Annotated in this window: 111 protein-coding genes (2 of these 111 only partly in view); 57 read left to right on the forward strand and 54 right to left on the reverse strand. The window is 70.0% G+C overall.

Annotated elements, in window-relative coordinates; translation table 11 throughout:
• A protein-coding gene (locus LXM64_RS14545; protein WP_234073833.1) for an ATP-binding cassette domain-containing protein crosses the window boundary here: on the forward strand, positions 1 to 772 show its 3' portion. 224 nt of this gene lie to the left of the window's left edge; only the last 772 of its 996 coding nucleotides appear in the window; its start codon lies off the left edge, out of view; its stop codon occupies positions 770 to 772.
• Positions 769 to 1,593 (forward strand): ABC transporter permease, encoded by an 825-nt coding sequence (locus LXM64_RS14550; protein WP_234073834.1) that lies wholly within the window; start codon positions 769 to 771, stop codon positions 1,591 to 1,593. Before LXM64_RS14545 ends, LXM64_RS14550 begins: the two co-directional genes overlap by 4 nt.
• A gap of 1 nt (position 1,594) precedes the next feature.
• Here LXM64_RS14550 and LXM64_RS14555 read toward each other — a convergent pair whose 3' ends face one another.
• The 6 genes from LXM64_RS14555 to LXM64_RS14580 all read right to left on the reverse strand — a co-directional run bounded on the left by LXM64_RS14555 (position 1,595) and on the right by LXM64_RS14580 (position 8,288).
• Positions 1,595 to 4,420 (reverse strand): ATP-binding protein, encoded by a 2,826-nt coding sequence (locus LXM64_RS14555; protein ID WP_234073835.1) that lies wholly within the window; start codon positions 4,418 to 4,420, stop codon positions 1,595 to 1,597.
• A gap of 152 nt (positions 4,421 to 4,572) precedes the next feature.
• A complete protein-coding gene (locus tag LXM64_RS14560) occupies positions 4,573 to 5,004 on the reverse strand; it encodes a hypothetical protein (RefSeq protein WP_234073836.1) in 432 nt (143 codons plus the stop codon).
• On the reverse strand, positions 5,001 to 5,201 hold the full coding sequence (locus LXM64_RS14565; RefSeq protein ID WP_234073837.1) for a hypothetical protein: 201 nt from the start codon (positions 5,199 to 5,201) through the stop codon (positions 5,001 to 5,003). The genes LXM64_RS14560 and LXM64_RS14565 overlap by 4 nt, the downstream gene beginning before the upstream one ends.
• 870 nt (positions 5,202 to 6,071) lie before the next feature.
• Positions 6,072 to 6,578: a hypothetical protein gene (locus LXM64_RS14570; RefSeq protein ID WP_234073838.1), complete on the reverse strand. Its 507-nt coding sequence runs from the start codon at positions 6,576 to 6,578 to the stop codon at positions 6,072 to 6,074.
• Between the two features lie 61 nt (positions 6,579 to 6,639).
• Positions 6,640 to 7,083, reverse strand: a complete 444-nt coding sequence (locus LXM64_RS14575) for a hypothetical protein (RefSeq protein ID WP_234073839.1) — start codon at positions 7,081 to 7,083, stop codon at positions 6,640 to 6,642.
• Between the two features lie 425 nt (positions 7,084 to 7,508).
• Positions 7,509 to 8,288, reverse strand: a complete 780-nt coding sequence (locus LXM64_RS14580; protein ID WP_234073840.1) for an alpha/beta fold hydrolase — start codon at positions 8,286 to 8,288, stop codon at positions 7,509 to 7,511.
• A 60-nt stretch (positions 8,289 to 8,348) separates the two neighbouring features.
• Here LXM64_RS14580 and LXM64_RS14585 point away from each other — a divergent pair, with 60 nt between their 5' ends.
• The gene (locus tag LXM64_RS14585; protein WP_234073841.1) at positions 8,349 to 9,641 is read left to right on the forward strand and encodes a condensation domain-containing protein; all 1,293 of its coding nucleotides are present in this window, start codon (positions 8,349 to 8,351) and stop codon (positions 9,639 to 9,641) included.
• 7 nt (positions 9,642 to 9,648) lie between these two features.
• Here LXM64_RS14585 and LXM64_RS14590 read toward each other — a convergent pair whose 3' ends face one another.
• A complete protein-coding gene (locus LXM64_RS14590) occupies positions 9,649 to 9,951 on the reverse strand; it encodes a putative quinol monooxygenase (RefSeq protein ID WP_234073842.1) in 303 nt (100 codons plus the stop codon).
• 49 nt (positions 9,952 to 10,000) lie between these two features.
• Between LXM64_RS14590 and LXM64_RS14595 the strand changes: the two genes are divergently transcribed.
• On the forward strand, positions 10,001 to 11,458 hold the full coding sequence (locus LXM64_RS14595) for a peptide MFS transporter (RefSeq protein WP_234073843.1): 1,458 nt from the start codon (positions 10,001 to 10,003) through the stop codon (positions 11,456 to 11,458).
• Between the two features lie 2 nt (positions 11,459 to 11,460).
• Here LXM64_RS14595 and LXM64_RS14600 read toward each other — a convergent pair whose 3' ends face one another.
• From LXM64_RS14600 to LXM64_RS14615, 4 genes are read right to left on the reverse strand one after another with little or no spacing between them, the layout of a single operon-like run.
• The gene (locus LXM64_RS14600) at positions 11,461 to 12,231 is read right to left on the reverse strand and encodes an IclR family transcriptional regulator domain-containing protein (RefSeq protein WP_234073844.1); all 771 of its coding nucleotides are present in this window, start codon (positions 12,229 to 12,231) and stop codon (positions 11,461 to 11,463) included.
• Positions 12,232 to 12,253: 22 nt separating this feature from the next.
• Complete coding sequence (locus LXM64_RS14605) at positions 12,254 to 13,429, reverse strand: thiolase family protein (RefSeq protein WP_234073845.1); 1,176 nt, start codon at positions 13,427 to 13,429, stop codon at positions 12,254 to 12,256.
• On the reverse strand, positions 13,426 to 14,103 hold the full coding sequence (locus LXM64_RS14610; RefSeq protein WP_234073846.1) for a 3-oxoacid CoA-transferase subunit B: 678 nt from the start codon (positions 14,101 to 14,103) through the stop codon (positions 13,426 to 13,428). Before LXM64_RS14610 ends, LXM64_RS14605 begins: the two co-directional genes overlap by 4 nt.
• The gene (locus LXM64_RS14615; protein WP_234073847.1) at positions 14,100 to 14,843 is read right to left on the reverse strand and encodes a 3-oxoacid CoA-transferase subunit A; all 744 of its coding nucleotides are present in this window, start codon (positions 14,841 to 14,843) and stop codon (positions 14,100 to 14,102) included. Before LXM64_RS14615 ends, LXM64_RS14610 begins: the two co-directional genes overlap by 4 nt.
• Positions 14,844 to 15,003: 160 nt before the next feature.
• Here LXM64_RS14615 and LXM64_RS14620 point away from each other — a divergent pair, with 160 nt between their 5' ends.
• From LXM64_RS14620 to LXM64_RS14635, 4 genes are all read left to right on the forward strand, one after another.
• Entirely contained in the window at positions 15,004 to 15,837 is an 834-nt protein-coding gene (locus LXM64_RS14620; protein ID WP_234073848.1) for an alpha/beta fold hydrolase, read from the forward strand.
• A complete protein-coding gene (locus LXM64_RS14625; protein WP_234073849.1) occupies positions 15,830 to 16,399 on the forward strand; it encodes a TetR-like C-terminal domain-containing protein in 570 nt (189 codons plus the stop codon). The genes LXM64_RS14620 and LXM64_RS14625 overlap by 8 nt, the downstream gene beginning before the upstream one ends.
• Positions 16,396 to 16,800, forward strand: coding sequence for a DUF4260 family protein (locus tag LXM64_RS14630; protein ID WP_234073850.1), 405 nt, complete (start codon positions 16,396 to 16,398; stop codon positions 16,798 to 16,800). Before LXM64_RS14625 ends, LXM64_RS14630 begins: the two co-directional genes overlap by 4 nt.
• Positions 16,801 to 16,913: 113 nt before the next feature.
• Positions 16,914 to 17,846 (forward strand): alpha/beta fold hydrolase, encoded by a 933-nt coding sequence (locus tag LXM64_RS14635; protein ID WP_234073851.1) that lies wholly within the window; start codon positions 16,914 to 16,916, stop codon positions 17,844 to 17,846.
• Between the two features lie 60 nt (positions 17,847 to 17,906).
• Here LXM64_RS14635 and LXM64_RS14640 read toward each other — a convergent pair whose 3' ends face one another.
• On the reverse strand, positions 17,907 to 19,805 hold the full coding sequence (locus tag LXM64_RS14640; protein ID WP_234073852.1) for an alpha/beta hydrolase family protein: 1,899 nt from the start codon (positions 19,803 to 19,805) through the stop codon (positions 17,907 to 17,909).
• A gap of 251 nt (positions 19,806 to 20,056) precedes the next feature.
• Between LXM64_RS14640 and LXM64_RS14645 the strand changes: the two genes are divergently transcribed.
• Both LXM64_RS14645 and LXM64_RS14650 read left to right on the forward strand, forming a co-directional pair.
• Positions 20,057 to 20,713: a CatA-like O-acetyltransferase gene (locus tag LXM64_RS14645; protein WP_234073853.1), complete on the forward strand. Its 657-nt coding sequence runs from the start codon at positions 20,057 to 20,059 to the stop codon at positions 20,711 to 20,713.
• A gap of 32 nt (positions 20,714 to 20,745) precedes the next feature.
• On the forward strand, positions 20,746 to 21,714 hold the full coding sequence (locus tag LXM64_RS14650; RefSeq protein WP_234073854.1) for a helix-turn-helix domain-containing protein: 969 nt from the start codon (positions 20,746 to 20,748) through the stop codon (positions 21,712 to 21,714).
• Here the strand turns inward: LXM64_RS14650 and pcaC are convergent, their stop codons facing one another.
• From pcaC to LXM64_RS14680, 6 genes are all read right to left on the reverse strand, one after another.
• Positions 21,715 to 22,113 carry a 4-carboxymuconolactone decarboxylase gene (gene pcaC / locus LXM64_RS14655; protein WP_137418762.1) on the reverse strand — a complete coding sequence of 133 codons (399 nt, stop codon included), beginning with the start codon at positions 22,111 to 22,113 and terminating at the stop codon, positions 21,715 to 21,717.
• A complete protein-coding gene (locus tag LXM64_RS14660; protein ID WP_234073855.1) occupies positions 22,110 to 22,889 on the reverse strand; it encodes an alpha/beta fold hydrolase in 780 nt (259 codons plus the stop codon). Before LXM64_RS14660 ends, pcaC begins: the two co-directional genes overlap by 4 nt.
• Positions 22,886 to 24,325 carry a lyase family protein gene (locus LXM64_RS14665; protein WP_234073856.1) on the reverse strand — a complete coding sequence of 480 codons (1,440 nt, stop codon included), beginning with the start codon at positions 24,323 to 24,325 and terminating at the stop codon, positions 22,886 to 22,888. Before LXM64_RS14665 ends, LXM64_RS14660 begins: the two co-directional genes overlap by 4 nt.
• Positions 24,315 to 24,872, reverse strand: coding sequence for a protocatechuate 3,4-dioxygenase subunit alpha (pcaG, locus tag LXM64_RS14670; protein WP_137418760.1), 558 nt, complete (start codon positions 24,870 to 24,872; stop codon positions 24,315 to 24,317). The genes LXM64_RS14665 and pcaG overlap by 11 nt, the downstream gene beginning before the upstream one ends.
• Before the next feature lies 1 nt (position 24,873).
• Positions 24,874 to 25,692, reverse strand: coding sequence for a protocatechuate 3,4-dioxygenase subunit beta (gene pcaH, locus LXM64_RS14675; protein ID WP_137418759.1), 819 nt, complete (start codon positions 25,690 to 25,692; stop codon positions 24,874 to 24,876).
• An 81-nt stretch (positions 25,693 to 25,773) separates the two neighbouring features.
• Positions 25,774 to 26,535 (reverse strand): IclR family transcriptional regulator, encoded by a 762-nt coding sequence (locus LXM64_RS14680; protein ID WP_234073857.1) that lies wholly within the window; start codon positions 26,533 to 26,535, stop codon positions 25,774 to 25,776.
• Positions 26,536 to 26,593: 58 nt separating this feature from the next.
• Between LXM64_RS14680 and LXM64_RS14685 the strand changes: the two genes are divergently transcribed.
• From LXM64_RS14685 to LXM64_RS14695, 3 genes are all read left to right on the forward strand, one after another.
• A complete protein-coding gene (locus tag LXM64_RS14685) occupies positions 26,594 to 27,346 on the forward strand; it encodes an IclR family transcriptional regulator (RefSeq protein WP_234073858.1) in 753 nt (250 codons plus the stop codon).
• 147 nt (positions 27,347 to 27,493) lie between these two features.
• Positions 27,494 to 28,678 (forward strand): 4-hydroxybenzoate 3-monooxygenase, encoded by a 1,185-nt coding sequence (locus LXM64_RS14690; protein ID WP_234073859.1) that lies wholly within the window; start codon positions 27,494 to 27,496, stop codon positions 28,676 to 28,678.
• A gap of 192 nt (positions 28,679 to 28,870) precedes the next feature.
• Positions 28,871 to 30,094 (forward strand): MFS transporter, encoded by a 1,224-nt coding sequence (locus LXM64_RS14695; protein WP_234073860.1) that lies wholly within the window; start codon positions 28,871 to 28,873, stop codon positions 30,092 to 30,094.
• Positions 30,095 to 30,245: 151 nt separating this feature from the next.
• On the opposite strand, the gene LXM64_RS14700 is transcribed toward LXM64_RS14695, so the two are convergent.
• Positions 30,246 to 30,704, reverse strand: coding sequence for a MarR family winged helix-turn-helix transcriptional regulator (locus LXM64_RS14700; protein ID WP_234073861.1), 459 nt, complete (start codon positions 30,702 to 30,704; stop codon positions 30,246 to 30,248).
• Between the two features lie 89 nt (positions 30,705 to 30,793).
• Between LXM64_RS14700 and LXM64_RS14705 the strand changes: the two genes are divergently transcribed.
• The 7 genes from LXM64_RS14705 to LXM64_RS14735 all read left to right on the forward strand — a co-directional run bounded on the left by LXM64_RS14705 (position 30,794) and on the right by LXM64_RS14735 (position 38,048).
• Entirely contained in the window at positions 30,794 to 31,720 is a 927-nt protein-coding gene (locus LXM64_RS14705) for an SDR family NAD(P)-dependent oxidoreductase (RefSeq protein ID WP_234073862.1), read from the forward strand.
• Positions 31,721 to 31,784: 64 nt separating this feature from the next.
• On the forward strand, positions 31,785 to 32,672 hold the full coding sequence (locus LXM64_RS14710) for an amidohydrolase family protein (protein WP_234073863.1): 888 nt from the start codon (positions 31,785 to 31,787) through the stop codon (positions 32,670 to 32,672).
• 3 nt (positions 32,673 to 32,675) lie between these two features.
• Positions 32,676 to 33,869 carry an acyl-CoA dehydrogenase family protein gene (locus LXM64_RS14715; RefSeq protein ID WP_234073864.1) on the forward strand — a complete coding sequence of 398 codons (1,194 nt, stop codon included), beginning with the start codon at positions 32,676 to 32,678 and terminating at the stop codon, positions 33,867 to 33,869.
• A gap of 23 nt (positions 33,870 to 33,892) precedes the next feature.
• Positions 33,893 to 34,345, forward strand: a complete 453-nt coding sequence (locus tag LXM64_RS14720) for a MaoC family dehydratase (RefSeq protein ID WP_137418751.1) — start codon at positions 33,893 to 33,895, stop codon at positions 34,343 to 34,345.
• A gap of 50 nt (positions 34,346 to 34,395) precedes the next feature.
• Positions 34,396 to 35,928, forward strand: coding sequence for an o-succinylbenzoate--CoA ligase (gene menE / locus LXM64_RS14725; protein WP_234073865.1), 1,533 nt, complete (start codon positions 34,396 to 34,398; stop codon positions 35,926 to 35,928).
• A gap of 2 nt (positions 35,929 to 35,930) precedes the next feature.
• Positions 35,931 to 36,848, forward strand: a complete 918-nt coding sequence (locus LXM64_RS14730) for an alpha/beta hydrolase (protein WP_234073866.1) — start codon at positions 35,931 to 35,933, stop codon at positions 36,846 to 36,848.
• Positions 36,849 to 36,926: 78 nt separating this feature from the next.
• Entirely contained in the window at positions 36,927 to 38,048 is a 1,122-nt protein-coding gene (locus LXM64_RS14735) for a DUF4232 domain-containing protein (RefSeq protein ID WP_234073867.1), read from the forward strand.
• 10 nt (positions 38,049 to 38,058) lie between these two features.
• On the opposite strand, the gene LXM64_RS14740 is transcribed toward LXM64_RS14735, so the two are convergent.
• From LXM64_RS14740 to LXM64_RS14780, 9 genes are all read right to left on the reverse strand, one after another.
• Positions 38,059 to 38,412 (reverse strand): hypothetical protein, encoded by a 354-nt coding sequence (locus tag LXM64_RS14740; protein ID WP_234073868.1) that lies wholly within the window; start codon positions 38,410 to 38,412, stop codon positions 38,059 to 38,061.
• Between the two features lie 45 nt (positions 38,413 to 38,457).
• The gene (locus LXM64_RS14745; protein WP_234073869.1) at positions 38,458 to 38,841 is read right to left on the reverse strand and encodes a hypothetical protein; all 384 of its coding nucleotides are present in this window, start codon (positions 38,839 to 38,841) and stop codon (positions 38,458 to 38,460) included.
• Positions 38,842 to 39,012: 171 nt separating this feature from the next.
• On the reverse strand, positions 39,013 to 39,315 hold the full coding sequence (locus LXM64_RS14750) for a hypothetical protein (protein ID WP_234073870.1): 303 nt from the start codon (positions 39,313 to 39,315) through the stop codon (positions 39,013 to 39,015).
• Positions 39,316 to 39,754: 439 nt separating this feature from the next.
• Positions 39,755 to 40,591, reverse strand: coding sequence for a PaaX family transcriptional regulator C-terminal domain-containing protein (locus LXM64_RS14755; RefSeq protein WP_234073871.1), 837 nt, complete (start codon positions 40,589 to 40,591; stop codon positions 39,755 to 39,757).
• 7 nt (positions 40,592 to 40,598) lie between these two features.
• Positions 40,599 to 41,399, reverse strand: a complete 801-nt coding sequence (locus LXM64_RS14760) for an ABC transporter ATP-binding protein (protein ID WP_137418744.1) — start codon at positions 41,397 to 41,399, stop codon at positions 40,599 to 40,601.
• The gene (locus tag LXM64_RS14765; RefSeq protein ID WP_234073872.1) at positions 41,392 to 42,216 is read right to left on the reverse strand and encodes an ABC transporter permease; all 825 of its coding nucleotides are present in this window, start codon (positions 42,214 to 42,216) and stop codon (positions 41,392 to 41,394) included. Before LXM64_RS14765 ends, LXM64_RS14760 begins: the two co-directional genes overlap by 8 nt.
• Positions 42,213 to 43,052 (reverse strand): ABC transporter permease, encoded by an 840-nt coding sequence (locus LXM64_RS14770; protein WP_234073873.1) that lies wholly within the window; start codon positions 43,050 to 43,052, stop codon positions 42,213 to 42,215. Before LXM64_RS14770 ends, LXM64_RS14765 begins: the two co-directional genes overlap by 4 nt.
• Before the next feature lie 59 nt (positions 43,053 to 43,111).
• Entirely contained in the window at positions 43,112 to 44,098 is a 987-nt protein-coding gene (locus LXM64_RS14775; protein ID WP_234073874.1) for an ABC transporter substrate-binding protein, read from the reverse strand.
• A 207-nt stretch (positions 44,099 to 44,305) separates the two neighbouring features.
• Positions 44,306 to 45,214 carry an oxidoreductase gene (locus LXM64_RS14780; protein WP_234073875.1) on the reverse strand — a complete coding sequence of 303 codons (909 nt, stop codon included), beginning with the start codon at positions 45,212 to 45,214 and terminating at the stop codon, positions 44,306 to 44,308.
• Positions 45,215 to 45,238: 24 nt separating this feature from the next.
• Here LXM64_RS14780 and LXM64_RS14785 point away from each other — a divergent pair, with 24 nt between their 5' ends.
• The 14 genes from LXM64_RS14785 (at position 45,239) to LXM64_RS14850 (ending at position 62,050) form a co-directional block, all read left to right on the forward strand.
• A complete protein-coding gene (locus tag LXM64_RS14785; protein ID WP_234073876.1) occupies positions 45,239 to 46,123 on the forward strand; it encodes a MurR/RpiR family transcriptional regulator in 885 nt (294 codons plus the stop codon).
• A complete protein-coding gene (locus LXM64_RS14790) occupies positions 46,123 to 46,983 on the forward strand; it encodes an EamA family transporter (protein ID WP_234073877.1) in 861 nt (286 codons plus the stop codon). Before LXM64_RS14785 ends, LXM64_RS14790 begins: the two co-directional genes overlap by 1 nt.
• Before the next feature lie 61 nt (positions 46,984 to 47,044).
• On the forward strand, positions 47,045 to 49,291 hold the full coding sequence (locus LXM64_RS14795) for an ATP-binding protein (RefSeq protein ID WP_234073878.1): 2,247 nt from the start codon (positions 47,045 to 47,047) through the stop codon (positions 49,289 to 49,291).
• Positions 49,292 to 49,628: 337 nt separating this feature from the next.
• Positions 49,629 to 51,128 (forward strand): aldehyde dehydrogenase family protein, encoded by a 1,500-nt coding sequence (locus LXM64_RS14800; RefSeq protein WP_234073879.1) that lies wholly within the window; start codon positions 49,629 to 49,631, stop codon positions 51,126 to 51,128.
• Positions 51,125 to 52,222 carry an NAD(P)-dependent alcohol dehydrogenase gene (locus LXM64_RS14805; protein WP_234073880.1) on the forward strand — a complete coding sequence of 366 codons (1,098 nt, stop codon included), beginning with the start codon at positions 51,125 to 51,127 and terminating at the stop codon, positions 52,220 to 52,222. The genes LXM64_RS14800 and LXM64_RS14805 overlap by 4 nt, the downstream gene beginning before the upstream one ends.
• A 23-nt stretch (positions 52,223 to 52,245) precedes the next feature.
• Positions 52,246 to 53,019 (forward strand): IclR family transcriptional regulator, encoded by a 774-nt coding sequence (locus LXM64_RS14810; protein WP_137418728.1) that lies wholly within the window; start codon positions 52,246 to 52,248, stop codon positions 53,017 to 53,019.
• A 133-nt stretch (positions 53,020 to 53,152) separates the two neighbouring features.
• Positions 53,153 to 54,175, forward strand: a complete 1,023-nt coding sequence (locus LXM64_RS14815; protein WP_137418727.1) for an amidohydrolase family protein — start codon at positions 53,153 to 53,155, stop codon at positions 54,173 to 54,175.
• 49 nt (positions 54,176 to 54,224) lie between these two features.
• On the forward strand, positions 54,225 to 55,244 hold the full coding sequence (locus LXM64_RS14820) for an ABC transporter substrate-binding protein (protein WP_234073881.1): 1,020 nt from the start codon (positions 54,225 to 54,227) through the stop codon (positions 55,242 to 55,244).
• A 42-nt stretch (positions 55,245 to 55,286) separates the two neighbouring features.
• Positions 55,287 to 56,102: an ABC transporter permease gene (locus tag LXM64_RS14825; protein WP_234073882.1), complete on the forward strand. Its 816-nt coding sequence runs from the start codon at positions 55,287 to 55,289 to the stop codon at positions 56,100 to 56,102.
• Entirely contained in the window at positions 56,099 to 56,926 is an 828-nt protein-coding gene (locus LXM64_RS14830) for an ABC transporter permease (RefSeq protein ID WP_137418724.1), read from the forward strand. Before LXM64_RS14825 ends, LXM64_RS14830 begins: the two co-directional genes overlap by 4 nt.
• A 9-nt stretch (positions 56,927 to 56,935) precedes the next feature.
• On the forward strand, positions 56,936 to 57,742 hold the full coding sequence (locus tag LXM64_RS14835; RefSeq protein ID WP_234073883.1) for an ABC transporter ATP-binding protein: 807 nt from the start codon (positions 56,936 to 56,938) through the stop codon (positions 57,740 to 57,742).
• Complete coding sequence (locus tag LXM64_RS14840) at positions 57,739 to 59,250, forward strand: aldehyde dehydrogenase family protein (RefSeq protein ID WP_234073884.1); 1,512 nt, start codon at positions 57,739 to 57,741, stop codon at positions 59,248 to 59,250. Before LXM64_RS14835 ends, LXM64_RS14840 begins: the two co-directional genes overlap by 4 nt.
• On the forward strand, positions 59,247 to 61,001 hold the full coding sequence (locus tag LXM64_RS14845) for a thiamine pyrophosphate-requiring protein (RefSeq protein ID WP_234073885.1): 1,755 nt from the start codon (positions 59,247 to 59,249) through the stop codon (positions 60,999 to 61,001). Before LXM64_RS14840 ends, LXM64_RS14845 begins: the two co-directional genes overlap by 4 nt.
• Positions 60,998 to 62,050 carry an amidohydrolase family protein gene (locus tag LXM64_RS14850; protein WP_234073886.1) on the forward strand — a complete coding sequence of 351 codons (1,053 nt, stop codon included), beginning with the start codon at positions 60,998 to 61,000 and terminating at the stop codon, positions 62,048 to 62,050. Before LXM64_RS14845 ends, LXM64_RS14850 begins: the two co-directional genes overlap by 4 nt.
• A 48-nt stretch (positions 62,051 to 62,098) precedes the next feature.
• Here the strand turns inward: LXM64_RS14850 and LXM64_RS14855 are convergent, their stop codons facing one another.
• The 9 genes from LXM64_RS14855 to LXM64_RS14895 form a co-directional block, all read right to left on the reverse strand.
• Positions 62,099 to 63,586: a benzaldehyde dehydrogenase gene (locus LXM64_RS14855; protein ID WP_234073887.1), complete on the reverse strand. Its 1,488-nt coding sequence runs from the start codon at positions 63,584 to 63,586 to the stop codon at positions 62,099 to 62,101.
• 92 nt (positions 63,587 to 63,678) lie between these two features.
• Positions 63,679 to 64,575, reverse strand: a complete 897-nt coding sequence (locus LXM64_RS14860) for a sugar phosphate isomerase/epimerase family protein (protein ID WP_234073888.1) — start codon at positions 64,573 to 64,575, stop codon at positions 63,679 to 63,681.
• Between the two features lie 8 nt (positions 64,576 to 64,583).
• A complete protein-coding gene (locus tag LXM64_RS14865; RefSeq protein WP_234073889.1) occupies positions 64,584 to 65,366 on the reverse strand; it encodes an SDR family NAD(P)-dependent oxidoreductase in 783 nt (260 codons plus the stop codon).
• Positions 65,367 to 65,427: 61 nt separating this feature from the next.
• Positions 65,428 to 66,408 (reverse strand): sugar ABC transporter substrate-binding protein, encoded by a 981-nt coding sequence (locus LXM64_RS14870; RefSeq protein ID WP_234073890.1) that lies wholly within the window; start codon positions 66,406 to 66,408, stop codon positions 65,428 to 65,430.
• Between the two features lie 79 nt (positions 66,409 to 66,487).
• Positions 66,488 to 67,480, reverse strand: coding sequence for an ABC transporter permease (locus tag LXM64_RS14875; protein WP_234073891.1), 993 nt, complete (start codon positions 67,478 to 67,480; stop codon positions 66,488 to 66,490).
• A 1-nt stretch (position 67,481) separates the two neighbouring features.
• Positions 67,482 to 69,011, reverse strand: a complete 1,530-nt coding sequence (locus LXM64_RS14880) for a sugar ABC transporter ATP-binding protein (protein ID WP_234073892.1) — start codon at positions 69,009 to 69,011, stop codon at positions 67,482 to 67,484.
• The gene (locus tag LXM64_RS14885) at positions 69,008 to 70,078 is read right to left on the reverse strand and encodes a zinc-dependent alcohol dehydrogenase (protein WP_234073893.1); all 1,071 of its coding nucleotides are present in this window, start codon (positions 70,076 to 70,078) and stop codon (positions 69,008 to 69,010) included. The genes LXM64_RS14880 and LXM64_RS14885 overlap by 4 nt, the downstream gene beginning before the upstream one ends.
• 8 nt (positions 70,079 to 70,086) lie before the next feature.
• Complete coding sequence (locus LXM64_RS14890; protein ID WP_234073894.1) at positions 70,087 to 71,052, reverse strand: transketolase family protein; 966 nt, start codon at positions 71,050 to 71,052, stop codon at positions 70,087 to 70,089.
• Positions 71,052 to 71,927, reverse strand: coding sequence for a transketolase (locus LXM64_RS14895; protein WP_234073895.1), 876 nt, complete (start codon positions 71,925 to 71,927; stop codon positions 71,052 to 71,054). Before LXM64_RS14895 ends, LXM64_RS14890 begins: the two co-directional genes overlap by 1 nt.
• 215 nt (positions 71,928 to 72,142) lie before the next feature.
• On the opposite strand from LXM64_RS14895, the gene LXM64_RS14900 reads away from it, so the two are divergent.
• The gene (locus LXM64_RS14900) at positions 72,143 to 73,645 is read left to right on the forward strand and encodes an aldehyde dehydrogenase family protein (protein WP_234073896.1); all 1,503 of its coding nucleotides are present in this window, start codon (positions 72,143 to 72,145) and stop codon (positions 73,643 to 73,645) included.
• Positions 73,646 to 73,734: 89 nt separating this feature from the next.
• The gene (locus LXM64_RS14905) at positions 73,735 to 74,289 is read left to right on the forward strand and encodes a MarR family winged helix-turn-helix transcriptional regulator (RefSeq protein ID WP_234073897.1); all 555 of its coding nucleotides are present in this window, start codon (positions 73,735 to 73,737) and stop codon (positions 74,287 to 74,289) included.
• A gap of 15 nt (positions 74,290 to 74,304) precedes the next feature.
• On the opposite strand, the gene LXM64_RS14910 is transcribed toward LXM64_RS14905, so the two are convergent.
• Positions 74,305 to 75,273 (reverse strand): S41 family peptidase, encoded by a 969-nt coding sequence (locus LXM64_RS14910; protein ID WP_234073898.1) that lies wholly within the window; start codon positions 75,271 to 75,273, stop codon positions 74,305 to 74,307.
• A gap of 245 nt (positions 75,274 to 75,518) precedes the next feature.
• Between LXM64_RS14910 and LXM64_RS14915 the strand changes: the two genes are divergently transcribed.
• From LXM64_RS14915 to LXM64_RS14940, 6 genes are all read left to right on the forward strand, one after another.
• A complete protein-coding gene (locus LXM64_RS14915) occupies positions 75,519 to 76,394 on the forward strand; it encodes a methylenetetrahydrofolate reductase (protein ID WP_419144842.1) in 876 nt (291 codons plus the stop codon).
• Between the two features lie 12 nt (positions 76,395 to 76,406).
• On the forward strand, positions 76,407 to 77,282 hold the full coding sequence (gene purU / locus LXM64_RS14920) for a formyltetrahydrofolate deformylase (protein ID WP_137418715.1): 876 nt from the start codon (positions 76,407 to 76,409) through the stop codon (positions 77,280 to 77,282).
• A gap of 48 nt (positions 77,283 to 77,330) precedes the next feature.
• The gene (ligM, locus tag LXM64_RS14925; RefSeq protein WP_234073899.1) at positions 77,331 to 78,734 is read left to right on the forward strand and encodes a vanillate/3-O-methylgallate O-demethylase; all 1,404 of its coding nucleotides are present in this window, start codon (positions 77,331 to 77,333) and stop codon (positions 78,732 to 78,734) included.
• A gap of 92 nt (positions 78,735 to 78,826) precedes the next feature.
• Entirely contained in the window at positions 78,827 to 79,423 is a 597-nt protein-coding gene (locus tag LXM64_RS14930; RefSeq protein ID WP_137418713.1) for a PadR family transcriptional regulator, read from the forward strand.
• A complete protein-coding gene (gene folE / locus LXM64_RS14935) occupies positions 79,420 to 80,001 on the forward strand; it encodes a GTP cyclohydrolase I (RefSeq protein ID WP_137418712.1) in 582 nt (193 codons plus the stop codon). Before LXM64_RS14930 ends, folE begins: the two co-directional genes overlap by 4 nt.
• 68 nt (positions 80,002 to 80,069) lie before the next feature.
• A complete protein-coding gene (locus LXM64_RS14940) occupies positions 80,070 to 80,729 on the forward strand; it encodes a GntR family transcriptional regulator (protein ID WP_234073900.1) in 660 nt (219 codons plus the stop codon).
• Between the two features lie 131 nt (positions 80,730 to 80,860).
• Here LXM64_RS14940 and LXM64_RS14945 read toward each other — a convergent pair whose 3' ends face one another.
• The 5 genes from LXM64_RS14945 to LXM64_RS14965 are packed head-to-tail and all read right to left on the reverse strand — an operon-like array spanning position 80,861 to position 85,502.
• A complete protein-coding gene (locus LXM64_RS14945; RefSeq protein WP_234073901.1) occupies positions 80,861 to 82,117 on the reverse strand; it encodes an ABC transporter substrate-binding protein in 1,257 nt (418 codons plus the stop codon).
• Positions 82,114 to 83,166, reverse strand: coding sequence for a branched-chain amino acid ABC transporter permease (locus tag LXM64_RS14950; RefSeq protein ID WP_234073902.1), 1,053 nt, complete (start codon positions 83,164 to 83,166; stop codon positions 82,114 to 82,116). The genes LXM64_RS14945 and LXM64_RS14950 overlap by 4 nt, the downstream gene beginning before the upstream one ends.
• Positions 83,166 to 84,047, reverse strand: coding sequence for a branched-chain amino acid ABC transporter permease (locus LXM64_RS14955; protein ID WP_234073903.1), 882 nt, complete (start codon positions 84,045 to 84,047; stop codon positions 83,166 to 83,168). The genes LXM64_RS14950 and LXM64_RS14955 overlap by 1 nt, the downstream gene beginning before the upstream one ends.
• A 2-nt stretch (positions 84,048 to 84,049) precedes the next feature.
• The gene (locus LXM64_RS14960; RefSeq protein WP_234073904.1) at positions 84,050 to 84,760 is read right to left on the reverse strand and encodes an ABC transporter ATP-binding protein; all 711 of its coding nucleotides are present in this window, start codon (positions 84,758 to 84,760) and stop codon (positions 84,050 to 84,052) included.
• Positions 84,747 to 85,502, reverse strand: a complete 756-nt coding sequence (locus tag LXM64_RS14965; protein WP_234073905.1) for an ABC transporter ATP-binding protein — start codon at positions 85,500 to 85,502, stop codon at positions 84,747 to 84,749. Before LXM64_RS14965 ends, LXM64_RS14960 begins: the two co-directional genes overlap by 14 nt.
• A 261-nt stretch (positions 85,503 to 85,763) precedes the next feature.
• On the opposite strand from LXM64_RS14965, the gene LXM64_RS14970 reads away from it, so the two are divergent.
• From LXM64_RS14970 to LXM64_RS14995, 6 genes are all read left to right on the forward strand, one after another.
• A complete protein-coding gene (locus LXM64_RS14970) occupies positions 85,764 to 87,128 on the forward strand; it encodes an aminomethyl transferase family protein (RefSeq protein WP_234073906.1) in 1,365 nt (454 codons plus the stop codon).
• 128 nt (positions 87,129 to 87,256) lie between these two features.
• On the forward strand, positions 87,257 to 88,138 hold the full coding sequence (locus tag LXM64_RS14975) for an IclR family transcriptional regulator (protein ID WP_234073907.1): 882 nt from the start codon (positions 87,257 to 87,259) through the stop codon (positions 88,136 to 88,138).
• Positions 88,135 to 88,905, forward strand: coding sequence for an NAD(P)-dependent oxidoreductase (locus LXM64_RS14980; RefSeq protein WP_234073908.1), 771 nt, complete (start codon positions 88,135 to 88,137; stop codon positions 88,903 to 88,905). The genes LXM64_RS14975 and LXM64_RS14980 overlap by 4 nt, the downstream gene beginning before the upstream one ends.
• 58 nt (positions 88,906 to 88,963) lie before the next feature.
• Entirely contained in the window at positions 88,964 to 89,485 is a 522-nt protein-coding gene (locus LXM64_RS14985; protein ID WP_137418702.1) for a winged helix-turn-helix domain-containing protein, read from the forward strand.
• On the forward strand, positions 89,482 to 90,726 hold the full coding sequence (locus LXM64_RS14990) for an MFS transporter (protein WP_234073909.1): 1,245 nt from the start codon (positions 89,482 to 89,484) through the stop codon (positions 90,724 to 90,726). The genes LXM64_RS14985 and LXM64_RS14990 overlap by 4 nt, the downstream gene beginning before the upstream one ends.
• A gap of 21 nt (positions 90,727 to 90,747) precedes the next feature.
• Complete coding sequence (locus tag LXM64_RS14995; protein WP_234073910.1) at positions 90,748 to 91,344, forward strand: YdcF family protein; 597 nt, start codon at positions 90,748 to 90,750, stop codon at positions 91,342 to 91,344.
• Between the two features lie 195 nt (positions 91,345 to 91,539).
• On the opposite strand, the gene LXM64_RS15000 is transcribed toward LXM64_RS14995, so the two are convergent.
• The 5 genes from LXM64_RS15000 to LXM64_RS15020 form a co-directional block, all read right to left on the reverse strand.
• Positions 91,540 to 92,334, reverse strand: coding sequence for a MerR family transcriptional regulator (locus tag LXM64_RS15000; RefSeq protein ID WP_234073911.1), 795 nt, complete (start codon positions 92,332 to 92,334; stop codon positions 91,540 to 91,542).
• The gene (locus LXM64_RS15005; RefSeq protein WP_234073912.1) at positions 92,327 to 92,854 is read right to left on the reverse strand and encodes a VOC family protein; all 528 of its coding nucleotides are present in this window, start codon (positions 92,852 to 92,854) and stop codon (positions 92,327 to 92,329) included. Before LXM64_RS15005 ends, LXM64_RS15000 begins: the two co-directional genes overlap by 8 nt.
• A gap of 33 nt (positions 92,855 to 92,887) precedes the next feature.
• Positions 92,888 to 94,201 carry an MFS transporter gene (locus LXM64_RS15010; protein WP_234073913.1) on the reverse strand — a complete coding sequence of 438 codons (1,314 nt, stop codon included), beginning with the start codon at positions 94,199 to 94,201 and terminating at the stop codon, positions 92,888 to 92,890.
• A gap of 39 nt (positions 94,202 to 94,240) precedes the next feature.
• Positions 94,241 to 95,872 carry an AMP-binding protein gene (locus tag LXM64_RS15015; protein ID WP_234073914.1) on the reverse strand — a complete coding sequence of 544 codons (1,632 nt, stop codon included), beginning with the start codon at positions 95,870 to 95,872 and terminating at the stop codon, positions 94,241 to 94,243.
• Between the two features lie 74 nt (positions 95,873 to 95,946).
• Entirely contained in the window at positions 95,947 to 96,411 is a 465-nt protein-coding gene (locus LXM64_RS15020) for a MaoC family dehydratase (RefSeq protein WP_234073915.1), read from the reverse strand.
• A 127-nt stretch (positions 96,412 to 96,538) separates the two neighbouring features.
• On the opposite strand from LXM64_RS15020, the gene LXM64_RS15025 reads away from it, so the two are divergent.
• From LXM64_RS15025 to LXM64_RS15035, 3 genes are all read left to right on the forward strand, one after another.
• On the forward strand, positions 96,539 to 97,171 hold the full coding sequence (locus tag LXM64_RS15025) for a Type 1 glutamine amidotransferase-like domain-containing protein (protein WP_234073916.1): 633 nt from the start codon (positions 96,539 to 96,541) through the stop codon (positions 97,169 to 97,171).
• A gap of 66 nt (positions 97,172 to 97,237) precedes the next feature.
• On the forward strand, positions 97,238 to 97,681 hold the full coding sequence (locus tag LXM64_RS15030; protein ID WP_234073917.1) for a MarR family winged helix-turn-helix transcriptional regulator: 444 nt from the start codon (positions 97,238 to 97,240) through the stop codon (positions 97,679 to 97,681).
• 332 nt (positions 97,682 to 98,013) lie between these two features.
• Positions 98,014 to 98,595 (forward strand): hypothetical protein, encoded by a 582-nt coding sequence (locus LXM64_RS15035; protein WP_234073918.1) that lies wholly within the window; start codon positions 98,014 to 98,016, stop codon positions 98,593 to 98,595.
• A 276-nt stretch (positions 98,596 to 98,871) separates the two neighbouring features.
• On the opposite strand, the gene LXM64_RS15040 is transcribed toward LXM64_RS15035, so the two are convergent.
• Positions 98,872 to 100,230: an aminomethyl transferase family protein gene (locus LXM64_RS15040; RefSeq protein ID WP_234073919.1), complete on the reverse strand. Its 1,359-nt coding sequence runs from the start codon at positions 100,228 to 100,230 to the stop codon at positions 98,872 to 98,874.
• A gap of 129 nt (positions 100,231 to 100,359) precedes the next feature.
• Between LXM64_RS15040 and LXM64_RS15045 the strand changes: the two genes are divergently transcribed.
• A complete protein-coding gene (locus LXM64_RS15045) occupies positions 100,360 to 101,295 on the forward strand; it encodes a LysR family transcriptional regulator (protein WP_234073920.1) in 936 nt (311 codons plus the stop codon).
• Here LXM64_RS15045 and LXM64_RS15050 read toward each other — a convergent pair.
• Positions 101,286 to 102,290 carry a hypothetical protein gene (locus tag LXM64_RS15050; RefSeq protein WP_234073921.1) on the reverse strand — a complete coding sequence of 335 codons (1,005 nt, stop codon included), beginning with the start codon at positions 102,288 to 102,290 and terminating at the stop codon, positions 101,286 to 101,288. The two genes, LXM64_RS15045 and LXM64_RS15050, sit on opposite strands and share 10 nt — an antisense overlap.
• A 122-nt stretch (positions 102,291 to 102,412) precedes the next feature.
• Entirely contained in the window at positions 102,413 to 103,816 is a 1,404-nt protein-coding gene (gene ligM, locus LXM64_RS15055) for a vanillate/3-O-methylgallate O-demethylase (protein WP_202876821.1), read from the reverse strand.
• Positions 103,817 to 104,026: 210 nt separating this feature from the next.
• Here ligM (LXM64_RS15055) and LXM64_RS15060 point away from each other — a divergent pair, with 210 nt between their 5' ends.
• The 4 genes from LXM64_RS15060 to LXM64_RS15075 are packed head-to-tail and all read left to right on the forward strand — an operon-like array spanning position 104,027 to position 107,582.
• A complete protein-coding gene (locus tag LXM64_RS15060) occupies positions 104,027 to 104,782 on the forward strand; it encodes a PIG-L deacetylase family protein (protein ID WP_234073922.1) in 756 nt (251 codons plus the stop codon).
• Positions 104,779 to 105,486 (forward strand): 4-carboxy-4-hydroxy-2-oxoadipate aldolase/oxaloacetate decarboxylase, encoded by a 708-nt coding sequence (locus LXM64_RS15065; RefSeq protein WP_234073923.1) that lies wholly within the window; start codon positions 104,779 to 104,781, stop codon positions 105,484 to 105,486. The genes LXM64_RS15060 and LXM64_RS15065 overlap by 4 nt, the downstream gene beginning before the upstream one ends.
• Positions 105,473 to 106,546 (forward strand): PrpF domain-containing protein, encoded by a 1,074-nt coding sequence (locus LXM64_RS15070; RefSeq protein WP_234073924.1) that lies wholly within the window; start codon positions 105,473 to 105,475, stop codon positions 106,544 to 106,546. Before LXM64_RS15065 ends, LXM64_RS15070 begins: the two co-directional genes overlap by 14 nt.
• Positions 106,547 to 106,565: 19 nt before the next feature.
• Complete coding sequence (locus LXM64_RS15075; RefSeq protein WP_234073925.1) at positions 106,566 to 107,582, forward strand: VOC family protein; 1,017 nt, start codon at positions 106,566 to 106,568, stop codon at positions 107,580 to 107,582.
• Between the two features lie 6 nt (positions 107,583 to 107,588).
• On the opposite strand, the gene LXM64_RS15080 is transcribed toward LXM64_RS15075, so the two are convergent.
• From LXM64_RS15080 to LXM64_RS15090, 3 genes are all read right to left on the reverse strand, one after another.
• Complete coding sequence (locus LXM64_RS15080) at positions 107,589 to 108,701, reverse strand: 5-methyltetrahydropteroyltriglutamate--homocysteine S-methyltransferase (RefSeq protein WP_234073926.1); 1,113 nt, start codon at positions 108,699 to 108,701, stop codon at positions 107,589 to 107,591.
• 119 nt (positions 108,702 to 108,820) lie between these two features.
• Positions 108,821 to 111,613 (reverse strand): DUF6351 family protein, encoded by a 2,793-nt coding sequence (locus LXM64_RS15085; RefSeq protein ID WP_234073927.1) that lies wholly within the window; start codon positions 111,611 to 111,613, stop codon positions 108,821 to 108,823.
• Positions 111,614 to 111,726: 113 nt separating this feature from the next.
• Positions 111,727 to 112,599, reverse strand: coding sequence for a PaaX family transcriptional regulator C-terminal domain-containing protein (locus LXM64_RS15090; protein WP_234073928.1), 873 nt, complete (start codon positions 112,597 to 112,599; stop codon positions 111,727 to 111,729).
• A 130-nt stretch (positions 112,600 to 112,729) separates the two neighbouring features.
• Here LXM64_RS15090 and LXM64_RS15095 point away from each other — a divergent pair, with 130 nt between their 5' ends.
• A protein-coding gene (locus LXM64_RS15095) for a leucine-rich repeat protein (RefSeq protein WP_234073929.1) crosses the window boundary here: on the forward strand, positions 112,730 to 113,317 show its 5' portion. It continues 495 nt past the right edge of the window; the window shows 588 of its 1,083 coding nt (coding positions 1-588); it begins with the start codon at positions 112,730 to 112,732; its stop codon lies off the right edge, out of view.

Raw genomic sequence — 113,317 nt, forward strand, 5'->3', positions numbered from 1 at the left:
GCCGCAGGTCGTGCGCCAGCTCATCGGCGTCACGGGCCAGTTCGCCTCCGTCGACGAGACCCTCTCGGCCACCGAGAACCTCATGATCTTCGCGCGCCTGCTGGGACTCAGCCGCGCGGATGCACGCGCGAAGTCCACCGAGCTGCTCGAGCGCTTCGGCCTCACCGACGCCGCTCGCCGCCCGTTGAAGAAGTTCTCCGGCGGGATGCGGCGGCGCCTCGACCTCGCGGCCTCGCTCATCGCCCAGCCGCCGCTCATCTTCCTCGACGAGCCGACGACGGGACTCGACCCCCGCACCCGCGGGCAGATGTGGGACACGATCCGTGAACTCGTCGCCGGCGGATCCACCGTGCTGCTGACCACGCAGTACCTCGACGAGGCCGACCAGCTCGCCGACCGCATCGCGGTGATCGATCACGGCCGCGTCGTCGCCGAGGGCACCTCGGACGAACTCAAGGCATCGATCGGCACCGCCAGCCTGCAGCTGCGCGTCTCGGAGACGGCGGACACCGCATCCGCTCTCGAGATCGTCGAGAGCGTGCTCAGCGTGCGCGCCACGCTGTCGCCCGAGGCCTCCCGCATCACGGCTCCCATGGCGGATGCGGACCGCGTCACCGACCTGCTCATCGCTCTGCGCACCGGCGGCGTGCGTCTGGCCGAGATGAGCGTGCAGAAACCCACCCTCGACGAGGTGTTCCTCACCATCACCGGTCACGACACCGGATCGGACGCCGCCGATGAGACCGAGACGAAAGAGATGGTGACCGCATGACCACCCTCGCACCCCATCGCATCGTGCCCGCCACCGAGCGAGCGCTGAAGAACCGCACGAGCCTGTCGCAGACGGTGAGCAACACCCTCACGATGGCCTACCGCGGTCTCGTGAAGATCCGGCGCACACCGGAGCAGCTCGTCGATGTGACGCTGCAGCCGATCATCTTCACCCTGATGTTCGCGTACATCTTCGGCGGCGCGATCTCCGGCGACGTGCAGAACTACCTGCCGCTGCTGATCCCCGGCATCCTCGTGCAGACCGTCGTCACCACCTCCGTCGTCACCGGCACGCAGCTGCGCGAAGACATGGACAAGGGCGTCTTCGACCGCTTCCGCTCCCTGCCCATCGCGCGTATCGCGCCGCTGTCGGGCGCACTGCTGGCCGACACCCTGCGCTACACGATCGCGACCACCCTCACCTTCGGCATGGGCTTCGTCATGGGCTACCGACCCGGCGGCGGCGCGCTCGCCGTCATCGGCGCGGGTCTGCTCGTGATCGTCTCGTCCTGGGCGATGAGCTGGATCTTCGCGTTCTTCGGCGTCATCGCCCGCACCGCGGCCAGCGTGCAGGGCATCTCGATGCTGGCGCTGTTCCCGCTGACGTTCCTCTCGAACGCCTTCGTCCCGGTCGACACGCTGCCCGATGTGCTGCGGTGGTTCGCGGAGATCAACCCGATCTCCCACCTGATCACCGCGGTACGCGACCTCGCGAACTCCGGTGTCGTCGGCGGCGACCTGTTCGTCTCGCTCGCGGGTGCGGCCGTCATCGTGGCGATCTTCGCCCCGCTGACCGTGCGCGCCTACATGCGCAAGGCCTGATTCAGAGCATCGCCACCAGGGCGGCGAGATCAGCGGGGCCGGATGCGGAAGCGTCCGGCCCCGGATCCGTCCCGATCGCCGTCCGCACGCGCTGTACGACGGGATCCGTCTCGTCGGACCGGCCCCGCAGCACCGCCGCGAGCGTCAGAGCGTGCCGCGCGTCATCGGGGCGGTGGGTCGCGGCGAACAGCTCCGCGGCGGCGAGCGCCGCATCCGCCATGATCGGCTGGTCGCCCGATCCCATCGCGAGCTCGATGCCGACGCGCACCTCGTCGCGAGCCTCGTCGAAGCGGTCCGCAAGCACGAGCGCCTGCGCATGACGCGCGTGCATCCACGCGTGGATCTGCGGCGGGATCCCGGGCAAGGATCCGTTCCGCAGCGCGGGCGGCATCGTCTCGAGGATGGCCAGCGCCGCGCCGCCGTCTCCGACGATCACCTCGAAGGTCACCGCCGTGAGGGATGCCTGAAGCACCGCGCGGTCGGATCCGTCACGGCGCGCGGCCTCCTGCATCCCGGCCAGGCGCTCCCTCGCCTCGCGGATGCGGCCGAGCCGCACCAGCAGCACGATCGCGAAGGCCTGCTGCTGCAGCTGATCGGAGACGGAGGTCAGCCCCTCGAGCGCGCTGCTGGCCGCATCGGTGATCTCGAGCGCCTCTTCGAGCCGGCCGTGCAGCATGAGCCACTCGGAGCGCATCTGGCTCGCGAGCGCGATCCCCCAGGTGTCGCCCACGTCTCGCAGCAGGCGCAGTGCCTCCTCGCTCTGACGGTCGAGGCGCTCGATGTCGCCGCCGTTCTGCGCGATGGCGGCCTCGATGGCGGCGACGACGCCACGGGACCAGGTCGGTGCACCCACGAGGTCGGCGGGGTCCAGGCGGAAGTTCGGCAGCCAGGGCGTGCCGGGGCGCCCGTCGCCGATGGCTCGTGCCTGCGCCTTCAGCAGGACGGGCAGGATCAGCGACAGCTCGGACGGATGCGCCGCCGCGGCCTCGGCGATCCGGTCGGCGTCCTCCGCGGTGAAGCCTCCCGAGACCTGCGCGTCGGCGGAGGCGAAGATGAGTCGAACCCCCGTGATCACCACCCCCGCCTCGGAGTCGAGGGTGGCGTCGGCGCCGACGAGTTCGAGGGCGGCGCGCAAGGCCTCCAGACGCTCGCGCATGATCCACGCCCAGATCTGCGCGCGCACGAGCTCGACGGCCGTCTCGCTCATCTGCGCCCGCGCACCGCTCCAGCGGGTGGCGGCAGCCAGGTTCTCCTCGTTGGCATCGAACCAGGCGATCGCGGAACGCACCGCGGGCGTGCGCAGCTCCGCGTCGCGCTCGAGGGCCCGTCGCGCGAGCACCCGCGCCTGCGTGTCGCGCGCCCGATCTTCGGAGCCGCGACGACGGAGCTGTTCGAGCCCGTACTCGCGCACCGTCTCGAGCACGCGGAAACGGCCGCGCGCTCGCTGTACGAGCGAGCGGTCCACGAGCTCGTCGAACACGCTCGCGGGCAGGGCGAAGGCCGCGGCGACCGCACCCGCATCCGCCGCGTCGATGCCGTCCGGGAACACGGCCAGGGCGAGCAGCCCCTCGCGCTCCGGTTCGCCGAGCAGATCCCAGCTCCAATCGATGACCGCGCGCAGGGTCTGATGGCGGGCCGCCGCCGAGCGGGGACCGCGGTCGAACAGCGCGAACCGGTCGGAGAGGCCCGACTCCAGCTCGTCCACACCGAGCGTGCGCGCTTTGGCTCCCGCCAGCTCCAGGGCGAGGGGAAGCCCGTCGAGGTGCCGCGCGATGCGCGCGACGGCGGGAAGCTCCTCGGCAGTGGGTGCCGTGCCGCGAGCGGCGAGGATGCGGGCGGCGAGAAGAGCGGTGGCGTCCGCATCCGGCAGCGGACCGAGTTCGACGAACGCCTCACCGGGCAACCCGAGGGGCTCGCGGCTCGTCACCAGCACGGTGACGCCCGGCACCGCGAGCACGGTCGCCGCGACCTCGGCCGTCTCCTGCAGCACGTGCTCCGCGTTGTCGAGCACGAGCAGCACGGACCGACCCGCAAGGGCGGCGAGCACGCTGTCCGCCGCGGGGAGCTCCCCCGCGGGATTGTCCGTGAGCCGGATGCTGCGCCCGAGCGCGGTGACCACCGCACCCCAGACCTCGCCCGGCTGAGCCGGCGCGAGCTCCACGAACACGGCGGGCGGCCGATTCCTCGCGGTCTCGAGGGCGAGGGTGGTCTTACCGGCGCCGCCCGGGCCGAGGAGAGTCACGAGACGGAAGGTGCTCAGCTGAGCGGCGATCAGGGCGAGTTCCTTCGCACGACCCACGAGCGGGGTGAGAGCCGCCGGGATCGCGGGCACGGGTTCCGGCGCTTCCTCGGTTTTCCGTGGTGTACCTCGCGTAAGCCGCTCGGCGTGCGCGCGGTCTTCGAGGAGATCGCGCAGCACCCAGTCGAAGCCGTCGGCCAGCCACGGCTCACCCCGCCAGAGTGCCAGCGCCTCGCGGACGAGGGGTACGGGGTCCTCGCGGGCGCGTGCCGCCTGCACGAGGTCGGCGAAGCGCACGAGATCGACGTCGTCGCGGGCGATGCCGAGCGCGTAGCCGCCGGGCTCCGCGCGAAGGATCCCCTCCGGCAGCGTCCGCCGCATCCGCGACACCAGCGACTGCAGCGACGCGCGCGGGTCGTCCGGGGCGTCGTCGGGCCACACGTCCTCCGCGAGGGCGCGGTAGGTGACTGTCGTTCCCGCATCCAGTGCGAGCCTCAGCAGCAGGGCACGCTGGCGCGATCCGCGCACCTCGATGGGCGAGCCCGCCGCATCCTCGGCCGCGAAACCGCCGAAGAACCGCAGCCGCATGCTCTCACTGTAGAACGCGCCCGCATCCGGCCTCGAAATGGATAAGCGGCGGACGCGTCGATGCGATCACTCGAACATCCATCAGCGCCCGTTGCAGCCAGCGGCCGATGGGCATCGCCGGCTTGCGTGTCGCTTCGGCGCGGACGCCGGGCCTATTCAGCCTTCTGTCCGGTTGCAGGGCCGAGCAATGTCCGGACAGCGTCGACGAATCTCTCGACATAACGCTGCCTGATCGGCAGGAAGCCTCGTGGGCCAGCAGGATTCACCGAGATGTCGTAGGTGGAGCCATCTGTGAAGGCAAGTCGCGCCACGGGGTCCAGGAACCCTCTCATGACGCGCAGCGTGACCGCACGTTCGAGCTGCCCGGATGAGTACTCGGCGATGACGGTTGCGGTTCTTCCGCTGCGGATCTCGAGCAGCCCAGGCAGGATGCGTACGAACCCTTCGCCGATCTTCTCGCCCTCATGCGGTTCCACCCCTGCTGCCCAGCGACGCGCCCCGAGCATGACGAAAGAGACACCCGAAAGCTCCCGAGCAGCGCGCCGGACTGCTCGAAGGTGGTTCGACCAGGAGTAGACGCTCACAACAGCGAGAGGGACAGACAGGATGGCGAAACCAGGACGTTGTCGAAACGATCGATGTACGCGTTCACCACCGCGAATGCAGCGAACGCAAGGGACAGGAACGGGGCCATCGTGCCCGCCATCAGTCGCTGGCCGCGAACCTGCGTCGGCGCGAAGGTCATCATCACGTCCTGGACGTTATGCGGGCTCCTCACCACGCCTCCATCCTCCTTGACGATCCGGCAACGGACTGGAGTAGCCCATCGACAAGAAGTGACTGACGACGGTCAGAGTACCGCGGGGCACTTCAGCCTCCAGCACAACGCGGGCCGCGTCGAGGACCCGGGACTGGTGCGAGGCGTTGGAATCCCTGCCGCAGGCAGCCGGGATCTCACCCCGTATGCACTTCGGCCATCAAGCGTTCCAGTTGCTCCGAAGACGCCATTCGGGGTATCAGCCTGTCGTAGTCGAGCACCAACAAGTCTAAAGAACCGTGTGCGGGTCCGCCCACGAAAGTCGCACAAAGCGTTCGATATCGGCGTCCATAGAAGCCGTACTCCCCCACCCTGTACTGCACGCGCTGAGCCTCGAGATGCGCGAGCATTCGAGGCGTCGACCCCTTCCTCCAGATGGAGACTGTCTTCGAGTCGATGACGGCCACCGCCCCTGGGGTCCGAGCCAGTAGAGGATGTGACGCCCCCAGTGCGCGCACCTGTCTGGCCTGGTCAGTGCCCATGGTGACCGGGACGATGACCGCGCCTGGGAACTCGCCCCCCCCAGCCGTCGAACAGTCTTTGCGGTGATCGCACGAAGGCTCACAGCGACGGCGACCAGAACCAAACCGAGAAACCCGAGCGAAAACAGCATGACAATCGCCAACAGCGCTACGCCAGATCCTGGGAGCTGTTCTCCATTGACCCAAGCTGTAACAAGATGTGCGCAGATTACGCACCCCGCACGCTTCCACCTCATTGAGGGAACGGCCGCAGACCCGACAGAGAATGCGCCAGCCAGGGTCGCGGCTGCGGAGCTACGCCCAAAGCTCATCATCGACAGCCTCTCGTTGTGTATCTGCCCACTGGGAAGTGTCAGGTATCGAAGTACGGCGGAGCAAGCCCCGCGATCTTGCGCATCTCGTCGGCAACGGTGCGAATTGTGCGGTAACGCCCATAAACACTCGTGGCCATGTAGCGCCGTGTGCGTCCGTTCTTGTCGTAGACGATGACGATCATTCGCACACGGCCCGCAAAGGGAACCCAGGAAACCATAGATCCCGTCAGCATCGTCGTTACGTCCCAAAGCTCGATCGCCGAGACGTTCTCGATCTGAACTTCGAAGGTGCGAATCCAATTTCGACAGTGGAAGGTTTGGCCTGTCACATACATACCCAGACTCCAACACCGTGTTGCGACGTACATTGACAACGCAAAAGGAATGATGGGAAGGAACGTCAACCAGCCGGATCCTGGAGTATTAAGCAGAAGCAGAAATACGAAGATTGACAAAGTGCCCGTCAACGCCGACCAGGTGCTTGCCCAGACTCTCACGCCACGCGCCGATCCAGGCAGCATTCTTCCGCTGCTCAAAACAACCATCCGAGGCTACCGGGCATACGAATCTGCATCCGTCTATTGGGACCACCAGGTGACTGTGTCATTAGAAGAATGACTGTTTCACACCGGCTGCGTCGGCGACCTCTTTCGCGACCGAGCGCATCAGACGCTCCCTCCCGTAGACATTAGTGGCGGAGTAAGACTCTTTACGCTCGCCGCTCTTATAAAAGATGACGATCATTCCCACCCGACCGATGAAAGGGACCCACCCAATGAACGTTCCGGTGAGCATCGTACTCACCGAGTATATTCTTATGGATTCAATCTCTTCGAATCGCACTTCAAATGCGCGGATCCAATTACGGCAAACCAAACTATGGTCGGTCAAATACATGCCGAGAGACCACACGCGAGCGGCGAGAAAGAAAGCGAGAGAGATGATGAACAGCGGGGAAAACGTCCACCAGCCCTTCCACGGCATCGACGCGAGCAATACACCAGAGTATGCCGCGACAGCTAGATACAGCACGGCACTCGTGACCGCCATGATCCTCACGCCCCGCTGAGAGCCCACGAGTAATCTCTCACCACTCAAACGAACCACCCCCAGCGACGAGGACTCCTCATCTCACGTTCACAAGCTGAGTGACGGCTCCGATGAATGTGAGCAGGCCGAACGTACTCATGAGAACGCCCGCTAACCCGAGCGACCACGGGCGCTGCATCTTCCTTAAGAATGTCATGCCGCGCCCGCGAAGAAGTACATCCTCCCTCTGCAATATCGAGGCAAGAAGTGGCTTGCGAAACCAGACGACCAAGATACCCGCAATGGATGTCAAGGCGCCCATGATCATGCTGGGAACGAACGACTGAGGTTCCAACTCCGCGCTCACGGTACGATTCCCCCTCCACCGCTGCACCCCACACCGGCACCGACCCCAAAGTACCCCAAGGGTCCCGCGCCGCTGGGCCTCAAGCGCGGGTGGTGACGTGCTCGGCGAAGAGGCCGGGCCAGGCCATCACGCCGTAGGGGCTGCGAGCCACGATCAGGCGACTGTCGTCGATGAGCTCGCGCAGTGTGCGCGCGGTCTTGAGCGGATGCGTGCGGTCGCCGGTCCAGGCGAGGATGAGGGTGGGCACCTCGATGCGGGCGATGCGCTTCTTGGGTGGAAGGTCGGTGGCCGCCGCTCCGCGCAGCACGATGGGCAGCAACTCGGCCGGCACGGTGGGACGCGTCTCCGGCGCGTCCGCGAGGGCCGGCGGAACGGGAGCCGTGTCACCGATCTCGAGCAGGGCGGAGAGACCCCCGCGCTCGACGAGTTGGGCGTTAGCCCGGTACACATCACCCTGCGCACGACGTCGCTTGTACGCGGTCGGCGGCGTGACGAGGGTGAGCGTCGAGAAGCGGCGCCGGTCTGCGGATGCCGCGTGCAGCAGGGTGCCCGTCCCCATCGACGGACCGACACCGTGCACCTTCTCGCCGGGCGCGACCGCGTCCAGCAGCATGAGCAGGTCTTCTGCCAGCGCGTCCCAGCCGTAGTCCGACTCGCGGTCGGTGCCGCTCGATCGTCCGTGGCCGCGCGCGTCGTAGCGGAGGATGCGGTGACCGCGCAGTGCCCGACCGAGGTCCAGACCCAGCTGCGCGTCGCGGCTGCGGCTGGAGGTGAGGCCGTGCAACTGCACGACGAGCGGGCCCTCGTCGCCGGTGATGTCGTAGTCGAGACTCGCTCCCCGCACACGTAGCGCCGGCATCCGCGTCTCCGTTCCCACCCGTCCACTGCCCGCAATCTGCGCCCCCTAGACTACGGCGCCATGCGCCTCACGAATGTCGCCCACCTCCGGCTCCCGGCCGGACGGCTGCACAGCTATGACGTCGTGATCGAAGCGACGGACGAGGAGCTCCCCGTCTCGTTCGACCAGGGCCGCCATGTCGGCGAGGGCGACCGTCCGGGATCGTGGATGGCGATGTCGTTCCGGCTCCCGACTGCCGAGCGCGAAGCGCTGGGTCGGGCGTGGGATGCGGTCGTCGCCCGCCACGGAACACTGCGCACCGTCTTCCGCGACCACGACGGCGTGCGGCTCTTCGCAGGCTCGCAGGCCCCCGGCACCTGGCGCTCGCATCCGACGGATGCCGGAATGGCCGAGGCGGTGCGGGAGGCCTTCGACACCGGCTGCCGCCCGTACGGCGCGGGCTCGTTCCTGCTGTGTCTCGTGGAGCCGGATGCGGGCGAGCCGGTCGTCATCATCGGCAGCGATCACGCGCACGTCGACATGTGGTCGCTCCTGGTGCTGGGTCGCGACCTGGATCGCGCGCTGCGCCGCGTGCAGGCGGGGGCGGAGGTGGACCTGGAGCCCGCGCATCCGTTCGCCGAGCACACCGCCCTGCTGGAGGCGATGGGCGAGTCGCCCGCCGACGTGCGCGACGAGTGGGAGCGCCTGCTCGCCGCCGGCGGACAGGCCATGCCGCGCTTCCCGCTTCCGCTCGGCGACATGAGCCGCGCCCACGACGAGCTCGTGGAGGTGCGAGACGTGCTCGATCCCGCACAGGTCGTGGAGCTGACCCGCGTCGCGGACGAGCGCGGTGTACGGCCGACCGCCGTCGCGCTCGCGGCGGTCACACGTGCCACCCGTCGCGTCGCCGACGCACCCCTGCGCGCCGTATTCCCCGTGCACAGTCGGAACGATCCCCGGTGGACGGATGCGGTGGGCTGGTTCATCACGAACTCGGTCATCGAGTGCGAGGACGGCGACCCGGAGGCGTGCGCCGCGGATGTCCGCCGCGCGCTGCAGCTCGGCTCGCATCCGCTGGCTCCGGTGTTCGCGCCCCGCGGCGGGATGCCCCGAACGCCGGGCATGTTCGCGCTGTCGTGGTTGGACACACGACGCCTGCCCGTCTCGGTCGATGACCCGCAGGCATCGTGGATCTCCGCGGTGATCCGCACGAACGGCGTGATGATCTGGTTCGTCATCAACGACACCGGCCTGCATCTGCGCTGCCGCTACCCGGATACCCCCGAGGCGCGCGCCTCGCTCACGCTCTGGCTGGATGCGGTGGAGAGCGAGCTCAGGGCGGCGGCGACCGCATCCGTTCCGGTTGCGGGCTGAGCACCACTCACTCGGCTGCGTCCACCCGGAAGTGACGCAGACCCAACGGGGCCTCGAGGTACCGTTCCTCACCGGGGAAGGTCACCGGCTCGGTGCGCCAGCGCGCGCCGACATAGGAGATCAGATCCGCTTCATCGCGCCACGCGGAGACGTACTGGATGCGGCGCGGGTCCGCCTCGTCCACCAGCACCTCGTGACGCACGAGGCCGGGGTGTCGATCGGGGAAGTCGGCGACGAGCTCATGCAGCCGAGCGAGGAACTCCCGCTCGGCACCGGCGCGCACGATCGCCTCGGATACGCGGAGGATCATGGCGGCAGGTTAGCGCGACGGGGGCGCGCACGGCGCTACGGTGGCGGTTATGACTGCGCCCGAGAGCACCACGCGCGACACCCGCTTCTTCGGGCAGCCCCGGGCGCTGGCCCACGTATTCGGCGTGGAGATGTGGGAGCGGTTCAGCTTCTACGGCATGCAGGGGATCCTGCTCATCTACCTGTACTACTCCGCGACCGAGGGCGGGCTCGGCCTCGATAAGGCCGTCGCGACCGGCATCGTCGGGGCCTACGGCGGCGCCGTGTACCTGTCGACGATCCTCGGCGCCTGGATCGCCGACCGTCTGCTCGGCTCCGAACGCGTGCTGTTCTTCAGCGCGATCGTGATCATGGCGGGGCACATCGCGCTCGCCGTCCTGCCCGGCTTCGTCGGCGTGGGCATCGGCCTGGCGCTCGTGGCCCTCGGCTCCGGCGGGCTGAAAGCCAACGCCACGTCCGTCGTCGGCACGCTGTACACCGACGACGACCCCCGCCGCGACGGCGGGTTCTCGCTGTTCTACCTGGGCATCAACCTGGGGGCGTTCTTCGGGGCGCTGCTGACCGGGCTGCTGCAGTCGCTCGCCGGCTTCCACTGGGGCTTCGGCCTCGCGGCGGTCGGGATGGCCATCGGTCTCGTGCAGTACTCCTTCGGCCGTCGTGGGTTGCCCGCCGAGGCGCGCGCGGTGCCGAATCCGTTCCCGCGCGAGCGGCACGCGCTGTGGATCGGGATCGCCGTGGCCGGTGTCGTCGTCATCGTGGCGAGCGTGCTGTTCGGCATCGTGCGCGCCGACAATCTGGCTCTCGTCGTCATCGTCGTGACGATCGTGGCGGCGATCGCCTACTTCGCCGTCATCCTGAGCTCGCGGCGTATCGACGCGACCGAACGCTCGCGGGTCTACGCGTTCATCCCGCTGTTCATCGTGAGCGTCGGCTTCTGGTCGCTCTACCAGCAGCAGTTCACCGTGCTGACGATCTACTCCGACGAGCGCCTCAACCGGGATCTGTTCGGCTGGGAGATGCCCGTCTCGTGGGTGCAGTCGATCAACCCGGTGTTCATCATCCTGCTCTCCGGCGTCTTCGCGGCGCTCTGGACGAAGCTCGGCCGGCGGCAGCCGTCGACGCCCGTGAAGTTCGCGATCGGCGCGATCGTGATGGGCGTCGCGTTCTGGCTGTTCCTCGTCTGGGCGAACGGCGGACCGAACACCACGCCCCTGCTGGGCGTCATCGGCATCCTGTTCGTGTTCACCGTCGCCGAGCTGTTCATCTCTCCCATCGGTCTCTCGGTGTCGACCAAGCTCGGACCGACGATCTTCCACACCCAGATGGTCGCGCTGTTCTTCCTCTCGGTCGCACTGGGCACGGCGATCGCCGGTGCGCTCGGCGAGTTCTACGACCCCGAGAACGAGATCGGCTACTTCTCGATCCTCGGGTTCATCGCGGTCGCCCTCGGCGTCGTGCTGCTGCTGGCCGTGAAGCCGGTGCTGCGTCTCATGAAGGGTGTGCGCTGAGATCAGACGCGGCGCAGCTCGTCGCTCACACGTTCGGCGGTGGCCTGCAGCGCCGGCAGGTAGTGCTGCATCAGGTGCTCGACGCTGTCGCGGGTCGCCGATGACGAGACGTTGATCGCGGCCACGACCTCGCCGCTGCGATCGCGCACACCGACCGCGATCGAGCGGAGCCCCGCCTCGAGCTCGCCGTCCACGACCGCCCACCCCTGGGCTGCGACCCTGTCGAGTTCGGCGCCGAGGCGCGCCGCATCCGTCAGGGTCCGGTCGGTGAGCGGATGCAGATGCGCCAACGCCTCGGCGCGCGCGGATGCGGGCAGCGCCGCCAGCAGCACACGCCCCATGCTCGTGGCGTACGCCGGGAACCGCGTGCCGATCGTGATGCGCACGCTCATGATGCGCCGGGCCGGCACGCGGGCGATGTAGACGATGTCGGCGCCGTCGAGCACGGCCGCCGAGACGCTCTCCCCCACCTCGCGCGAGAGCAGTTCGAGGTGCGGTTGGAGGACGTCAGGCAGCGACAGGGAGGAGAGGTAGCTGAAGCCCAGCTCGAGCACCCGCGGCGTGAGGGCGAACAGGCGTCCGTCGCTGCGCACGTAGCCGAGGCTCACGAGGGTGTGCAGGAAGCGGCGGGCCGCCGCGCGCGTGACCTCCGCACGGCGCGCGACGTCGCTCAGGGTGAGCTCTGCGTGATCAACGTCGAACGCGCGGATGACGGCGAGGCCGCGGGCGAGGGACTGCACGAACTCGCCGGATGCGTCGCCCTGCTCACTCATCCGCTCACCATATCCGCGCCGGTCACCTCTCGAGGACGACCGCGAGCCCCTGCCCGACCCCGATGCAGATGGCGGCGACCGCGACGCCCCCGCCGCGACGGGCGAGCTCGTGCGCCGCGTGGCCGATGATGCGCCCGCCGGACGCGCCGAGGGGGTGACCGATCGCCAGCGCACCGCCGTGGATGTTCACCCGCTCAGGGTCCAGATCTGGCCAGCCGGCGATGCAGGCGAGGCTCTGCGAGGCGAACGCCTCGTTCAGCTCGACGACGTCGACGTCGTTCCACGTGAAGCCGGCGCGGGCGAGGGCCTTGTTGGCGGCCTCGATGGGCGCGATCGGGAACACATCGGGGTCGACGCCGTGGGCGGCGCGGGCGGCGATGCGCGCCAACGGTTCGCCCGGAAGCGCTCCCTCCGCGGCGACGAGCACCGCGGAGGCGCCGTCGTTGATGGGAGACGAGTTGCCCGCGGTGACCGAGCCGTCGCCGTCCGACGCGAACAACGCGCGCAGCCCCGCGAGCTTCTCGACCGAGGTGTCGGGGCGGATGCTCTCATCGCGGGCGAGCTCAGCCCCGGGGACCTGCACGATCTCACCGTCGTACACGCCCGCGGCCCACGCCTCGGCGGCCAGACGGTGCGAACGTGCGGCGAACGCGTCCTGCGCCTCGCGCGAGACGCCCCACTCGCGCGCGATCTTCTCCGCCGACTCGCCGTTGCTGATCGTCCACGGCTTCGGCAGCGCGGGGTTCGTCATACGCCAGCCGATCGCCGTGTTCCACAGCGTCTGGTTGCCCACCGCGGGCCACGGCTTGGCCGACTTCTCGACGACGAAGGGGGCGCGGCTCATCGACTCGACGCCGCCGGCCAGGATGATGTCGGCGTCGCCGGACTCGATCGCACGGGACGCTTGGATGACGGCCTCCACCGACGAGGCGCAGAGGCGGTTGACGGTCGCGCCCGTCACGGTCGTCGGGAATCCCGCCAGGAGCGCGCCGAAGCGGGCGACGTTGCGGTTGTCCTCGCCCGCCTGGTTCGCGTCGCCGAAGATCACGTCGTCGATCCGGGCCGGGTCCAGGCCCGTGCGCTCGACGGCCGCGCGCATGACGAGTGCGGCGAGGTCGTCCGGCCGGACGCCGGAGAGCGCGCCCCCGGCACGCCCGAACGGGGTGCGCACGGCGTCGTACACGAAGCTCGCGGTCATTTCTCCTCCTCCGACGCGGATGCGGCCGCATCCGTCGCATCGATGAGCGCGAGCCCGGTGAGCTCGCGCAGCTGCTCGACCGTGTTGTCGCCGAACGCCTCGGTGACGGCGAAACCCGCATCCGTGATCTCGAAGACCGCGTGGTCGGTGTAGACGCGCGAGACGCAGCCCACGCCGGTGAGCGGGTACGTGCAGGCGTCGACGAGCTTCGCCTCGCCGGAGCGGGTGAGCAGGTCGGTCATGACGTAGACCGATTTGGCGCCGATCGCGAGATCCATCGCCCCGCCGACGGCGGGGATCGCGCCGGGCTCGCCCGTCGACCAGTTCGCCAGGTCGCCGTTCTGCGCGACCTGGAACGCCCCGAGCACGCACACGTCGAGGTGCCCGCCGCGCATCATGGCGAACGAGTCGGCGTGGTGGAAGTACGCGGCACCCGCGACAGCCGTGACCGCCTGCTTGCCGGCATTGATGAGGTCGGGATCGATGCGATCGGGCGCCGGCGCCGGACCCATCCCCAGCAGACCGTTCTCTGTGTGCAGCACGATCTCGCGGTCGGCGGGCAGATGGTCGGCGACGAGCGTCGGCGCACCGATGCCGAGGTTCACGACCGCGCCGTCGGGGATGTCGGCGGCGATGCGGCGGGCGAGGTCCGCGCGGGGGATGCGGGTGGTCATCGCTGCTCCTGGTTCTCGAGGGGGCGGCCTTCCAAGTCGGTGCCGCCGACGAACACGCCGTCCTTCAGCCAGCGCCGCTCGCCGACGGCGACCACACGATCGACGTAGAGACCCGGGGTCACGACCTTCTCCGGGTCGATCGAGCCCAGCGGCACGATCTCATCGACCTGCACGATCGTCGTCGTCGCTGCGGCCGCCATGATGGGCCCGAAGTTGCGGGCGGTCTCGCGGTAGACGAGGTTGCCCCAGCGATCCGCCGCGCGCGCCGAGATCAGCGCGTAGTCCGCGCGGATGGGGTGCTCGAGCACGTAGGTGCGCCCGTCGATCTCGCGGTGTTCCTTGCCCTCGGCGAGCGCGGTGCCGACGCCGGTCGGCGAGAAGAACGCGCCGATTCCTGCGCCGGCGGCGCGGATGCGTTCGGCGAGATTGCCCTGCGGGACGAGCTCGAGCTCGATGCGGCCGGAGCGGTAGAGGTCGTCGAACACCCAGGAGTCGGACTGCCGGGGGAAGGAGCACACGATGCGGCGCACGCGTCCGGCCGCGAGCAGGGCGGCGAGGCCCGTGTCACCGTTGCCCGCGTTGTTGTTCACGATCGTCAGGTCGCTCGCGCCGTGTGCAATGAGGGCGTCGATGAGTTCCACGGGCTGGCCGGCACGGCCGAACCCTCCGATCATGACGGTGGAGCCGTCCTCGATCCCGGCGACCGCCGACGCGATGTCGGCGACAGTCTTGTCGATCACACGTCCTCCTTCGGAAGTGTTCGCTCTGCGAACGCGAGTGCGTATAGCGAACATCCTACCGCGCACCCTCACCCGCCGCCATCCCCTGTCACCCACAGGCACTCAGCGAAAGACGGCTTGGCTATTGTGGATAGCTTTATGGCTATGTATTGTTTCGGGCATGACCTCTTCATCCTCCTCCGCCCCGATGACGCAGCGCCTCCGCGTCGACGGCGGCGAGATCGGCTTCGACGTCGCGGGCGAGGGCCCGCTCCTGCTGCTCGTGCCCGGAATGGGTGAGCTTCGCTCCTCGTACCGGCATCTCGCCCCCCTGCTCATCGCGCGGGGCTACCGCGTCGCCACGGCCGACCTCCGCGGTCACGGCGACAGCTCGGCGGACTTCGGCGCCTACGGCGACGTGCCCACCGCATCCGACATCGCCGCCCTCGTCCGGCACCTCGGCGCCCCCGCGACCATCGTCGGCAACTCGATGGCGGCCGGCGCCGCGGTGATCGTCGCCGCCGAGCACCCCGAGCTCGTGTCGGGGCTCGTGCTCGTCGGGCCGTTCGTGCGCATCCCGCCGAACCAGAGCAAGGTCGCGGCCCTGATGTTCCGGATGCTGATGGCCCGCCCTTGGGCCGTCGCCGCCTGGAACGCGTATCTCGCCACTCTGTACTCGGGCGCGAAGCCCGCCGACTTCGAGACCTACCGAGCCGCGATGATCCAGGCGATGCGGCGTCCCGGGTACGCGCGGTCCTTCCGCCTCACCACGCGCACCGACCACGGCGACGCCGAGCGCAGCCTCGCACGCGTCACCGCGCCCGCGCTGGTCGTCATGGGCAGCGCCGACCCCGATTTCGCCGACCCCGCCGCCGAGGCCGCGTGGATCGCCGAGACCCTGCACGGCACGAGCGTCATGATCGAGGATGCGGGCCACTACCCGCAGTCCCAGCAGCCCGAGCACACGGCCGACGCCATCCTCGCCTTCCTGCACGAGGGGAGCGAGCGTGCCTAGGGCCGGGCTCACACCTGCGATCGTCATCGAACGCGCGGCCGCCTTGCTCGACGCTCCGGATGCGGGACCATTGAGCTTCGCCGCGCTCGCCGACGACCTCGGCGTTCGTGCACCGTCGCTGTACAAGCACGTCGACGGGCTCGCGGGACTGGAGCGGGGCGTCATGCTCCGCGCCAAGACCGAGCTCGGGCACACGCTCGCCCGCGCGACAGTGGGCCGCTCACGGGGCGACGCCATCCGCGCGATGGGGCACGCCTACCGCGACTGGGCACTCGCCCACCCGGGCCAGTACCCGCTGACGATCACCGCCCCGGTCCCGGGCGACACGGAGGACGAGCGGGCCTCCGCATCCGTTCTCGAGGTGGTCACGGGTGTGCTCGTCGGGTACGGCCTCGAGGGCGACGACGCGATCGACGCGGTCCGATTCCTCCGCGCGAGTCTCCACGGCTTCCTCTCGCTGGAGACCTCTCACGCGTTCGAGCTTCCCGTCGACATCGAGCGGACCTTCGCGCGGACGATCGACACCGTCGCCGCATCCTTCGAGATCTGGGGCCGGGCGTGAGCACCGCGGCCGCGCGCCAGTCGCCGATACCGGCAACGCCCGTGCCTGCGATCCAGCGCCTCGAAGGCGCGGCCATCGCCGTCGCCACGGTCGTCGTGTTCGTGACGGCGGGCTTCGCGTGGTGGTGGTTGGCCGCGCTCTTCCTGCTCTTCGATCTGTCGATGCTGGGCTACGCGTTCGGCATCAGCGTCGGCGCGTTGGTCTACAACCTCGCCCACAACTACGCGGCGCCCCTGACCCTGCTCGGCCTGTACACCGGGCTGACCGCCGCCGGCGTCGCGGCGCCCGCCCTCGCCATCATCGCCGCCTGCTGGCTGTTCCACGTCGGCGCAGACCGCGCCCTCGGGTACGGCCCCCGCCCGAAGACATGGCCGGATGCGGCCGCCACCGCCGCTCGGTGACATTTGTCACCGCGGGCGGTGACGCGGTGACACTGCCGCGTCGGCCACCCGACTGATGTCCTGAAGGGGCGATGTCACCCGCGTCGCGCCGGACACCCGCACCTCAGGACGTCATGAAGAAACGCACCAGGATCACCCTCACCGTCGCCGCAGCCCTCGTGCTCGTCCCAACGGTCGGCGTCGGCGCGATGGCGGCCGTGAACGCCGTCGCCACGAACTCCGAAGCCTCGCAGATCAGCCCTTACGGACAGCGCGTGAGCGTCGACGGTCGCGAGATGAACGTCGTCGTCAGCGGCGATCACGAGCAGACGATCGTGCTGCTGCCCGGACTCGGGACGGCAGCCCCCGGTCTCGATTTCGCCCCGCTCATCGACCAGCTCGACGACGACTACCGCGTGATCGCCGTCGAGCCGTTCGGCACGGGGCTCAGCGACGGCACCGACGTCCCCCGCACCTCGGAGAACATCTCCCGCGAGGTGCACGAGGCTCTGCAGCAGCTCGGGGTGCAGAAGTACACGCTCATGGGCCACTCGATCGCCGGGATCTACGCGCTCACCTACACCTCGCTCTTCCCGGATGAGGTGACCGCCTTCGTGGGCATCGACAACAGCGTGCCGGACCAGCCGGGATCGGACGAGCCGATCCCCACTGACGCACTCGTGCTGCTGAACGACCTCGGCATCACACGCGCGCTGCAGACCGTCTCGCCCGATCCCTACGAGGGACTCCCCTACGACGAGCGCACGAAGCAGCAGATGCGCATGCTCGCCGCGCGCAACACGACGGCCGCGACCATGATCGACGAGATGCAGCACGCGAGCCGGAACTTCGCGGATGCGAGCGGAGCACGATTCGCCGCATCCCTCCCGGTCCTGCTGTTCGTGAGAGAGAACGACACGGATGTGGCGGACTGGGTGTCGCTGCACGAGCGTCAGGCGGCATCGGTGGACCGCGGCGAGCTCGTCGTCATGACCGGGGACCACTACCTGCACCACACGCTCGCGTCGCAGATCGCCGCCCAGACGAAGCGGTTCCTCGACGGCTGACGCACCACGGGCGGTGAGGGGATCGCACTCCCCTCACCGCCCGTGTGGGCGCCGGTGTACTCAGGCGTCGATCTCGCTCTTGTCGACGGAGCGCCGGCGCAAACGCACGGCCACGACGACGAGAACAAGTGCCAGCAGCAGCGGGAGGACGACGCGCACGGTCATCGCCAGCCCGCCCCACTCCTGCACGTCGCCCTGGACGGCCGTGCCACCCACGACGTTCCACGTGACCAGCAGGGCCGAGACGAAGGCTCCGACGTAGATGGTGCCGGTCTTGTGGAAGAAGTACGTCGACAGGGCGCCGACGACCGCCAGCACGACGATGAACGGGTACCCGATGATCGTCAGGAGCGACTCGCCCGGAAGCGCGAGCTCACCGCTGACGAACAGCGGAACGTAGTTGATGATCTCCAGCACGACGAAGCCGGCGGGCAGCACGATCGCGGAGGCGATCATCTCCGAGCGCATCGACGTGGGGCGCCCGGTCCATCGCAGCGTCCGGTGGAGGGTGAAGGTGAGCATCAGGAAGAACGCCGTGAACGGCAGCAGGTACAGGGCGAACAGCGCGAAGCGCGTTGCCGTCAACGGCTGCAGCTGCAGGACGTAGAAGCGGAAGTCGCTCTTGAACAGCCAGTCGGAGATCACCACGAGCAGGTAGGCCGCACCCACACTGAGCAGTGAGAGCACCGCGGCCCGGCCGATCAGAGTGCCGCGACGAAGCGCCGGGGCACCCTCCACCTCGGCCGCGCGCACGGCTACGAGGGGGTTGCGACGGCGCTGCACCCACGCGGTGACCGCGTAGATCGCGAGGCCGATGATCCCGTTCAGCAGCGCCCACACGACGATGCCGGTCGAGTAGGACTGCCCGAACACGGGGCCCGCAGGGATCCAGGCGGCGCCCCACGTGTTGAACCAGAAGAAGGTGAACGCAGGGATGCCGGTCGTGAGGATCGCCGAGACGATCCACGGCCAGCCCCACCGGCTCCCCGCGGCCGCGGGCACGGGCCGACGGATCGCCGAGAAGAAGCCGGTCGCCAGCAGGAGTCCGCCCGTGGCGAAGATCACGAGCACGCCGCCGATCATCGCGACGAGGGTGCCGAGCTCCTTGATCCACCAGGTCTGGCCGGCCGCGTCGTGGCCGCCCTCCAGGGTCTTGTCGAACCACGCCACGATCTCCTGCGTCACGGCGGGATCGTGCGTCACACCCGGGTGGTTGTTGGCCGGGCGCAGGAGTTCGCGCGCGGTGCCGTCGTCGATGGAGCCGTACAGCTGGCCCGGAACGACCGGCTCGTCGGTGCCGAACATCGTCATGAGCTTCGGGCTCGAGGTCAGATCCCGCGTGTTGGGCGAGGCCCACATGGATCCGGAGAACTCCTCCCACTCGGCGAAGACGACGAGGGTGTTGCGCGGGAAGTCGGGCGTGCCCTCGGGGCCGAAGAAGCCGGTGGCCGAGTCCAGCAGGACCATGGATGCGTATCCGTCGGGGAAGGCGGCGGCCGCGTTCATGACCGTCGAACCACCCAGCGAGTGCCCCTCGAGGCCGATGTTGTCGGGGTCGACGATGTCGAGGCCGCGGAGGTACGCGAGGCCCGCGGGACCGTTGAAACCGTTGCCGAACGCAGGAGCGTCCGAGCGACCGTGTCCTGCCTGGTCGAGGGCGAGAACGACGTATCCGCGGCGGCTCAGCTCGACCGCGTTCGCCGTCTGCATCTCACGCGAGTTGACGTAGCCGTGCACCGCCAGAACCGCGGGCGCCGGAGTCTCGGGCGTGGCCGTGGCGGGCACGTAGAGCAGTCCGGACACGCTCGTACCGGCCGTGCCGGTGAAGGTGACGTCGCGCACCTGGACGGAACCGGCCGATGTCTGCACGAGGGCAGCCGTGGCGCCGCCGGCCAGCACGAGAGCCACCGCGATCGCGAACAGCGACCACAGCCTCACGAGGGATCGGGGAGAGGACATGGGAACCAACTTCCTTGTTGTGTGCGAGGGGAGGGCGGGCTCATGCGGGTCCGGCCTGCCTCGGAGTGTAGGGATGCGGCGGCAACGAGAACGGACGACGACGCCCTTCTGCACCGATGTGCATGCGTGCACATCATTCTTACTCAAATTCCGCTCATTTGCTGCACATCGGTTCTTCTCAGGCAACTTAAATGCCCTGTGGGCAACCATCGACATCGGAGCCCGGGCCCGTCACCTGAGACGATCGATGCATGGACGCCCCGCATCCCATCGACCTCGAGGCGTGGCCGCGCCGCCGGCACTTCGAGCACTACCTCAACGCCGTGCCCTGCACGTACGCGATCACCGTCGAGGTCGACGCGACGGAGTTCGCCGCCGCCGTCCGCCGGACGGGACGACGCACCTACATCTCGCAGATCTGGGCGCTCGCCCGGCTCGTCAACCGCCACGACGAATTCCGGATGACACGGGACGGCGCCGGCGCACCGGCCGTCTGGGCGCACGCGCATCCCTCGTTCACGATCTTCAACGCCGAGCGCGAGACCTTCGCGAGCGTCTGGACGCCCTTCGATCCGGACTACGCCGCCTTCCACGACGCTGCCGCGCAGGTCATCGCGGAGCACGCCGCGTCCACCGAGTTCTTCCCGCAGGGACCGCCGCCGCCGAACAGCTTCGACGTCTCGAGCCTGCCCTGGACGAGCTTCACCGGTTTCACCCTGAACATCGACGGCGGCTCGCAGCACCTGGCTCCGATCTTCACCCTCGGTCGCTACGTCGAGCGGGAAGGGCGCCTGCTGCTGCCGCTCGCGGTTCAGATCCACCATGCCGTCGCAGACGGGTTCCACACGGCGCGCCTGATCACCGAGTTCCGCGAGCTCCTCGCCGACCCCGCCTGGGTGACCGGCTGAAATCCCGGCACGACCGGCAGAATGGGCACATCATGGTGCCGCACGAGGAGTCGAAGGGTCCGCAGGGGCCCGACCTCGTCTACGGGTGGCTGAATCCCGCGTCTGCGGAGAAGGACGCACAGGACAACAACGACGTCATCGTCGTCTCGGGGATGACGGGCGAACCGCCGACCGTGAGGGCGAGCTTCGCGCTCGGCGCGTTGGAAGTAGCCCTCGTCGCGGGCGGCGCCGTCGAGGTCGAGCCCTGGGAGACCTCGCGTCAGTGGCAGGGCGTCGTCGTGGGCTACCTCGTCTCGGGATCGATGAGCGTCTCGCAGGAGGAGCGGACGGTCGAGCTGGGCCCCGGCGACATCGTGCTCTACACGGGCGCCCACGGCTACCGCATCAGCGCACCCGGCTCTCACGAGTACCTGCTCGTGCGCATTCCGACCTCCGTCCTGGCGCTGCGCCACGGCGAGCTCACGACACTGCTCGCCGCAGACCTCACGCCGCTCGGGGCAACACCCCTGCTCCGCGCGGTGATGTCGACCCTGGCGTCCCCGGACTCCCGCCCGTCCGACGCTGCCGCGGGTCACGTCGCCGATGCGCTCGTCGCCGCCGTACACGCGGTGCTCGCCGACGGCCGCGCGCCCGGCACCGCGACCGTGCTCTCGCTCTTCCACTCGCTCGTGCTGTGGGTCGAGGAGCACCTGCAGGACGCGGAACTCGACGCCGCGCGCATCGCCCGAGCACACGAGCTGTCGCCCCGCGCGGTGCGGCGGGTGTTCGCGGCCAACGGCGTGACGGTGTCGAGCCTCGTGCGCGAGCGCCGTCTGGAGCGCATCCGCGACGAGCTCGTCGACCCTGCGCACGCCCGCGAGAGCATCGGCACGATCGCCGCCCGCTGGGGCTTCCCCGACCCCGCCACCCTCTCGAGCGCCTTCACCCGCCGCTACGGCGCCTCGCCGCGGCGGTACCGGGCAGACCTGCAGCGACAGGGACAGCCCGGCGCCGCCGGCTGATCACTCCTCGGCGAAGACGTCTTTCACGATGCGGAACGCGGTGTTCGCCGCCGGCACGCCGCAGTAGATCGCCGACTGCAGTACGACCTCGACGATCTCCTCGCGGGTCAGTCCGTTGCGCTGCGCGGCGCGCACGTGCATCGCGAACTCCTCGTGGTGACCGAGGGCGATCAGCGCCGTCAGCACCGCGATCGAACGGTCGCGCCGGGCCAGACCCGTTCGCGACCAGATGTCGCCCCAGGCGTAGCGCGTGATGAGGTCCTGGAAGTCCGCGGTCTCCGGGGCCGTGCCGGCGACCGCGCGATCGACGTGGGCGTCGCCGAGCACTTCGCGGCGCACCCGCATCCCGTCGTCGTAGCGCTGCTCGTCGCTGCGCCCTTCTCCGCTCGGCCGGCTCATCGCGCGACCTCGCGGAAGAACTCGCGCAGCACGGCCGCGGTCTGCTCCGGCTCCTCGGCCGGCGGCAGGTGCGCGGCGGACTCGATCACCGCGACGCGCCCGTCGCGGACGCCCTCGGCGATCTCGACGCTCTTCGCCTCCGGTGCCACCTGGTCGTCGCGCCCGAAGACCGCGAGGACGGGAGCCGCTATCTCACCCAGCCGCGGGCGCACGTCGTACGCGGCGAGCGCTTCGCAGCACCGGGCGTAACCCTCGTCGTCCGCATCCTGCAGCGCGTGCAGCAACCGGCCGCTCAGCTCCGGGCGGCGCTCGATCGAGCCCGGGGCGAACCAGCGCTGCGCCGAGCCGATGATCACCGACGAGGTCGATTGCGCGCGCACCTGGGCGGCCCGTTCGTGCCAGCTCGCCGCGTCGCCGAGCTGAGCACCGGAGGCGACGATCGCCGCGCCGCGCACGAGACCGGGGTGACGCAGGAGCAGTTCGAGTCCGGTCGCTCCGCCGAGGGACACCCCGGCGTAGAGGATGTCGTCGCCACCGATCGAGCGGACGGCATCGGCGACGGCATCGGCGATCTCGGCGACCGTGAACGGCGCGGTCGGCGCGGGCGCAGCTCCGTGGCCGGGAAGGTCCCAGCTCACCACCCGGTAGTCGTCCACGAGGAGAGGGACGACGTCCTCCCACAGGATCGTGGATGTGCCGAGCGACGAACCGAGCACGACCAGGGGCGCATCGGCAGGGCCGGTCGGCTCGGTCAGGGCGATCGCGGGTTGCGTCATGCGGGCTCCTCCGTCGGCGCTTCGATGCTCTCGCGCGCCGCATCCGCCGGCGCGTCGGCGACAGCCCGGTCGACGAGTGCGCCCGCGAGTCCCGTGCAGGCGGCGGGATCCAGCAAGGCGTCGACGTCGTCGGCGGGATGCGGCGCGCCGGGCACCCGGTCCAGCGCCGCTTCGAGCGCCTCGCGCACGAGCGCGCGGAGGTCGCCGCCCGCGGTCGCGGCACCGACGATGCGGCGCACCTCGTCGGTGCCGATCACGGGCGCGAGCAGGATGGACAGCCGCTCCGACACCAGCAGGCCATCGGTCACGGCGAGCGCACGGGCCACGGCGTCTTCGTCGACCTGCAGTCCGGTCACGAGCGCGTGTGTCGTCTCGGCAGCGCCGAGCGCGAGACGCAGCAGCTCCCGCAGCGTCGGCCACTCCGCGTGCCATGCACCGTCGGGGCGTTCGTCCGCGGCGAGCGCGGCCGCGAGGTGCAGCGTGGCTCCCAGCTGCGGTGCCCGAAGCGCCGCCGAGCGCACGAGCACGGCGCCGGTGGGGTTGCGTTTCTGGGGCATCGCACTCGAACCGCCGCCGACGCCCTCCGCGAGTTCGCCGATCTCGGTGCGCGAGCCGGTCGCGACATCGGTCGCGAGTTTGCCGAGAGCGTCGATCGCCTGCACGAGCGCATCGCCGAACTCGGTGACGGGCCAGCGCGAGACGTGCCACGGCGCGTCGGGGGCGGCGAGCGCGAGCTCTGCGGCGTACGCGGACGGGAGAGCGGATGCCGCATCCGTCCCGCCGATCTCGACGAAGGAGGCGAGGGTGCCGCCCGCGCCTCCCAGCTGCGCGGGAAGCTGCCCGACGGCATCGCCGAGCCGGACGCGCGCACGGGTGACGCCGCGCAACCAGCCCGCGGCACGAGCACCCACGGTGGTCGGCACGGCATGCTGCGTCAGCGTGCGGGCGGCGGCGACCGTGTCGCGGTGGACGACGGCGAACCCGGAGAGCTGCGCCTCGACCTGCCGGAGAACCCCCAGCAGATGCAGCCCCGCGCGCCGGGAGAGCAGCATGAGTGCCGAGTCGAGGATGTCCTGGCTCGTGGCACCGCGGTGCAGCCAGGGACGCACCTGGATCGATGCGCGATCGTCGAGCCGGGCGATGAGAGGGATGACGGGATTGCCGCCCGCGACGGCCGCACTCGCCAGCCGCGCGGTGTCGAGCCACTCGGCGTCGACGAGCGCGCCACCCCCGGACCACCCGAACTCCTCGGATGCGGCAGCGGCGACCGCATCCGGGGCGACACCGACGACGGCCCAGGCCCGCACGAGGGCGACCTCGGCGGTCACGAGAGCGGCAGCCACGGCATCGTCGGCCACGAGGGCGTCGTGCGACACCGTCACCGGGGAGAGCAGCCCCACATCCGTGAAGGGCGCCCCGGGTTCGTCAGAAGGCAAGGAAAACGGTCTCCTTCTCGCCCTGCAGGTGGATGTCGTGGGTGAGATCACCCTCGGGCGTGCGCGTCGCGACGAGCGTAGCGCGCTCGTGGGGCTCGAGCGAGGAGAGCAGCGGATCCGCCGCGAGCAGCTCTTCGTCGTCCGGCAGGTAGATGCGCGTGTGCAGCTTGTTCGGGAGCCCGCGGGCGAAGACGACGGCCGCGTAGAACGGCGCCTTGCCGTCGATCGGACCGGGGTTGCGCGTCCAGAAGTCGTACGCGCCCTCATCCGTCGTGAAGCTGCGACCGAAGCCGGTGAAGGTGTGGTCGTCGCGGCGACGAGAGCCGCGCGCGCGGGAGATCGTGCCGTCGGTGTCGGCTCCCCAGATCTCGATCACGGCGTCGGGGATCGGAGCCCCCGCACCGTCGTAGATCGTCCCCGACAGCACGATCGCGCCGCTGGAGTGCGGGAAGACGACCTCGTGCATCTTGGGGTACTCGAGACCGAAGGCGAAGAAGGGTCCGACCGTCTGGCCGGAGGTGGCGGGAAGGCGCGTGGCTTCGGACATCTCAGTGCTCTCCCTCGGGCTCGAACCAGGTCGCATCCGGGCCGTCGACGACGATGTCCCAGCGGTAACCCATCGAGAACTCGGGCACCGTGAGGTCGTGGTCGTAGGCGGCGATCAGGCGGTCGCGATCGCGCTGATCGCGGATGGTGTTGTAGATCGGGTCGAGCGCGAACAGCGGGTCGCCGGGGAAGTACATCTGCGTGATCAGGCGCTGCGTGAAGCCGCCGCCGAAGAGCGAGAAGTGGATGTGGGCGGGGCGCCAGGCGTTGATGTGGTTCTTCCACGGGTACGGACCGGGCTTGATGGTCGTGAAGGTGAAGCCGCCGTCGTCGCCCGTGATGGTGCGGCCGGCGCCGGTGAAGTTCGGATCCAGCGGAGCCGGATGCTGGTCGCGCTGGTGGATGTAGCGGCCGGCCGCGTTGGCCTGCCAGATCTCGACGAGCTGGTTGGCCAGAGGACGTCCCCAGCTGTCGAGCAGGCGCCCCGTGACGGTGATGCGCTCACCCTGCGGCTCGCCGCGGTGCTGGAGCGTCAGGTCGGACTCGATCTGCGCGACGTCTCGCTGCCCGTACGCGGGCGAGAACAGCTCGATGGTCTCGGGGTCGACGAGCCGCGGGTTCTTGGTGGGGTGGCGCAGCAGGCTCGAGCGGTAGGGCGCGAAGTCGTAGAGCGTGGTGGGCACGTCCTCGCCGGCGGCCACGCGACGGGCGGCGTCGGCGTGCGCGTCCGCGATCTCCTGGTTGATCTTCGACTGCGTGGGCATGTCGGCCGAGGCCAACAGCGACTCGGGAGCCGCAGCCTGGGGCGGAGGGGTGGACATGGAACCGTCTCCTTCGACGTCACACGGGTGGGGTGTCCAGGGTTGCACCGGCGGGCCGCATCCGGTCGCCTCCGTTCTCACTCAGTGAGAATCGGTTCCTCGGAGAGCCTTGGTCAGATCCTTCGCCGCCTGCACGACCAGCGGGGCGAGACGCCTCTCATCGGCGCCGTCGAGGTGCGTGACGACGCCGAGCGCCGTGGCCGGCAGCCCCGAGATCGTGCCGAGGGCGGCGGCGACCGAGATGTTGCCGAGCGTCATCTCCTCGCGGGTCACGGCGTAGCCCCGGCGCCGGGTGAGCACGATGTCGGCGCGGAGCACGTCGGGGTCGGTGATCGAGTGCCGCGTCTCGGGCACGAGGGGGGCGGCGAGGTACGTGTCGAGCCATGCTTCGTCGCACGTCGCGAGCAGCGCACGACCCACCCCCGTCGTGTGCAGCGGGTGTCGCCCGCCGGCGCGCCCGAGGGTGGGAACCGAGGCGCGCCCGGTGATCCGCCCCGCGAACAGCACGACCGCATCCGGTGGGGTCGGGGCGTCGAGCACCGCGAGGTGGACGTTCTCCCCCGTCGCCTCGTACAGCCGCACGAGGTGGGGCAGCGACTGCTCCCGCAGCCGAAGCGCCAGAGGCGAGAGTTCGCCGAGCTCCCACATCCTGGCGCCGACGGCGTACGTGTGCGCGGAGGTGCGCTCGACGAGGCCCTCGCCGATGAGCTGGACGAGGAGGCGATGCACCGTCGAGAGGGGAAGGCCCGCGCGCTCGGCGAGCTCGGCGGCGGTGAGCTCGGGGGCGTCTTCGTCGAACGCCCGCATGAGCGCCATCGCCCGACGCAGCACGCCATCCGCCATGCCCTCACCCTAGCCGCGGGGTGCCTGCGGGATGCGGGATGCGTGAGATGGTGGCGGCATGGCCAACTCGCCGAGCGGGGACTCGATGACGGCACGCATCGTGCGCGTGCTCGAGACGTTCACCGCCGATCGCACGGTGCAGACGGCGGCGGAGATCGGCAGGCGTGCGCAGCTTCCCGCATCCACCGCGCACCGCATCGTCGACGACCTCGTCGCCGAGGGCCTGCTCGAGCGCGACGACGAACGCCGGATCCGCATCGGCATGCACCTCTGGGAGCTCGCCCTGCGCGGTTCGACGGCGCTGCGCCTGAGGCAAGCGGCGCTTCCGGCGATGTCCGCCGTGCAGGACGTCATCCGCGAGCACACGCAGTTGGCCGTGCTCGAGGCCGATGAGGCACTGTTCGTCGAGCGCCTCTCGCATCCGGATGCGGGAGCGAACATCACGCGCATCGCCGGCCGCCTCCCGCTGCACGCGTCGTCCGCGGGGCTCGTCCTCCTCGCGCACGCCCCCGCCGCCCTTCGCGAGCGGGTGCTCGACGCGCCCCTGCGACGCGTGGCCCGCGAGACCATGACGGATGCGGCCGAGCTGCGCCGCATCCTCACCCGCATCCGGCGCGACGGGTACGTGATCGCGCCGGGCTCGATCGAGTCGGTGTCGACGGGCGTCGCCGTGCCGCTGCGCGAGGCGGGCGAGGTGATCGCGGCGCTCTCGGTGGTGCTGCCCCGCGACGCCGACGCGGAGCGCGCCCTCGCGCCGCTGCGGACGGCGGCCGCCGAGATCGAGGCGGGGCTGCGCAGTACCCGCGCCTGAGCGCGCCCGCACGGCGGGTGCCGGATGCCGGGGACCGATCCGGAGCCCACAAGGAGGCCCATTCAACGGGAGAATGTGCGATGGATGCGGTGGCGCGGGGCACACTGGTCGGCAGCATTCAACAGGCCCGTCGTCGAAGGAGACGCCATGACCGTTATCCGCACCCGTGTCGCCATCGTCGGCGCCGGCCCCGCCGGGCTCCTGCTCTCCCACCTGCTCGCCGACGCCGGCATCGAGTCGGTCATCGTCGACTCCCGCACGCGCGAGCAGATCGAGACGACCATCCGCGCCGGCATCCTCGAACAAGGCACCGTGGACCTGCTCGTCGCCAGCGGCGCGTCGACGCGCGTGCTCACCGACGGCAACCGGCACGACGGCATCGAGCTGCGCTTCGACGGCGAGGGCCACCGCATCGACTTCCCCTCCCTGACCGGCCGCAGCGTCTGGCTCTACCCGCAGCACGAAGTGCTCAAGGATCTCGTGGCCACGCGACTCGCCGCCGGCCAGGACCTGCGTTTCGGTGTGCGCGTCGACGCGGTGGAGGACGCCGCATCCGATCGCCCTCGCGTCATCGGCGAGGATGCCGACGGGCAGCGTGTCGAGATCGAGGCCGAGTTCGTCGTGGGCGCGGACGGCTCGCGCTCCGTCGTCCGCCGGACGCTCGGCGGGTCGGCGGCGGGCTCGTTCCGCGAGTACCCGTTCGCGTGGTTCGGCATCCTGTGCGAGGCGCCGCCGAGCTCCGAGGAGCTCATCTACAGCAACTCGGATGCGGGCTTCGCCCTCATCAGCCAGCGCAGCAGCACGGTGCAGCGCATGTACTTCCAGTGCGACCCCGAGGCCGACCCCGACGCACTGAGCGAGGCGGAGATCTGGGACGCGCTGCAGGCGCGCGTCCCCGGCACGACCCTCAACGAGGGACCCATCTTCCAGCGGGACGTGCTGCGCTTCCGCAGCTTCGTCGCCGGCGAACTGCGCCGCGGCCGCGTCGCGCTCATCGGTGACGCCGCACACACGGTCCCACCGACGGGCGCGAAGGGCATGAACCTCGCCGTCGCCGACGTGGTGCTGCTCGACATCGCGCTGCGCGCGCTCCTGCTCTCCGGTGACGAACGACCGATCGACGCCTTCGCCGAGACGGCGTCGCGGCGGATCTGGAAGGCCCAGCACTTCTCGTGGTGGATGACCAGCATGCTCCACCGCACCCCCGACGCGTCCGACTTCGACCGCCAGCGGCAGCTCGGCGAGCTCCGTTCCATCATCGACTCGGATGCGGGCCGCACCTACCTCGCCGAGGCGTACACCGGCTGGCCCTTCGAGACCCGCCTCGGCTGACCCGCGCGGGGCGGGCCGCCGCGCCGCGGCCACCGCGACACCCGCACGGTCACCCGTCACCAGACCACCCCACACGCCCCACCAGCCACCATCCGCACCACGCACCGTGCACACGTCGCACCGCGGGGCACTCATCCGTCGCGCGAAAGCGGGCGCGGACGGAGGCGGCGGGCAGGGTAGAGTCCGGTGCTCGTGAGCATCCAGACCCCCGACGAAAGCGCAAGCCGACGCGGACGGGCGTTGCTGCTGCTGATCGCTGTGGCGCTGGTGGCCGCCAACATGCGCGCGACGATCACGGGCGTCGGACCGCTGCTCGAGGAGATCGCAGACGATCTCGGCACGACGACCGCAGCCCTCGGTGCGCTCGCCGCCGTTCCCCTCCTCGCCTGGGCGATCGTCTCGCCGTTGACCCACGGCCTGTCTCGCCGCTTCGGGATGTCGCGCGTGCTGCTGTGCGCCCTCATCGCGCTCGGGGCGGGAACGGCCTGGCGCTCGCTGCCGGGCACGGAGGTCAATCTGTGGCTCGGAACCGGACTGATCGGCGCATCCCTCGCCGTCGCCAACGTGATCATGCCGGCGGTGATCAAGCGCGACTTCCCGGGGCGCGTGCCGGTCATGATGGGCATGTACACGGCGCTGCTCGGCGGCGTGGGGGCCGTCGCCTCGGCCGTCGTCGTGCCCATCTCGCATGCCGTGGACGATCCGGATGCGGGGTGGCGCGTGGCGTTGGCCGCGACCGCCGCACTCCTGCCGCTCACGATCGCCCTCTGGGCCTGGGCGCAGCACGGCCGCACGCCGCGGACCGCCCCGGCACCTTCCCCACCGGGAACCCCGCGCAGCACGGGGATCTGGCGCGACCCCCTGGCATGGCAGATCGCGGCCTACATGGGAGCGCAGTCGGCGTCGTTCTACATGCTCGTGACGTGGATGGCCCCGCTCGCCGCGTCGACGGGCAAGTCCCCCGTGGCCGCCGGCGTCGATGTCGCGCTCTACCAGATCCTCGGTGTCGTCGGTTCGTTCGCCGTCGCGTTCGCCCTGCAGGGGCGCCTGCGCCGGGCCGTCCCGGCCGCACTCCCCCTGCTCGCGATCGCCGCCGCGATCGGCATGATCCTCGCGCCGCAACTGCTGACCGCGTGGGCCCTGCTCTCGGGCTTGTCGGCGGGGGCGTCGCTGAGCATGTCGCTGACCCTGATGGCGCAGCGCGCGAGGGATGCCGCCGCATCCTCCGCGCTCTCCGGCATGTCGCAGTCGGTCGGATACCTCCTCGCCGCCGCCGGCCCCATCTGCTTCGGAGCCCTCCACGCACTCGACGGCGGATGGACCGCGCCGCTGCTGCTCTACATCGCCGTCCTGGTCGGACAGTGCGTGGTCGGCGTCTCGGTCGGTCGCGAACGGTACGTGCTCGAGGGCCGCTGAGGCTCACTAACCGCATCCGCAACTCAGGAGAAATCCCCCCTGCAGGACGATCCGCGGCGAAACGTCCTGTCGAGCGGAGATCTCCTGCCGAACGGATGCGGACGCCCGTCGTATGCGGCACGCCCCACGCGGCACGCCGCACGCCCGGCGCTCAGGGGAAGGCGATGCGGCGGAGGAGATCGGCGAGCTGCACGCGCTCGGCGGCCGACAGGTTTCCGTGCAGGTCGCGTTCGGCGGCCTCGGCGGCGGCCAGCGCGCGCTCGTGGAGGGCCAGGCCGTCGGCGGTCGCGACCACGACGTTGGCCCGACGGTCGGCGGGGTCGGGGCGTCGTTCGATGAGACCACGGCGCTGCAGGTCGTCGACCAGGGCGACGACCTGGCTGGGGTCGAGGCGCAGGAACTCCGCAAGCTCCCGCTGCGAGGGACCGGCCGCCGTGTCGCAGGCGAGGGCCAGCACCGAGTACGACCGCACCTTCAACCCGAGGGCCGCCAGGGCCGAATTCCCCGCGGCGAGCGAGAGGGCGTTGGCGCGGGCCAGCAGAAAGCTGACGTCGTCGGTGAGCCGGGCGCGCGCGTCGGCCTGCGCTGCAGCATCCTCGCTCTTCGGCATAGGCAGATCCTAACAAAAGGTGCGGGAAACAATAATTGACAATTTCAACTAGTCCCGTTTCAATGAGAGCACGAACGAAGGAGTCCCCCATGTCCCTCGACGGCAAAGTCGCCATCGTCACCGGATCCGGCCGCGGCCTCGGCCTCGCCTACGCCCAGGAGCTCGCCCGCCAGGGAGCGCGCGTCGTCGTCAACGACGTGGATGCGGCCACCGCCGCCGAGGCGGTGTCCTCGATCGAGCGCGAGGGGGGCCAGGCCGTCGCGGTGGTCGCTCCCGTGGGCTCGTCCGAGACGGCGAAGGAGCTCGTCCGCACGGCCGTCGACACCTACGGCCGGCTCGACATCCTCGTCACCAACGCCGGCGTCCTTCGCGACACCGTGCTCTGGAAGATGAGCGACGAGGCCTTCGACACCGTCATCGACGTACACCTGCGCGGCACGTTCACGTGCGTCCGCGAGGCCGCCACCTACATGCGTGAGAACGAGATCGCCGGTCGCATCATCTGCATCGGCTCGCCGACCGGTCAGCGCGGCAACTTCGGCCAGACCAACTACGCCGCCGCCAAGGCCGGCATCGTCGGCATGGTGCGCACCTGGGCGCTCGAGCTCAAGAAGGCCGGCATCACCGCCAACGCCGTGATCCCCGTGGCCGCCACCGCCATGACCGCGACCCTGCCGTACTTCGCCGCGGCGGTCGAGGCGGAGGAGGCGGGTGAGCCGATGCCCGCGTTCTACCGTCACGACCTCGGCTTCGGAACCTCCGACGACGTGGCCGGCCTCATCGCCTTCCTCGCCTCGGATGCGGCGGCGAACGTCTCCGGCCAGGCGATCGGCGTCGGCGGCGACCGCATCCAGCTCTGGTCGCACCCCGAGCCCGTGGTCACCGCGTACCGCGAGGGCGGCTGGAGCGCGGCGGCGCTCGAGTCGGAGTTCGCCGACCTGGTCGGCGACAACCTGCAGTCGGTCGGTGAGCGCTTCCCCGCCCTGCCGGAAGAGCTGCAGCGCCCCCGCCCCTGAGACTCGAGGGGTCTGGTGAGACCGGGCCCCTCGCACCACGCATCCCCGACGACGAGGAACGCCGATGACCACGCGCTACGAACCCGCGATCGACCTGTCCGCCATCACGGCGATCGACGTGCATGTGCACATCGAGGTCGACGCGCACGGACACTCCTCGCTTCCCGACGATCTGGCCAAGGCTGCCTCCGCGTACTTCAGCGCCGACGTGGGGCGCCCCGATCTGGACGCGGTCGCCGCGTACTACCGTGAGCGCTCCATGGCAGCGGTGGTGTTCACCGTGGACGCGCAGACGGAACTGCAGCATGCGGCACTGTCGAGCGAGGAGATCGCGGAGGGTGCGGCGCGCAACAACGACGTGCTCATCCCGTTCGGCTCCGTCGACCCGCGTCAGGGGCAGGCCGCGATCGATCGCGCGCGACACCTGATCGAGGACTACGGCGTGCGCGGCTTCAAGTTCCACCCCACGGTGCAGGGCTTCGACCCGAGCGACGAGCAGTACTTTCCGCTGTACGAGACGATGCAGGCGACCGGCGTGGTGACGCTCTTCCACACGGGGCAGACGGGCATCGGCGCGGGGATGCGGGGCGGCCGCGGCTTCCGCCTCGCGCTGTCGAATCCGATGCTGCTCGACACGGTCGCAGCGCGGTTCCCCGACCTGCAGATCATCATGGCCCACCCCTCGGTGCCGTGGCAGGACGAGGCGATCTCTGTGGCGACCCACAAGCACAACACGTGGATCGACCTGTCGGGCTGGAGCCCGAAGTACTTCCCGCCGCAGCTGGTGCGGGCGGCGAACTCGTTTCTGAAGAGCCGCATCCTGTTCGGCTCGGACTTCCCGCTGCTCACCCCCGACCGGTGGCTGCGCGACGTGGCGCAGATCGAGATGAAGCCCGAGGTCATGCCCGGCATCCTCAAGGACAACGCCGCTCGTCTGCTCGGACTCGGATAGCCCATGAATCCGAGACTGCGCAGCGAAGCGCCTTTCGGTCACGACGCTCTCGGGTACGCCGAGGCGATGCTCAGCGAGGGCGCCCGCGCTGCCCTCGCCCGCCTCGACGACACGTTGCGCACCCGGATCGCGCCGCTGCTGCCCGCCGCGTGGGAGAGCGCGACCCTGCCGGCCGCCGTCATCGACGCCCTCGCGCCTCTCGATCTGATGCAGCCGGTCGGCGTGGAGCCGTCAGAGGCCGCATCCTCCGTCTTCTCCGGCTACCGCGCGTTCGTCCTCGCCCGCACCGACGTGTCGGTCGCGACGGCGTACAACGCGCAGTCGGGACTGTTCCGCACCGCCGTGCGCCGCGGCGGCTCGCCCGAACAGGTCGCCGCGCTGGACGACGCGATCCGCAGCTTCGCGCTGCGGGGCGTCTTCGCACTGACGGAGCCCGACCACGGCTCCGACATCGCGGGCGGGCTCGCCACGACCGCCACGCGCGAGGGCGACGGCTGGGTCATCGACGGCGCGAAGCGGTGGATCGGCGGCGCCGACACCGCCGACGTGCTCGTCGTGTTCGCACGCGCCGCCGACGACGGCGAGGTCAAGGCATTCCTCGTGCCCCGGGACGCGCCCGGCGTCACGCTGACCCGCATCGAGGGCAAGATGTCGCTGCGACCCATGCAGAACTTCGACATCCGCCTCGACGGCGTGCGCGTCGAGGAGAGCGCGCGGCTCCAGCGGGTCGACAGCTGGCGCGACGTGGCCGAGATCCTGCGATCGCTGCGCTCGGACGTGGCCTGGATCGCGACGGGCCTGCAGGCCGGCGCCCTGGATGCGGCGGTCGCGTACGTACGCGAGCGCGAGCAGTTCGGTTCGCCGCTGGGCGGCTTCCAGCTCGTGCAGGAGAAGCTCGCTCGCATCCTCGGCAACCTGACCGCATCCCTCGGCATCGTCACGCGTCTGTCCGCCCGACAGGATACGGGCGTGCTGCGCGACGAGGACTCGGCGCTGGCCAAGATGCAGACCGCCCGCCTCGCCCGTGAGAGCGTCGCGCTCGCCCGCGAGGTGCAGGGAGGCAACGGCATCCTCCTCGAGCACGGCGCCGCACGGTTCTTCGCCGACGCGGAGGCCGTCTACTCCTACGAGGGCACACACGAGATGACCGCCCTGATCGTCGGGCGCGGGCTCACGGGCTCCTCCGCCTTCGTCTGAACATCCACCGAAAGGAACCCATCATGACCACGACCGCCGCATACGCCGACGCCGCATCCCTCGCGGGCACCGACCTCGGCTTCACCGACTGGCTCGAGGTGACCCAGGACCGGGTGAACCTCTTCGCGGACGCGACCGACGACCACCAGTGGATCCACGTCGACCCGGAGCGCGCCAAGGAGGGCCCTTTCGGAGGTCCGATCGCGCACGGTTTCCTGTCGCTGTCGCTGACCGTGAAGTTCTGGTCCGAGCTGTTCGATCTCGAGGGCGTCAGCACCAAGGTGAACTACGGCCTCGACAAGGTGCGCTTCGTCTCGCCCGTCGCCGTCGGCGCCCGCATCCGCGGCGGCGCCGTCATCGCCGAGGTCACCGAGGTACCCGGCGGATACCAGTTCGCGGTCGACCAGACGATCGAGATCGAGGGCGCCACCAAGCCCGCCGTCGTCGCCCGCGGGCTGTACCGCTTCTACGCCTGACCCCTCCCCTCCGGGCTGCGCCCCGAACCCACCATCACGAGGATGCAACGATGCATGATCACGGACTGGGATCCTGGATCACCAAGAGACGACTGAAGAGCCCCGGCAAACCCGCGATCATCGTCGACGGCGGCGAGACGCTGTCGTACGGCGAGTTCGCCGACGCCGTCGATCGCACGGCGGCCGTGCTGCGCGAACGCGGCGTCGGCAGAGCGGATGCGGTGGCCTACCTCGGCGAGAACAGCCCGGCGTTCCTTCAGGTGCTCTTCGCCTGCGCCCGACTGGGGGCCGTGTTCGTGCCGGTCAACACGCGCCTCGCGGCACCCGAGATCCGGCATGTGCTGACCGACTCGGGCGCCCGCGTGCTCATCCACGACCCGGAGTTCGCCGAGCGCATCATCCCCGGGATCGAGGCCGCATCCATCGGCGAGGTCATCCTGACCGGTGAGGGGATCTCGCACCATCCGGGCCTCGCCGCGCTGGTGCGGGACGCCGACGGCGCCTCCGTCGGGACGACGGCTGTGACGCTCGAGGATCCCGCGGCGATCGTCTACACGTCCGGCACGACCGGGCGAGCGAAGGGCGCGGTCCTCACGCACGGCAACCTCACCTGGGTCGCGTTGAACTGCATCATCGACTACGACGTGGTCTCGACCGACGTCGCGCTGATGATCTCGCCGCTGTTCCACGTCGCCGCCCTCGGGATGGGCGCGCTGCCGGTGGTGCTCAAGGGGGCGGCCCTCGTGCTGGAGAAGGGATTCGACGCCGGTCGCGCGCTGACCCTGATCGAACGACACCGCATCACGATGCTCAGCGGCGTGCCCACGACGTACCAGCTGATGGCCGATCACCCTGACTGGCCCACGACCGACCTGTCGAGCCTGCAGAAGCTGACGTGCGGCGGTTCGGCAGTGCCCACCCGCATCCTCAACGCCTTCGAGGCGCGGGGGCTGTCGTTCTCGCAGGGGTACGGCATGACCGAGACCTCGCCCGGCGCCACCTCCCTGGCACCGGCGATGACCCGCGCGAAGCAGGGCAGCGTGGGCCTGCCGCACTTCTTCACCGAGGTGCGCGTGACCGACGACACGGGCGCCGTCGTGCCTGCGGGGACGGTCGGGGAGATCGAGATCGCGGGACCCAACGTGTTCCCCGGATACCACGGGCTCCCGGACGAGACGGCGGCGGCGTTCCGCGAGGACGGCTGGTTCCGCTCCGGCGACCTCGGCTATCTGGACGAGGACGGCTACCTCTTCATCTCCGACCGACTGAAGGACATGATCATCTCCGGCGGAGAGAACATCTATCCCGCCGAGGTCGAGAACCTGATCAACGACATCCGGGGGATCTCCGGGGTCGCCGTGATCGGCGTTCCCGACGAGCGGTGGGGCGAAGTCCCGTGGGCCGTGGTCACCGTCAAGGAGGGCGCCGAAGTCACGACGGAGTCCGTACGCACCCAGCTCGACGGTGTCCTCGCCCGGTACAAGCTCCCCAAGAACGTCGTCGTGGTCGAGGATCTCCCGCGCACCGCATCCGGCAAGGTCCGCAAGGCCGCGCTGCGTGAGCTGTTCGGACGGAAGCACTGATCATGTCGCTGCTGTCGCGCCCCGCCGTCGCACGATTCGTCGCGCGGCGGTTGCAGAAGGCGATGCCGCGCATGATGGCGGCCCAGACGGGCGGACTCGACCCGCGCGAGCGCCTGCCGGAGTTCACCGCCGAGCGGCGCGAGCTCATCATCCCGGCCGACCCGCCCGCCCCCGCCGTGATCTACCGCGCGGCGGATGCGACAGCCCACCCCGGCGTGCACGTGAACTTCCACGGCGGCGGCTACATCCTGGGCCAGCTCCACGGCGACGACGCTCTCTGCCGCGCGATCGCGAGCCGGGCGGGGGTGGTGGTGATCGACGTCGACTACGCGGTGGCGCCCCAGCATCCGTTCCCGACCGCGGTGCACCAGGCGATGCGGGTCGTGCAGTGGGCGATCGACAACGCGGACGCGCAAGGGTGGGACGCCACGCGGCTGACCGTCGGCGGACAGAGCGCGGGCGGGGCGATCGCCGCCGCGGTCGCGCGGCAGGCGCTGGATGCGGGCGGTCCCCGCATCCGTCTCCAGGTGCTGCACTACCCGCCGCTCGATCTCACGGTCCCTGCGGTCGAGAAGCACTCGCCGCTCACGAAGCCCCTCCTGCGACCCTGGATGTCCGAGGTCTTCGACAGCTCGTACGTGCCCGACCCTCGAACGCGAGCCGATCCGCTCGTCTCACCGGCGGGCGTGTCCGACACCGCCGATCTCACGGGCATCGCCCCGGCCGTCGTCATCGCCGCATCCGACGACATCCTGCGCGACGAGGACGAGCGCTACGCCCGGCGCCTCGAGCGCGTGGGAGCCCTGGCTGAGTTCTGGCAGGTGGAGGGCGCCGACCACGGCTACGACGGCGGCGACGACGCGCTCGCACGGGAGAACTACCTGCGTATCGCCGAGCACATCCGCGCCGCGCAGGGCTGATCGCTCGCCCCGTTCGCGAACGACCGGCACGCTAGGCTCGCGAAGTGGCCGTCCAGCGGCCGACGGGGGAAGAGACGGATGCGGAGATCACGCGAGATCTGGCTGGTCGCCGCCACGGCAGGGCTCCTCTGGTTGCTGGTCGTCGCGCTGGCCGCCGCAGCGTCGCTCACGCCGTTGCAGCGCGTGCAGCAAGCGGCCCTGCCGACGCCGAGCCCCTACGTCTGGTCCTGGCCCGCCCCGTGGTCTCTGCTCTCCCCTCTCGTCGCGGCCCTCGCCGTGGCTGCCTGTGTCGCAGCCGCCTTGCACGTCGTGCGCCGTCGGGAGTCGTTCGCCGTGACCTGGCTCGCGGTCGTCGCGGCGGGTGCGATCACCGGGATGACGATCGATGTGCAGCTCGTCTTCGGCACGCTCGTCACGCACGGCTGGGCTCTGTGGGCGCTGGATCTCGGCAGCCGCGCCGCGATCGGTGCCTACTGGGGCCTGCTCTACGGGTGGCTGCCGGCGCTGCTCGCCTCGCGCCTATCGCGACGGGAGGCGCCCGGCGACGGCCCCGGTGGAGCGGTACGACTCCGCAGCTCTCTGGCCGTGGGAGCTGCGGTCGCGACACTCGTCCTGCTCGTCGCGACGCAGACACTGGGCGACGAGGCGTCTCAGGCCCAGGTGCGGGCTGACCAGGCGGCCGCGGAGCCGGCTCCGGCGGACGGTTCGATTCCACCCGATCCACAGGCGGAGGGCGATCCGGTTCCGGAGCGCTCCGCGGGCGCCGGCGTGACGGACGCGGACGGCTGCACTCCGGATCGCGCCATGATCCTGAAGGGCGAGCCCGATGCGGCGACCGGGCATCGGGGGCTCCGCCTCGAGCTCATGAACTTCTCCGATGCTCCCTGCACGATCGAGGGGTATCCCGACGTCGCGTTCGGCGACCAGAACGGTCATCTGCTCGACTCCACGATCGAGCATGGCGGTTCCTTCATGGCGACCGATCCGGGGCCCGCATCCGTCGTCGTTCCGGCGGGTGGCTCAGCGGTCGCCTACCTCGGCTGGGATGCCCAGTCCACCCACGGCGTCATCATCGCGCGCACGCTGTGGGCGGCGGTCGTCGCGGGAGAGACGCGCGGCTCCTGGCCGGTCGAGCTCGATGTGGTCGCGGGCACAGCCGTCGCAGTCACCGCATGGCAGGCGCCGGGAGACGCGCCCTGACCGCGAGGAGTCAGCGCTGCTCTCGCTCGGGCTCCTGGCCGATCGCGTCTGCGAGCGGGTCGACGGGCAGTGCGCCTCCGATCTGCGAAGTCGGCTTCGCGTCCCGGTGCGGATGTGTGGGTGCGCTGCGACCCAGATACGCGTCACTGTAGGGATCGGACGCGTAAAGATCGTCGCTGTCGATCCTCTTGCGGCGGCGGGGCCGGAATGACAGGAGCGACACCGCACCCAGGCCGAGGACCGCGCCGATGATCACCGCCCAGAGCGGGATCCGCCATGCGAAGGCGATGGACGCCCAGTACAGCCCGAAGCCGCCGAGGACGATCGCGACGATGAGCGCCCGCCGCCAGCGATAGAGCGCCATAGTCCACGGTAACCCGGGGTCGCCGGCGCGTCCAGGGCCCTCCGTTCAGCCCTCGAGCCACCGGAGAACCACGTGCACGTCGGAGGGAGCTGCCGGATCGTCCACGGAGATCTGCGCGGTATACGCCCCCGCATCCGGCAGCCGGATCTCCGCCAGCTCCCCGGAGAGGAAGCTCCCGAAGCGCACCACGGGCGTCGGCAACGACAGGGTGTGCTCGAACACCCTCTCCCCGTGTGAGGCGACCTCATCGATCAGCACGCGGACTGTGACGTCTCCGGCGAGGTCCTCTCGGGTCGCCACCATGATCGCGGAGTCGGTTGCCACGGCCGGCTCGTCGCCGGTCACCCACTCGGGAAACTCCGCGCCCTCCGAGGCGAACAGCACGACCTGCGCGTTCAGCGGCGTCACCGTGATCTCGGACCGGCTCATCTTCGTCTCCCTCCCGGGATGGCCAGGCTACTGCGCCTCGGTCACAACTCAGCCGCATCCGTCCGCCTCCCCGCGCCCGAACTCCTGCAAAGCCGGCCAGCGGCACCCCCGACAGCCCGAGACAGGCGGGTTCTGCAGGAGTTCGGGCGCGACCGACCTCGTCCTGTCCGCTCAGCAGGGCGGAACGAGGAACAGGTCATGAAGGCTGATGCGGTGCTTCACGTCGCGCATCTCGCGGGGCGCCAGCCAATGCAAGGGGGTCCGAAACCACGGGCGGAACAGGACTCGCTGAAGAAGGACGACGTTGTTGAAAGCCAGCCACGCCAAGAACGACCCCAGACGAACCGGCCGCGGAAACGTGAAGGGCACGCAGACCAGCCACGCAACGAACCCCACCGGGATCAGCACCCAGAGCATCACGCTGTGAAGCAGGATCACGAGAATCCCGGCGAGCTTCGAGTTTCCCGACCACACGAGATCCCCCTCTTCGCCGCCTGCCGGTCGCCCGCCGGTTCGCCAATCGTGCCACTTCCCGGAGCCAGTCCCCGCAGTCGTCTCCCGCCTCCGCGTCTGAACTCCTGCAAAACCGCCCACCGACCGCCGGGGACCCCGTAACGAACTGGTTCTGCAGGAGTTCGGGCACGACTCAGCCAGAACCGACACCACCGGCGGCACCCCACACCGAATCGGCCGGTTCCGGCTGAGCTGTGCCACATACCCGTCGTGCCCACCGCACACCCGAACCGAACTCCTGCAGAACCGACCACCAGCACCCGGGAACCCACGAACGGGCAGGTTCTGCAGGAGTTCGGGCACGACGCAGCCGGAACCAACACCACCGACGGCACCCCGCACCGAATCGGTCGGTTCCGGCTGAGCTGTGCCGCAAGCACCCGCGGACAGGTGTCGGGGATCAGTCTCCGGGGATGGCGGCGGTGAGCGCCTCCGCGGCCGCGGCCGACCAAGCCGCACGGCGGGCACGGTAGATCTCCGTGGTGCGCTGGGCGGGCCAGTCCTCGCCGAGGTAGTCGAACGGCAGACGCGGGTCGCTGCGCAGCAGCTCCAGCCAGTCGGCGACGAGCATCGTCAGCGCCGCCAGCGGCGGGGCCTCGATCGTCTCGGCGGTGTTCCACTCCGTGGCGAACCGCTCGTGCGCGGCACGGATGCGGGCGAGATCCCATGCGGTGCGCGCCGCATCCGCCACCGGGAACGCGGCGAGGTCCCGGGCGCGGAACGCGATCACCGCGCCGGCCGGCAGCTCCTCTTTGAGGCCGCCGAGGGCCGCGACCAGGTCGACCTCTCCCGGCGCGATCCAGAGTCCGTCGCGCACCGCGGCGAACCCCTCCCACGCGAGCGCCGCGCGCAGGCGGTGGCGGAGCGTGCGCTGGTCCTCCGGAACCGTGAAGGTCACGAGCGTCCATCCGCTGCCCACCGGGTCGAACGGATGCGGCGAGTGCACGCGCTCGGACGCCTCTTCCAGCACCGCGCGCCCCTGTTCCGTGAGGGCGAACTCCACGCCGCGACCGACCCGTGCGCGCGAGAGCAACCCGGTCACGGCCATCCGGTCCAGGGCGGCCCGCGTGGTGGGAGCGGCGACTCCCGCGCTCTCGAGCACGTCGAGATAGAAGCTGGCTCGGACGGGACGGGAGATCCCGCGCTCGAGCAGCTCGCCCAGCAGGGCGAGCAGCAGGCGCTGCGGCGCGCGCTGGGTCGCTTCGACCTCTCGCGAGAGGGATTGCACCGATGTCACCGACATATCATGCGGCCGGACGGACGGCCTCGCCGCGCTTGGCGCGCTGGATCTGCTCGTACACGTGCGTGCGCAGCTCCGTGAAGCGGGGCAACGCACGCGTCGTGATCTGGTCGCGCTCGGGCGCGAGATCGATCACGAGATCCTCCTGCACCCATGTCGGCGACTTGGAGAGCACGACGACCCGCTCGCCGAGGTAGACCGACTCGTCGATGTCGTGCGTCACGAACAGGATCGACATGCCGCGCTCCAGGTGCAGGCGCCGCACGAGGTCCTCCAGGTCCGCACGCGTCTGCGCGTCGACGGCCGCGAAGGGCTCGTCCATGATGAGCACCTCGGGCTGGTAGGCGACGGCGCGCGCGATCGCGACGCGCTGCTGCATGCCGCCGGACAGCTGCCACGGGTAGCTGTCAGCGGCGTGGTCGAGGCCGACAGCGAGCAGCGCGTCGTCGATGAGAGCGTTGCGCTCGCTCTTCGAGAGCTTCTTGTGCTTCAGCGGCAGCTCGACGTTGCCGCGCACGGTGAGCCACGGATACAGGCTGCGTCCGTACTCCTGGAAGACGAGCGCCATGTTCGGCGGCGGCGCGGTGACCTGCTTGCCGTCGAGCACCACGCTGCCCGCGGTGGGGCGGAGCAGACCCGAGATGCACTTGAGCAGCGTGGTCTTGCCGCATCCGGACGGACCGACGATGCACACCAGCTCGCCGCGGCGCATCGAGAAGTCGATGTCGCCGATCGCTTCCACGACGCCCGTCGAGGACTCGTAGACCTTCTTCAGGTGTTCGACCTGCAGGAGCGTCTCAGGCACGCTCGACCTCCTTGATTCCGTGGTACCAGCGCAGGACCCTGCGCTCGACGATGGTGAAGATGACCGACAGGACGATGCCGACCAAGCCGAGCAGCACGATGCCGCTCCACATTTCCGCGATCAGGTAGTTGCGCTGGAAGTAGGCGATCTGGAACCCGAGGCCCGATGAGGAGAAGAACATCTCGGAGATCACCATCATGATCAGCGCGACCGACAGCGTCTGACGTACGCCCGCCATGATGCGGGGGCTCGCCGCCGGCAGCACGAGCGAGAACAGGCGCTGCGCGGGAGTGAGCGAGAACGACTTGGCCGTCTCCGTCATGACCGAGTCGGTGCCGCGCACACCGTCGACGGTGTTCAGCAGGACGGGCCACAACGATCCGAAGACGATGACGACGATCTTCATGTTGTCGGTCACGCCCAGCAGGGCGACGAAGACGGGGATCAGCACGGGCGGCGGGATCGCGCGGAAGAACTCCAGCAGCGGCTCGGCCAGCTCGCGCAGCCACCGCGTGAGGCCGATGAGCGTTCCGACGGCGACGCCGATCACGACCGCCAGCACGATCGCCAGGGCCAGGCGCGTCAGGCTCGGCACGACGTCGGTGAGGAACGCCGGGCCGACCCAGGTGTTGACGAAGGCCTCGGCGATCCGCCCCGGCCCGGGGAAGAACTTGCCCGGGGCCACGGTGCCCCACACGCCCCAGATGATCAGCAGCACGATCGGCAGGGCGAGCGCGTAGGCGGTGCTCGTGGCAAGACGTGCCCACACCCGCGGTGCGCGCGGCGGCGTGCGGACGGTGCTCGTGTACAGGGTCACAGCACTTCCTCCCCTCGCACCGACTGGTGCCAGGCGAGCGCACGGCGCTCGAGCACACGGAAGACGAGATTGATGATGAGGCCGAGCAGACCCGTCACGATCACGACGGCGTAGACCGTGGCAATGTTGCCGTTGCTGGCCGCGAGGATGATGACCTTGCCGAGACCGGGATTGCCGATCGTCATCTCCGCGGTGATCGCCAGGATGAGGGCGACGGATGCGGCGAGTCGCAGCCCGGTGAAGATGTAGGGGAGCGCGGTCGGGAGCACGAGGGAGCGCAGCTGCGCGGCGCGCGTGAGGCCGTAGCTGCGCGCGGTGTCGCGGGCGACCGTGTCGATGTCGGCGACGCCGTACAGCACCTGCACGAACACCTGCCAGAAGCAGGCGTACACGATGATCACGAGCGCGGCGGGGATCTGGATGCCGTACGTCAGGATAGCCAGCGGGATGAGGGCCACCGAGGGGATGGGGCGCAGGAACTCCACCATGGTGTTGGTTCCCCGCCGCAGCACCGGGACGAGTCCGATGAGCCCGCCGAGCAGGATGCCGAGCACCGAGGCGATCGCGAGACCGATCGCCCAGGCGGTCAGGGTGCGCCCGATGTTGCGCCAGAACTCGAGGTCCGCCGCCATCGTGCCGAGACGCGTGAACGTGTCGACGGCCGAGGGCAGCTGCGACGGGTTGATGAGACCGGCAGCGGAGATGAGCTGCCAGGCGCCGAGGAACACGACGACACCGAGCAGTCCGAGCAGCGGAGCTCGAAACGAGCGTCGGCGGCGACGACGCGGCACGACGACCGTCGACGTGTGCACCGGCGCAGGCGGAGCGAGGGTCATGGGGGGCCTTCCGGAGGGGATGCGGGGGATGCGGCGCGTGCCGCATCCCCCGCTCGGGATCACTGCGGCTGGATCAGCTTCGTGAAGTCGGGCTCTGCGTCGATGTACTTGTACTGCACAGCGAGGGCGGCGAGCTTCTCGATGCCGGCGTCGTCGAGGTCGGAGGTGAAGTTCGGCAGCGTGATGGCGGCCGCCGCGGCTTCCGGGATCTCGAGGTTCTTCACGATCGCGGCGCGCACGGCGTCCTCGTTGTCGGTCGCGTACTGCTGGGCCTCGGCCATCGCCGCCGCGTAGTCGGCGACGAGCTGCGGGTCGGCGTCGATCTTCTCCTGCGTGGTGAAGTTGGTCAGCACCGTCAGACCGGGGATGGTGGCCTGGTAGGGCGAGACGACGTCGACGCCACCGCCGGAGACGATGAGCCCGCGGAAGGGGTCCGGCACCCAGCCGGCATCGATGTTGCCCGCTTCGAGCTGCGCCTTCACGTCGGGGAACGCGACCTCGACGAACTCGATGGTGGACGAGTCGCCGCCGGCGTCGTCGACGGCCTTGCGGATGGTGAGGTCACCGGCGGCGCCGATGCTGTTCACCGAGACGCGCTTGCCGGCGAGGTCGGCGGGGCTCGCGATGCCCGAGTCCCCGAGGGCGACGACGGAGTTGACATCCTCGCCGTCGGCGTGGCTCGAGGCGTAGTTGCTGAAGATCACGACGCCGAGATCCTGCAGGGCGGCGCGGATCGGGCCCATGGGCTGACCGATCGCGAAGTCGATGTCGCCGCTGAGCAGCGCGGGGATGGCCTGTGCGCCGCCCTGGGCGGGAACGACCTCGACGTCGAGGCCGTGGTCCTCGAAGATGCCGGCATCGATGGCCGCCCACAGGGCGCCCGTCTCGGCGATGGGGAGAGCGGCGACGCGCACCTTGCGCACCTCGCCGCCTCCCGCGGTGGAGTCACCCGAGGGGGACGTGGCGGGCGCGGCGGAATCGGTGCAACCGGACAGGGTCAGAGCGGCCACGGCTGCAAGAGCGATGGCGGCAAGGGTCTTCTTCATCGAAGTGCCTCTCAGTGACGGGTAAGCAGGACGCCAACGCGAAGCATCCGTCACGCGGAGTCACCACCTCGAGTCCCCGACGCGTCGGCACCGCAGCGTGCTGACCCCCTCATGGTGCGGGTTGCAGCGGGCGAAAGTCAAGAGATTCGTGACGCCCGTTTGCTTTTCGTTGAATCCGTGTCGGGCGTCAGCCCATGTTTCTTCACCTCACCCCGGACCGTCGCTCGCCGCGGCCAGCAGCGGCACCACGACATCGCCGATCGGTGTGGGCAGCCCGTGGCGGCGCGCGAGACGCACGACGACCTCGTTGCGGACCGCCCACTCCAGCGGTCGGCCGGCCTCGCGATCCACCAGGATCGACGTGCCCATGTCCGCCGGCGCACCCCGGAACCCCGTCAGGATCTCCTCCAGGGTGCGGTCATCGATGCGCGCCCCTTCGGCGCGCGCGACGCGCCCGCATTCACGCAGGTACGCCAGAGCAAGCCCCGCGATGTCCGGCCGCGCGAACATCCCCGACCGCCGACCGGCGAGCACCATCAGGCCCGCGGTCGCGTTCTGCAGGAGCTTGCGCCACGCGGTCGTGACGTAGTCATCCTCGAGCTCCACCCCGCAGCGCGTACCGCGCAGCGTCGACGCGACGCGAAGGGCCGCGGGGATGCGCGGCAGGCTGATGCGCGCGTCGCCGCGCAGCAGAACCGCGCCGTCAGACTGTCTCTGCGCGGGAAACCACACGACCGCCGGCACGATCTCGGTACCGCTCGGAACCAGTGGTGCGACGAGCTCGACCTGCTCGATGCCGTTCTGCAGGACGCAGACCACGCTTCCCCGTCGGCAGAGGGCCGGGAGCCAGTGCGCCGCAGCCTCGAGCTGCGTCGCCTTCACCGCCAGAAACACGATGTCTGCGACGGTCACAGATCCTCCGGATTCCGTGCGCACCGGGCCTGGCACCTGGATGCGATGCTCACCTTCCCGGAACTCCAGGTGCGTCCGGCCGGTGCGGCCATAGAGTCGGGGCGTCCGTCCGACTTCATGGAGCGCGGCGGCGACGGTCGTGCCGATGGCTCCCGGCCCGACGACGGCGACGGTCGGCGGATTCGAATCTTCACGAGCTGACATAGATTGAACGTTACGCTGTTACGCGTGTCTTCCCGCAAGAGTAACCCTGTTACTGAATCTGCCGAGCCGCTGCAACAGTGGCTCGGGGCGGTACGCGCCCGCAGCGGCGACCTCGCGACCAGCGAGGCGAAGGTGATCGCGCTGCTGATCGGCGACCCGCTCTTCGTGGGGACGAGCACCACTGCTCAGGTCGCGGCCAGAGCAGGCGTCTCGGCTCCGAGCGTGGTGCGCGCGGCGCGCGCCATCGGGTTCGAGGGGTTCGCGGATCTGAAGCTGGAGATCGCGCGGGCTCGCGGCAGTGCGGACTTCTTCGCCCCGCCGCCTTCTCTTCATGCGGACAGCGATGCCGCGAGCGTCATGGACAACGCCGTCCGATCCGGAATCGACGCACTGTCAGCGATGCGAGGCGCGCTGATCGCTGACGACGTACGCGCGGCGGTCGAGGCGATCCGCGATTGCGGTCAACTGCTCTCCTACGGCGCGGGGCCCTCGGCCACGGTCGCCGCCGACGCCGTCTTCCGGATGCGGGCGCTGGGTGTGCGCACGGCGGGCGTCGTCGACCACGAGTCGGCGATGATCGCTGCCCGCCTCATGAGCCCGGGCGACGTGTCGGTCATCGTCAGTTCGACGGGCCGCACGCAGACGACGCTGGGCGTGGCCGACGCCGCGGCATCGTCGGGCGCCACCGTCATCGCGATCACCGACCGCCGCGCCACTCCTCTGACGGAGCTCGCCGGCATCACGCTCCTCACGGGAGCGGCTCCCCTCTCGACGCAACTGGCGGCATCGGCGAGCCGCCTCGCACAGTTGACGGTCGTCGATGTGCTCGTTGCGGCACTCGCGCTCAGTGATCCGGAACGAGTCCGCCGGGCGGAGCGCGCAGGCATGGACCTCCCCGACATGGCCTGATGCCCGTCGGAACGTTCGCGATCGTTCTGCTCGCAGCTCTCGCGCACGCCGGCTGGAACCTCGCGTCGAAGTTCAAGCGCGGCGACACCATCCTCTTCGTCGGCGCGTACACCGTCGGTTCGGCGATCCTGTGCGCACCGCTCGCCGTGTGGTTCGCTGCAGCCGGCATCCAGCCGATCACGCCGACTCTGATCGGCGCGAGCGCTGTCTCGGCCGCGCTGCATGCGGGGTACTCCCTCGCCCTGCAGGCCGGCTACGATCGCGCCGCCTTCGGTGTGGTCTACCCCGTCGCCCGGGGCAGCGGCCCCCTGCTCTCGATGGGGGTCGCGGTGGCGGTGCTGGGTGAGCGGATCGGTTGGACGTCGGCCGTCGGCGGTTTGCTCGTGGTCGGCGGGATCCTCGTCGTCGCCGGTGATCCTCGGAAGATGCGCGGGGGCGACGCGCGAGGCGGTCTGCTGTGGGGCGTGATGACGGGGATCGCGATCGCGGCCTACACGCTCTGGGACGCCCACGCGGTCGGCCGACTCGACCTCGCACCGGAGAGCTACTACGCGGGGACCCTCCTCTTCCAGTGCGCCATGCTCACCCCCGGCATCCTGCGGCGTCGCACGCGGGTGCGCACGACGCTGCGCACGGACTGGCGGCCCATCATCCTCATAGCGGTGCTCTCTCCGCTCGCCTACATCCTCGTGCTCACGGCGATGCAGGACTCGCCCGTCGCCCTCGTCGCACCGCTTCGGGAGTCGTCCATCGTCATCGGATCGCTCGTCGCCTGGCGTCTGTTCGATGAACACGACCTGGGTCGCCGTGTCATCGGCGCGGTGATCGTCCTGGCCGGCATCGTCGTCATCGGACTGTGAGCGCTCATCGATCCCGTTCCATTCAGCGGGATGCATAATCGGTGCAGACGAAGGGGTCTGGATGATCGCCGAACCGCGCAGCGAGTTCGTCGGCCGAAAGGCCGAGCTCGACACGATCGGCGTGCTGCTGCGCACCGGCCGTCTGGTGACGCTCACCGGCGTGGGCGGCGTCGGGAAGACGCGTCTGGCCGCGCGGGCGGCCAACCGGTTCGCCGCCACCACGGGGGTGACCGCCTGGTTCGTCGGACTCGACAGTCTCCAGGATGCGCGGCGCGTGCCCCTGGCCGTCGCACGGGCTCTGCCCCTCGGCGAGCATTCCGCCCGCGACCCGCTCGACTTCCTCGCCGACGTCCTCTCCGACACGCCTTCTCTGGTCGTCCTCGACAACTGCGAGCACCTCATCGACGCGGTGGCGGCGTTCGCCGACGAGCTCCTGGATGCGGTGCCGCAGCTGACGATCCTCGCGACGAGCCGACGCCGGCTCGACGTCGACGGTGAGCAGGTCTTCGCCGTGCCACCGCTGTCGCTCGCCGACGACGCCTCTCACCCGTCCGACGCCCTCGCGCTGCTGCTCGCGCGTGCCCGCACCGCCGACGCGTCCTTCGCCCTGTCCGAGCAGGAGGAGTCGGTGGCGGAAGAACTCTGCCGCTCGCTCGACGGGCTGCCACTCGCGATCGAGCTGGCGGCGACCCGGTTGCGCTCGCTGCCGCTCTCCGAGCTCAACGGGCGCTTGTCGTCGCGCTTCACGCTGTTGCGAGCGGCCTCCCGGTCCGCCGTCGCCCGCCAGCGCACCCTCGGAGCGGTCGTCGACTGGAGCTACGAACTGTGCACCCCCGAGCAGCGCAGGGTGTGGGAGGCCATGAGCGTCTTCCGCGGACCCTTCGACCTCGCGGCCGCCGCATCGGTGGCCGAGCTCACCGAGACGCAGATCGTCGACGTGGTCGACGATCTCGTCACGCAGTCGGTCATCGAAGCCGATCGCGAGAACGGGCGCCTCCGAATGCTCGAGACGATCCGCGCCTACGGACGCCAACGCGCGGAGGAGAACGGCGCGTGGCCGGTGCTGCTGCATCGCCACCTCGAGCACTACCGCCGCCTCGCCGACGCCGCGGACGGACGGTGGTACGGACCCGATCAATCGCGCATCATCGCGACCCAGCGTGCGGATCGAGCCGAGCTTCAGGCCGCGCTGGGCACCGCGACGACCGTCGATGCCGACACGGCGCTCGCGCTGTTCGCCGCGCTCCGGTACCACTGGGGCGTCGGAGGGTTCCTGCCGGAGGGACGCGCGTGGGCGACGCGGGTGCTGGCGCTGCCCGGTGCCGGCGCGGCGCCGCGGATGCGGGGTTCGATCACGGCGGCGTGGCTGTGTCTGCTGCAGGGCGATCTGGACGAGGCGGATGCGCACCTCCGCGACGCCGAGGCGCTGCTCGCATCCGTCCCCGAACCGGAGCGCGTCGTGTTCACGGTGGAGCTCCAGCGGTGGCGTGGAACGCACGCGCTGTTCTCTGGCGATCCGGCGACAGCCGTGGTCGGCTTCGAACGCTCCATCGGCGGCGCCCTGGGCGCAGGCCTCCCGAACGAGGCGCTGCTCGCCCAGTTCCAGCTCACGACGGCACGAAGCCACCTCGGCGAGCGCGCGGCGGGGACCTCGGCCGAAGCGGCCGCGCGGCACAGCGAAGCGATCGGCGAGATGTGGATGCGCTCGCTCGCGCTGTGGTCGCTCGCGTTGGCCGCATTCTGCGACGGTGAGCTCGATCTCGCCGAGACGCGGGCGCGCCAGTCGTTGCGGGCCGAGGACGGTATCGATGATCCGGTCGGGGACTGCCTCGTGCTCGAGCTGCTGAGCTGGATCGATGCGGCGCGCTCACCGACCGAGCGCTCGGCCGTGCTCCTCGGGGCGGCCCGCATCCGCTGGCGCCGCGTCGGCTCCGACATCGCGGTGCACGGACCGCAGATGGCGGCCCACCACGAGCGATGCGTGGCCCGGGTGCGCGCCCGCCTCGGCGACCGCGCGTTCGAGCGCGCCGCTGCGGTCGGCGAGCGCCTGACCCCTGTCGAGGCGGTGTCGTTCGCCGCTTCCGCCCGCGGCGCTGCCGGCGGGCTCAGCGAGCGCGAGCGGGAGGTGGCGGCCGGCATCCACGAGGGGCTCAGCAATCGTGAGATCGCCGAGCGGCTCGTTCTGTCGGTGCGCACCGTCGACACCCACGTGCAGCGCATCCTCGGCAAGCTCGGCTTCGGCTCACGCGCCCAGATCGCGGCGTGGTTCGAGTCCACACGCGCTGCGGTCACGGGCGAGGTTACGTAGTCCTACGGATACCGCGGCTCCGGGCGCCGACCGACACTGAGCGTCAGACATCGTCGTCACGGAACCGCCGCCCTGCGCCGGCTCCCCGGATCAAGGAAGACCGGAACATGAGCGAGAACCCGCATGTGCTCCTCGTCCACGGCGCATGGGTCGGGGCCCGGGAGTTCGCCTCCGTCGTCCCCGCGCTGCAGGCACTCGCCTGGACGGTCGAGACGAGATCCTGCGCCTCGCCACCGGGCATGCACCGTTCCAGGAGGACCCGCGCGGCTTCGTCGACGCGCTGTCACGCGTCGCCGCGAGCGCACCGGCCTGACCCCACCCATCGAAGGAGCACCTCATGACCCTCACAGATCCTGCATCCACCGTCGCCGGCACCGGCGAGCGCGCACGGGGCCGGCTGTTCATCGGCGGCATCTGGCGCGACGCCTCCGACGGCGCCGTGATGGACGTCATCTCCCCCGCCACCGGCCGCAAGGTGGGTGAGGTCGCACGAGCGACGACGGCGGACGTCGACGACGCGGTCGCCGCCGCCCGAGCCGCCTTCGACTCCGGCGCCTGGTCTCGCCTGTCGAGCAGGGAACGCGCCCGCATCCTGCAGCGTGCGTACGCGCTCATGCGCGAGCGGACGGAGGAGCTCGCACAGGCGGAGAGCCTGGATGTCGGCAAGCCCATCACGTTCGCGCGCATCGTCGACGTCAACAACGCTGCGGAGCTCTACGAGTTCTACGCGAGCCTCGGCCACCATCTCGACGGCGATGTGCGCGAGACGACCGGCAACACCCACGCCTACGTGAAGCGCGAGCCGATCGGGGTCGTCGCGGCCATCACGCCGTTCAACTTCCCCCTCATCCTCTCGAGCTCCAAGATCGCCCCCGCTCTCATCGCCGGGAACACGATCGTGCACAAGCCCGCGAGCGACACCCCCCTCTCGGCCCTCATCATCGCCGACATCCTGCAGGAGGCGGGCGTGCCCGACGGGGTCTTCAACGTCGTGACGGGGCCCGGAGCCGCCCTCGGCGACCACCTCGTCGGCCACCCGGACGTCGACAAGGTCGCCTTCACGGGTTCGACGGAGATCGGCGCCCACGCGGCGGCCATCGCCGGACGCACGCTGAAGCCGTTCACGGCCGAGCTCGGCGGCAACGCGGCCAACATCCTGTTCGCCGATGCGGATCTGAACGCGGCGATCAACACGGTCATCTCGGCTTTCGTGTTCAACTCCGGGCAGTTCTGCATGGCGGGCCCGAGGCTTCTCGTGGAACGCCCGCTCTACGAGACCGTGCTGGGCACCCTCGCCGATGCCCTGCCACACGTGCCCTTCGGCGACCCGGCGGATGAGGGCACCGTCATCGGTCCGCTCGCCAGCGCGAACCAGCTCGAGAAGGTCGCGGCGATGGTGGACCGCGCCCGCGCGGCGGGGGCACGCATCGTCACGGGCGGCGAGCGCGCCGAGCTCGGCGGCGGCTTCTTCTATCGCCCGACCGTGATCGCCGACGTGCCGAACGACGCCGAGGTGGTGGCCGAGGAGGTCTTCGGTCCCGTCCTGACCGTGCAGGCCTTCGACACCGAGGAGGAGGCGATCGCCCTCGCCAACTCGACGCCGTACGGACTGGCCTCCGGCATCCAGACCGCTGATCTCGCCAAGGCGCACCGCGTGGCCGCGCGCCTGGATGCGGGCATCACCTGGGTGAACGGCTGGGCGCTGCTCGATCCCTCCGTGCCGTTCGGCGGCGTCAAGGCCTCCGGATGGGGGCGCGAGAACGGACCCGAGGCGATGGCCTCGTACCAGCGCACCCACTCGATCGTCTTCAACCTCGAGACGGGAGCATCGGCGTGACCGCCGGTCGCGCCGCCGTCCTGCAGGACGGTGCTCTCCGGGTCGAGGATGTGGAGTACGGGGCTCCGGGTCATGGCGAGGTGCTCGTGCGGCTAGTGGCGACCGGGCTGTGCCATACGGACCTCGGTGTGATCGCCGGCGGCATCCCGTTCCCGACCCCCGGCGTCATCGGGCACGAGGGCGCGGGCATCGTCGAACAGGTCGGGGCGGGGGTCGACTCCGTGGCACCCGGCGATAAGGTGCTGCTGAGCTTCACCTCGTGCGGCGCGTGCAGCGGATGCGCGGGCGGGCATCCCGCCTACTGCGAGACCTGGCAGGCGCGCAACCTCTTCGGCCTGATGCGCCCCGACGACTCGGGAATCATCACCCACGACGGCTTCCCGGTGGCGGGCCATTTCTTCGGGCAGTCCTCGTTCGGCACCTACGCGATCGCCGACGAGCGCTCCGTCGTCGCGGTGGATGCGGACGCCGACCTCACGGTGCTCGCGCCGCTCGGCTGCGGCATCCTGACCGGATTCGGCTCGATGTGGAACGTGCTGGATCCGGGCCCCGCCGACACCGTCGCGGTCTACGGCTCCGGCGCCGTGGGGCTCTCGGCGATCATGGCGGCCGCGCATCGCGGCCCCGCCGCGCTCGTCGCGATCGATCTCGTCGACGAACGACTCGCGCTCGCACGCCGGCTCGGCGCGACCCACACGATCGATGCCGGCTCCGAGGACATCGCGGCCCGACTCGCCGAGATCACGGGCGGACGCGGCATCGGCCTGAGCTTCGACACGACCGCGAGCCCCCGCGTCGCGCGCGGCGCGCTGGACGCGGCCGCCATCCGCGGCACGGTGCTCGTCTGCGGAGCACCCCCTCCCGGCACGGAGATCCCGGTGGACATCCAGAGCATCCTGACCGGAAAGGTGCTGCGCGGCGTGACGATGGGCGACACGCTGCCGCAGCAGCTCATCCCGGAGCTCGCCCGGCTGCACGCCGACGGTCGGTTGCCGCTGGAGCTGTTGGAGAAGACGTACACGCTCGACGAGATCGAGCAGGCGGTCGCCGACATGCACCACGGTGTGACGGTCAAGCCGGTCATCGTGTACTGACGCGTCGCGCATACGATGTCACGATGTCGATGACGACATCGGAACCCCCTCCCCCACCCGCCCTCGCCTCGGTGGACCATGCGCTGCGCCTGCTGCTGCTGCTCGGCGATCGACCCGAACTCCGTGTGACCGAGGCAGCCGCGCGCCTGGGCGTGGCCGCATCCACTGCACACCGTCTGCTGACGACCCTCGCCGCCCGTGGCTTCGTCACCCAGGACCGGATCTCGAAGGTCTACCGGGTGGGACCGGCGCTGATCGAGATCGGAGTGCACAGCACCAGCTCCATCGACCTGCGCGCTGCGGGCGAGCCGCACCTCAAGGTGCTCAGCCAACGGATCTCCGAGACGGTCAATCTCCTCGTCCGGCAGGGGGACTCCGTGCGCTTCGTCGCGGGCTTCGAGGCGGACCAGCAGGTGCGCACGCAGGTGTTGACCGGCGCGCTGCTGCCCGCCTACGCCACGTCGGGAGGCAAGGTGCTGTTGGCGGAGCTGTCCCGCGAGGAGCTGCGCGCGCTGTACCCGCGAGGTCTGCGCCGCCTGACCCAGCGCACCCGGACCTTCACTCAGCTCATGGCGGAGCTTCCGCTCGTGATGATGCGCGGCTTCGCCGTCAACGACCAGGAGAGCCGCGACGGACTGTCGGCGATCGCCGTGCCGCTGCGCGCTCGGGACGGACGTGCGATCGCCGCGGTGGCCATGTCCGCACCCAGCGCGCGCCTGGGCGCGGAGCGGATGCGGGAGCTCGTCGTCGAGCTGCGCGCGTGCGCGTCGGCGATCCGCGGCGATCTGGCTCGGTGACCTCCCCGCACCCGCCCGGATTCCGCAGGGCGGAATCCGCACCCGCGCGCCCTTGCCCGCTTCCGGCGACGGGGATTGGCTTGCTCGCGTTCCGGCCACGACGAGGTGAGCCGGCGAGAGAGGATCCGAGCCGATGAAGATCGACGCCTTCTGCCACCTGTTGCCGGCCGAGTACGCCAAGCGACTCTTCGCCATCGACGACAGCCCCGTGGCGCGCAACATCCAGAAGCGGGTGAGCGGCGTTCCTGCCCTCGTGGACATGGACGAGCGGTTCCGGATCATGGACGAGTTCGGCCCCGACTACCGGCAGATCGTGAACTCGGCAGCGCCGCCGCTCGAGGATCTCGGACCCACGGCGCGGACGGTCGAGCTCGCGCGGATCGCGAACGACGGGATGGCGGAACTCACCCGCGACAACCCCGACCGCTTCGCCGGCTTCTGCGCCGCGGTGTCGCTCAGCGACGTCGATGCCGCGATCGCGGAGGCCGAGCGCGCCTTCGACGAGCTCGGCGCGGTGGGCGTGCAGATCTACACGCACGTCAACGGCGGGCCGATGGACCAGGAGCGGTTCTTCCCGTTCTACGAGGCGGTGGCCGCACGCGGCGACAAGATGATCCAGGTCCATCCCTGCCGCGACTCCAGCTGGTCCGACTACAAGACCGAGGCGCGCTCGAAGTTCGAGATCTGGTGGACGTTGGGCTGGGAGTACGACCTGTCGGCGTTCATGTCCCGGCTCGTGTTCTCCGGGGTGTTCGAGAGGCTGCCCGACATCAAGATCCTCATCCACCACGGCGGCGCGATGATCCCCCACTTCGCGGGCCGGATCGGGCCGGGATGGGATCAGCTCGGCTCACGCACCCCCGCCGATCAGGCGGAGGACATCGAGGGGTATCCCCTCACCGAGCGCCCCATCGACGCGTTCCGCCGCTTCTACGTCGACACCGCCTACTTCGGCGCCGGCGACGCGATGCGCACCGCCATCAAGTTCTTCGGCGTCGATCACACGCTGTTCGCCAGCGACACCCCCTTCGACCCCGAGAAGGGTCCCGGATACATCCGCTCCACGATCGCCAACCTCGAGGAGATGGACATCATCGACGACGCCGACCGGGCCGAGATCTACCACGGCAACGTGTCGCGTCTGCTGGGGCTCTGACACCCGCACCACCCGACCGAGCTTCCGCTCACACAGAAAGAGGCAGACAATGACGTTCCTGACCCTCCGCCGGACCGCCGCCCTGGCCGCGGCCGCACTGATGACGCTCTCCCTCGCGGCCTGCGCGGGCGCCGCCGAACCCGCGGGCGGTGACGAGACGGGCGCTCCGGAGAAGGCGAATCTGACCATCGCCATCAACCCGTCCTCGCAGTTCGCACCGCTGTACTACGGGATCGAGGAGGGCATCTTCGAGAAGCACGGGCTCACTCTCGAGATCACCCCGCAGACGGATGTCGCCTCGATCGTCTCGGGCGTCGCCAGCGGGACCTACGACTTCGGCTTCGCCACCGTGGTGCACGTGCTCACCGCGAACGCGAACGGCATTCCGCTGCGCGCGGTGTCGACGATCGAGGGGCAGATCCAGCCCGACGACGAGGGGACGATCACGATCGCCTCACCCACCTCCGGGATCACCGACTACGGCGATCTCGAGGGCAAGCGCGTCGCCACCGTCGGACTGTCGTCCCACAACACGCTGACGCTGTGGGAGCTGGCGAGCCGCGACGGCGTGGATGCGAGCTCGATCGAGCTCGTGCAGATGCCCTTCGGTCAGATGGCGGCAGCTCTCGCCAACGGCGATGTCGATGCGGCGGTCATGCAGTGGCCGTTCGCGGCCGACGCGCTCTCGGCCGGCGGTGTGACGCTCGGCTACAACAACCGTGAGATCTTCAACGGCGCGGCGACGACGCTCTTCAACACGTCGCAGTCGTTCATCGACCAGAACCCGAAGACCGTGCGAGCGTTCTCGGACGCGATGATCGAGTCGATCGAAGGCGCGTCGGCGGACGAGGATGCGGCCCGCTCCGCGCTGGAGAAGGGGATGGGCGTCACCGCCGAGCAGGCGGCCGCCGCGCGCTGGAACATCGGCGGCGACCCCCACCTGACCGTCACCGGATTCGAGACGGCGCGCGATCTGCTCGTCAAGTTCGGTACCGACCAGTCCCTGACCGACGCCCTGAAGAACCTGGACGTCGACTCGGTGGTCTGGCCCGGCGCATTGGAGAACTGACGTGACGTCGCACTCCTTCCCCACCCGTGAGGGCGGCGGCGGATGAGGGGCGTAGCGCGCGAGCGCGGCCTCGCCGTGGTGCTGCCGCTGCTGGCCGTGGCGATCGTGCTCACCGCCTGGCAGCTGGCGACATCGACGGCGCTGGTGAGCCCGACGCAGTTCCCCTCCATGACGGACTCGATCGCGGCGCTCCTGCAGGAGCTCACGACGCCGCGACTATGGTCCGCCGTGGGGGCGACGCTCATCGGTTGGTTCTTCGGCATGGTCATCACGATCACCCTGGGCCTGGTGGTGGGCACGGCGCTGGCACACAGTGACATCGCCCGCCAAAGCGCGGCGCCCGTGATCGAGACGTTCAAGGCAATCCCCGCGATCGCCGTGCTCCCGCTCGTGATCCTCGTCGCCGGCTCCACCCTGCCGATGAAGGTCTTCCTCATCTGCTTCGCCGCCTTCTGGCCGTTCGTCATCCAGGTGATCTACGGCGTCCGCTCGATGGATCCCGTCGTCGCGGACACCGCGAAGGCGCTCGGCGTGCGCGGCATCCGGCGGTTCCTCGTGGTCAGCATCCCGAGCGCGTCGCCGTACCTCGTCACCGGGATGCGGATCGCCTCCGCGCAGGCGCTCATCCTGGCGGTGGTCGCGGAGATCGTGGGCGGCGCCGCGGGCGTCGGGCGCAACATCCTGCTCGCGGAGAACGCCGGGGTGAGCGCCTACCCCACGATGTACGCGTACATCATCGTCGCGGGATTGCTGGGCATCGCTCTCACCGGAGCGTTCTTCCTTCTCGAGAAGCGGTTGATGCACTGGCACGAGTCGCAGCGCAACATGCGGCTCGAGGCGAAGGGGGCGCGCGCATGAGCCGGCTGACCACCAGCACCGTTCCCGTCCCACGGCGCCGCTCGGGACCGTTCGCCTCACGCCTCGTCGGGGTGCTGCTCGCGCTGTGGCTGCCCGTCGTCCTCATCGCGGTGTGGTGGTTCGTCTCTGCCGGCAGCACGTCGCCGTTCTTTCCGCCGCTGTCGCGGATCGTGCAGGAGACCTGGAACCAGTGGGTCGTCTACGGCGCATGGACGAACCTCATCGCCAGCGTGCGAAACCTCATCCTGGGCTACCTCGCGGGTGTGATCATCGGCCTGGTCGGCGGCACCGTGCTGTGGCGGTGGCGACGGGTGCGCCAGGCGGCGAACCCGCTGATCTACTTCCTCTACGTCCTGCCCGCACCGGCTCTGCTGCCGGCGATGATCGCGATCTTCGGGATCGGCGAGATGCGGCAGATCGCGCTCATCGCGCTGGGTTCCATCTGGCCCACGCTGCTGAACACGCTGGACGGCATGCGCGGAATCTCCGGCACGGCGTTCGACACCGCCCGCGTGCTGCGCCTCGGTGGGATCCGCACGTTCTTCCGCGTCGTGCTGCCCGCCGCAGCACCGCAGATCGCCGCGGGGATGCGGGCGAGCCTCACCATCGCCATCGTGCTGATGGTCGTGAGCGAGATGGTCGCCGCCCGCTCGGGCATCGGCTACTTCATCCTGCAGGCGCAGGCGGAGTTCGCGATCGTGAAGATGTGGACCGGCATCCTCGTCCTCGCGCTGCTCGGCACTGTCCTGAACTACCTCTTCGTCGTCGTCGAGCGCCGCGCGCTGCGCTGGTACTACCGCTCGCGGGCCGCGAACGGATCCTAAGGAGGATCGATGTCCCACCCCACATCCACCGTCCCCGTCCTCGAGGTCGAAGGACTGCGAAAGACCTACAACGAGGGCACCGACCAGGCCAACACCGCCGTCGCCGACGTCAGCTTCGAGGTCGCCAAGGGCGAGCTGGTCTGCATCGTCGGGCCCAGCGGCGCAGGAAAGACGACGCTGCTGCGCTGCATCTCCGGACTCGCCTCTCCCAGCGGCGGCGAGGTGCGCTTCGAGGGCGACCGCCTCACCGACGTGCCCGCCGAGCTCGGCCTCGTCTTCCAGGACTACAGCCGCTCGCTCTATCCGTGGATGACGAACGCGAAGAACGTCGCCATCCCCCTCGCCGCGCGCGGCGTGGGGCGACGGGAACGCGAGCGACGCGCGGAGGAGGTGTTGGAGAGCGTGGGCCTCGCGCACGTGGGCAAGAAGTACCCGTGGGAGCTGTCGGGAGGCATGCAGCAGCGGGTCGCCATCGCCCGGGCCCTGTCGTACCGCCCCGAGCTCCTTCTCATGGACGAGCCGTTCGCGTCGGTCGACGCACAGACCCGGTTCGACCTCGAGGATCTCGTCCTTCGGGTGCGCAACGAACTCGGGATCACGGTCGTCGTGGTCACCCACGACATCGACGAGGCGATCTACCTGAGCGATCGGATCGTCGTGCTCTCGAAGAATCCGAGCGTGGTCCGCGAAGTCGTTCCGGTGCCCCTCGGTCGCACCCGCGACCAGGTGCGCACCCGCGCCAGTGAACAGTTCCTCGGCCTTCGCGCGCATCTCCTCTCGCTCGTCATGCCGTCGTCCGCGGGGGCTCTCTCGTGAGCGGCCCCGGCATCGTCGCGGCGTTCCCCGTCGTCGACGCGCACAGCCCGGTCGAGCTCGGGCACCTCATCGACGCAGAGGAGCGCGCGGGAGGCACCCGCATCGAGGTGCGCAACCCCGCACGCGTCGCCGAGACCGTCGGCGTCGTCTTCGACGGCGGCGCGGCCGAGGTGACCGCGGCGGTGGATGCGGCGGCGCACGCGGCCGCATCCTGGTCCCGCTCCGACATCGCGGATCGTGAACGTCTGCTGCGCCGCGCCGCAGACGTGATCGACGAGCACGCCGATCGTCTGGCGGTCCTGACGGCAAGGGAGAACGGATCGCCGCTCGCGACCGTCCGCGCCGAGACCGGCGCCGCCGCGACCGTGTTCCGCGCGATCGCCGACGCCGTCGCCGAGCGTCTCGAACCGGAGCTGCATCGCCGCGGCGCCGACGACGCCTATGTACGGGTCGAGCGTCGAGGGTTCGGGGTGGTCGGCTGCATCGTGCCGTGGAACGCCCCGCTCGTGCTCACCGCCAACAAGATCGCGCCCGCGATCGCCGCCGGCAACGCGGTCGTGGTCAAGCCCTCGCCCACGTCTCCGCTGGGTGTGACGGTGCTTGCGCGCCTGGTCGGCGCCGTCTTCCCCCCGGGTGTCGTCTCGGTGGTCAACGGGACGGCCGCAGCCGTCGAGGCTCTGATCGACGACCCGCGGGTGGGCAAGGTGTCCTTCACCGGAGGCGGGCAGACCGCTCGCCACGTGCTGGCGCGGGCCGCGGCGGCGCTGAAGCCCGTTCATCTGGAGCTGGGGGGCAACGATCCCGCCATCGTGCTGGCGGACGCGGATCTGACCCGCGCCGCGGAGGGGATCGTCGCCTCCGCCTACCGCCGCGCCGGCCAGGTCTGCTTCGCGGTCAAGCGCGTCTACGTGCCGCGCGGACAGCATGCGGAGCTCTCCGCGCTTCTGGCGGAGCGCATCGACGGGATGCGCGTGGGCGAGTCGCTGCATCCGGAGACGACCATGGGCCCGCTCAACAACGCCGCGCAGCTGGAACGCGTGCGCGGGATCGTCGAACGCACCCGCGCGGCAGGCCGCGAGGTGCGTGAGCTGGGCCGCCCGGTGTCCCCGGGCGAATGGGACGGCGGCCACTTCCTGCTCCCCCACCTCGTGACCGACGCGCGCCAGGAGGACGAGCTGGTGCGGGACGAGCAGTTCGGACCGGTGCTACCGGTGATCGCCTACGACGACGTCGCGCAGGCCGTCACCTGGGCCAACGACACCCCCTTCGGCCTGGCCTCATCCGTCTGGTCGAGCGATCCGGTCGCGAGTGCGGCCGTGGCCCGCGAGATCGAAGCCGGGGTCACCTTCGTGAACAGCCACCTGTTCTCACCCGAAGGCTCGCGCTGGATCCCCTTCGGCGGCTGGAAGCAGAGCGGCATGGGCTGGGAGGGCTCACCCCACGGTATCGACGAGTATCTCCGCTTCCACAGCGTCGACGGTCACGTCCTCACCGGAAGTCGCTCATGACGGCGACCGCCGCCGCCATGCTGGTGGACACCCTGCGCAGGGCCGGTGTCGAGCACGTGTTCGCCAACCTCGGCAGCGACCATCCGGCCCTCATCGAGGCGCTCGCCGCGGATCGCGCGCGCGGCGAACGCGTTCCCCGGGTCATCGTCTGCCCGCACGAATACACGGCGCTGAGCGCCGCGCACGGCTACGCCCTCGCCACGGGACGCCCGCAGGCGGTCTTCGTCCACACGGATGTGGGGACGGCGAATCTCGGCGGCGCGGTGCACAACGCGGCCCGCGCGCGTGTGCCCGTCCTGATCTTCGCGGGACTCACGCCGTACACCCTCGAAGGCGAGGAACAAGGGGGCCGCGACACCCACGTGACCTTCCTCCAGGACGTCCCCGATCAACACGCGCTGGTGCGCCCGTACGCGAAGTGGTCGTACGACCTGCGCACCGCGGCGAACGTCCCGCAGGTCGTGCTCCGCGCTCTGCAGCTCACGTGCAGCAGCCCGGCGGGCCCTGTGTATCTCACGGCCGCGCGGGAAGTGCTCGCCCAGAGCGCCCCGGCTCCGGCGACCGCCGTCGAGCGCTGGCCGCGCATCGCACCCGCCGCCGCCGGCGCGGATGCCGTCCGTTCGGTCGTCGACGCGCTCGCGGGCGCCTCCCGCGCGACGATCGTCACGACCTCCGTCGGCCGGGACCCGGATGCGGTCGCCCGCCTCGTGGCGCTCGCGGAGAGATGGGGCATCGGGGTCGTCGAGTACAACGCGGAGGTGCTGAGCTTCCCGCACGATCACCCCCTGCACCTGGGCGACACCCCCGCCGCGGCGGTGGAGGCATCCGACGTCCTGATCGTGCTGGACGCGGACGTGCCGTGGATCCCCGCCGCCGTACACCCCGACCCCGACGCCCGCATCTTCGTGGTGGGCGACGACCCGCTCCAGGAGCGCATCCCCCTCTGGTACCTGCCGGCCGAGGCACTCATCCGCGCCGACGCGGTCACGTTCCTCGACCAACTGCTGGAGCACGCGCCCGATGCCGCTCAGGCGCACGCCGCCCGGACCCGCCGCGAGAGCGTGGCAGCCGAGGCCAGCCGCGCCCGCGCCGAGCGGGACGAGCGCATCGCGGCGGACGTCGCCGAGCGGCGCCTGTCGGCGGGCAGCGTCGGCGCCACCCTGGCGCGGCTGATCGACGCGGAGACGATCGTCGTCAACGAGGCCATCACCGCGGCGCCGGACATCTGGCGGTCCCTGCCTCGGACGCTGCCGGGCACGGTGTTCGGCAACCGGGGAACGTCGCTCGGCTGGTCGGGCGGCGGGGCCCTCGGCCTCAAGCTCGCCGAACCCGACCGCCGCGTCGTCAGCATCGTCGGCGACGGCACGTTCTACTTCAGCGCGCCCTCCTCCGCCGCATCCGTCGCCGCGCGCTACGGTCTCGCGACGCTCACCGTCATCCTCGACAACGGCGGCTGGAACGCGACCAGGCGCAACGCCGTGCGTCAGTACCCGGAAGGCGTCGCCCAGCGTGATGAGCGGTTCTGGGTAGGGCTCGGGCGCGAAGCCGACCTGCCCGGTGTCGCCCGCGCCGCGGGGGGCGGCTGGGCGGCGACGGTCACGGACTTCGACGACCTGGAGGACACCCTGCGCACAGCGCTCGGCCACGTCGACAGTGGCGTGGCCGCCACGGTCGCCGTGCGTCTGCCGGACATCTCCACGCACGACATCGACGAGCCGGCTGCCGCCGCAGAGAGGATCTCCCTTCCATGAACGCCGACGCACACCGCCCGCCGTATCTGCGCATCGCGACGGAGGAGGCCTGGGCGCCGCCCGAGGCGATCGCGCTGTACCGCGACCACCTCGCGCGCCGCGACCTCGACGATGTCGGCTTCAACAGCCTCATGGGCTACTTCCTGAACTCGCCGCATCCACAGCCGCGAGCGGTGGTGGAGCGCCTGCAGGATGCGGCCGAGCGACGCATCGCCGACATGGATGCGACCGGCATCGACCATCAGGTGCTCGCCCTGACCTCTCCCGGCACGCAGGTGCTGCCGGCAGACGAGGCCGTGGCGCTGGCGCAGACCGCCAACGCCCGCCTCGGTGAGATCTGCCAGGCGCGCCCGGGGCGCTTCTCCGGACTGGGAACGGTGTCGTTCACGGATGCCGCGACGGATGTGGCGGAGCTGCGCCGCGCGGTCGGAGAGCACGGGCTGAAGGGTCTGATGCTGAACGACCACGTGCGCGGCGACCACATCGACCACCCGCGCTTCGCTCCGCTGCTGCGCGAGCTGGAGGATCTCGACGTGCCGCTGTACCTGCATCCGGGCACACCCCCGAACGCCATGATCTCCCCCTACCGCGAAGCCGGTCTCGACGGCGCGATCCTCGGTTTCGGTGCGAGCGCCGGGCTCCATCTGCTCCGGATCATCACGTCGGGCGTCTTCGATCGCCACCCGCGCCTCCGGCTCGTGGTCGGGCACCTGGGCGAGGCGCTTCCGTTCTGGCTGCACCGGATCGACCACATGCACGCCAAACAGGTCGCCTCCGGACGCTACGAGGCGATCAAGCCGCTCGCGCAGCGTCCCTCGGAGTACTTCCGCTCCCACATCTGGCTCACGACCTCGGGGATGCCCTGGGAGCCGGCGATCCTGTTCACCCGCGAGGTCACGGGTCCGGACCGCGTGATGTACGCGATGGACTATCCGTACCAATTCGAAGCCGACGAGGTCGCAGCACAGGACGCCCTGCCGATCTCGGATGCGGAGAAGGCCGACTTCTTCGAGCACACCGCGCGCCGGGTCTTCAACCTGACGTTCTGAGACGGATGCGGGCGGGCCCGGCGAGGGGACCGCCCGCATCCGTGTGCGTCAGAGCGGGTACTGTCCAGGCTCGCGGCGCATCGTGATCCAGCGGGTCTCGGTGAAGGCGTCGATGTTCGCCTGCGCACCGCCGTGGCGGGATCCCGTACCGGAGGCGCCGACACCGCCGAAGGGCGAGTTCGCCTCGTCGTTGACCGTCTGGTCGTTGATGTGCACGATGCCGGTGGGGATGCGCTTGGCGAGGTCGTACGCCTTCATGGCGTCGCGGCTGACGATCCCCAACGACAGCCCGTAGTCGGTCGCCGCGGCCAGCTCGACGGCCTCGTCGTCGGTCGCGAAGGAGACCACCGAGGCGACGGGGCCGAAGACCTCGTCGCAGTACGCGGCCGCATCCTTCGGCGGATTCGCCAGCACCGTCGGGCGGTAGAACAGCTGCTCGTAGGTACCACCGGCCGCGAGGCGGGCGCCTTGGGCGACGGCGTCCTGCACGAGCGTGTGCACGCGGTCCCGCTGCGTCTCGTCGATGAGGGGTCCGAGGTGCACCTGCCCTGCGGCCGGGTCGCCGACGACCATCGAGTCCGCCTTCGCCGCGAGCTTCGCGACGTACTCGTCGAAGAGCGACTCGTGGACGATGTGGCGGCCGACCGTCATGCAGATCTGCCCCTGGTGCAGGAAGGCGCCCCACGTGGCCAGGTTGACCGCCTGGTCGACGTCGGCGTCCTCGCGCACGAGGAAGGCGGAGTTGCCGCCGAGCTCGAGATGCGCGCGAGTGAGGTGACGGCCGGCGAGCTCTCCGACGGCGCGCCCGGCACGCGTCGACCCCGTGAAGGCGACCACGCGCACGTGCGGGTCGGCCACCATGGCTTCGCCGACCTCGGCGCCGCCGGGGACGAGCTGCAGGATGCCCTTCGGCAGACCGGCCTCCTCGAAGATGCGCACCATCGAGACACCGCCGGTCACGACCGTGCGGGGGTCGGGCTTGAGCAGGACGGCGTTCCCGAGCGCGAGAGCCGGCGCGACCGCGCGGATGCCGAGGATGAGCGGAACGTTGAAGGGCGAGATGACGCCGACGACGCCCACGGGAATCTGCTGGGCGAGCGAGAGGCGCGGCTCCTCGCTGGAGAGGATGGTGCCCAGCGGCGCCGAGGGCAGGGACGACGCCTCATAGCACTCGGCCGCGGTGACGTGCAGGGCGAAGCCTGCGAGCGGCGGGATGGCACCGACCTCGCGGATGTTCCAGCCCATGATCTCTTCCGCGTGCTGTTCCCACAGCTGTGCGGCCTTGCGCAGCACGGCCGCACGGGCCGGATGCGGCGTGGCGGCCCACTCCTGCTGCGCGCGTGCGGCGGATGCGGCGGCTCGCGCGACGTCCGCGGCATCCGCCATCCCGACCTGCACGAGCGTCTCACCGGTGGCGGGCTCGACGGAGGCGATGGCACCGCCCCCACCTTCGACCCATTCGCCGTCGATGTAGATGCGCCCGGCGAAGAGGTCGGGATCGATCAGGGTGGCGGTGTCCTGCGTTGCGGTCGACATCGGTGTCACCTTTCCGGGCTTCCCTGCCCTATACGTGTGAATACATCCTGAGCGACGCGGGGTCCGCGCGCAATGGGAGGGGTGCTCCCGGTTCAGCCCGTCGCACGGGCCAGGCGGTGCGATCTCCGGCCCGGGATGCTCTCCGCCCAGCCGCGCCGGATGACGCCGATCGCGTCCCGCGCGAGGGCGAGACCGTCCGCGTAGGGCGCGCGCCAGATCGAGAGCACATCGGCGGCGCCCCCGGCCAGCGGCCGCGAGAACGCCTCCACGCCCCATCGGCCGCGGTAGCCCGCATCCAATGCCTCCCGCACGAGGGCGGGCACATCCACCGCACCGTGCTCCAGCGGACCGCGGCCCGACTGGCCGAGCTCGAGGTAGCGCAACCGCGGCATCGCGGTACGGACCGCCTGCACGGCATCCGCCTCCTCGATCGCCATGTGGAAGCTGTCCAGGTGCACGCCGAGGTGGGCCGAACCGCTCGCGGCGACGTAGTCCATGGCCTGCGCGGCCGTGTTGATCGCCGCCTCCTCGTAGCGGTTCAGCACCTCGAAGGTCATCTGGACGCCGCGTTCCGCCGCCTCGTCGGCCACCACCCCCACCGCCCGCGCGCTCTCGGCGAGGAGGGCGGGGGCGACGGGCTCCGACGGGCGACCGAAGAGCCCGTAGGGCACCCCGTTCAGCTGGTCGGCCCCGAGCCGCTCGGCGAACCGGACGCTCGCGCGCAGCAGCTCGACCCCCGCCCGACGCACATCGGCGTCGGGCGAGGAGACGTCCGCGTCCGGGGCCTGACCGCACATGGCGATCGGCAGCATCCCGGTGCGCACGAACGCGTCGGCGAGGGCGTCGACGTCGGTGGAGGCGGCATCCAGCGGCGGGAGGACAGCGCGTCGGTAACCCATCTCCCGCAAGTCGTGCAGGACGGGCACGAGCTGCGCCGGGGCCAGCTCGGGCGTGATCGCCGAGAGGTGGCACGCGAGATCGAGGTCCATGGCGCGCCTCAGAACACCGGCAGATCGAGCCGCTGCTTGAACACCGAGTAGCCGTCGTCGACGCTCACGACGGTGCCGTTGATGGCGTTCGCCTCGTCGGAGGCCAGGAACGCCACGACGTCCGCGATCTCCTCGGGGGCCGTGAGGGCGTTGCGCATCTGCTCGGCGGCGAAGGTCGCCCGCAGCTCCTCGCTGAACTGGTTGATGATCGGGGTCCCGACGCGCCCGGGGGTGATCGCGACGGCGCGGACGCCGTACTGCGCCAGTTCGTAGGCGGCGGAGCGGGTGAACGAGATGACGGCGGCCTTGGCGGCGCTGTACGAGAACGAGAGCTCCGCGGCCTGCTGGCCGTAGATCGACGACGTGCTGATGATGACGCCGCCCGTCCCCTGCTTCCGGAACTGCCGGCCGGCGGCGAGGATGCCGTAGTAGACGCCGTCCTGATCGATGCGGATCATCGGCGCGTAGTCGACCTCGGGGTCGTGCTCGAGCAGCGGCTTGCCGCCCGCGATCCCCGCGTTGTTGAAGATCACGTCGAGCGAGCCGAACACCTCGACCGTGCGGGCGACGGCGGCCTCCACATCCTCATAGCGGGACACGTCGGTGCGCACGGCCGCGACCGAGCCCGTGAAGCCGAGGCCCTCGAGCTCCGTCACGACCTGGTCGGAGCGCGCCAGGTCGACGTCGGCGATCATGACCTTCGCGCCCTCGCGGAGGAACTTCTCGACGGTCGCACGACCGATGCCGCTGCTGCCACCCGTGATGAGGGCGGTCTTCGATTCCAGTCGCATGTGCGACCTCCATCCATGTCTGGGGTGGGGCGGGGCGCTCTCAGCACCCCGCCCCGAGGGGTCAACCGAGCTTGTCGGAGGGGGTGATGCTGTCCGCGTTGTCGACGGTCACGAGGGTCGTGGCGACCGCGTCGAAGCGGGAGGAGGGCAGCGTGCCGTCCTTGCGGTAGGCCTCGATGTCCCCGACGACCGTGTCGAGGATGCTGGGCCAGGGCTGCTCGATGGTCGCCAGGAAGGGCCCGCCGGCCTTGATCGCGGCGATCGCCTCGCTCGTCGCGTCGACGCCGGTGACCTTCGCCTTCGAGCCCGCCTCGCTGACGGCCTGGGCGGCGCCGAGCGCCGCGTCGTCCCAACCGACCCAGACGCCGTCGAGGCCGCCGGGGTTCGCGGACAGGTAGTCCGCGACGAGGGACAGCGCCTCGGTGCGTCCCGTCGCGGGAGAGGCGACCTTCTGGATGTCGCCGCCGGCGATGTTCGCGCCCGCCGCGGTCAGCGCCTTCTCGGCGAGGCTGGCGCGCAGCCGGATGCCGGGGTGCGGGTCGTGCCCGATCACCATGATGTTCTTGCCCTTCAGGCCTCCGAGCGCTTCATCCAACGCCCCGACGGTCTGATCGACGATGCCCTGCTGGTCGGCGGTGACGTTGATCGCGAACGCATCGTTCTCCTCGGTCGCGGAGTCGATCGCGAAGATCGGGATGTTCGCGTCCTTGGCGGCGGTCACGATCGAGCCGATCGAGGCGACGTCGGTGTAGCCGTCGAAGATCGCGTCGGCACCCTGCCCGATGGCGCTCTCGACCGCGGGGTTCATCTTCTGGAAGTCGAAGTCGCCCTGGATGACGGTGAGGTCCCAGCCGAGCTCGTCGGCCTTGTCCTGCACGGCCTTGACCCACCAGGCACCCACCGGCGTCTGGTTGCCGGAGGTGAAGGCGATCACCTTGAAGGTGTCGTCACCGCCGCCTCCCGAGCCGCCCGACGAGCATCCGGTCAGGACGAGGGCCGCTGCGGCGGCCACGGCCGCGAGGGCCTTGAATGATGTGCGCACGTGTTACTCCTTTGTGTTCGTGCCGTTGTGATGGTGCGCGGTCGCGGGGCGACCGCTTCGGGAAAGCGGATGCGGAGCGTCAGCGCTCGCGGTGCCGCAGCGACGACAGCGTCACCGCGGCGATGATGATGAGGCCCGTGACGACCTGCTGGACGTAGGCGTTGACGCCGAGGATGTTCAGGCCGTTGCTCATGACGCCGATGATCGCGACGCCGACCATGGTGCCGCCGAGGTTCGCGGCGCCCGAGCGGACGACAGTCATGCCGAGGAAGACGGCGGCGACCGAGAACATCATGTTGTCGCTGCCCTGCACGGCGCTCGCGCTGCCGAGGCGCGCCGCCAGCAGCACGCCGCCGAGCGCCGAGATCGCTCCGGCCGCCGTGAACGCGATGAGACGAGCCCGCCGTACGTTGATGCCGGACAGGCGCGAGACCTCGACGTTGCCGCCGGTCGCGTACCAGCGCCGACCCATCGTCGTGAAGCGCAGGACGAACCACAGCAGCAGCGAGATGACGATCGCGATGTAGACCGGGATCGGGATCTCGAACAGCTTCCCCTGCCCCATCGAGTTGAACTCCGGCGGCAGGTTGAACAGCGTCGTCCCCGCGGTCACGAGGTACGCGAGACCCACCACGGAGGTCATCGTGGCGAGCGTCGCGACGAAGGCCGAGAGGTTGACATACGCGATGAGCACGCCGTTCACGAGTCCGACGAGCAGACCCACGAGGATTGCGACGGCCACCGCGGCCGTCACCGGGACGCCGTTGATCATCATGGATGCGGCGACCGCGCCGGCGAGCGCCGATGTGGCGCCCACCGACAGGTCGAAGTCGCCGACGACCATGACGATGGTCTGCGCCCCGGCGATGATCGCGAGGATCGACACCTGGTACAGGATGTTCTTCACGTTCGTGAAGGTCAGGAACACATCGGGGCGCATCGCGAAGAAGAAGACGACGAGCACGATGAGGGCGACGACCGTGCCGCCGTGCAGGAAGATGCGCCCGAACGACTCCGCGCGCGCGGTGACGATGCTGCGCGTGGTGAGCGTGGGATCCGTGGTGGTGGCCATGTCACTCTGACTTTCCGTAGCAGTAGGAGAGGAGCAGTTCGTCGTCGGCCTCCGCCGCGTCGACCTGTCCGGAGATGCGGCCCTCGTGCATGATGACGACGCGGTCGCTCATGCCGATGAGCTCGGGGAGTTCGGAGCTGACGGCGATCACGGCGGTGCCGGTCGCCGCCAGGCGGCGGATGAGGCGGTAGATCTCGGCCTTGGTGCCGACATCGATCCCGCGCGTGGGCTCGTCCATGAGCAGGACGGCGGGCTGGCGCTCGAGCATCTTGGCGAGCACGACCTTCTGCTGGTTGCCGCCCGACAGCTCGCCCACGCTCTGGCGGGGGCTGCGCGCCTTGATCTGCAGATCCGACATCCCACGACGGGCGATGTCGGCGATGCGCGCCTGGGAGACGACGCCGACCGAGCTCACCGAGGAGAGGTTCGCGATCGTGATGTTGTCCTGGATCGACGCGCCCAGGATCACGCCCTGGCTGCGGCGTTCCTCGGGGACGAGGGCGATGCCCGCGGCGAGCGCGCGGCCCACGCCCGGCGAGCGCGGCAGCGTCTTGGTGCCCACCGTGATCGTGCCGGCCTGATGCTTCTGCGCTCCGGCGAGGATGCGCAGCAGCTCGCTGCGCCCTGCGCCGGCCAGACCGCCGATGCCGAGGACTTCACCCGCCCGCACCTCGAACGACACGTCCTGCACGCGGCGACCGGTGAGGCCCTCGACGCGCAGCACGACGTCTCCGCCGCCCGAGCCCCGTTCGGGATAGAGCTGACCCGCCTCACGGCCGACCATGAGGGAGATGACCTCGTCGATGTGCGAGTCGGCCACATCCTTCGTGATGATGGTCTCGCCGTTGCGCATGATCGTCAGCCGGTCGCACAACTCGAAGACCTCCTCGAGGCGGTGCGAGACGTAGACGATGGCGACGCCCCGCTCGCGCAGGGATCGCAGCACCGCGAACAGATCGGTGATCTCGGTGTCCGTGAGCGACGCGGTCGGCTCGTCCAGGATGAGCACCCGTGCGTCCGTGGCGAGGGCGCGGGCGAACGCCACCATCGTCTGCTGCACGGGCGACAGGTCGCCGGCGAGCTTGCCCAGCGGGATGCGCTGGTTGATGCTGTCCAGCTGCTCCTTCGCCCGCCGACGGAGCTCCCGCCAGTTGACGACGCCCCCGCGGCGCGGCGTCTGCTCGCCCAGCAGGATGTTCTCGGCCACCGTCAGCGACGGGATGATGGACAGCTCCTGGTAGAGCGCGACGATCCCCTCGCCGCGGGCGGTGCGCACGCTCTGGAACTCGACCTCCTGGCCCGAGCGCAGGATGGTGCCGCCGTCGGGGGCGTACAGCCCCGTCACGACCTTGATCAGCGTGGACTTGCCCGCGCCGTTCTCGCCGAGCAGGGCGTGGATCTCACCGGGCAGCACCGACAGCCGGGCGCCCTTCAGGGCGTGGACGCCGTCGAAGCGCTTGACGATGTCGCGGGCTTCGAGCGCAGGAGCGGTCTCCACCGGGGCCGCCTCGCGTTCCAGTGCGGTGGTCATGACAGTCCTCCGAGCCGTGCCTCGTCGTTGCAGGCGATGATGACCTTCGGATGGCGCCCGGTGAGGTGCGCCTCGAAGGCCTCCGCGGCCTGCTCGAGTGGGAAGACGGCCTGGGTGAACTCGGCCAGGTCAAGGTGCGGCAGCAGGTTCAACGCACGCGGGAACGCGTACGGCGAAACGAACACGCCGGTGAGCGTGAGCTCCTTCAGGTAGAGGTAGTCCGAGATGTTCAGCGGCAGCTCGTAGTCGCTCGGGTACATCGCCCCGTAGATCACCGTGCCGCCCTTGGCCGCCAGATCGAGCAGCCCTCGGGTGGCGCGGGTCGATCCCGACGCGTCGATCACGACGTCGTAGCCGCGCCCCTCGGTGAGCTCGTCGGCGACCGCGGCCTGGTTCTCGCTCGTGGGGTCGATCGTGTACTGCGCCCCGTGGCGCCGGGCCATCCCCCGCCGGTCCGCGATCGGCTCGATCATCGTGAGCGCGGTCGCGCCGTAGCGGGCCATGACCTGAACCGTGAGCTGCCCGATCGGGCCGCCACCGCAGACGACGACACGATCGCCGACACGGATGCGGGTCTTGTCGGCGATGCGCACGGCGACGGAGGTGGGCTCCAGCAGGCATCCCTCGAGCAGGCTCACGCTGTCGGGCAGGCGGTAGACCTGCGACTCGTGCCAGGTCACGGTCTCCGCCATACCCGGGCGGTTGTAGTCCTGGATGTGCTCGCAGAACTGCTGACGTCCGTCCTGACACGGTCGACACGAGCCGCAGAAGCGGAGGAAGTTGCCGGCGACACGGTCGCCGACGCGGAGACCGCCGCGCCCGGCACGCTCCCCCAGCGCCTCGATGACGCCGGAGACCTCGTGTCCGAGGCCGATGGGGACGTCGGTTCCGAAGAAGCCCTCGGCCAGGTGCGGGTCGGACCCGCAGATGGCGGCGTAGGCCACGCGGATGCGGACATCCTCCGGGCCCAGCTCGGGCTGGGGCATGTCGACGACGCCGATGCGGCCGCGGGCGGCCTCGTCGGGATCGCGCAGATTGCCGATGCGCGTGACGGCGACGGTGCGCATGGTCGGGCTCACCCCTCGGCCGCGATCACGCGACGCAGCGCCGCGGTCGTCGCCGACAGCCCGTAGCCGTACTTGTCGCGCAGCTGCTCGTCCTCGCCGAAGCCGGCGTAGACCTGCGGGATCCCGAGTCGCTCGAACGCCGTCAGCCGGATGCCGCGATCGGCCACCACGTCGGCGACGCGGGTGGCGAGTCCGCCGTAGGCGAGGTGATCCTCGAGCACGACGAAGCGCCCTCCGGTCTCGGCCGCGGAGCGCACGATGAGCTCCTCATCGATCGGCTTCAGGGTGAACATGTCGACCACGCGCACCGAGCGGCCGTCCGCAGCCAGCTCGTCCGCGGCATCCAGCGCCTGCGCGACGGTCGTACCGTGCGTGAAGATCGTCGCGTCGGTGCCCTCCCGCGCCACGATCCCCTTGCCGATGCGCACCTCGTGCTGACCGGGCTCGTAGAGCACCTTGTCCTTCTTGCCGACGGCGAGGCGGATGTAGATGGGTCCCTGCATCGTCATCGACTGCCGGATGATCTCGCCCACCATGAGCGGGTCGCCGATCGAGGTGACGGTCATGTTCGTCAGGGCGCACATGAGCGCGAGGTCCTCGACCGCGTAGTGCGTCGATCCGCCGTTGCCGACGAGTCCGCCGTGCGTACCGATGATCTTGACCGGGAGGTTGGGGTAGCAGACGTCGGTGCGCACCTGCTCGAGGGCGCGCATGCTGAGGAACGGGAGCATGCCGGAGACGACGGGGATGTTGCCGTCGTAGGCGAGGCCAGCGGCGATCCCGACGCACGCCTGCTCGGCGAGTCCGACATCGATGAACCGGTCAGGGAAGGTGTCGCGGAACTCGACGAGGGTCGCACCGATGTCGGGGGTGAGCACCCACAGGTTCTCGTACTCGGCGCCGAGCTCCGCGAGAGTCGAGCCGATCACCGATCGCGCTCCGAGGAACTCTCCGAAAGTGAAGGTCACAGGCATCAGACGGACTCCTTCTCACGCGAGGCGGTGAGCGCCGCGAGGGCGCGTTCGAGGTCGGCGGCGCCGAGCGATCCGGCGTGCCAGGCGAGGTTGCGCTCCATGAAGTCGACGCCCTTGCCCTTGATGGTCTCGGCGATGATGACCGTCGGCGTCTCGCTGTCGGGCTCGGGCAGCGCGTCGAGCGCCTCGACCAGTTGGCCCATGTCGTGGCCGTCGATGTGCACGACGTTCCACCCGAAGGCGCGCCACTTGTCCGGGTAGGGCTCGAATGCCACACGCTCCTCCGCGAAGCTCGTCATGAGCTGGCGGTTGCGGTCGACGAAGGCGACGAGGTTGCCGAGGCGGTTGCTGCGAGCGGCCATGACCGCCTCCCAGACCGAGCCCTCGCCGGTCTCCCCGTCACCGAGGAGGGTGAACACGCGGTGGGCGTCACCGCGGTGACGGGCACTGAGCGCCATGCCCACGGCGAGGGGAAGGCCGTGGCCGAGAGAGCCCGTCGACGCCTCCACACCCGGCAGCTGCACCTTGCACGGGTGCATGCCGTATGCGCTGTCGAGCTGCCCGTAGGTGTCGACGATGCCTTCGTAGGAGAAGAAGCCGCGCATCGCCATCGCGATGTACATGCAGACGGCGGCGTGACCCTTGCTGAGCACGAAGCGGTCGCGCTCGGGGTTGGCGATGTCGGTCGGGTCGACGTTCAGCCCGTAGTGGAAGAGAGCGGTGAAGATGTCCGCCGAGGACAGGTCTCCGCCGATGTGGACCGCGCCTTCGTAGGTGCCGCACAGCTGCAGGAGCTTGCGCCGCAGCTCGAACGCCAGATCCTCCAGCTCGGCCACGTTCGGACGGTCGTCCGTCTGCAGGGGGGAACTGCTCATCATGCCTCCTCGTCGATGGCAGGGAGACGTCGAATGTGCGCAGAATCGCGTCTTCATCGACGTCGCTTCGGGTGTCGCCATCCGACTCTGGAGGGCGACTCGGTGAACGTAGCACGATCTCATTTACATGTAAACAAGAATGGACGTAAACTCGTGCCGCGGGGGTGGCGACGGTCGCGATCCCGCACATATCCGAGACACAGAGAGGTGCAGGGATGTCGAGTTCGATCGCCCAGACGTCCGCCGGAGTGCGGACAGGGCTCTACATCGGGGGCGCGGAGCGCTTCACCGATGACGTTCTACAGATCGCCGATCCGGGAAAGCCCGGAGTCGTCGTCGGCGAGGCCGCTGCGGCCACGCCCGCGGATGTCGCGGATGCGGTCGCCGCCGCATCCGCCGCCTTCGGGTCGTGGAGCGCACTGTCGGCGGCGGAGCGCGCGGAGGCGATGGCCGCAGCCATCGCCGGCATCGCCGACGAGCGCGACACGGACGCCGCCGTCCTGTCGCAGGAGAACGGCAAGATCCGCTTCGAGGGGTGGGTGGATGCCCTGGTCTTCGAGATCCGGTGGAACCTCGCCCTCATGCTGAAGGACGAGGTCGAGAAGGGGCATACGCTCCCCGTCGTCCCCGGCGCGATCCCCGTAACGACCGAGGTGGCCTACCAGCCGCTGGGCGTCGTCACGATCATCGTGCCCTTCAACTGGCCCATCGCCATCCTCGGCGCAGCCCTGCCCCACGCGCTGCTCGCGGGCAACACCGCGATCGTGAAGCCGCCGCCCTCCGCGCCGCTGGCGACGACCCGCGTGGTGCAGCGCATCGCCGAGAAGCTGCCGCCCGGGGTGCTCAACGTGGTCACGGGCCGCGACGAGAACATGTCGGAGCTCATCCAGAGCCCCGATGTCGCGAAGGTCTGTTTCACCGGCAGCGTGAACGGCGGCAAGCGCATCATGCAGATGGCTGCGCAGACCCTCACGCGGGTGACACTCGAGCTCGGCGGCAACGACGCGGCGGTGTTCCTCGAGGACGCGATCCTCGACGACGCGCACCTCGACCGTCTCTACGCCGCGATCTACGACACGACGGGCCAGATCTGCATGAACGCCAAGCGCGTGTTCGTGCACCGCTCGCGTCTGGACGAGCTGGTCGCGGGGCTCGAAGCGCGCCTCGAGAAGGTCGTGATCGGGTACGGGCTCGACGAGGGCACGACCATGGGCCCGCTCCACCAGCCGGCGCAGAAGGCGTTCGTCGAGGAGATCATCCAGGAGGCGAAGGATGCCGGCGCCGACGTGCGCGAGTACGGCACCCTGCCCGGCGGCGAGCTCGCGGGCGGCAACTTCCTGCGTCCGGCGATCGTCGTGGACCCCGACCCGTCGCTGCGCGTGGTGACCCAGGAGCAGTTCGGCCCGGTCATCCCGATCATCCCGTTCGACTCGGAGGAGGAGGCGGTCGCCCTTGCGAACGACACCTGGGGCGGCCTGTGCGGTTCGGTCTGGACCGCATCGCCCGAGTCGGCGCAGCGCGTGGGATCGCAACTGGTCTGCGGCTACGTGTGGGTGAACGACCACGGCGCCACCCGCCTCGACCTGCGCGCGCCCTTCGGCGGCATGAAGCAGTCCGGCTTCGGACGCGAGCAGGGCATCGAAGGCGTACGCGCCTTCCAGGACACCCGGTCGATCGCCACGATCGATCCTGAGGCCCTGGCGGCGATGGCGCACTGACGAACGGAGGGAGATCGGGATCACGAACGGTCTCGGTCTCCCCCCGTCCCTGCGGCCCCGGCCGCATCCGACCCACGGAGAGGAACCCGATGGCAACTGATCGCAACCGCCATGCCCATGGCGTCGAGCCGCCCCGGAGCGCGGTGGTCGAGCCGTTGGCCGATGTGATCGACCCGGATGCGTTCACCCCGCGGCTGCTCGCGCTGCTCTCCAATGCGCTGGTGTGGCGTGAGTCCCACGAGCTCCGGCGCCAGTTCGATCTGGGCACCAACGAGTGGCGTGTGATCTCCGCACTCGCCATGAACCCCGGCTTCTCCGCATCGGAGGTCTCGGAGTTCCTGGTGGTCAACAAGGCGATCGTCTCGAAGAGCGTGAACACCCTGGTGGAGCGGGGTCTGCTGGTGCTCGCCGAGGGCGCCCGCGGCTCGCGGCCGATGTACCTGACCGCAGCAGGCGCCGCCATGCACGACGACATGCTGCCGATCTCTCTTCGCGGGCAGGAGATCATCCTGGCCCACATGTCGCCGGTGGAGGTCACCCGGCTGAACGCGCTGCTGCGCAAGATGCTCGACGAGATGCGGGTGCTCCAGAGCATCGACAACGAGTCCTGGCTCACGGAGGCGGGCGCCTCCCGCAAGGGCTGACCCCCGCCCGCGCGCTCAACCCGCGCAGCCCTCCTCGCCCAGCCAGGCGCGCGCATCCGCCTCGGCGTCCGTCGAGTTCAGGTCGGGCGCGATGGCGCTCTCCTCGTAGTTGCGGCCCGTCCGATCCACGTACAGGCTCTCGGTCAGCACGATCGTGGCGCCGTCGAACAGCGTGTGGCTCACGTTCGCGGACGTGTAGCCTGCGCTGTCCGTGCCGAAGGTACGCACGCCGTCCACGCCGCGGAAGGCCGCGAGCACGGCCTCCCCGCTCGACGCGGTCCACTCGTCCTGGAGGATGGCGATCGGCTGGCCGGTGACCTTGCTGCGCGCGCCGACGTCGACCGCGACGTTCCCGGCCACCGCGGCACCGCGGGCCTCGATCGTGACAGGGGTCGCGTTGCCGCCCCGGTCGACGAACGACAACGCATCGCCGTCGGGAAGCAGCGCCGCCACCCCCGACAGCATCGGATTCATGTTTCCGCCGCGGTTCCCGCGCAGATCGACCACCCAGCCGCAGGTGTGCGCGGCCGACTCGTCTATGCCGTCCGCGACGGCCGTCGCGTAGGCCTGAAGGTCTTCCGCGCGCGGAGAGACCATCTCCGGCAGCACGATGGTCGTGATACCGGAGTCGGAGCGGACCGTCGGCTGCGCCGAGGGCTCAGCAGCGGCGGGAGCCGCCCCCGCCGGCACGAAGCTCGAGTGCCGGCCGCCGGCGATCTGCGTGCCCTCTTCGAGGAGCGGATACAGCTCGGCGTAGTCGCCGGACGACCTCGCCGCATCCAGGATGGCGGCCCGCGCCGCCGGCCACTCCGGGTCGTCCGCGTGGTAGCCCCGGCCGAGGCGTTCGACGGCGATCTCCGCGTACTTCTGAACGGAGGGGGGCACGAGATAGAAACCGAACCGCGGACCGTAGACGTCGGCGGCGAAGGCTGCTGCGGCGACAGCTCCGGCGAGCGCACCGAGGACGACCGTCGTGACCACCACGCGCCGACGGCGGCGTTTCGGGCGAGCGGGAGGAGCGGCTGCGGACACGGGTGAAGATGGCACAATCCGATGGTCCTCCCGCGGAATCGCGGGCGCATCGGCGGGGCGATGTAACTCCCCGGGCGCATGTCATCCCGAAGGAGGACGACGAGCCGTGAAATACCTCTTGTCATTACCTATCGACATAGGTACTCTCGCTGACGAGGCGCAACGAAGCCCTCCCGACAGCGGAAGGACCACGACTCGTGGCACGTAACACCCCCGCACCCGACCCGGCCGCATCCCTCGCCCTCCTCGACGGCTTCTCGCTCGAGATGACCGGCAAGGACATCCCTGGGCTCGAAGAAGCCCGCGACGTCATCCCCGCCGGCACCAAGATCAACGTCACCTTCCTCGGCAACGAGGATCTCGACATGCGCGTCGCCGCGGCCAAGGCCGTGAAGGATGCCGGGTTCGTCCCCGTCCCGCACGTGTCGGCCCGCCGACTCGCCTCGGCGGCCCAACTGGAGGAGTTCCTCGACCGCCTCCAGCAGGTGGGTGCCACCGAGCACGTCTTCGCGGTCGGCGGCGACCCGGCTGAGCCCGAAGGCCCCTACCCCGACTCGCTGAGCGTCATCCGCTCCGGCATCCTGCAGAAGTACGGCGTGCGCGAGGTCTCCATCGCCGGCTACCCCGAGGGGCACCCCGACATCCCCACGGATGTGCTGTGGCGCCACCTCGAGGACAAGTCGTCGGCCCTGGCCGATGCGGGCCTCGGCCAGGTCATCCTGACCCAGTTCGCCTTCGACACCGACCCGGTCATCGACTGGATCGACGGCGTGCGCGAGCGCGGGATCACCTCGGAGATCCGCATCGGCACGCCGGGCCCCGCGGGCATCAAGCGCCTGATCACCTTCGCCCGCCGCTTCGGCGTCGGCGCCAACGCGATGATCGTCAAGAAGTACGGGTTCTCGCTCACCAACCTGATGGGAACGGCGGGCCCCGACCGGTTCATCGGCGACCTCGGAGCGCTCGTCGCGAAGAAGGAGTCGCGCGGACCTGTCAAAATTCACTTCTACACGTTCGGCGGTCTGCGGGCGACATCCGACTGGGCCCGCGACTACATCGCCGCGCAGTCCTGAGGAGATCCCCGCATGTCCCTGCACAAAGACGCCCTACGTGACCACGCCTGCCTGATCGTGCACGGCCCCGACCAGCCCGGGCTCGTCGCCGCCGTCACCGCGCTGATCACGCGCAACAAGGCGAACATCGTCACGCTCGACCAGTACTCGGACAACCCCGAGGGCGGCGCGTTCTTCCAGCGCGTCGTCTTCCACCGGCCCGACCTGGCCGCGGCGATCGGCGACATCGAAGCCGACCTCGCCCAGACGCTGGAGCCCTACGGGATGCAATGGCGCCTGACCGACCAGTCCGTGCCGAAGCGGATGGCGATCCTCGCCTCCACGAGCGATCACTGCCTGCTCGAGCTGCTGTGGCGTCACCGCCGGGGCGAGCTCAACGTCACGATCCCGATGGTGATCTCCAACCACACCAACACCGCGGAGGACGTCCGCTCGTTCGGCATCCCCTTCTTCCACGTGCCCTCGCAGGGCCCGGACAAGTCGGAGGCCGAGCGCGAGATCGTCAAGCTCCTCGCCGGCAACGTCGACTTCGTCGTGCTGGCGCGCTACATGCAGATCCTCACCGATGACTTCCTCGAGGGCGTCGGCGTGCCGGTCATCAACATCCACCACTCCTTCCTTCCCGCCTTCATCGGCGCCGGCCCCTACAAGAAGGCCAAGGAACGCGGCGTCAAACTCATCGGCGCCACCAGCCACTACGTCACCAAGGACCTCGACGAAGGCCCGATCATCGAGCAGGACGTCGCCCGTGTCGACCACTCGATGACCGCCGCCGATCTCCAGGCCCGCGGTGCGTACGTCGAGCGGGCCGTACTCTCGCGCGCCGTGCAGTGGCACGCGGAAGACCGTGTCATCCGGCACGGCAACCACACCATCGTCTTCACCTGACTCCGACGCCTCACCCGAGGCGCCGGCCCCCGAACAGAGAGGTTCATCGTGGCCAGCAACCTGCAGGAACTCATCGACCAGAACAACCCGGTCGAGATGCTGCGCAACTCGCAGATCGGCTCCTACATCTACCCGGTCGTCCCCGCCGACTTCCAGAACTGGATCAAGGAGCAGCAGGCCTGGCGCAACACTGCCGTGCTCTACGACCAGTCCCACCACATGGACAACGTGTTCCTGAAGGGCTCCGACGCGATCAAGCTCATCAGCGACACCGCGATCAACTCGGTCGCGAACTTCGCGGTCAACAAGGCCAAGCAGTACGTGCCCACCACCGCGAGCGGCCACGTGATCGGCGACGGCATCCTCTTCCGCGAGGCCGAGGACGAGTACGTCTACGTCGGACGCGCACCCGCATCCAACTGGCTGATGTACCACGGTGAGACCGGCGGCTACCAGAACCTCGACGTGCAGGTCGACCGTCGTTCGCCCTCGCGCCCGTACGGCCACGCCGTCACGCGCCGCTACTACCGCTTCCAGATCCAGGGCCCGAAGGCGTGGGACGTCATCGAGAAGCTCAACGGCGGCCCGCTGGAGAAGCTCGGCTTCTTCAACATGTCGACCATGACGATCGCCGGGAAGACCGTGCGCACCCTTCGTCACGGCATGGCCGGCGCTCCGGGCCTGGAGATCTGGGGCCCCTACGAGGACCACGACGCCATCCGCGACGCGATCGTCGAAGCCGGCGTCGAGTTCGGCCTCGTGCCGGTCGGATCGCGCGCCTACCCCTCGAACACGCTCGAGTCCGGCTGGATCCCCTCGCCGCTTCCCGCCATCTACTCGGGCGAGGCCGAGCGCGGCTACCGCGAGTGGCTCGGCGTCGACAGCTACGAGGCCACCGGCACCCTCGCGGGCTCCTTCGTCTCCGACAACATCGAGGACTACTACCTCACGCCGTGGGAGCTCGGATACGGCTCGTTCGTGAAGTTCGACCACGACTTCATCGGCCGCGACGCGCTCGAGAAGATCGACCCCTCGACCCAGCGCAAGAAGGTCACCCTCGCCTGGAACGCCGAGGACCTCGCCAAGGTCTGGGGCTCGCTGCTGAACGTGGACGGACCCAACTACAAGTTCTTCGACCTGCCGCTGGCCAACTACGGCTCCGCGAACTACGACTCGGTCGTGGATGCGGACGGCACGGTCGTCGGCTTCTCGATGTTCACCGGCTACAGCGCCAACGAGCGTCGCGGTCTCTCGCTCGGCACGGTCGACCCCGACGTGCCGGAGGGCACCGAGCTGAAGGTCGTCTGGGGCGAGCCGAACGGCGGCACCTCCAAGGCCTCCGTCGAGCCGCACGAGCAGACCGAGGTGCGCGTGGTCGTCAGCCCCGTGCCCTACTCCACCGTCGCCCGCCAGACCTACCAGGGCGGCTGGCGCACCGGCTACAAGGGCTGAGCCCTCGACGCGACGCGGGGTCCGGTCCTGCCGGGCCCCGCGTCGGCGTTTATGGATAGCCTCAGAGCCACACCTCGGAAGGAGATCGGCGGATGAGCCTGCGCTACGCGCTCCTCGCCCTCGTGCGGGTGGGGCCCCAGTCCGGCTACGACCTGCAGAAGCAGTTCGCGGTCTCGGTCGGGCACGTCTGGCACGCCCCGGACTCCCAGATCTATCCCGAGCTGCGCAAGATGGAGTCCGAGGGCCTCGTGCGCGGTGAGGAGCAGGCGCGCGGCGAGCGCGGTACCCGCCGGATGTACCACATCACCCCCGAAGGGGATGCGGCCTTCCTCGCGTGGATGGCCGCCCCGCTGGACTACCAGCGCGTGCGTGACCCGGCCCATCTGCGAGCGGCCTACCTCGAGGCGGGAACGCCCGCCGACTCCCGTGCGTTCCTGCGCGCGCACATCGCCCAGTGGGAGAGCGAGCTCGAGCAGTGGGAGGGCGAACTGGCACGCATCGACGCCGTCGACAACCCCATGCTGCTGCGCCGGCTCGCGGTCACCGCCGAGCAGGACCGGGAACGCACGATCGCCTACAAGCGCTTCGCCTACGAGGGTCTCGTGGAGCGGGCGCGCGGCGAGATCTCGTGGGCGCAGCGCGGCCTCGCCCTCGTCGAGCGCCTCGAAGGCGCAGAAGGAGCATCATGACCATCGACACGGCAGCGCGCACCGACCGCGCCCGGGCGGTCGCGGCCGTTCGCGAGCTGCTCGAGGCCGTCGGCGAGGATGCCGACCGGCTCGGGCTCACCCGCACCCCCGAGCGGGTCGCGGACCTCTTCCTGGATCTGTTCTCCGGACTCGGGGTCGACCCGGCATCCGCGCTCGGAGCGCCCGTGGCCCTCACCGACAACGAGCACCCCGGCGAGCTGGTCGGGATGACCGCGATCCCGTTCCGCTCGGTGTGCGAGCATCACCTGCTGCCCTTCGAGGGCACGGTCGACGTCTTCTACGCGCCGGTGCGTCACATCGCGGGCCTCAGCCGCATCGCCACGCTCGTCGAGCTCGCCTCCCGCAGACCGCAGCTGCAGGAGCGCCTCGGGCACCAGATCGCCGAAGCACTCATGACCGTGCTCCGCCCGCACGGGGTGGCCGTGCGCGTGGAGGCCCGCCACGGGTGCGTCGCCCATCTGGAGCCGAGTGCCGCATCCGCTCGCGTCGTCACGGTCGCCACCCTCGGCGAGATCCCCGACGCGACCTGGCGCCTCGCCGCACCATCCACCCCGTGACGGTCACGGATCGGACACAATAGTGTTGACGATCCGGTGCGGCTCTGCCGCCCGAGAAGGGGATGACGATGACGTTTCCCTCCGTGACGGACGAGGCGGATCAGTCCGCGCGACCTGAGCTGGCCGCGCAGATCCGCGACGCGATCCTGGGTGGCGAGTTCGCCCCGCACCAGCGACTCATCGAAGCGGACCTCAGCGAGCGCTTCGCGGCGCCGCGGGCGGCCGTGCGCACCGCGCTGCTGACCCTCGCGGGAGAGGGCCTGGTCGAGCGCCTGCCTAACCGCGGCGCTCGGGTCCGAGCCATCACGGTCGACGAGGCGGTCGAGATCGTCGAGGTGCGCATGGGACTCGAGTCGCTCTGCGCCCGCAAGGCGGCCGAGCGGGTCGACGACGACGACATCGAAGGCCTCCGTACGCTCCGATCCGACATCGAGCGGGCGATCGCCGTGGGCGACCTGGTGGGATACTCCCGACTGAACCAGGAGCTCGATCGGCGCCTGCGCGAGCTCAGCGGGCACGCCACCGCATCCCAGCTCCTGGAGCGCCTGCGTGCGCAGTCCGCCCGGCATCAGTTCCGCCTCGCCTTCCATCCCGGCCGCGCCGCGCAGTCCGCACCCGAGCACATCGCGATCATCGACGCGGTCGTGGCCCGCGATCCGGATGCGGCGGAGGCCGCCACCCGCCGACACCTCGCCGGCATCGTCGACGTCCTCCGCTCGCTCGACTGACCGCATCCGTCGCCGCCCTCGCGCCAACGCCCGCGAGACTGCACTTTCGCGACGAGATCACGGGTATTTACCGTGATCTCGTGCGGGAAATGCAGTCTCGCGGGATCTGGAGGGGAAGGAGCGGATGCGGGTCAGCCGAAGGACTCGACCGTGGTGTACCCCTGTCCGTTGTACTTCTGCACGACCACCGACGACACGGCCGGCTGGCCGTCCACGGTGGTGTCGACGGCGGTGCCGTCGAGCATCAGCGGTGCCTGGAAGTCGCTGATCGAGCGCAGGGCCTCCATGAAGTTCTCGCGCGTCGGCTCGGTCATCTTCTCGAAGGCCTGCTCGAGGGTCGCCCCGACCATGAAGCTCCACATGCAGTGCGGGAAGGCGGGCATGTCCTGGTAGTCCGCGTACTGCTTGAGGTCGGTCAGGAAGGTCTGCACATCCTCGTCGTCGGCGAACGCGGGGCTCGCGGGCGCCTTCGAGAACGACACCGAGTACACCCCGGGGAATGCGTCGGCGCCACCGGGCTGCAGGATGGCGGTCGGGCTCGACGTGTTCGACGGCAGGAACCAGCTCGGGCTCCATCCGAGCTGCTGCGCCTTCTGCAGCGACGAGATCACGAGCGGGGTGATCGACATCGCGTTGAAGAACACGTCGGCGCCCGAGCTCGCGAGCTCCGTCAGCTGCGCATCGACGGCCGTGTCGGTCGCCTCGTAGGTGAGCTCCTTGACGATCTCGATGTTGCTCGCCCCCTCGACCGCGCTCTTGAAGCCCTCGAGGTAGCCCTCGCCGTAGTCGTCGTTCTGATAGAGCACGGCGACCTTGTGGTTCTCGCCGGATGCGGCCAGGAGCTTGCCGAAGGCCTCGCCCTCGTTCTGGTAGATCGGCACGAAGCCGAGCTGCCAGGGGCTCTCGTTGGTGTCGCTGAAGATCGGGTCACCCGTCATGACGAGCACCTGCGGCACCTCATCGGCGATGGCCGCCTCGCGGTAGGCGCGGTTGGTCGGTGTGCCGAGCCCCGCCGTCATCGCGAAGACGCTGTCCTTCAGCTGGTCGTAGTTGGCCTTGGCCTTCTGCGGGTCGTAGGCGTCGTCGAGCGCCTTGATGTCGACCTTGCGGGTCTTGCCGTCGCCGAACTTCACGCCGCCCTCGGCGTTCTTCGCGCCGAAGTACGCGGTGACGCCGGCGACCGTGCAGGTTCCGGGGCCGGCCGTCCCGCCGCTGAGCGGGGTGGTGATGCCCAGGCTGATGGACGTGTCGGTGATGCCGGGGCTCGCGGCCGCGGCGCCGCCGGTGGCGTCCGAGCCTCCCCCGCCGCGCGAACATCCGACGACGGTCAGTGCGAGAGCGGACGCCAGGGCGACGATGCCCAGCACGCTCCTCTTCCTCAGATTCATGGGTGATTCTGCCTCTCTGTGGTGGTTCCCTCGGTGCCGGGCGACGTGGGAAGGTCGCCGGACGATGGGTGGCTCGGCCCTCGATCAGGGCGACGCCGCATCCGTCTGAGTCGGGCGGGGAGGGATGCGAGTCCTCCCGGCAGGACGAAGAGCACGAGCAGCAGCAGCGCACCCTGGAGCACGGCCGTCAGGTTGGGGTCGACGAGGTTCGTCAGCTGCGGCGCCAGGACGTAGTACGCGCCGCCCAGCAGCGATCCGATGATGCTGCCGGCGCCGCCGATGACCATCGCGGCGAGCAGCTGGATGGAGTGCCCGAAGCTCATGGTCTCGGGCGAGGTGTACTGCACGACGACCATGTAGAGGAAGCCGCTCACGCCGCCGATGAGGGACGCGACGGTGAAGGCGAGCACCTTGTACCGGTAGGGCGAGACGCCCATCGCCGCCGCGACAGCCTCGTTGTCCTTCACGATCGCGAAGGCGCGCCCGTACTTGCCGCGCACCAGATTGCGGGTGAGCAGGAAGGCGATGCCGCCGATGATGATCACGAGGTACAGCTGCCACTGATCGTCGTACAGGCCGGTCCACTCCGGCGCATCCGTGAACCGTGCAGACACGCCCTGCGAGCCGCCGGTCAGGTCCGACAGCCGCTTGGCCAGCGGGACGCCGACGATCGGCAGCGCGATCGTCACCATCGCGATGGCGAGCCCGCCCAGCCGCGCCGCGGCGAGGGCGATGACGAGTCCGACGACGCCGGGGATGAGGATGCTGAGCACGAAGACGAGCGCGATGTTCCAGTCGTTCTGCACACCGTACGCGGTCACGTACGCGCCGAGCCCGACGAAGAAGATCTGCCCCAGCGAGACCTGCCCGGTGTAGCCCATGACGACGTTCAGACCCAGCACGGCGACGGCGAAGACGCCGATGCGCGCGATCGTCTGGTTGGCGAACTCGGGCAGCATGAGCGGGAGGAGCAGAAGCAGCGCGATCACCGCGAGGACGACGACGACACGTACCCACCGACGCGAGAGGAGGGATGCGGAAGAAGCCATCAGACACGCACCACCGTTCTGCGGCCGAACAAGCCCTGTGGTCGCACGAGCAGCACGACGAAGATGAGCACGAACGGCACCGCGACCTTGAGGTCGTAGCCGATGAAGGGCACGTAGACCGCGGCAAGGTTCTCCAGGACGCCGATGATCCATGCCGCCGCAACCACGCCGACGGGGCTCGAGAGCCCGCCGAGGATGACGGCGGCCAGCGCGTAGACGAGGGCGTTGTCCATCATCCCGGGGGTGAGTGTGAGCTGCGGGGCGACGAGCGCGCCGGCCACCGCGCCGAGACCCGCCGCGAGCCCCCACCCGACCATCAGCAGGCGGCTCACCGGCAGACCGGAGAAAGCCGCGGACTGCGGGTTCACCGCGACCGCGCGCAGCGCCAGGCCCAGTTTCGTGCCGGCGAACAGCGCCTGCAGCAGGATCATGATCGCGAGGATGACCACGGTCGTCCCGATCGACCGCACGCTCACCGACGCCCCCAGCACCGAGATCGTGTCGAGGGGGAAGAGCGAGGGGAACTGCTGGTTGTTGTAGGTGAAGAGCCAGCCGCAGACACCGGTGATGAGCGTCAGCAGACCGATCGTCACCACGACGGCGGTGTCGGGATCGCCGCCCTCGAAGCGACGCATCAGGTACCGCTCGACGACGGCGCCGAACAGGAACGAGACGCCCACGGAGAGCAGGATCGCGAGGATCAGCGGGACCCCGGCCCCGGTGAACCACCAGGCGAGGTAGGCGGAGAGCACCGCCATCCCGCCCTGGGCGAAGTTGATCAGGCCGGTCGCCTGGTTGACGAGCACGATCGCCAGCGCGAGCGCGGCGTAGACCGAGCCGACGGACAGCCCGTCGATGACGAGTTGGATGAAGGTTCCCACTCTCAACCTCCCAGGTAGGCGCGGCGGATCTCGTCCATGCCCCGGAGCTCGGCGGATGTGCCGGTGAGCACGTTCCGGCCGGTCTCGAGCACGGTGGCGGTGTCGACGAGCCGGAAGGCGAGCGTCGCGTTCTGCTCGACGACGAGCATCGCGATGCCCGACTCCCGGCGGAGCCTCGCGATGGCGTCGTAGACCGTGCGCGCGGTGCTCGGGGCGAGACCCAGAGACGCCTCGTCGAGCAGGAGCAGGCGCGGACGCGCCATGAACGCGCGGGCGACGGCCAGCATCTGCTGCTCGCCGCCGGAGAGCGCGGAGGCGTGCGAGCGGTAGCGCTCCTTGAGGTTGGGGAACAGGTCGAGGCAGTAGTCGATGTCGCCCTGGATCGCCTTGTGGTCGCGCCGCTGGTACGCACCGACCCGCAGGTTCTCGCGCACCGTCAGGGCTCCGAGGGTGCCGCGCCCCTCGGGCACGTGCGCGATGCCGATCGACGCGACCTTCTCGGGCCGCATCCCGCGGATGTCGCGCCCGTCGAAACGGATGGTGCCGGTCGTGCGCACCATCCCGCTGATCGCGCGGAGCGTGGTCGTCTTGCCCGCGCCGTTCGCGCCGAGAATGCCGACGGCTCCCTCCTCGGGCACGCTCAACGACACTCCGCCGAGCACCTGGACGGGACCGTACGACGCCGTCACGTCGACGAGTTCAAGCAGCGTCATCGGCGGCCTCCTTGCCGATGTAGGCCTCGATGACCCGGGGATCGCTCTGCGCCTCGGCGGCCGAGCCCTCCATGAGCTTGCGGCCGTGATCGAGCACGACCACGCGGTCGGTCAGAGCCGCGATGAGGCCCATGTGGTGCTCGACGATCACCACGGTGATGTCGTCTTCGTCGCGGATGGCGCGGACGGTCGCGATGAGCTGCTCGACCTCGGAATGGGGCAGGCCCGCCGCCGGCTCGTCCAGCAGGAGCAGCTTCGGGTGCGACATGAGCGCCCGGCACAGCTCGATCGCCTTGTGGAGTCCGTGCGAGAGCTCGTCGGCGTGGCGGTTCGCCGCCCAACCGAGGCCGGAGCGCTCCAGCAGCTGCAGCGCCTCGGTGCGCATCTCACGCTCCGAGCGCCACGTGCGCGGCGTGCGGATCGCCCACTCGCCGGGCCCTCCCGGAAGGCGCGTGTGCGCGCCCAGCATCACGTTCTCGAGCACGGATGCGTGCAGCTGCAGCGCCGGATGCTGGAAGGTGCGGGCGAGCCCGCGCCGCGCGAGGTGCGCCGGGGTCTGCCCGGATGCCTCGTCGCCGTCGATCGTGATGGAGCCCGAACTCGGCCGGTAGTGCCCGCTGATGCAGTTGAACAGCGAGGTCTTGCCGGCACCGTTGGGTCCGACCAGACCGAAGATCTGGCCGGGTTCCACGTCGAATCCGACATCGTGCAGCACCGTGATCCCGCCGAACCTCAAGTTCACGTCCGTGAGGGTGAGTCGAGCCGCCATGGCCGCCTTTCCGTGTCGCCGCGTCATTGCGAGACCGGGGGTTCGCCCCGTTCCTGGGACGGTACGGAGTCGCCCCACGATTGTCAACGATTTTGGCGTCGATTACGGGGCACGTTCTGATCACACTTTCTCGCGCAGCGGATGCGGTGGCGTGACGATTTCACATGAACGGAAATCAGCCACACCGCCGATCGCGACCGGCGCATGCTCGGCTCGACGAAAGGAAGGTCGACGATGACATCCGAATCCCTCGCCGCGGCGATCGAACGCACCGGAAGCCCACTCGAACTGCTGCGCAACCAGAACTGGCCAGCATTCACGTTCCCGGTCGCCCCCGAGTTCACGAACTGGCGCGATGAGCAGCGCGCCTGGAACACGACGGTCGCGTTGATGGACCAGTCCCATCACATGACGCAGCTGTTCCTGGGTGGCAGCGACCTCATCGAGGTGCTCTCCTCGATCTCGCCCAACACCTTCGCCACCTTCCGCCCGGGCGTGGCCAAGCAGCTCATCAGCGTCAACGAGTCCGGCTACCTCGTGGGCGACGGCATCCTGTTCTACAACGAGGACGCCCCCGAGGGCCTCGTGCTCATCGGCCACCACATCCTCATCGACTGGGTGCGCTTCACCCTCGAGAAGGCCGCGGCGCAGGGCAAGGACGTGCACCAACGCCTGGAACCGAACTCGCACATGCGCCAGGGCCCGCCCACGTTCTACCGCTACGAGCTGCAGGGCCCCGAGGCCGACCGCGTGATGGAGAAGCTGTTCGGCGGCCCGGCGCCCGACATCAAGTTCTTCCACATCGGCGACGTCACCATCGGCGGCCGCGCGGTGAAGGCCCTGCGTCACGGCATGGCCGGACAGCCGGGCTTCGAGTTCTTCGGCCCGTGGGTGGACAACGAGCACGTGCTGCGGACGATTCTGGATGCAGGCGAGGAGTTCGGCATCCGCCGTGTCGGCGCGAAGGCCTACTCGGCCACGCCCCTCGAGTCGGGCTGGGTGCCCACGCCGTTCCCCGCCGTCTTCGACGACGACATGGCCGAGTACCGGTCGTGGCTGCCCGCCGAGCGGATCGGTTCGGTGGCGGGCTCTCTCACCTCGGACGACGTGCGCGACTTCTACCTCACGCCGTATGACATCGGGCTCGGCCGTTCGGTGCGCTTCGACCACGACTTCCACGGCCGCGAGGCGCTGGAGCGGCACGCGGAGAACCCCCGCCGACGCAAGGTGACCCTGCTCTGGAACGCGGACGACGTGGCCACCGTCGTGCGCTCGCAGCTCGAGCCCGGCACCCCCGCGAAGTTCCTCGACTTCCCCAAGGCGCGCTACGGGCTGTACCAGATGGATGAGGTGCGCCGCGGCGGCGAGCGCGTCGGCATCTCGACGGATGCGGGCTACATCGCCTACGACCAGCTGTACATGTCGCTCGCGACCCTCGACGCCGACATCCCCGACGGCGACGAGGTCGAGATCGTGTGGGGCGAGGATCCGATCTCGTCCAAGGACTCCGTCGATCAGAACCACCGCCAGGTGATCGTGCGAGCGACAGTGGCCCCGGCTCCGTACCACGAGTGGGCGCGCACGGTCTATCGCGCCTGAGCGCCCGGCGGCGCCGGCATAACTCAGCCAGAACCGCGCTGCGGACCCGACGGGGTCCCGCGGCGTCGGGTTCTGGCTGAGTTGTGCGCCCGGCGCGGGGTAGGGTCCCGGTAGCGGGAGGAGTCGCGATGGCGCGAGGATCGGCCGGCGAGTCGGCACTGCATCGGCACCTGAGGGTGCTCGACGCCTTCGACGCCCTGCATCCGTTCCTCACACTGGGTGAGATCGCCGGCACCGCCCGCATCCCGGTGTCCACGGCGCACCGGCTGGTCGCGGAGCTGACGCAGGAGGGGCTGCTCGAGCGGCTGCCGGATCGCACGTACCGCCTCGGCGTGCGGCTGTGGGAGTACGCCTCACGCACCCCCGGCGCGCTCGGACTGCGCGAGGTCGCCCGTCCGTGGCTCGCTGCGGCGCACGCCCGCATCCGTCAGCACGTGCAGCTCGGGGTCCGCGCCGAGCTCGACGTGCTGTTCATCGAACGGATGTCGGCGCCGGATGCGGTCGTCAACGCGACGCTCATCGGCGGTCGCATCCCGCTCCATGCCTCCTCGAACGGCCTCGTGCTGCTCGCGCACGCGCCCGCCGGCGTCGTGGACGAGGTGCTGCGCAGCCCGATGCGCGCGTACACGCCGTTCACCATCACGGATCCGCGGGCCCTCCGTGCCGAACTCGCCCGCATCCGCTCCGAGGGGTTCGCCGTGGCATCCGGCCACATCCACCTCGAGTCGCGGGGCATGGCTGTTGCGGTACGGGGTCCCGAAGGCGAGGTGTACGCCGCTCTCGGAGCCGTCGTGCCCAACGACGGCTCGCCGGCCGCGGCCGTTCTCGAGACCCTGCGCGTGGCGTCGGCCGGGATCACCCGTGCGCTGCGCGCCCTGTACGGTTCCGGCCTCGACGACGCGGCCGTCGTCCACGGTCCGCGCCCGGATGCGGGCGTGTCGGCGAAGTCGTGGGCATACATCGCCGACCTCGCCGAGCGCGCGGATGCAGCACCGAAGGTCCGCACATGACGCGCATCGCCGTCATCGGGCTCGGCGAAGCGGGGCGCCGCTATGCCGTGGACCTCTCCCGGGCGGGCGCGGACGTCCGCGGCTACGATCCGGACCCGCGCGCGGACGCCCCCGCTGTCCCCCGCGTGGACACTCTCGCCGAGGCCGTGTCCGCCGCCGAGGTGACCATCAGCCTCGTGGGGACGCACGCCGCCGTGCCCGTGGCCGAACAGGTGGCGCCACTGCTGGACGCGGGTGCGCTGTACGCCGACTTCAACACGGCGGCACCCGAGGTGAAGTCCGCCGTCGAGCAGGTCGCCGCGCGCGCCGGCGTGTGCGTGGCGGACGTGGCCGTGCTCGCACCGGTCACGCGCGCCGGCGCCCGCACGCCGCTGCTCGCGAGCGGTCCGGGCGCGGCCCGCCTCGCCGCACTGCTGCGGCCGTTCGGCGTTCCGATGGATGCGATCGACGCGCCCGTGGGCGCGGCCGCGCGGCTGAAGATCGTGCGGAGCGTCTTCATGAAGGGCCTCGCGACCCTCCTCATGGAGACGCTCACGGCGGCGGATGCGGCGGATGCGGGCGACTGGATGCGGGGGCAGCTCACCGCGGAGTTGGGGCCAGACGCCCCGGCCCTCGTCGAGCGCCTGATCACGGGGACCCATGCGCATCGCACGCGCCGCGAGCAGGAGGTGCGCGATGCGCTGGGCCTGCTGGGTGAGCTCGGCACCCCCGACGACATGACCCGCGGCACCCTGGCCTGGTTCGAACGTCTCGGGCGCGAGGCCTGAGCAACGACCCCCAAAGAGGCATTTGACGGTAGGGCTGCCGCTGGCGACGATTGTCGTCGTGTCCGATCTCGATTCGCTGCGCGCGACAGCGCACCCCATCCGTCTTCGGCTGTTGTCGCTGACCACGGGAGCGGCGATGAGCGCCGCCGAGGCTGCGCGAGATCTGGGCGTCTCGCAGGCGAGTGCCAGCTACCACTTCCGTGTTCTCGAGCGGGCCGGCCTGGTACGGGTCGTCGAGGTGGTCAAGGTGCGCGGTGGCGAAGCCAAGCGCTACCGCCATGAGTCGTCCGCGCAGCCGTTCGACGTCGACGCCCCTCACGAGCGGCTGCCTCTGGAGGACCGACAGCTGTACGTCGAGGCTCTGGTCGACGAGCTGCGCAGGCGCAGCGCCTTGCGCATCGACGGTCCCGCGCTCTCGACGGATGCCGAGCTGTGGATCGCGCCGGAGCTCTGGCGGCGCGTGGTGCACCACATCGGCCAGGCGACGACGGTCCTCCACGCAGGCGCGCAGAGGCCCCGCACTCCCGGAACCGTTCCGGTGTCCATGACGCTGTCCATGTTCCCTCTGCGCAAGCCGTGACCATCGTCAGCGCGCGCGAAGTGCTCCGGCACGCGGCGTTCCGGTGGCTGCTCGCCGGTCGCACGGTGGGCATCGTCGGCAACGCGGTCGCACCCATCGCGCTCGCCTTCGCCGTGCTCGATCTGACGGGCTCCCCCGCCGACCTCGGCCTCGTGGTGGCCTCCCGCTCGGTGGCGAATGTCGCCGTGCTGCTGTTCGGCGGCATCCTCGCGGACCGCCTGCCGCGCCGCGTCGTGCTCGTCTCGACCGCACTCGCGGCGGCGGCGACACAGGCGACGATCGCCGCGCTCGTGCTGACAGGATCGGCGACCGTCGCCCTGCTGGTGATCCTGAGCGTGCTCAACGGCGCCGTCGCGGCGGTCAGCCTGCCGACGACGGCCGCGATGGTCCCCGACACCGTTCCGACAGAGGCGCTCCGGCCCGCGAACGCCGTCATCCGCCTCAGCCTGAACGGGGGCACGATCGTCGGTGCCTCCGCGGGCGCAGCGGTCATCGCCGCGGTGGGAGCGGGGTGGGGGCTGGTGATCGATGCGGCGGCGTTCGCGCTCGCGGCCGCATGCTTCGCGCGGATCACGCTTACCCGCGCGACGGCACCGCACGCGGGCGAACGGTTCTCGGTCCTGTCGGATCTGCGCCGGGGGTGGATCGAGTTCTCGAGCCGGCGCTGGGTCTGGACGATCGTGGCGCAGTTCGCCGTGCTCAACGCCGCCTTCGTGGGGGCGACGACCGTCCTCGGGCCGGTGATCGCGGACGCGTCGTTCGGGCGCGCATCCTGGGGCCTCGTGATCGCCGCGCAGACCGCGGGACTCGCGATCGGCGCCATCATCGCTCTGCGCTGGCGACCCCGCCACGCGGTCGGTATCGGCGTGGGGCTCATGGCCGTGACGGCGATCCCCGTCGCGGCATTGGGGGTGTTCCCCGTGCTCCCCGTGCTGCTCATGGGGTTCCTGCTGGGCGGCGTGGCGATCGAGCTCTTCGCGATCGCATGGGACCACGCTCTGCAGACGCACATCCCCCGGACCGCACTGTCGCGCGTGTACTCGTGGGACATGCTCGGGTCCTTCATCGCCATCCCGCTGGGCGAGATCCTCGTGGGCCCGCTCGCCGACCGTTTCGGCACGACACCGGTTCTGCTCGGTTGCGCCGCGGTCATCCTCGTGGCGACCGGCGCCGCCGTCGCCACACGGAGCGTCCGCGCCGTGCAGACAGGAGGGGTCCCGCACGAGGACGCCGGGACGTGACGCGACTCCTATCCTGAACACGTGCGCCCGCTCCGCTTCGCCTTGGCCGCCGCAACGCTCGCGTCAGCCGCGATCCTCACCTTCGGCGAGGTGACCCACTGGCGTGCGAGCCGGCGACGGCTCGGCTCGCCATCCGCGCGGGGGACGGAGGCCGTCGTCGTCCTCGGCTACGGCAACCGCGGGCCGCGGGCCAATCGCGAGAACCGCTATCGCGTGCGGGCAGGGCTCCGCTCGATCGACCCCGCGGCGACCCGCAGCGTCCTGGTGTTCTGCGGCGGCACGGTGGAGGGCCCGACTCCCGAGGCAGACATCATGGATGCCTACGCCCGCGACGAGCTCGGCTACCGCGGCCCCTCCGTGCGGGAGCGGCAAAGCCGGTCCACGTGGCAGAACATCGAGAATGCGATCCCCCTGATCGAGTCGGCCGACGTCATCAAGATCGTGTCGAACTCGATCCATGCGGAATTGGCCCGCGGATACCTGTGGATGCTGCGACCCGACCTCGCCGCACGACTCGCCCGCGGGGCGGACTACCGCTTCGGCGAGATCCTCCTCGTGAAGCCGGTCGCCGCTCTCCTCGGCCGCAAGAAGCTCCGCCGCCTCCGCTTGCTCGACTGAGCCTCCTTCCTTCCAGCCGCGAGACCGTTGCCCCCTCCACGCCCGGTGCCCGGACGCGGAGCCTCCAGCCGCGAGACTGCATCTCCCGCACGAGATCACGGTATTTACCCGTGATCTCGTCGCGAAGATGCAGTCTCGCGGGATTGGGGGCGGGAAGGCGCGGATGCGGAGTGAGGGGCGCAGCAGAGCTGCGGGTCACTCCCAGGTGGCCCCGTCGGGGTCGAGGCCCTCGCCGCGGGCACGGGCGTCGATCGCACGCCGCAACCAGGCGGCGAGGCCCGGTCGCACAGCGTCGTAGTGCGCGGTGAACGCGGGATCCGCTTCGTACATGCGGCCGAGGCAGACCTGCATGCTGCGCGTGAGGGGGAAGTACTGCGAGAACACCTCGCGGTGCCGATCGACGAGCGCGTTCGCACCCTCGCTGCCCGGCTCGACTCCGGCGTCGACCGCAGCCGCCAGCTGCGCGTCCAGCGCGCTGACGGTCTGCGCGATGCGCGTCCAGTCCGCCGCCTCCCGCTCGGCCGAGCGTTCCGCGTACTGCTGCCACTGGACGGTGTCGCCGTATCGCTCGCGCGCCTGCAGCGGCCACCGCGGATCCCACTCGGGACCGAACGTCTCCACCTGCTCGCGCACCGTGAGCGTGAGGCCGTTCTCGTACGCATCGATCATCCGCTCGACATCGTCGCCGCGGCGCCGCAGCTCCTCGATGCGCTCCCCCAGCCGTGCTCGTTGCGTGCGGAGCACGTCGGCGGCCTCGAGCGCCGAGCCGTCGAGGATGATGCGGACGTCGTCGAGCCCGATCCCGAGCTCGCGGTAGAGGACGATTCGCTGCAGCCGCTCCAGGTCGACGCCGGCGTACCGGCGGTACCCACTGGCCTCTCGTACCGAGGGCCTGGCGAGCCCGATCTCGTCCCAGTGGTGCAGCGTGCGCACCGTGACACCGAGCCGATGGGCCGCCTGTCCGACGCTCAGGTCGCTCCCGTCAGACATGCTCACCATTGTCACCTCCCTCGACGCCGATGCCGACGGCGCGCAGCGCGGCCGTCTCCTCGCTGGTCGGATCGAACGGCTTGGCCGCGGTGAACACGACGCGAACGTTCTCGGGCGTCAGCACCTCGATGTCGCGGGTGTTCCATGCGGTGTCGCGCGGACCGGTCATCGCTCCCGCATCCACGGCGCGAACCGCATCCGCGATGTCGTCCACCTGACCCAGCACGCAGGCGAAGCTGGCGCTCATCGCCGTCGGCGCCTGATCCACGGATGCGGCCGGCACCAGCAGGACGTCCTGGAACGCCCACCGGCGCAGGTGCACGAGCTGCCCCGGGATCGCGAAGAGCTCGAAGAAGCCCAGCCCGCGGGTCCAGAAGTCGACGGACGCGGGGATATCGGCGGTCGGGATCGTGACGAACATGGGCATGCCGTAGATCCCGCGGAACAGCTCGGGGGCGACGGCATCGGGTCCGGGAGCAGGCACGGGACTGACGTCGAAGGCGTTGGAGAAGTCGCTCATGGGACCACCGTGCGCCCTCACGCCGCGTGAGGGTCAAGCAGCGTCGTCCACGGGCGGGCGGAACCTCCCCCACGCGATCGTGCAGACGGCCATCAGCAGGGAGGCGCCCACGACGTACAGGGCGACGGGTGTCGTCGAGCCCGTCGCCGCCAGAAGCGAGGTCGCGATCAGCGGCGCGATGCCGCCGCCGACGATCGCTCCGAACTGATACGCCATGCTCACGCCCGAGTAACGGAGTCGGCTCGGGAAGGTGCGGGTGAGGATCGACGGCACGACCGCCCAGGCGAACGACGTCGACGCGTGCGCGAGGATTGTGCCCACTGCGGCGAGCCAGATCTCTCCGGTGTTGAACAGGAGGAAGAAGACGATCGCCGTCGCGGCCATGAGGATGCCGCCCAGCACTCCCATCGGCACGAGGCCCCGACGATCGGCGATCCGTGCGAGCAGAGGGATCATGACGATCTGCAGCACGCAGCACGCGATGCCGATCCACAGCAGCGCGCTCTGGCCGTAGCCCAACTGGGCGGTTCCGTAGCTCAGCGCCCACGTGAGCACGAGGTAGGAGAGGATCGAGGGCACCCCCGCGATCACGATCGTCACGATCAGCTGCGGGGTGAACCGGGCGAAGACCTCCATGAAGGGCACGCGGGCGGGCGCGTTCTTCACGGCCGACTCGAAGAGGGGGCTCTCGCCGAGGCGGCGCCTGGTCCACAGACCGACGACGACGAGAACGACGCTGATGACGAAGCCGATCCGCCATCCCCACGCCTGGAAATCCGGCCCCGTGACAGCGAGCAGCACGATCAGCATGAGGTTCGCGAGCATGAGCCCGGCGGGCAGGCCGATCATCGGCGCCGCTCCGTAGAGCGCCCGGCGCTGCGGCGGCGCGTGCTCGATGGCCATCGTCACGGCCCCTCCCCATTCGGCGCCGACGCCGAGTCCCTGCGCCAGACGCAGCACGACGAGGAGGATGGGGGCGGCGATGCCGATGGCCTCGAAGTTGGGCACGAGGCCGATCAGGACCGTGGCCCCGCCCATCACGAAGAGGGAGAGCACCAGCATCCGCTTGCGTCCGATGCGGTCCCCGAAGTGTCCTGCGAGGATCCCGCCCAAGGGGCGCGCGACGAAGCCGAAGGCGAAGGTCACGAAAGCTCCGAGCTGGCTCGCAGCGGGATCGTCCGACGGGAAGAACTGCGGACCGAACACCAGCGCGGCACAGGCGGCGTAGAGGAAGAAGTCGTACCACTCGATGGTGGTGCCGAGGAAGGTGGCGCCGATCACCCGCCGCGACTCACGGGCCATGCCCGGGTCGACGACGGCCGGCGTGGCCGAGTCGTTCTGTGTCATGAGCGGTCCTCCTTGACCGTCGTGGATGGATGGTGGGCGTCAGTGCACGATGCGCATGGTGCCGGTCGGGGCGTCGACGCCGCCGACGAGCGCCCGCAACCCGGCCTTGAGGCGCGGCAGGTCGACTTTGCCGTGGGGGCTGCGCTCGAGGGTGTCGCGGATCACGAGATGCCGCGGCTTCTTGTACCCGGCGAGACGGGCGTCCAGGTGCGTGCGCAGGGCCTCGGCGTCGATCGCCGCCCCGCCTGCGGGAACGACGACGGCAGTCACCACCTCGCCGTAGCGCTGGTCCGGCATCCCGAACACGACGGCGTCGCCGATGGCGGGGAAGGCGAGCAGTGCCTCCTCCACCTCCGCGGGATAGACCTTCTCGCCGCCGGTGTTCACGACGGAGCTCCCCCGGCCGAGCAGCTCGACCGTCCCGTCTCCGTGCGCGAGGGCCCAGTCGCCGGGCATGACGTGGCGCACACCGTCGATGACCGGGAAGGTGGCTCGGGTCTTCTCCTCGTCGCGGAAGTATCCCTTCGGCAGCGTGCCGCGGAACGCCAGGATGCCGCGTCCGCCGTCGAGGTGCTGCACCTGCTGGAGGTCCTCGTCGAGCACGACCGCACCCGGCAGCAGGCGCAGCTCGCCCGGGAGATCATCGGCGGATGCGGTGACGTTGACGGCGTAGGGACCGCCCTCCGTCGAGGCGAGCAGGTCGGTGATGACGATGTCGCCGCTCTCATGGAACCGTCGCTTCACCTGGGTGCTGAAACGCATCCCGGAGCTGATGATGGAACGGACGTCGCCGAAGCCCGAGACGCCCGCGCGTTCGAGCGCGTCGACGAGGGGCAGACCGATGGCGTCGCCGGCGATGACGAGGCGCGTGGCCCGCTCGTCGAGGGCGAAGCGCACCGCGGCGTCGGCGTCGAACCGCGCGGAGGGCAGGATGAGCACCGTGCCGCCGAGCACGAGGGTGTTCATCGACGTGAACAGAGCCGTGCCGTGCAAGAAAGGCGCGAGCGGAAGCGTACGGGTGACCGGCGGGTCGGCGGCTGCGGCGACGACCTCGGCCATGGACGTCGGCACCTTGAGCCCCGCTGTGCCGTAGATGGAGTACAGCTGCACCGAGAGGATGTCTTCGGCTGCCCAGACCACCGCCTTGGGCGCACCCGTCGTCCCGCCGGTGTACAGGCGCAGCTCTGCCCCCTCCGGCGGTGTCGGGAGAAGCTCGTGGGGTGTGGCGACCGCATCCGCCCACGTCGTCCCCGCGGCGGGCGTGAGACTCGGGCCGTCGTCGATGACGATGAGCTCCGGCGCATGCTCCCACCCCTCGAGCGCATCGTGCACCACATCCGCGAGCGACGTGGGGTACACGAGCACCCTCGCGCCGGAGTCCTCGAGCAGCGCACGCACCTCGACCGCGCGATACCGGTAGTTCAGGGGAACGGGCGCCAACGCACGGGCGAAGCAGGCGAAGAGCGTCACGAGGTACTCGGGGCGGTTGTAGAGGAGGATGGCGACCGAATCCCCGGGCCGAAGCCCCGCCTGTGCGAGATGCCCCGACAGTGCACCGGCGTCGCGCGCGAACCGCTCGTAGGTCATGGTGACCGTGGGCGTGACGACTGCGGGCCGGTCGCCGAACGCCCGTGCGATCTCCTGCCACACGTCGCTGTAGTGGCCTCTCATCCGAACCCCTTCGTCCGATGTGGCCCGCCAGGCGGCGGGCAGCCGAGCGCGGACGACGGCGTCCGCACGGCGCGTCAGTGGTAGTAGCGCAGCACCAGCTCCGCCACACATGCGGGCTTCGCCGCATCCTCGACCTCGAAGGTCACCGGCACCTCGATCTGCACCCCGCCGGCCACCTCGCTCGCGGTTCGCACCTCTCCCGACACCCGGATGCGGCTGCCGACGGGTACCGGGGCGGGGAACCGCACGCGGTTGAGCCCGTAGTTGATGCCCATGCCCGCATCCTCGACCTCGAAGACCTCTGCCATGAGCGGCACGACCAGGCTCAGTGTGAGCAGACCGTGGGCGATGCGCGTGCCGAACGGTGTCGCCGCGGCCACCTCGGCGTCGAGGTGGATGGGGTTGTCGTCGCCGGTCACGCGCGCGAAGAGGTCGACCTCGTCCTGCGTGATCCGCCGCCAGGACGACGGTCCGAACGTCCGGCCGGCGGAACCGGCGAGATCGGCCATGGTGAGCGAGAGCCGGGTGGATTCGGCCACGGTGTCCTCCTTGCGCATCGTCGCGCGTATTTCAGGATGCCTGAAACCATAGACGGCGTGCGGAGATCCGTCAACACCGCAGCCGGCCGACGGCGGGTGTGTCCGCGGAGCCGGATAGCGTCGAAGCATGAGGCTTCTGCTGCTGTCCTGGCAATCCGGGGCTCTCGCCCCCTTCCTGGCCGACGCGAGCGGAGATCCGGATCGCCGGCTCACGATCGGCTACGTGACGGATGCGCAGGCCGGCATGGCCGGCGCCCCGTTCGTTGCGGCAGAGCGCGCGCGAGTCTCAGCCCTCGGACATGAGCTGCGGGACATCATCGTGCGCGATGCGCGGGCGGATCAGCTGGACGCGACGCTCGGCGGTCTCGACGCGCTCTACGTCGCCGGTGGCAGCACCTTCGCCCTCCTCGAGGCTCTGAAGACGACGGGCAACGACGCCGTGATCGTCGACCACGTGAGAGCAGGCCTCCCGTACATCGGGACGAGTGCCGGCTCGATCATCGCGGGCCCCGACATCGCGCCCGCGTCACTCATGGACGACCCGGCCGACGGTCCGCTGCTGCGCGACACGCGGGGCCTCGCGCTCATCGACACGACCATCGTTCCCCACGCCGACGGACTGCTCCCGCCGTACCCGCCTGAGCTGATCGACCGCATCCTCCACACCTACGGCGTCGACCACCGCCTGCAACCGCTCCGCGACGACCAAGCGCTCCTCGTCGACGTCCGCGGCGCCCGGGTCATCGCGTCCGGCGAGTGAGCCGGACGCGTGCTGCGAGATTCCCGTCGCGGGTGCGCTAACGTGATCGCCGCGGAGGAGGCCCGGATGTCGGCACAGCGAGGCAGTCTCGTCTACGCGGTCAAGCAGCTCGAGCTCGCCCTACGCCCCCGGTTCCTCGCCGCGTGCGCAGCGGCAGGAATGACAGGGGCTCAGTACACGGCACTGACCGTGCTCCGTCGACGTCCCGGCATCAGCAGTTCCGAGCTCGCCCGCCGCTCCTTCGTTCGCGCGCAGACGATGGCCGGGATCATCGATCCGCTCGTCTCCGATGGTTTCGTGCGCCGTGAGAGCGATCCGGCACACGGCAGGCGCATCCTGCTGTATCTCACGGATGAGGGCGCCGCCGCGCTCGCATCCCTCGACCCGCAGATCGCGGTCGTCGAGGAGCTCATGCTCGCCGAGTTCGACGACGCCGAGCGCGAGACGCTGGCCGAGCTTCTTCGGCGCGCCCGCCGATCGCTCGACGAACAGGGCCACCGCCCCGCGTGAGTGCCCGCGCCCTCACGGCGCCCTCACGGCGCCCTCACGACCCGGGCACCGCACGGGCTGCCGCTTGGCGAGCGCACCACGACCGCTGCGACGCGGCGCGCTGGCGTGTCTCACTTGTTCACCTTTGCCGGGCGAATTGCGTGCTTATGTGAGACACGGTCGCGGCGGAGCGCGCTCCGTGTCCCAACCGTTCACGCGTTTCAGGCGATGTACGTGCACAAGTGAGACACGGATGCGGCGCGATGCGCGTGCGCGCGGAGCATGAACGCAGAATGCGGCGCTCGCCTCATCCGTCTCGTCATGCGGCGCTGAGCCCACACTATGTTGGGGCTATGCGGCTTCGCTCACTCTCGGCTCCCGTGGTGATCCTCTTGGCCTGTGTCGCGGTGACGGGGTGCGCGTCCGACGCGACCGCAGCGGACGAAGGCGCGGAACCGGCTCCCGTCGCGACGAGCGAGTCACCGGCGCCCTCCGCCGGAGAGGCGGCGGACCTGGCGCAAGCTCAAGCGTGGCTGGACGCGACAAGCCTTCCCTCGAGCGCCGTCCCGCTAGAGGGCACGCCTCCGCACTTCGACTCGTTCACAAGCTGGCCGTGCGGCCCCTACGAAGAGCTGAGGGGCTACTGGCTGGTCCCGAACACCACGGTCGCGGCCGCCGGCACCTGGTTGCTCGACAACCCCCCGGCCGACCTCATCACCACACACTTCTGGCCTCTGGCCGAGGATGGCCCAGGATCCGATTCGGCGATCATCGGTTTCATCCCCGCCGAAGGCGCACAAGAGGGTGTCGTCTACACCCTCAAGAAGATGGATGCCGACGTGGCCGTGCGGGCGGAGGTGGCGGCTCAGACCGACACCGCCACCTGCCCGCCCCTCCCCGACGGCGGCATGTACGGCGCTCCGGGGCAGGGGTGAGACACGGGGCCGCCGCTGGCAGAGGTACCCAGCGCAGTGCCCCTCCGTGTCTCACTTTTGCAGGTCAACGAGGCGCTCCGCGTGCGCGATTGAGACACGGGAAGGATGCCGGGTCCTGATGTCTCGATTGTTCACGCCTATCGGCTGATTCACGTGCACGAGTGGGACACGGATGCAGGGGGATGCGGGAAGGCCCGCTCGAGCGGGAGGAGACCACCGCGACCTGCCGCCCTGACCGAGAGGACCTGCACGGCACACCCGGACGTCCGTGCCCCCTCACCCCGCTCGGTAATTCTCCCGGGCGAAGCGGGAGTAGGGCGCGGGGGCGACGGTTGCGCGGATCTCGACCTGCCGATGCCGCTCGACGGCGGGCTTGACGGAGTTGGGCTCCTCACCCCACGTCAACACCACCTCGGTCCCGGGCTCCGCGTGCGAGGCGGCGATGCTCGCGAGCGACACGAAGGCCTGCTCGTTCGTGATGTAGCCGCAGTCGTGTGAGATGCCCACATCCACGCCGTCGGCACGCACGCGATCGACCTGATACAGGCCGTACCGCGCCTTCGGGAAGTCGATGTACTTGGCCGGCAGTCCGTCTTCTACGAGGGAGCGCTGCGCGGCCGCGAGGTCGTCGGCGTTCCAGACCAGCGTCACCTTCACCCGCTGCTCGGCGGCGGCGTGCGCTTCGAGCGCCGCACGGCCGATGAAGTCGTGGTCGAACGCGACGCTGCGCCCGTACCCAAGGTCGTACGGCGTCAGGTAGTAGTCCTCGATGCGGTCGGACGCGAAGCTCCCGGCGAGGGAGCCGAGGCGTGCGGCGGGCAGCCACGCGAGGTAGTCCTCCATCTGCGCGCCCGAGAAGATGGCGGGCAGCGGCGAGGGGACCCAGGCCGACTCGAGGTTCGCGGACGAGTACGCCTTCGCCCCCACGAGCACCAGGTCGAACTCCTGCCCCGCCGCGATGATCGCCTCGCGGATGCGGGCGCCCTCCGCCCACGGCCCGAACAGCTCGAAGCCGGGCTGGCCGGCCATCCCGTGGCGCAGCGAGCGCACCGTGACACCGGCGATCTCGAACGTGGCCATTCCGAAGAACTTCGTGGGCGGCACGGGAGCTCCGGTCAGCTTCTCCATGAGGGCGAGAGCGTGCGGGCCCTGCAGCTCGTAGCGGTAGAACACGGGGTCGACACCGGGCTCGCGCATCAGCGTGTTCGCGTCGCGCTCGAAGGTGACGTCGTAGTCGCTTGTCTCGCCGATGAACTGCACCCAGTCCAGCACCATGTACCAGCCCACGAGATCGAACACCTGCTCATCGAGGTGGAACAGGATCGCGTCGCCGATGAGATATCCCTCGTGATTGACCGCGATGAACTGCTTCGCCGCATCCACCGGGAACCGGGCGAACGAGTTCACGCCGGTGTCGCTCAGCAGCCGCAGCGCATCGGGACCGGAGATGAACAGGTCGGTCATGTGGTGCGACTGGTCCAGCAGCGCCACGCTCTCACGCCACGATCGCTGCTCGCTGCGCCAGTTGCTGAACTCCGGTGTCACCGGGAAGATCGTCGGCTTGCTCTGTGCGTTGCGCAGCAGGTCGACCGGGTTCCCCACCTGGGCGATGGCGTCGAAAGCGGATGCGGACATGTGAACTCCCTCGTTCGGACGGGCGACCGTGCCCGCATCCACAGGTTAAGAACCCGACGGCATCGACAGGACGTATCCCGATTACCGATACTTATGCGGAGGCAACGATGCCTCAGTCGGGAGCAGTCGTTGGATCTCAACCTCATCCGCGTGTTCGTGGCGATCGCCGAGACGCGGAGTCTCACGAGCGCCGCGCGGCGCCTCTACGTCACCCAGCCGGCGGTGAGTCAGGCCCTCGGGCGCCTGCGGCGCGAGCTGGACGACCCGCTGTTCCGACGGGTCGGCCGCGTGATGGAACCGACTCCGCTGGCCGACAGCGTCTACCCGGGGTTCCGCGATGCCCTCGCCGCCGTCGATCGCACGCTCGACGGCGTGCACCGGTTCGCTCCCGCCGACTCCGAACGCACCTTCCGCATCGCGCTGTCCGAGCTCGGCGAGATCGGGTGGCTCCCCGCGATCGTCCGCGCGGTGCGCGCCGCGGCGCCCCGGATGCGGATCGACGTCGTGCCGATGGATGTGTCGGCCCTCCCCGACTGGCTGGGCCGCGGCGTCGTCGATCTCGCGGTCACGCCCTCGCACGTGCCGGGCCCGTTCGGGCGGACGGTTCTGAAGTCGCAGGGCTACGGCGTCGCGATGTCGGCCGCGCATCCGCTCGCCGATGAGCCGTTGACGCTCGATGCGTATGCCGCGGCCTCGCACGTCGCAGTCGCCAGCGACTCCGGGGCACCCGCCCTCGAGCGCGCACGCCGCGCGCACGGGATCGAGACCGACGCGCGCATCGCCGTGAACCACCTGGCGTCACTTCCGCCGCTTCTCGCGCGCAGCGGCGATCTCATCGCGACGCTGCCGGACACGATCGCGCTCGGGTGGACGCAGACGTGGCCACTCGTGGTGCGCCCGTTGCCGTTCGAGATGCCGCCCGTGGAGATCGCGCTCTACCGACGGTCGAGCTCCCAGCATCCTGCCGCGCTGGACTGGCTCTTCGAAACCGTCGCCCGCGCGATCCGCGGCTCCTCCGGTCGGTTCGAGGCCATCCACGGCGAGGCGGCAGGAGCTCACGGATAGGAGATGCTCAGCGAGTCCCCGTCGATCGAGTACGGCCCGCTGAGACCGAGAGGTACTCTCTCAACCACGGGCGCAGACGCACCCTCGGGCGCGTACGTGGCGGTCGCCTCGCCGCCCTCCGCGAAGAAGTACCCGGCGTCAGCGTCGATCTCGGCCTCCGGGTACTTCTCGATCGTCCACACGACCGGCACGTCGCGCGCGTTGAGCCCGGCCGAAAGAGGGCAGCCCTCCGGCCGCCAAGTGTTCTGCGTCGTGCACGCGTCGAGAAGCAACGTGATCTGCCGATCGAGTTCCTGCGTGAAGTGCTCGTTCGGCTCGAGGGCGACGGTCTGTGACCCATCCAAGAGTGTCGGAGAGACCAGAGTGTCCGTATCAGTCTGGAAGAAGGTCGACTCCGCGGCCTCGATTGGATACACCGCAGGAAACAGCGGGAGCGGAATGTACGACTCGCCGGCCACCGTCGGCAGCTCCACACCGCTGACCCGGTACGCCGGGCTCGATGAGGTGACGATGATCGTGTTCGTAGCCGGGACCGTGACCATCCAGCGATCCGGACTCAGCCACGCTCCCTCCTCACGCTCCAGAGTCACTCCGGCGGAGTAGTGCTCCCCGCCCAGCGTGTAACGCACCTCGAAGTCGGCATAGGTACTGCCCACATACCCGTCGCGGACCTCGACATCGTTGATGCGCTCGACGGCGCTGCCGAGCACCGCGTCGGTCAACAGAAGCGGATCAGGCTGCCCCCTGGACTCCGGCGGCGTGGGCGCCTGGAGCTCCACGGCAGCGGACGCTTCGCCGGCGGCGATGTGGGCGAAGTACTGCTCGGCCGTCTCACGCGCCGACGGGGTTCCGCCGGCAGCAAGCATGATCGGAGCAGAGATCACGGCGGTCAGCACGACACCCAGGAAGGCGCCAGCCAGCATCCACAGCAGCACTTTCGAGGGGCCGGGACTCGACGCCGCCAGCGGCGGATGCGGCGCGTTCTGACCCGTCATGACTCCCCCTGACATGCGTGACGCCCCCAAGTCTAGAGAGATGTGGGGGCGTCACGCCGGCGCCGAGGCGCCTGGGTTTCCGGAGCGACCCGCGCGACCCCTTCGTCGCGCGGGGCGCTCGCTCAGAGGCTTCCGGTGGTGCGCCACCCGCCCTGGTACTCGGCGCGCGCGGTGACCGCGTACGGCACGGGGCTGACGACGGCGCGAACCGCGATCTGGTCGTGCGGCTCGACCGTGGTCTTCTTCGACCCGCCGTCGGGCTCACCCCAGACGACGCGCACCTCGGCGCCGACCGGCACGTCGCGATCGACGGTCGCCAGCGAGAGTCCGCGCTTCTCGTTCGCGGTGACACCGGTGAACAGCGAGAGCCCGACGTTGTTGCCGTCGGCGTCGATGACCGCGTCGTAGTTCGACGAGCCGTAGTTGGCGTTCGGGAGGTCGAAGAACTGGTAGCCGACGCCCTCGCGATCGATGACGCTCGTGAGGATCTTGGCCAGGTCCTCGTCGTTCCAGGCGAGCGTGACCTTCTTGCGCTGCGTCTCGGGGTCGATCTTCTCGAGCGCATCGCGACCGATGAAGTCGTGGTCGAACTTCACGAACGAGCCGTAGCCGAGCTCCCACGGGTTCAGGTAGTAGTCCTCGATGTTCTCCGAGACGAACGACCCGGCGAGCGCGTTGATCGCCTCGTAGCTGTTGGCGGGGAGCCACTCGCGGTATGCGCGCTCGGCCTCACCCGTGTAGATCGCCGGCAGCGGCGACGGGATCCATCCGGACTCGAGCGTGTTCGAGGAGTAGGCCCGGGAGCCGCAGGGCTCGATGCCGAACTCGCGGCCCGCCTCGAGCACCGCGTCGCGGATCTTCTGGTGCTGCGCGTACGGGCCCCAGATCTCGAGGCCGGGAGCGCCCGCCATCCCGTGACGGAGGGTGCGCACCTTCTCACCGGCGATCGTCATCTCTCCCATGTGGAAGAAGCGCACCTTCTCGAGCGGTCCGCCGTTGAGCTTCTCGATGATGCTCCAGGCGTTCGGGCCCTGGATCTGGAAGCGGTAGTAGTCGCGGTGGACCGCGGCGCCGTAGGGGCGCGAGGGCGAGCGGTCGTCGTAACGGAACTCGACGTCGTAGCCGCCGGTCTCGGCGTGGAACTGCAGCCAGTTCGCGCCCGGTGCGCGGCCCACGTAGACGTATTCGTTCTCGGCCTCGTGGAAGAGGATGCCGTCGCCGATGACGCCGCCGTTGGATGCGGTCGGCACGAACTGCTTCGCGGTGTTCAGCGGGAAGTTCGCGAACGAATTGATACCGGTGTCGCTCAGCAGCTTGAGCGCATCCGGCCCCGAGACGAAGAAGTTGACCATGTGGTGCGTCTGGTCGTATAGCACGGCCGTCTCGCGCCACGCCTTCTGCTCCCGACGCCAATTGGAGAACTCGGCCGGTACGACCGGATAGATATAGGTGCCGAGCTGCGAATCGCGCAGCATCTCGACGGTGTTCCCTCGCTCGTCCAGCAGCTCCTGCAGCGTCCGCGCCATGATTGCCTCGACTTCCTCGTCTGTGGGCCTGCCGCGATGATAGGCGGCTTTTACCTCTGCCCATAGTGGTTTCGCCGTCTCAGATTGTCAACAAAATCTTGACCATTTCGCAGCCCGTGTGATTCGCTGAGCCCACGAATCGGCACCGGCGTCGACTCCGCACGCCTGCCGCCACGCGTCGGCTCGATGCCGCCGAACCAAGGAGCGGATATGCCTGCAGCCACCCCGGCGCTACTCGTGGTCAGCGCCCACGCGGGCGACTTCGTCTGGCGGGCCGGCGGCGCGATCGCCGCCGCCACCCTGCGTGGCGAGCGCGCCACGGTCGTCTGCCTGAGCTACGGCGAGCGCGGCGAGTCCGCGAGTCAATGGCTGGCGGGGAAGTCGCTGGCGGAGATCAAGGAGATCCGCCGGTCAGAGGCGGAGGCGGCCGCATCCGCGCTCGGCGCCGACATCGAGTTCCTCGATCTGGGCGACTATCCGCTGCGCGAATCCCCCGAGGCCGTCGCGCGGCTGGTCGATGTCTACCGCCGGGTGCAGCCGACCGTCGTGCTGACACATCCGCTGCACGACCCGTACAACGGCGACCACCCGGCCGCCGCGCGCATGGCGCTGGAGGCGCGGGTTCTGGCCCAGGCGATCGGCGTCGCGAACTCGGACGGCTCGTTCCCGACGAAGGAGACCATCATCGGCGCCCCGCCGGTGTTCTTCTTCGAGCCCCATCAGCCCGAGCAGTGCGGCTTCGTCCCGGATGTCCTGCTGGACATCACCGCGGCGTTCGACAAGAAGCGCGCCGCGATGGAGTGCCTGCCCGCGCAGAAGCACATGTGGTCCTACTACAGCGATCTGGCCGTGCGCCGCGGCGTGCAGGTCAAGCGCAACGCGGGCCCGAACCTGGGTCTCGCCCACGACACGATGGGCGAGGCGTACATGCGCTACTTCCCGCAGGTCACGGGAGTGCTCGAGTGAGCCCGCATGTCGTCGTCACCGACATCGCGCGCGAAGAGGCCGACCTCGTCGACGCGTTCGCCGCGCTGGGCTCGGCCACCGTCCACGAAGCGCTCGGCCGCACCGGGTACGCCGGAAGCACGATCCGCCCCATCCAGCAGGGATCGGCGATCGCCGGCAGCGCCGTCACGGTGCTCACCGCCCCCGGCGACAACCTCATGGTGCATGTCGCCATCGAGCAGGCCCGCGCCGGCGACGTGATCGTCGTGGTCGCCACCGGACCGTCCCCGTTCGGGCACATCGGCGAGCTCATGGCGACGCAGATGCAGGTCAAAGGCGTACGCGGCTACGTCACCTCCGCCGGGGTGCGCGACACGGCCGAACTGCGCGCGATGGGCTTCCCCGCCTGGAGCCGCTACGTCTCGGCGCAGGGGTGCCTGCGCGACAGCCCCGGCTCGGTGAACGTCCCGGTCGTCCTGGACGGCGTCGTCGTCGAGCCCGGAGACATCGTGGTCGCCGACGACGACGGCGTGACGATCGTTCCGCGGATGCGGGCGGCAGCCGTTCTCGATGCGGCGCGCTCGCGCGCGGCACGCGAGGCGACCAACCGCGCGAAGTACGAGGCCGGGGCCAGCTCCATGGACATCAACGGTCTGCGACCGGTCATCGCCGAGCTCGGCGTCGCCTACGTGTCCCAGGCGGAGCGACGCGATGCCGACTCCTGATCCGGTACGCGACGGCATCCGCTGCCTGCTCATGCGCGGCGGCACCTCCAAGGGCGCCTTCTTCCTCGCGTCCGACTTGCCCGCCGACCCGTCCGCGCGCGACGACCTGCTGCTGCGGATCATGGGGAGCCCTGATCCAGCACAGATCGACGGACTGGGCGGCGCGCATCCGCTGACGTCGAAGGTCGCCGTCGTCGAGCGCTCGAGCGATCCCGGATGCGACATCGACTATCTCTTCCTCCAGGTGAGCGTGGACGAGCCCGTCGTCGCCGATGCACAGACGTGCGGCAACCTGCTGGCTGCGGTCGGCCCGTTCGCGATCGAGCGCGGGCTCGTCGCAGCGGATGCGGGCGAGAGCGTCCTGCGCATCCGCCTGCTCAACACGGGCGACATCGCCGAAGCCCGATTCTCGACCCCTGACGGGCGGGTCGAGTACGACGGCGACGAGGCGATCGCGGGCGTGCCCGGTACGGCCGGCCGGATCGCACTGACCACCCGCGGACAGAAGCCGCTGCTTCCCACCGGAGCGGCGACCGACGAGATCGCGGGCCACCGCGTCACCCTGGTCGACAACGGGATGCCGGTCGTACTCATGGATGCCGCCGAGTTCGACGTCGCCGGAGACGAGAGTCCGGAAGAGCTGGAGTCCCGCACCGAGCTCCGCGAGCGGATCGAGACGATCCGCCGGGCCGCCGGCCCGCTCTTCGGACTGGGCGACGTCTCGGCGCAGACGGTGCCCAAGATGTTCCTGCTGTCGCCGCCGCGCCGCGACGGAGCAGTGGGCACCCGGGCCTTCATCCCGGCGCGCGTGCACCCCACGATCGGGGTGCTGATGGCCGCATCCGTCGCCGCCGGCATCCGCATCCCCGGCGCCGTCGGATCCGACTTCGCCGTGCTCGGCGACGGCGAGCAGACGCTGCTCGAACACCCCGGCGGCACCTTCGCCGCCACCGTCGCCGTCACCGGCGACGCCGCATCCGGCTGGCGCGCGAGTTCGTCGTCGGTCCGCACCGCACGAAAGATCTTCGACGGGCTCGTCTTCCCGAGACCCCGCCGCTGACCGTCAGAGAGGACACACCATGGCAACGCGCGACAACTTCGACCTCGCACACCTGGGCGGCGTCGAGCTGTTCACCCCGGTCTTCGAGGAGAGCCTGCATTTCTTCCGCGACCTGCTCGCGATGCGGGAGGTGGCCCGCATCGGCGACTCCGCCTACCTCCGCTGCTGGGACGAGTACCAGCTGTACACGCTCAAGCTCACCGCATCCGACACCAACGGCGTCGGCCGCACGCTCTTCCGCGTCACGAGCCCCGAGGCACTGGAGCGTCGCGTCGCGGCCATCGAGGCGGCCGGTCTCGGCCACGGCTGGCGCGAGCCCGAGGTCGGCGTCGGCCGCTCGTACGAGTTCGAGGATCCGGACGGCCACCTCATGGGCATCTACTACGAGACCGAGCACTACGTGCCCGACGACGAGGATCGCCCGGCGCTGAAGAACCAGGCGTCCGCGTTCCCCGGACGCGGCGTGAACGCCCGCCGCATGGACCACATCAACTACCTGGCCAGCGACGTGACGAAGGCGGGCGAGTTCTGGCGCGACGTCATGGGTGCCCGCGAGTCCGAGCGGGTGCGCCTGGACAGCGGCGGGTACGCGGCCTGGTGGTTCCGGTTCCAGCAGAAGTCGTACGACGTGGTCTACAGCGAGGACTGGACCGGCGAACACGGTCGGTTCCACCACTTCGCGCTCGCCCCCGACACCCGCGAGGACATCCTCAAGGCCGCCGACATCTTCCTCGAGAACGGCGTGCACATCGAGTTCGGGCCGTACAAGCACGCCATCAACCAGACATTCTTCATCTACGTCTGGGAGCCGGGCGGAAACCGCATCGAGCTCGCCAACGCCGGCGCGCGCCTCATCCTCGACCCGGACTGGCCGGTCGTGGAGTGGTCGCAGGCCGAGCGGGCCAAGGGCCAGGCCTGGGGGGCGAAGACGGTGCCGACCTTCCACACGCACGGCACGCCGTTCCTGGCGAACCAGGCCGAGATCGACGAGGCGGCGATGAAGGGCGAACCGATCCCCGCGCCGCAGAAGCGCTGAGCGGGCTCAGCCCCAGACGGATGCGGCGATGTCGACGACGGCACGCACCTTCGCCCACTGCTGATCCTCGGTGAGCTCGTTGCCCTCCTCCGTGGAGGCGAACCCGCACTGGGGGCTCAGAGCGAGCTGATCGAGCGGGGCGAAGGCTGCGGCCTCGTCGATGCGGCGACGGATGTCGTCGGCGCTCTCGAGCTCGCCGGTCTTGGTGGTCACCAGGCCGAGCACGACGCGCTTGTCACCCTCGGGCAGGAACCGCAGCGGCTCGAACCCGCCTGCGCGCTCTGAGTCGTACTCGAGGAAGTACCCGTCGTAGGCCGTGTTGCCGAGCAGCTGCTCGGCAACCGGCTCGTATCCGCCGGACGAGATCCAGGTGGAGCGGAAGTTGCCACGACAGACGTGCGTGGTGACGGTGAGGTCGGCGGGCTTGTCGTCCAGGATGCGGTTGAGCAGATCGGCGTAGCGCTCGGCGATGCCGTCGGTGTCGATCCCGCGGGCGCGGGCCTTCTCGAGTTCCGCCTCCGAGCACAGGTATGCCCATGCCGTGTCGTCGAACTGCAGATACCGCGCGCCCGCCGCGTAGAACGCGTCCAGCGCGTCGCGGTAGGCGGCGACGAGATCGTCGACGATCGCCTCACGCCCGTCGTAGACGGCACCGTCGATGTGGCCCGGCTCCAGCCGGAAGTCGAGCACGGTCGGCGCGGGAATCGTGAACTTCGGCAGCAGACCGGTGCCCTCCGCGATCGCCGCGAGCGAGCGGTAGTGCGCGAGGAACGGGTGCGCGTCGTCGAATCGGATGGGTCCCGTGATCTCGATGCCTCGCGGCTTGGTCTGCACGCCCTGGAACTGGATGCCGTGGTCGAGTTCCACGATGTCGACACCGCCGAGCATCCCGAAGAAGTCGAAGTGCCACCACGAGCGACGGAACTCGCCGTCGCTCGCGACCTCGAGACCCGCGGCGCGCTGACGGGCGACGAGGTCGACGATCTCCGCGTCCTCCACGGCGCCCAGCTCGGCATCCGTCAGCTCACCCGACGCGTGACGTCGCCGGGCGGCGGCGAGGCCCGGCGGGCGGAGGAAGCTTCCGACGATGTCGGCACGGAACGGCGCTGAAGTGCTCACGTCGCGATGCTACCGACCCGGCCATGCGTGCGGGCGAAGGACCGGCCTGAGTTAACCCCGGTGACGTCGATCGCAGCGCAGCGGATGCGGGGAGGCGTCGAGCACCTCCCCGCATCCGATCAGGAGCGCGCCTGGCCGCCGCGACGTCGCGCGAGCACGACGGCGCCGCCGCCGAGCACCAGGACCCCCGCGCCCAGAGCGAGAAGCTCCCATGGAACCGTCCCGCCCGTGGCGGCGAGGGAGCCCGCAGGAACGATCGTGATGGGCACGCGCAGCGGTTCGAGATCGCCCGAGGCGATCACGAGCGTGTGCGCACCCGCGGGGATGCTCGCCGGGATCGTCGCACGGATCGTGATGCGGCCCTCCGCATCCGCGGCGGGAATCCCCGCCAGCACATACGGCTCGCTGCGGATCTCGGCGGCGATGCGCTGACCCGGCGTGAGCCCCGCGACCCGCGCGACGAGGGTGCCGCCCTGCTCGAAGCGACCATCACCCACGTCGACCGTCGCCCACACCGACGCGCTCGGCGACGGCGACGGCGGGTTCGAGGGAGACGACGCCGCGGCCACCGGGGCGGTCGCGGCGGAGACACGGGATGCCGGCTGGTAGCCCTCGGCGGCCACCGACACACGCACCGTGAGCGCCGCGCCCTCGTGCGCCGCCTCGGGCGTGAACGAGGCCGACACGGCGCCCTCGATCGCGACGCCGTCGGCGAACCACTGGTAGCCGAGCGTCGCGCCCGGCGTCGCGCTCTCCGCCGACACCGAGAGCTCGGCGCCCACGCGGGCCTCTCCCGCGATCACGGGCGGCTCGAGGGCCGCATCCGGCTGCGTGTCGAAGCTCTGCCAGACGCCGGCGTAGTCCACCCGGCCCTGGCTGGGCTTCGACCAGTCGCAGACCCCCGTGGGGAAGGCTGCGGTCAGCCGCTGCCACTGCCCGTCGGTCATGACGGGGTAGTCCGCGCGCACCGGCTCCGCCAGCTGGCACTTCAGGACGTCGCGGGAGAGGGATTCTCCCGCGACGTAGCGAGGCTCCGAGTGGTAGGGGAACAACTGGTTGCAGGTGCTCTGCGTGTTCTCGTAGTCGAGCTGCTCCGAGACGAATCCGTCATCGGTGTAGCACCCGTCCCCGAGACCTGCGGGGCGCGCGGCGACCGTCCGCGCCCGGTCGCCGAAGCCGCCCATCGCGACGATGTTGTCCAGCCACTCCTCCAGCTTGTCGAGACCCGCGGTGTACATCGCGCTCGCGTACCCCGCGTCCTTGCTCGTCCAGCTGACGTGGGTGTCCGCGTTGCCGTAGGCGTCGAGCATCCGCTCACGGATGATCGCGGAGCGGTAGCGCTCGTGGAAGTCTCCCGTCGGGTCGGTGTAGCGACGCATCTCGATCACCGGCGTGTAGGCGAGCCCGCCGGTCATGAGGTTGATGCGGCCGGTACGATATGCCTGCTCGATGGCCTCGACGCTCGCCTCGGACCGCGCCGAGGTGCGCGTGCCATCCACATCCATCCCGCCGGCGTTCTCGTTGAGGGTGACGAACTGCTCGGGCGAGATCGCGCCCGACTGGAGAGCGGCCAGACCGTACTGCACCCCCACGTTGTCCGGGAGGACGCGCTGTCCGCGACCCTGGTCGTCGACGCCGTAGACGTTCTGCACCATGTCGGCGATCGTGCATCGCAGTCCGTCGGGGTTGGCCTCCGACCAGCGGTCGCCGACCGGAACGGCGGCGTTGCAGCCGGCGCGCGGGTTGTCGACACCGGTGAACCAGGTGAAGCCGGTGCAGGTGAACAGCTGCGCGTGACCCGTGACGGCGAGCTTCTGCGCGTCGGTCCATCCGGCCCCGGCCGGCGAGCTCCAGAATCCGAGCAGGTTGGTGCAGTCGTGTCCGGCGACGGTCGTCGTGCGCTCGTCCGGGTAACCGATGTCTCCCATGACGCCGTCGATGATGCCGGGGTAGTTGTTGGCCAGCAGGAGTTGCTGCATGGTGCCGGCCGAACCGCCCGAACCGATCGTGTAGGTGACGGGCCCCACCTGCTCGATCACGTGTTCCTTGACCATCATCGCGGTCTCCGCGCTCGTGACGTCGTTGCAGTTCTGCGCGAACACGTTGAAGGTCGCCGAGGCGACGATGTAGCCGCGCGAGAGCAGCATGTCGTTCTCGACGCCGCCCGTGCTCGATCCCTGCCAATAGCCCACGCCGCAGGCGCCGCCGAAGGTGTAGGCGAGCTTTCCGTTCCAGCCAGCCGCACGCGCGGCATACGTGGGCGCGGGGTCGGCGGGTCCGGCGAGCATCGCCGTCTCGTAGACCGCGCGGTTGATGGTGCCGCGCTCGAGCCGAACGACGTAGGGGACGGTGCGACCCTCGACGGTCGCGGTGGCGACGTCGCCGGGCGTGGAACCGTCGGTGGGATAGTCGGCCCAGGCTCCGCCCGTGGTGCGGTAGCGGAAGCTGACGCGCGCCTCGGCCACGTGACAGTTCTCGTCCGTGGGCCCGAGGTTCCACGGCGCCCCGGATGCGGTGCAGTACATCGGATGCTGGGGACCGGAGAAGACCGGGCCGTAGGCGGGATGGTTCTGGATCTCGAGGGTCTCGGAGTTCGATGCCGATCGCGCCGTCACCTCGCTCGTCCCCAGGGGCAGATCCTCGACGAGTCCGATGAGACGTCCGTTCACGGCGATGAAGGAGGCGGTGACGTCACGCCCGTCCGCGATCACGACCGTGGCCTCGTCCGCGCCGTCCACCGCGATGAGCGCGTCGCCTCCTGTCACGGTGTCCGCGCGACCCGAGAGCACGGTGAGCGAGAGGTCGTCGGCGGCGGCGGCCGATCCGAGCGGAACGGCGAGCGCCGCCACCACTCCGATCGCGGCAGCGGCGGACGCGAGCATCCTCGCGCGAGGTCGTCGATGTCTGAGCATGCAAGATCCTCCGATGTGACGTCATCGTCATGGGGATGCCTCGTTGCGCCCCCTCGGGGATGAGAGTAGAAGTAATTGTTACGAGCGTCAATGAATCTTTACATAAGGTGCACTCAGGAAAGCCGCTGCGGGCGGATCAGAGGAACCAGCGCCGGCTCGATGGCCGCGACGTGTTCCCGCATCCGTTCCTCCGCCGCAGGTCCGAGCGCGTCGTACACGGCGACGAAGGCCTCGCGTGCGCGTTCGCGCGGCCACGCCGCGGGCATGAGGCGCATCGGATGACCGGGCTCCGTATGACGGAACGATTGCCAGGCCAGCATGAGGGACGTACGCCGCTCGAGCGCCGCCGCGGGCGCGAGCTCCCGCCCGCCGTCGCCGACCCGCGTGAGGAACTCGGCGTAGTCCCGCTCCACCTCGGACAGATCCCACGCGCGCGTCGGACTGTCACCCGGCGCTGTGGCCAGCACTCCCCTCAAGGTGGAGACCTGCCCGACCCCGAGCCGACCCAGGGCGTCCACCGCAGCGTCGACGGAATCGAAGGGCGAGATCCACACGCCGTCGTACAGGGGGGCGTACCCCAGCCAGCGCAGCCGGGTGCGGGCGGCATGACGCAGGGGGCGCTCCTTCTCCGGGATCGAGAAGAGCACCGCGCTCCACAGACCGTCCCACGCCGGATCCTCCCGGCCGAAACGCTGCAGCCACTGGGCTTCGTCGGCCAGCACCGACGCGCCGCGATCGGTGAGGGCGTGACTCGTGCGCCTCCCCGACTTGCTCAGGATGAGAAGGTCGCGGTCGGTCAGCCGCGTCAGGCTCGCCCGCGTCGCGGGCGCCTTCACTCCGAGATCCGCCATCGCGGCCAGCAACGCACCGGTCGGCATCGGCGCGTCCACCCCCCACCAGTAGTCCCCGAAGAGGGTGAGGATCTGATGCGCCGGCGACCGCTTGCGGCCGATGCTCACGGTCGGCGCCTGTCGGGTGTCGCTCACCGCCCCATTCTCGCAGCGCGCATCCCGCGATTCGTGTGGTCACGAGGTGGTGGTCGCCGTCGAGGCCGCCGGAAGTGAGGGCGAGTCAGCGATCGTCGCCCTCAGGCCTCCGCGCCGATAGCGTCCGGCCATGCCCGACACACGACGCCCCGCTTCCCGGCGCCTCCCGCGCGCACTCCAGGGAGTGGCTGCCGGCGCCCTCGCCGCCGCACTGCTGCTCTCCGCTGCGCCCTCCGCATCCGCCGCCGACACCGAGGTCGACGGCTTGACCTATGCACTGGGAGCCGACACCGCCACGGTCACCGGGCAGGCGAGCCCCACCTCCGCCGTCGTCATCCCGCGGCAGATCACGGTCGACGGCGTCACCTACACGGTCACGGCCGTGGGGGACAGCGCGTTCGACCGTACCGGCGGTACGGCGCTGACCTCGCTGAGCCTGCCGGACTCCCTCACGGACATCGGGTTCGCGGCCTTCCAGAGCAACGCGCTGACCTCGCTGACGCTCCCCGCCTCCATGCGCACCGTCGGCGATCAGGCGTTCGCGCTCAACCCGATCAGCATCGTCACGCTCAACGAGGGACTCACCAGCATCGGCAGCTTCGCGTTCTCGCAGAACCAGCTCGAACGGGTGACGCTTCCCTCCACCGTCACGAGCCTGGGCTTCGCGCCCTTCGGCGACAATCCGCTCGCGGTCCTCGAACTGCTCGGTCCGCCGCCC

This window comes from Microbacterium binotii (genome assembly GCF_021398715.1).
Classification (GTDB): Bacteria; Actinomycetota; Actinomycetes; order Actinomycetales; family Microbacteriaceae; genus Microbacterium; species Microbacterium binotii_A.

Coding starts and splice junctions, on each gene's coding strand:
- LXM64_RS14550 (WP_234073834.1), top strand. CDS start 769: ATGACCACCCTCGCACCCCATCGCATCGTGCCCGCCACCGAGCGAGCG.
- LXM64_RS14555 (WP_234073835.1), bottom strand. CDS start 4,420: ATGCGGCTGCGGTTCTTCGGCGGTTTCGCGGCCGAGGATGCGGCGGGC.
- LXM64_RS14570 (WP_234073838.1), bottom strand. CDS start 6,578: ATGGTTGTTTTGAGCAGCGGAAGAATGCTGCCTGGATCGGCGCGTGGC.
- LXM64_RS14575 (WP_234073839.1), bottom strand. CDS start 7,083: ATGGCGGTCACGAGTGCCGTGCTGTATCTAGCTGTCGCGGCATACTCT.
- LXM64_RS14580 (WP_234073840.1), bottom strand. CDS start 8,288: ATGCCGGCGCTACGTGTGCGGGGAGCGAGTCTCGACTACGACATCACC.
- LXM64_RS14585 (WP_234073841.1), top strand. CDS start 8,349: ATGCGCCTCACGAATGTCGCCCACCTCCGGCTCCCGGCCGGACGGCTG.
- LXM64_RS14590 (WP_234073842.1), bottom strand. CDS start 9,951: ATGATCCTCCGCGTATCCGAGGCGATCGTGCGCGCCGGTGCCGAGCGG.
- LXM64_RS14595 (WP_234073843.1), top strand. CDS start 10,001: ATGACTGCGCCCGAGAGCACCACGCGCGACACCCGCTTCTTCGGGCAG.
- LXM64_RS14600 (WP_234073844.1), bottom strand. CDS start 12,231: ATGAGTGAGCAGGGCGACGCATCCGGCGAGTTCGTGCAGTCCCTCGCC.
- LXM64_RS14605 (WP_234073845.1), bottom strand. CDS start 13,429: ATGACCGCGAGCTTCGTGTACGACGCCGTGCGCACCCCGTTCGGGCGT.
- LXM64_RS14610 (WP_234073846.1), bottom strand. CDS start 14,103: ATGACCACCCGCATCCCCCGCGCGGACCTCGCCCGCCGCATCGCCGCC.
- LXM64_RS14620 (WP_234073848.1), top strand. CDS start 15,004: ATGACCTCTTCATCCTCCTCCGCCCCGATGACGCAGCGCCTCCGCGTC.
- LXM64_RS14635 (WP_234073851.1), top strand. CDS start 16,914: ATGAAGAAACGCACCAGGATCACCCTCACCGTCGCCGCAGCCCTCGTG.
- LXM64_RS14640 (WP_234073852.1), bottom strand. CDS start 19,805: ATGTCCTCTCCCCGATCCCTCGTGAGGCTGTGGTCGCTGTTCGCGATC.
- LXM64_RS14645 (WP_234073853.1), top strand. CDS start 20,057: ATGGACGCCCCGCATCCCATCGACCTCGAGGCGTGGCCGCGCCGCCGG.
- LXM64_RS14650 (WP_234073854.1), top strand. CDS start 20,746: ATGGTGCCGCACGAGGAGTCGAAGGGTCCGCAGGGGCCCGACCTCGTC.
- pcaC (WP_137418762.1), bottom strand. CDS start 22,113: ATGAGCCGGCCGAGCGGAGAAGGGCGCAGCGACGAGCAGCGCTACGAC.
- LXM64_RS14660 (WP_234073855.1), bottom strand. CDS start 22,889: ATGACGCAACCCGCGATCGCCCTGACCGAGCCGACCGGCCCTGCCGAT.
- pcaG (WP_137418760.1), bottom strand. CDS start 24,872: ATGTCCGAAGCCACGCGCCTTCCCGCCACCTCCGGCCAGACGGTCGGA.
- pcaH (WP_137418759.1), bottom strand. CDS start 25,692: ATGTCCACCCCTCCGCCCCAGGCTGCGGCTCCCGAGTCGCTGTTGGCC.
- LXM64_RS14680 (WP_234073857.1), bottom strand. CDS start 26,535: ATGGCGGATGGCGTGCTGCGTCGGGCGATGGCGCTCATGCGGGCGTTC.
- LXM64_RS14685 (WP_234073858.1), top strand. CDS start 26,594: ATGGCCAACTCGCCGAGCGGGGACTCGATGACGGCACGCATCGTGCGC.
- LXM64_RS14690 (WP_234073859.1), top strand. CDS start 27,494: ATGACCGTTATCCGCACCCGTGTCGCCATCGTCGGCGCCGGCCCCGCC.
- LXM64_RS14700 (WP_234073861.1), bottom strand. CDS start 30,704: ATGCCGAAGAGCGAGGATGCTGCAGCGCAGGCCGACGCGCGCGCCCGG.
- LXM64_RS14705 (WP_234073862.1), top strand. CDS start 30,794: ATGTCCCTCGACGGCAAAGTCGCCATCGTCACCGGATCCGGCCGCGGC.
- LXM64_RS14710 (WP_234073863.1), top strand. CDS start 31,785: ATGACCACGCGCTACGAACCCGCGATCGACCTGTCCGCCATCACGGCG.
- LXM64_RS14715 (WP_234073864.1), top strand. CDS start 32,676: ATGAATCCGAGACTGCGCAGCGAAGCGCCTTTCGGTCACGACGCTCTC.
- LXM64_RS14720 (WP_137418751.1), top strand. CDS start 33,893: ATGACCACGACCGCCGCATACGCCGACGCCGCATCCCTCGCGGGCACC.
- menE (WP_234073865.1), top strand. CDS start 34,396: ATGCATGATCACGGACTGGGATCCTGGATCACCAAGAGACGACTGAAG.
- LXM64_RS14730 (WP_234073866.1), top strand. CDS start 35,931: ATGTCGCTGCTGTCGCGCCCCGCCGTCGCACGATTCGTCGCGCGGCGG.
- LXM64_RS14735 (WP_234073867.1), top strand. CDS start 36,927: ATGCGGAGATCACGCGAGATCTGGCTGGTCGCCGCCACGGCAGGGCTC.
- LXM64_RS14740 (WP_234073868.1), bottom strand. CDS start 38,412: ATGGCGCTCTATCGCTGGCGGCGGGCGCTCATCGTCGCGATCGTCCTC.
- LXM64_RS14745 (WP_234073869.1), bottom strand. CDS start 38,841: ATGAGCCGGTCCGAGATCACGGTGACGCCGCTGAACGCGCAGGTCGTG.
- LXM64_RS14770 (WP_234073873.1), bottom strand. CDS start 43,052: ATGACCCTCGCTCCGCCTGCGCCGGTGCACACGTCGACGGTCGTCGTG.
- LXM64_RS14775 (WP_234073874.1), bottom strand. CDS start 44,098: ATGAAGAAGACCCTTGCCGCCATCGCTCTTGCAGCCGTGGCCGCTCTG.
- LXM64_RS14780 (WP_234073875.1), bottom strand. CDS start 45,214: ATGTCAGCTCGTGAAGATTCGAATCCGCCGACCGTCGCCGTCGTCGGG.
- LXM64_RS14790 (WP_234073877.1), top strand. CDS start 46,123: ATGCCCGTCGGAACGTTCGCGATCGTTCTGCTCGCAGCTCTCGCGCAC.
- LXM64_RS14795 (WP_234073878.1), top strand. CDS start 47,045: ATGATCGCCGAACCGCGCAGCGAGTTCGTCGGCCGAAAGGCCGAGCTC.
- LXM64_RS14800 (WP_234073879.1), top strand. CDS start 49,629: ATGACCCTCACAGATCCTGCATCCACCGTCGCCGGCACCGGCGAGCGC.
- LXM64_RS14810 (WP_137418728.1), top strand. CDS start 52,246: ATGTCGATGACGACATCGGAACCCCCTCCCCCACCCGCCCTCGCCTCG.
- LXM64_RS14815 (WP_137418727.1), top strand. CDS start 53,153: ATGAAGATCGACGCCTTCTGCCACCTGTTGCCGGCCGAGTACGCCAAG.
- LXM64_RS14820 (WP_234073881.1), top strand. CDS start 54,225: ATGACGTTCCTGACCCTCCGCCGGACCGCCGCCCTGGCCGCGGCCGCA.
- LXM64_RS14825 (WP_234073882.1), top strand. CDS start 55,287: ATGAGGGGCGTAGCGCGCGAGCGCGGCCTCGCCGTGGTGCTGCCGCTG.
- LXM64_RS14830 (WP_137418724.1), top strand. CDS start 56,099: ATGAGCCGGCTGACCACCAGCACCGTTCCCGTCCCACGGCGCCGCTCG.
- LXM64_RS14835 (WP_234073883.1), top strand. CDS start 56,936: ATGTCCCACCCCACATCCACCGTCCCCGTCCTCGAGGTCGAAGGACTG.
- LXM64_RS14845 (WP_234073885.1), top strand. CDS start 59,247: ATGACGGCGACCGCCGCCGCCATGCTGGTGGACACCCTGCGCAGGGCC.
- LXM64_RS14850 (WP_234073886.1), top strand. CDS start 60,998: ATGAACGCCGACGCACACCGCCCGCCGTATCTGCGCATCGCGACGGAG.
- LXM64_RS14855 (WP_234073887.1), bottom strand. CDS start 63,586: ATGTCGACCGCAACGCAGGACACCGCCACCCTGATCGATCCCGACCTC.
- LXM64_RS14860 (WP_234073888.1), bottom strand. CDS start 64,575: ATGGACCTCGATCTCGCGTGCCACCTCTCGGCGATCACGCCCGAGCTG.
- LXM64_RS14865 (WP_234073889.1), bottom strand. CDS start 65,366: ATGCGACTGGAATCGAAGACCGCCCTCATCACGGGTGGCAGCAGCGGC.
- LXM64_RS14875 (WP_234073891.1), bottom strand. CDS start 67,480: ATGGCCACCACCACGGATCCCACGCTCACCACGCGCAGCATCGTCACC.
- LXM64_RS14880 (WP_234073892.1), bottom strand. CDS start 69,011: ATGACCACCGCACTGGAACGCGAGGCGGCCCCGGTGGAGACCGCTCCT.
- LXM64_RS14885 (WP_234073893.1), bottom strand. CDS start 70,078: ATGCGCACCGTCGCCGTCACGCGCATCGGCAATCTGCGCGATCCCGAC.
- LXM64_RS14890 (WP_234073894.1), bottom strand. CDS start 71,052: ATGCCTGTGACCTTCACTTTCGGAGAGTTCCTCGGAGCGCGATCGGTG.
- LXM64_RS14895 (WP_234073895.1), bottom strand. CDS start 71,927: ATGAGCAGTTCCCCCCTGCAGACGGACGACCGTCCGAACGTGGCCGAG.
- LXM64_RS14900 (WP_234073896.1), top strand. CDS start 72,143: ATGTCGAGTTCGATCGCCCAGACGTCCGCCGGAGTGCGGACAGGGCTC.
- LXM64_RS14905 (WP_234073897.1), top strand. CDS start 73,735: ATGGCAACTGATCGCAACCGCCATGCCCATGGCGTCGAGCCGCCCCGG.
- purU (WP_137418715.1), top strand. CDS start 76,407: ATGTCCCTGCACAAAGACGCCCTACGTGACCACGCCTGCCTGATCGTG.
- LXM64_RS14930 (WP_137418713.1), top strand. CDS start 78,827: ATGAGCCTGCGCTACGCGCTCCTCGCCCTCGTGCGGGTGGGGCCCCAG.
- folE (WP_137418712.1), top strand. CDS start 79,420: ATGACCATCGACACGGCAGCGCGCACCGACCGCGCCCGGGCGGTCGCG.
- LXM64_RS14940 (WP_234073900.1), top strand. CDS start 80,070: ATGACGTTTCCCTCCGTGACGGACGAGGCGGATCAGTCCGCGCGACCT.
- LXM64_RS14945 (WP_234073901.1), bottom strand. CDS start 82,117: ATGAATCTGAGGAAGAGGAGCGTGCTGGGCATCGTCGCCCTGGCGTCC.
- LXM64_RS14950 (WP_234073902.1), bottom strand. CDS start 83,166: ATGGCTTCTTCCGCATCCCTCCTCTCGCGTCGGTGGGTACGTGTCGTC.
- LXM64_RS14960 (WP_234073904.1), bottom strand. CDS start 84,760: ATGACGCTGCTTGAACTCGTCGACGTGACGGCGTCGTACGGTCCCGTC.
- LXM64_RS14970 (WP_234073906.1), top strand. CDS start 85,764: ATGACATCCGAATCCCTCGCCGCGGCGATCGAACGCACCGGAAGCCCA.
- LXM64_RS14975 (WP_234073907.1), top strand. CDS start 87,257: ATGGCGCGAGGATCGGCCGGCGAGTCGGCACTGCATCGGCACCTGAGG.
- LXM64_RS14980 (WP_234073908.1), top strand. CDS start 88,135: ATGACGCGCATCGCCGTCATCGGGCTCGGCGAAGCGGGGCGCCGCTAT.
- LXM64_RS15000 (WP_234073911.1), bottom strand. CDS start 92,334: ATGTCTGACGGGAGCGACCTGAGCGTCGGACAGGCGGCCCATCGGCTC.
- LXM64_RS15005 (WP_234073912.1), bottom strand. CDS start 92,854: ATGAGCGACTTCTCCAACGCCTTCGACGTCAGTCCCGTGCCTGCTCCC.
- LXM64_RS15010 (WP_234073913.1), bottom strand. CDS start 94,201: ATGACACAGAACGACTCGGCCACGCCGGCCGTCGTCGACCCGGGCATG.
- LXM64_RS15015 (WP_234073914.1), bottom strand. CDS start 95,872: ATGAGAGGCCACTACAGCGACGTGTGGCAGGAGATCGCACGGGCGTTC.
- LXM64_RS15025 (WP_234073916.1), top strand. CDS start 96,539: ATGAGGCTTCTGCTGCTGTCCTGGCAATCCGGGGCTCTCGCCCCCTTC.
- LXM64_RS15030 (WP_234073917.1), top strand. CDS start 97,238: ATGTCGGCACAGCGAGGCAGTCTCGTCTACGCGGTCAAGCAGCTCGAG.
- LXM64_RS15035 (WP_234073918.1), top strand. CDS start 98,014: ATGCGGCTTCGCTCACTCTCGGCTCCCGTGGTGATCCTCTTGGCCTGT.
- LXM64_RS15040 (WP_234073919.1), bottom strand. CDS start 100,230: ATGTCCGCATCCGCTTTCGACGCCATCGCCCAGGTGGGGAACCCGGTC.
- LXM64_RS15050 (WP_234073921.1), bottom strand. CDS start 102,290: ATGACGGGTCAGAACGCGCCGCATCCGCCGCTGGCGGCGTCGAGTCCC.
- ligM (WP_202876821.1), bottom strand. CDS start 103,816: ATGGCGCGGACGCTGCAGGAGCTGCTGGACGAGCGAGGGAACACCGTC.
- LXM64_RS15060 (WP_234073922.1), top strand. CDS start 104,027: ATGCCTGCAGCCACCCCGGCGCTACTCGTGGTCAGCGCCCACGCGGGC.
- LXM64_RS15070 (WP_234073924.1), top strand. CDS start 105,473: ATGCCGACTCCTGATCCGGTACGCGACGGCATCCGCTGCCTGCTCATG.
- LXM64_RS15075 (WP_234073925.1), top strand. CDS start 106,566: ATGGCAACGCGCGACAACTTCGACCTCGCACACCTGGGCGGCGTCGAG.
- LXM64_RS15085 (WP_234073927.1), bottom strand. CDS start 111,613: ATGCTCAGACATCGACGACCTCGCGCGAGGATGCTCGCGTCCGCCGCT.